Genomic DNA, 115343 nt, shown 5'->3' with positions numbered 1-115343 from the left:
GGTCACCAGCCGCGAGGACGTCGTCGGCCTCGACTCGTCCGTGATCCTGCCGCGTCAGGTCTGGGTCGCCTCCGGCCACGTCGGTGTCTTCAACGACCCGCTCGTCGAGTGCCTGAGCTGTCACAAGCGTCACCGGCAGGATCACCTGCAGGAGGCCTACGCCGAGAAGAACAAGCTCGACGACCCCGACGCCGTGCCGATGACCGAGATCGTCTGCCCGGACTGCGGCACCAAGGGCCAGTGGACCGAGCCCCGCGACTTCAACATGATGCTCAAGACCTTCCTCGGCCCGATCGAGAGCGAGGAAGGCCTGCACTACCTGCGCCCCGAGACGGCGCAGGGCATCTTCGTGAACTTCGCGAACGTGCTCACCACCTCGCGCAAGAAGCCGCCCTTCGGCATCGGCCAGATCGGCAAGAGCTTCCGCAACGAGATCACGCCCGGCAACTTCATCTTCCGCACCCGCGAGTTCGAGCAGATGGAGATGGAGTTCTTCGTCAAGCCCGGCGAAGACGAGCAGTGGCACCAGTACTGGATCGACTACCGGATGAACTGGTACACCGATCTGGGCATCAACAAGGACAACCTGCGCCTCTACGAGCACCCGCTCGAGAAGCTGTCGCACTACTCGAAGCGCACCGTCGACATCGAGTACCGCTTCCACTTCCAGGGCAGCGAATGGGGTGAGCTCGAGGGCGTCGCGAACCGCACCGACTTCGACCTGTCGACGCACTCGAAGCACTCCGGCACCGACCTGAGCTTCTTCGATCAGGCCACCAATGAGCGCTACACGCCCTACGTGATCGAGCCGGCGGCCGGCCTGACCCGTTCGCTCATGGCCTTCCTCGTCGACGCCTACACCGAGGACGAGGCACCCAACGCCAAGGGTGGCGTCGACAAGCGCACCGTGCTGCGCCTCGACCGTCGTCTCGCGCCGGTCAAGGCCGCCGTGCTGCCGCTCAGCCGCAACGCCGACCTGAGCCCGAAGGCCAAGGACCTCGCCGCGAAGCTGCGCCAGAACTGGAACATCGAGTTCGACGACGCCGGCGCCATCGGCCGCCGCTACCGTCGCCAGGACGAGATCGGCACCCCGTTCTGCATCACAGTCGACTTCGACACCCTCGAGGACCAGGCCGTCACGATCCGTGAGCGCGACACCATGGCGCAGGAGCGTGTGAGCCTCGACCAGGTCGAGGGCTACCTCGCGCAGCGCCTGATCGGCTGCTGACCGATCCGATCGACGCAGATGCCCTCCGGTCCCGACGGACCGGAGGGCATCTGTCGCTTCGTAGCCGGGTGCTCGTAGCGGTCACCTCGTCGAGCGCCGATCGATGTACTCGAAATATCTGCGGCCGGAGATCTCCTCACCCCGCCAGATCGCCGACCATGCGAAACCGGTGACGAATCCGGTGCTCAGCCCGTAGGTGAAGGGGGTGTCCATGATCCCTTCGAAATCCAGCCAGGGACGACCGCGGGTGTCCTTCACCAGGAACCGGGTCCGGCGCGGCACCTGCATCGGGATGCCGTAGGGAGTCGGCTCGGACTGGTCGCGCAGTTCAACCATCTCGAAATCCACGTCCCGGCAGCGGGTTCCGCACCGCTGCGGGTACGCAGGATCGCCGTCGTCATGAACGGTCGGTCACCGATCGCGTAGCGGCTCAACAGGATCTGCGTGTCGGCGTCGAGATCGACGATCTGGTAGACGAAATGGTCGAGCGGAGCCTTCGCCGCGGGCGGCAGAGGAGTGGACCGCATCAGATACGGGCTCGGTATCGCCCCGTACTCGAACGAGCACAGACCGTCGGCCGTGACGCTGCGACCCTGGTGGGTGAAGGTGCCCTCGTATTCGGTGAGCAACCCGAAGTGCTTGTAGAGCGGGCTGCGGAAGAACCATGAGACCGTGTCCGTGTCGGTCGGTGTCAGCGCGACGTCGACCGTTCCGAGGCGTCCCATGAGTTCGTAGTGGGGGTAGCGTCCGGTCTAGAAGCGTCCTCCACTCGATCCGCCGAAGCCGCCGCCCCCGAAACCGCCCCCACCGAAACCGCCACCGAAGCCACCGCCGCGGCCGCTGTTGAGCACGCTGTTGATGAGGATGCCGCCGAGCACGGCACCGGCGACGTTGCCGCCCGACGAACCACCGCGGGGCGGACGGTGCTGGTTGTTCCAGCGCTGCACGTCGTTCTGGGCGCTGCGCAGTGCCTGCGCGGCCAGCGACGCGGCGGACCGCGCGTACTGGATGGCGGCCGCCGGATCGGACTCGGCTGCCTGCTGCGCGGCCTGCAGGTGCCGCTGCGCCTCCGACAGGCGGGTGCGTGCCTGGGCGCCCACGACGCCGCGGCGGGTCCCGATGAAGTCGGCCGCGGCGGTGACCTGCGCTTGCGCTGCGCTCAGATCCTGTTCGAGGCGGCGCCGCATCTCCTCGGCTTGCTGCTTCGCCTGCCGCGTCCGGGCACGCAACTCGTCGAGACGCGCATCGGCCTCGACGACCCGCGTGAAACTGCCCAGCGGGTCGGTGTGCTGCTCGGCCCGGGCGTGGTCGAGGGCTTCCTGCACGGCCTTCAGGGCGTCGACGAGTTCCGGGCCGCCCGCGTCGAGGAGTTGCTTCGCGTCGGCGACACCCTGTTCGGCGTCCTCCACCGCGGCGGGAAGCGTCGCGATCGCGCGCCGGATGTCCTCCGCCGCATGGTCGAGCGCGTCGAGCAGCGTCGCGGCATGCCCCAGTGCGCGTTCGGCCTCGCGGATCGCGCGCACGGCGTCGCCCTGCTCACCGACCGGTCGCGCCACCGCCGTGCGGCCCTGGTCGATCGCGTTCTCGGCGAACGAGATCTCCTCCCGCGCCAGCGAGACGTTGTCGACCACCGGAGTCAGGGCGCCCGCCGGGAACTCCGAGTGCAGCTGCCCCAGAATCCGCTCGGCCTGGGGGATGCGGGCCTGCAGCGCGATCGCGCGCTGCGTGAGGCCGTCCAGACGGGCCGGGGCATCGAGCAGCAGGTTGCGCATCTTGTCGAACGCCTCGACCTGCGCATCGAGTTCGCGGTTCGCCTGCCCGCACGAGGAGACGAGTTGCACGAGCATGTCGCGCTGCTGTTCGGGCGTCTCGGGGATGTCGTCGTCGAGGCGCTGACGGATCTCGAAGGCGTTCGCCAACGCGACCTGTGCCTGCCGGTGTGCGCGGTCGAAAGGAGCCACCGCGGAGTCCCCGAACTCACCCCGGGCGAGCTCGAGCGCTTCGGCGCTGGACCGCACCGCGTTGTCGGTGTCCACCAGGAGGGTCTGTGCATACTGGTCTAGACCCTCGACCGGCAGACCGCGCAGAGCGGTCGTGTCGGCCGGATCGACCTGCGCGGCCTGCGCGGCACCGGCGTCGGCGCGCTTCCTCTTCGACCGCCGGTTGTAGGCGTAGAGCCCGGCACCACCGGCCGCGATGACACCGCCGCCGACGAGCAGCGTCGTCACCGGAGCAGCCGACGGCGTAAGGGCGTTGCTCAACCCGTCGGCCGCGCCCACGGCGGCGCCCGCCCAATCGCTGTTGCGCAGGGCCGGCACGACGCCGGACGAGCTGATCCGGTCGCGCTCGCTCTCGGAGATCTCCGAACCCGTCGGTGTCCACAGCGCGAACTCGCGGTCGTCGGTCGCCACCGCCAGCAGCGCGGTGTCGGGACCGAAATTGCTTGCCTGCGCGGTGGCCTGCGCCCAACTGTTGTAGTCGCGTCCGTCGAAGCTCGACACGTAGGTCACCCACAACTGCAGGCCGTGCTCGTCGTAGAGGGTGTTCGTCGCTTCCTGGATGCGTGCGACGTCGGCGTCGTCGAGCACGCCCGCGGTGTCGGTGATCGGCTGGGGGAGCCGCGAGGGTGGCTCCGCGGAGGCCGCCGCGGGAAGGAGCAGCCACGCGGTCACTGCCAGCAGGGCGGGGACGAATGCGAGCGCGGACCGTGCAGGTCGCCGGAGCGGTGCTGCAGGTCGCCGGAGCGGTGCTGCAGGTCGCCGGAGCGGTGCGGCCGATACGTGTGCCATGGAATCGAATCTAGTGGTTCCGAGGTGAGGACGGGGTCGGCGCGTCGTCCGGTCGACGCGTTCTCGTTCGCTGGCAGAATCAGGGGGTGAGCACCGCATCCCGCCGCACCGGCACCACCGCGACGTACACCGGGGACGACCTCGGGGTCGGCGCGCGCATCGCGCGCTGGCTCCGGCGACTGATCATCGGGGTGCTGCTCGCCGCCGTCCTCGTCGTCGGCGGCACGGCGCTGCGGGTGTGGCAGGTCGCGCGGATCGACGACCGCACCCCCGCCGACGCCATCGTCGTGCTCGGGGCCGCGCAGTATTCGGGCACACCGTCGTCGGTTTTCGAGGCCCGCCTCGAGCAGGCCCTCAAGCTCTACGAAGCGGGAGTGTCGCCGCGGATCGTCACCGTCGGCGGCAAGCAGGAGGGCGACCTGTTCACCGAGGCCGCGGCGGGCAAGAACTATCTCGTCTCGCGCGGGGTGCCCGCCGAGTCGATCGTCGCCGTCGAAGAGGGCTCGGACACACTGCTCAGCGTCGAGGCCGTCAGCCGCGAGATGTCGGAGCTGGGCCTGTCGTCGGTCGTGCTCGTCAGCGACCCGTGGCATTCGTTGCGTACCCGGACCATGGCGCGCGACGCCGGTCTCGACGCCTGGACCGCTCCCACCCGCCAGGGTCCGGCGGTGTTCACCCGCGAGTCGCAGCTGCACGGCATCGCCCGCGAGACCGGCGCGTTGATCTGGTACCAGATCACCCACTTCTCCGCCGATTTCCCGTACACGGCGCAGCAGTGAGGCGGAACGTAGGGTCTTCGGTGACGGAAGGCAGTGTGATGCAGGGCTACAGCGAACACGATCTCGAACGGCGCGTCGCCGAGCCGCGCAAGACCTCGGCGCTCGCCGGGTCCGAGGGAGCGGCATCCGAGCGGACCGCCTTCGCACGCGACCGTGCGCGCGTGCAGCACTGCGCGGCCCTGCGCCGCCTGGCCGACAAGACACAGGTCGTCGGCCCCCGCGACGGCGACACCCCGCGCACCCGTCTGACACACTCGATGGAGGTCGCACAGATCGGCCGCAGCATCGCCGAAGGACTCGGCGCCGACCCCGATCTCGTCGACCTCGCCGGCCTCGCCCACGACATCGGGCACCCGCCCTACGGGCACAACGGCGAGCGGGCGCTCGACGCGGTCGCGGAGTCCTGCGGCGGATTCGAGGGCAACGCGCAGAACCTGCGCATCCTCACCTGCCTCGAACCGAAGATCCTCTATCCGGACGGCTCGAGCGCCGGTCTCAACCTCACCCGGGCCTCCCTCGACGCGACGCTCAAGTACCCGTGGACGCGTCCGCGCCCGGGCGCGAAGTTCGGCTCGTACGACGACGACGCCGAGGTCCTCCATTGGATCCGCGAAGGTGCACCCGAGCGCCGCAAGTGCCTCGAGGCGCAGATCATGGACTGGTCCGACGACGTCGCGTACTCGGTGCACGACCTCGAGGACGGCGTGATCGACGGTCGCATCGACCTGCGGATGCTCGACGAACCCGACGATGTCGCCGGGCTCATCGAGGTGGGTATGCGCGAGTTCTCGGGTCTCGACCCGGCCGAGCTGACCGAGGCGGCCAAGCGGTTGTCCTCCATGCCGGTGGTCCGCGCCGTCGGCACCTTCGACGGCACCCTCGCCTGCTCGGTCGCGCTCAAGAAGCTGACCAGCGAGCTGGTGGGCCGCTTCGCCAACGCAGCGATCCTCGGGACCCGGGAGGCGACGGAAGGCCGACGCGTCACCCGGTACGACGCCGACCTCGTGGTCCCGCCGATCGTGGTCTCGGAGGTCGCGTTGCTCAAGACGATGGCGCTGCAGTTCGTCATGTCCGACCGCGCCCACCGCACCCGCCAGGAATCGCAACGCGAACGCATCCACCGCGTCGCCGAGTGGCTACTGCGCACCGCGCCGGTCGGTCTCGACCCGTTCTTCGTCGCCGCCTGGAAGGCCGCGCCCGACGATGCTGCGAAGGTACGGGTCGTGGTCGATCAGATCGCGTCGTGCACCGAATCGCGCCTCGAACGGATCGACCGGGACAGCCTCGCCGCGCAGGCGAGCTGGGGCTGACACCGACGTTTGCGCCCTTCGCGGACACAAGCACGAGTCCGGCGCCGTGCATCTGTCCGGAGGGACGCGCTTACGCGCTCGCGGGTGTGGGTTGCGTCGGACCGTCGTGCCGGGCAGTCTGCCCGGCGGCTTAGACTCGTCTCGTGGCCGGCCGTATTTCAGACAGAGACATCGCGGCCATTCGCGACCGCGTGCGCATCGAGGACATCGTCGGCGAGTACGTCGCACTCAAGCGCGGAGGCGCCGACTCGCTCAAGGGCCTGTGTCCCTTCCACGACGAGAAGTCCCCGTCTTTCCACGTGCGGCCCAATCACGGGCACTACCACTGCTTCGGCTGCGGTGAGGGCGGCGACGTCTACTCGTTCCTGCAGAAGATCGAACACGTCAGCTTCGTCGAGGCCGTCGAGCAGCTCGCCGAGCGTGTCGGCTACACGCTGAACTACGAAGGCGGCGGTCCGTCCGTCCAACGCGACCGGGGCACGCGTGCCCGGCTGGTCGCGGCGAACGCGGCCGCCCAACAGTTCTACGCCGAGCAACTGCGCGCGCCCGACGCCCAGGCCGCCCGCGACTACCTGACCGAACGCAACTTCGACCAGGCAGCCGCCGAGACGTTCGGCTGCGGCTACGCACCCGCCGGCTGGGACGCGCTCACCAAGCACCTCCTCGGCCGGGGATTCGAATTCTCGGAACTCGAGGCCGCAGGACTGTCCCGGCAGGGTCGCCGCGGTCCGATCGACCGCTTCCACCGTCGACTGCTGTGGCCCATCCGCAATCTCGCGGGCGACGTCATCGGCTTCGGTGCCCGCCGTCTGTACGACGACGACCAGATCACCGCCAAGTACATGAACACACCGGAAACGGTGCTGTACAAGAAGTCTCAGGTGCTGTTCGGGCTCGACCTCGCCAAGCGCGAGATCGCCAAGTCGCACCAGGCCGTGATCGTCGAGGGCTACACCGACGTCATGGCCATGCACCTGGCCGGCGTGAAGACCGCGGTCGCCGCGTGCGGCACGGCCTTCGGTGACGAACATCTCGCGCTGCTGCGTCGCCTGCTCATGGACGACAGCTTCTTCCGCGGGGAGGTCATCTACACCTTCGATGGCGACGACGCCGGTCGTGCGGCGGCGATGAAGGCGTTCGAGGGCGATCAGAAGACCGCCGCGAAGACCTACGTCGCGATCGCCCCCAAGGGCATGGACCCGTGCGAGTTGCGGCAGCAGTCGGGCGACGGTGCGGTGCGCGACCTCGTGGCCCGCCGCACCCCGATGTTCGAGTTCGTCGTGAAATCGATTCTCGCCGAACACAATCTCGACACCGTCGAAGGTCGCGTCGAGGCCCTGCGCCGATGTGTCCCCGTCGTGGGCCGGATCAAGGACCGCACGATCCGCGACAACTACGCGGTGCAACTCGCGCACTGGACGGGATGGGACGACATCCCCACCGTGCGTCGGCGTGTGCAGGAGGAGGCACGGCGAGGAGTTCGTGCACCGGAAGCCAGGGCGCGGCCCGCGACGGCCACGGCGGAGCCCGTGTCGGCCCTGCGCCGCCCTCGGCCGAATGATCCGACGCTGTGGCCGCAGCGCGACGCGCTGAAGGCCGCGCTGCAGTATCCGGGTATCGCCGGGACCGTCTTCGACTCCCTGCCGCCGGAGACCTTCACCGACCCTGCTTACGCGGCCGTGCGGCAGGCCGTCGCCGACGCCGGCGGAACCGCAGCGGGCCTCGGGGGAGCCGAGTGGGTCGACGCCGTCGGCAGGGCAGCGACCGATCCCGTCGCGCACTCGCTCGTGATGGAACTCGCCGTCGAACCCGTCCCCGCCGAAGAGGACCGGCTGCCGCGCTACATCGGTGGCGTGCTGGCCCGGCTGCAGGAGGTCTGGGTCGGCGAGCAGGTGGCCGAACTGAAGTCCAAACTGCAGCGGATTTCCCCGGCCACCGAGTCCGAGGAGTTCCACGCCCTGCTCGGCGACCTCATGGCGCTCGAACAGTACCGGCGGAGCCTGCTCGACCAGGCCATCGGTGACGGCCTGGCCGGCTGACCGTCTACTTCTTCAACTGGTCCCGCGGGATCATGATCGTGGTCGTCTCGTCGATGGGCTTCATCGGCTCGAGCTTGGGCTGAGGACTGAGCGAGTCGGCGAGCTTCTGCCGGCCCACCTCGATCGCCTTCTTCGTGACGGGGCTCGCGGCCACCGCCTTGGCCGTCTTGCTGATCTGTTCGTACCTCGCGCGACCCGCTCGGGTGCCGAGTACGTATCCCGCAGCGACCCCGACCAGCAAACCCATCAATGTGTTGTCCTTCCACCTGTGACTGCGTCGTCCCCATCCTGCCCGATGACCCCGCAGCATGCCCACAAGCAGGCGATTTGGTGCTGCGGCGGGTGGGACGCTATGGGTTTTCACGCACCGGGGGAAACCGCGGAGCACCGCAGGACAATCCCCTGTAGCTCAATTGGCAGAGCATTCGACTGTTAATCGAACGGTTGCTGGTTCGAGTCCAGCCGGGGGAGCGCCTACAGAATCCTCCCACCCGTCACGGGTGGGAGGATTCTGTGTATCCGGGGGTGCCTATGCGGCAGAACATCCACCGATGTGATCTCTGCTACTTCGTACCCGGTAGAGTGTTGCCCGCTGTGTCCGGGTAGCATTCGATCGCGCCGTGCGAGCAGTGCGGCACTGTGCGACGCATGTCGTCGCGACGGGGCGGTAGCTCAGTCGGTTAGAGCCGCGGACTCATAATCCGCTGGTCGCGGGTTCGAGCCCCGCCCGCCCCACATCCTTCGCTCATGGCCGCGAGATGTTCCTGCTTGTCGGAACGGTAGCGGTTCGACCCCATGAGCACCCTTCGAGAAGTCGGTGAGCGCGAGGCGTGGCGTTGCTGGTTGTGCGACGAGCCCGTGGACCCCGACATGTCGGTCAACGACCCGCGCGGTCCCAGCATCGACAGTATCAACACCGCCAAGAAGGGTGGCAAGGGAAAGGGCGGAGTCGAGCGACTCGCGTACCGCGCCTGCAACACCAAGAAGGGTGCCGTCAAACCCGTCGTGCCGTGGTCCGACCGGCTCTTCGTCGTCGACCCGGCGCCCATCATCGGCGTCGTCGAGCAGCTCACCCGCAAGGGTGGTCGCGTCGCCGTTGCCCGGTGTCCCGAGAAGTCGGACGCGGAGGACGCCTCCGAATGGCTCCTCGACCGCTTGTCGCGACTCGAGCCGGGAGTGCGGTTCGATACCAGGATCGAGCAGGCCGGCGGCGGCTACCTCCTCGTGCTGACGACCTAACCGGGAGCCAACACCAGTCCGGAATGATCCGATGACTCGGCGGAGACCTCGACCTCGGTGAGCACCGTTCCGTCGTCCCCCCGCAGCGTGTAGCGACCCGGCATGAGACCGGTGAACAGGAACCAACCGTCGTTCGTCGTGACGATGGTGCGGTCGATGTACTGCTCGCACACGTCCAGGCCGGTCAGTCGAATCGTGGTGGACGGATGGAAGACGCCTCCGATCCGCCCGTTCGCCACCGCTCCGATCGCAGCCGGTGGATCCGGGTGGTCGCCGAGCTCGCCCGGACGCCAGACAGGCGCACCGTCCGGCGGTGCGCACACCGAGACCGAGGAGTGCGACGACCGGGCATGCGCGACCGTCGGGTCGGCCCGGACCACAGAGTCGGGCTGGTGCGTCGTCGCCGCGACGAGCACCCCTGCTCCCAGTGCGGTGATCAACATCCATCGGGCTCTTCGGATCGTCCCCGTGTGCAGCAACGGATCCACCTCCTCTCCGTAAGAGAACTTAGGAAAGTTGTTCTCACCGAGGGTTATTCGGAACCGATGCTTCGGTGGATCGTGACGATACCCGGGGCGGACGCGCAGGGCTATCCTCCGTCGAGGCGACAGGTAGCGGCGGAATGTAACGGTCGGGCTGTCGAAACGCCGAAATCGGTTGTTGGCACAACGATTCGGTCTAGTTTCGGATGAGGTCGGTAGTCGGAGGGGTGCATTCCGCCTCCTGTACGGCGGAACCGGTTGCATTGTTGTGTTCGGACAATGCAGGTTCGAACGGCCGATACCGGAAATAATCGCCCCGGGGGCCGGCGTTGTGCGATGTCGTCGGTGTACTCACCGGCACCGAGTTGCTCGGAGCGGATTGCGGAACGAGGGAGCACATGACGGTCGACGAGAACCCGACGACGCTCCGCCGGGCGTCCGACCTTCTGGCAGGGGTCCGCGACGGCACGGACGACGACACGCTCGCGGCAGGCGTCGTACTCGCGGCGACCCTGATCGCTCTGGTCTGGGCCAACCTGGGCGACTCGTACGAGACGTTCTGGCACACACCTCTCAGCATCAGCATCGGCGACTACGGCATCGATCTCGACCTCGAGCACTGGGTCAACGACGCCGTCATGACGCTGTTCTTCTTCGTCGTCGGCCTCGAGGTCAAACGCGAGCTCACCATGGGAGAGCTCACCGACCGGACGCGCGCCGCGGTCCCGCTCGTGGCGGCAATCGCGGGGCTCGCGCTACCTGCGGGACTGTTTCTGCTGCTCAACCCCAGCGGGGAGGCCGCAGGAGCGTGGGGTGTGGTCGTGTCCACCGACACCGCCTTCGTGCTCGGTGCGCTCGCGCTGGTCGGACCCCGCTGCCCGGCCCGCCTGCGCGTGTTCATCCTCACGCTGGCCGTGGCCGACGACATCGGCGCCCTCGCCATCATCGCCTTCGTCTACACCGACGATCTGCAGCCGGTCTACCTGATACCTGCCGCGATCGGACTGTTGCTGATCCTGCAATTCCGCCGGCTCGAGGTGTGGCGGGGCGTCGTCTACTTCGTCGTCGCGGCAGGGACGTGGGTGGCGTTCTACGAATCCGGTGTGCACCCGACCCTCGCCGGTGTCCTGATCGCGTTGATCCTTCCCGTCTATCCGCCGCGCCGCAGCGAGGTGGAGCGCGCCGGCGAACTCACGCGGGCGTTCCGCCAGTCGCCCAACTCCGACTACGCGCGCGCCGCGCAACTCGGGGTGCTCCGCGCCGTGTCCGTGAACGAGCGGCTGCTACGGCTTTACCAGCCGTACACGGCGTTCCTCGTCGTGCCGATCTTCGCCCTCGCCAACGCGGGTGTGGTGATCTCCGCCGAGACCGTCGGCACTGCGATCCGGTCGCCGATCACGTGGGGCGTCGTCCTCGGTCTCGTGGTGGGCAAACTCGTGGGCATCACCGCGGCCACTGCCGTCTTCTCGCGCCTGCGTCCGGGCAGCCTGCCGCCGGGACTCACCCTCTCGCACGTCGGTGGGGGTGCCGCGCTCGCCGGCATCGGGTTCACGATCTCACTGTTCATCGTGGATCTGGCGATCGAATCTCCCGAAGCGGCCAACGACGCCCGAATCGGCGTCCTTCTCGCGGCTGTTCTCGCCACGGCGCTGGGCTGGGCTTTGTTCCGGCTGTCCGACCGCCTGAATCCGCCGCAGGGATCTGCCGGGCTCGTGCTGCTGCGTCCGGTGGATCCGAACCGCGACCACATACGGGGACCGGTCGACGCTCCGCTCACACTCGTCGAGTACGGAGACTTCGAGTGCCCGTTCTGCAGCAAGGCCACCGGCAGCATCCGCGACGTGCGCGAGCACTTCGGCGACGACCTGCGGTACGTCTTCCGGCACCTTCCCCTCGATGAACACCACCCGCACGCCCGGTTCGCCGCCGAAGCGGCCGAGGCTGCGGCGGCGCAGGGACGATTCTGGGACATGCACGACCACCTGTTCGCCCACAGCGACGCTCTGTCCCGCGACGAGATCTACGAACACGCCCAGCAGTTGGGTCTCGATATGGACAGGTTCGACGAGGACCTTCGCCTGGGGCGGTATCGTCACCGTGTCGAGGACGACGATCTCGACGCCGAGACCAGCGACGTCTTCGGAACGCCCACCTTCTACCTCGGCGCCACCGGATCGGACCTCGCCCGGCACACCGGCCCGTTCGACGCGGCGACGTTGATCCGCAGGCTCGAAGAGGTGCGCGAGAGGTGATGCGATTCGGGTGGATCCGACCCCGGAAAGCGGGGGCGGATCCACCCAAGTCGTGACGGCTTCTACCGGATGGTGGGTCCGGCCTCCGCGGATCCGGTCGGTAACAGGCCGGCCAAGCTGGCGAGGAGCGTTTCCCAGCGGCATTCCGCGGAGATCGACGCGAAGCGGCACCCGGAGTAGTCCTCCGTGGGGAGCGTAGGTGTGCCGGGATCTGCGTACGCCGTGGCCGGCACTGCAAAGGCGATTGCGGCACAACCGAGCACGCCCGCGGCGAATCGCTTCATGAAATCCTCGAATCTCTCGTACGAACCTTCGGGGAAATCATTCCCCGGTGGGTCGTACCCCGCCATTCGAGACGAGCGGTTCGAGCCCGTCGAGGACGCGCTGCAGCCCGAACTCCCATGCGTGGTGCGGGCTGTAGGCGGCGTTCATCTCTGCTCCGGCGGCCGCTCCCACCCGCTGTGCGAGGGGATGGTCGTCACCGAGATAGTGCGCGAGTCGCTCGTTCCATCGCGCCCAGGCCTCGCCCATGTCGGCGGCGTGCGGATCAGGTCGTCGGGCTCGGGCCGCACCCCGCACGAAGTCCGCGACGAACGTGAGCGCGGCGTCGCGATCGATGTCGCCGAGGGGCGTGCCGTCGAAGGCGTGGAGTTCGTGGTCGTACTTCGCGATCGTGCCGGGGCCGAGGGCCGTGCGCTGATCGTCGACGTCCAGCAGCCACCAGTGTGCGGCGTAGTGCTCGAGTTCGGATTCGGCGACCTGCCGTACCCGATCCCGCCACGACGGGGACTCGTAGGGCGGCCGGGGTTGCCGGGCGTGGACCCGATCGACCATGAGGACGAGGAGGTCGTCGCGCGACCCGACATGGGTGTAGAGGGCCATGGCGGAGACGCCCAGATCGGTCGCGAGGCGACGGATCGTCACCGCGTCGAGGCCCACCGCGTCGGCGACGGTTACCGCAGCGTCCACCGCGGATGTGGTGGTGATCTTGGCTTTCGGCCCGCGGGAACCACCGGTCGGCGCGTCGGGATGCTCGCGCCACAGCAGGTCGATCAGATCGCGCGCCATAAATGCCTCCCGAAAACTCGCTCTCGGGAGTACTCTATACGCCGTACAAGGTTTCTGCTCTGGGGGAGGTCCTATGAAAATCAAGTCCACAGCACTGTCGCTCAACGTCGCCGACACTGCCGCATCGGCAGATTTCGCGATCCGGCACTTCGGTTTCACCGAGGAGATGTCGGCGGACGGATTCGTCTCGTTGACTCACCCGGACGCAGGATTCAACATCGTGTTCCTGCGTACCGGGCTGTCGACCTTCAAGCCGGAATCCGTCGCCGGCCCGGCCGGTCAGGGCATGCTCATCGCCTTCGTCGTCGACGACGTCGACACCGAGTTCGCGCGCATCGCGGAAGCCGGTGCGACGGTCGTGACCAAGCCGGAGACCGAGCCGTGGGGTGAACGGTACTGCCAGTTCGCCGATCCGAACGGGATCATCTGGCAACTCGTCCACTGGGTCTCGGAACCGGCCTGACCATGCGAAGTCTCAGTCGAGGCAGAATTCGTTGCCCTCGGGGTCGGCCATGACGATGTGGCCGGCCCCGAACGGCGGCGCCGGGTCGTGACGCTCCAGGCGCGTGGCCCCGCGTGCGACGAGCCGTTCGGCCTCGGCTTCCAGGGCAGCCATGCGCTCGGCGCCGTCGAGTCCGGGCGCGGCACGCACGTCCAGATGCATCCGGTTCTTGGCCTGCTTGCCCTCGGGCACCTTCTGGAAGAACAGCCGGGGCCCTGCCTCGTCCGGGTCGACGATGCCCGACGCGTCGTTGCGTCGTTCGAGTGGCACCCCCATCGCGTCGAGCGCGTCGTCCCACGACACGAAATTGCCGGGCGGCTTCTGGAGTTCGTAGCCGAGGGCGTCCGCCCAGAAGTCCGCGAGAGCCGCGGGATCGGCGCAGTCGAACGTGATCTGGATGTCGCGGGCCATGTCAGCTCGCCTCCTGTCGGGCGCGGGTATGGGTGTGCAGGTAGTGGTCCCTCAGAAGACAGACCTCGGAAAGATGATGGATGAGTTCGCGGTGGATGTGCAGGACCAGCGCGCCCATCGGGTACTCGGCGTACGGTCCTTCGGCTTCACCGCACGGTCGGGCGAGTCCGTCTTCCCCGAGGGACTCGACGCCCGCAATCCACGTGGCGAGTTCGGCATCGAGCTGGGCGAGGGCCTCGTCCGCGGTCGCTGCGTACTCGAACGACATGTAGTCGGTGGCTGTGCGTCCGAAATGGCTCGCGTTGCGCATCGCCAGCACGCCGGCGATCACATGCCCGAGCCGCCACGCAATGGTCGTGATGGGCGGCGGATCCGGTTCGGGGACCGCGAAATCGATGGTCATCGCCCCGGCGCCTCCCAGTAGGGGAGCGGTGCCCGTCCCGCGCGGCCGAACACTCCAGCAGTCGAGTGCGGGCTCGAAGAAGTATTCGTCGTCGGTGAGGCCGTCGAGGCGACGGCGAACCGGATAGTCGAGTTGCTGTCGCAGTAGGTGGTTCCAGTCGAGTTCTGTCATGGCACCAGGTTGGCGCATATTCCGGACAGCTTCGGTCCGTGATCCGTGCGACTATCGTCGTGTGACCGTCGAGTCGACCACCGAACGGGTTCTGAGGGTGCTTGCGCTGTTGCAGAGTCGCCCCTCGTGGACCGCTGACGAACTGGCTGCGGAACTCGGCGTGACCGATCGCTCGGTGCGCCGCGACGTCGATCGGTTGCGCGCCCTCGGCTATCCCGTCCGCGCGACCCCCGGTGTCGGCGGTGGTTATCAGCTCGGTGCCGGCACGAGACTGCCGCCGCTGCTCCTGCACGACGACGAAGCGATCGCCACGGCGGTGTCGCTGCGACTGGCGTCGGGCAGCACCATCGCCGGTGCCGCCGAGGCGGCCCTGCGCGCACTGGCAAAGCTCGATCAGGTGATGCCGCCGCGTCTGCGCGCGGAGGTGCGGGCGATCTACGGGGCCACCGAGACCGTCGTCGGCGCGGGCACCGAGATCGACGCCGACACGCTGCTGGCGTTGGCCCGCGCGTGCCGCGACGCGACCCGTGTGCGGTTCCGGTACACCACCCGGCAGGAGGCGGACGACGAGCGCACCGTCGAACCGGTGCGGATGGTCGCTGCCGGACAGCGCTGGTACCTCATGGCATGGGACGTCGATCGCGACGACTGGCGCACCTTCCGGCTCGACCGGATGCGCGACGTGTCCCTCACGACCTGGCGGTTCCGGCCGCGGCAGCATCCCGATCCGGTGTCGTACGTCCAGCGGTCCGTGACGGAGTCGCCCTACCGGTACATCGCGCGGATCCGCCTGCGGGCGGACGCCGGCCAGGTGCGCGACATGGTGCCGCCGCAGGTCGGGCGGGTCGAGGACGACGAGGACGGGTGGTGCGTGCTCGTCGTCGGCGCGGACGACCCGGACTGGGTCGTGATGCACGTCGCGCGAATGGGTTTCGAGGCGGTCGTCCTCGAGCCACCGGAACTTCGGGCGGCCGCGGACCGGCTCGCGACGCACCTCGCCGCGATCGCCTCCCGCTCCGATCGGTGACGGGTCCTCGCGCACGCGACCTGCGGCATGGTTGTGTGGCGTGGTGACGGCGAAGTGGCTCCGGCTCGGATCGGACGTTCTCGGGTGGACGGCAACCGCGACAGGCGCGGTCGGTCTCGCGCTCCACTTCGGTAGGTGGTCGGCCCAACCCTTGGTGCTCGCAGCGTCCGGCGCGTCGTATCTGATGGCCGGTGCGGTGATCGGGCTGATCGCCTTTGCCGTCCGTCGACGCCTATTCGGGGCCCTCGTTGCGGGTGCGATTGCTGCGACTGCGGTCTGGACCCAGGCGCCTCTCCACGTCGCGACGGCTGCGGCCGGTGCGGGTCCCGATATCACCGTGATGCACGCGAACATTCTGTTCGACAGGGGTGCCGATCCCGAGGTCGTCGTGTCCCGGGTCCGGGACCGCGACGTCGACCTGCTCACGGTGAACGAACTCACCTCTGCGGGGGTCGATGGACTCACCCGTGCCGGTCTCGACGAGCTGTTACCCCATCGGTATCTCGTCCCCGGAGAGTTGGCGTCGGGAACGGGGATCTGGAGCCGATTTCCGCTGTCGGACACCGTCGAACACGACGGATTCGTCTTCCGTCAACTCTCTGCGCTCGCGGACGTACCGGGAGCGGGACCGGTCGCGGTCCACGCGTTCCACCCGGTCCCACCGGTGTTCGACGCGCAGGACTGGGCTGCCGAACTGTCACGGTTGCAGGACATCCTCGATCGATCTCCGGCCGACGTCCCCGCAGTCGTGGGTGGCGATTTCAACGCCACCTACGACCATGCGCAGTTCCGCGCGTTGCTCTCGGGGCGTTTCGCCGATGCCGCGGAGCAGGCGGGAGCGGGGGCGGTGCGTACCTATCCGACCGACAACCCCGGCCCGCCGCTGGTGGCGATCGATCACATCCTCGTCGGGAACGGGACGGCCGTCGCGTTCGACTCCGACGACCTTCCCAGGGCGGATCACCGTTCGGTGGTCGCCCGGATCCGGTTGGACCCCGGCGAGTGACGCCTCGGGATCAGGCCCCCCGGCGAGTGACGCCTCGGGATCAGGCCCCCCGCGAGCGAAGCCTCGCGATCAGGCCTCAGCGCCCATCGACTCGGCGAGGATCGGCCACGCCTTGCGCGGGTCGTCCTCCCAGTAACCCCACGAATGCGTTCCGTCGGCATCGAGTTCGGCCGTGACCGGGATGTCGAGCGCTTCGAGCCGGTCCACCAGCTGGTGCGTGCAGGCATTCGTGGCGGCCTCGATCGCTCCGCCTGCGACGATCTGCGTGGCGAACGATTCACCCGCCGCGCGTTCCTGACCGGGGACGTCGTACGTGCCGGGCAGACCGTTGCGGCTCGACAGGTACAAGGCCTTGCCGCGCAAGCCTTCCGCATTGAGGTAGACGTCGTGCTCGGCCCAGCGCGGACCCGTCGGCCGGACCCCACATGCTCTCGACGTCGCCCTTGCCGCGGCGCTCGACGACGAGCCTCACGTACAGCTGACCGACCGGATCACTGGTGCGCACGCATCCGCTGAGGGATGCGACGCCGGAGTACAGGTCGCCGCTCCGGATCGCGAGGTCCAGCGCGGAGCCGGCACTCATGGACATCCCGATGATCGACTGCTTGCCGTCGGCGTCGAGCAGTTCGTCGACGACGGGCGGCAGTTCCTCGAGGAGGAAGGTCTGCCACCGGTTGCGACCGAGAACCGGATCGTCGAGATCCCAGTCGGTGAAGTAGCTGAAGTTGCCGGTGGCGGGGATGACCACGTTGACATTCTTGTCCGAGAAGAACTCGGCGATGTCGCTGCTCTCCATCCACCCGGTGCCGTCGATCACCCCGACACCCGCGCCGCCGAGAGCGTAGACGACCGGCCGCGGCTCGCTCGGATCGGCCGGACGCAGGACGTCCAGGGGGATCACGGTATCCACGGCCGGGGAATAGACGCGGACCGTCCAGTGCTGGTCGGTCACCTCGTCGACGCCCTCGACGTAGGCGGTGGCGGGCTCGGCGTCGGGTTGCTCGGGATCGGCGTGCGCGGTGGCGGTGCCGAACACGAGCGACGAGAGGCCTGCGAGACCGACCGCAAGGCTGCGGAAGCCACGACGGGACACGACGGATCGACGCACGGATGAACGCCTCGACTCGAAGTGATGCCGAGAGTCGTCCCCCGCGTTCGACTCGCTGAGCTGGACAGTACCTTCCTCCGGTTGCGAAAAGTGCCTCGGGGCGCTGTGATTCCGGCCTCGCGGTGTCCCTGGGACGAGTTCGGCCACCGCACTTGGGATCTCGTGCGGCGACCGAACTTTCGTGCGGTTACGTGGTGCTCGGAGTGACAGGATCGATGCGGCTGCGGTGCCGGGGCACCGTGGACTTGGGCGAGGCCCACCTTCGGCTCGCCCGGAATCTGCCGCTCGCCGGCCGGACCGCGCAGCTGCAACACCAGTTCGTGGACCTGGCGGATGCCGGAGACGTCGACGGGTTCACCGTTGACGATGAGACCACCCGTCGGTGTTCGCAGGGAGGGATCCGCCGATCGCGGTGGCTCCCTCGACGCCCTCGGGGCCGATGCCGACGCCCTCGGGGCTGGTGCCGACGCCCTCGAAGGCGGCCTTGGCTGCGTAGACGGTGGGGGAGACGTCCTCCTCGACCGACGCCCACGTCACACGGACCTCGTACGCGCCGTAGGCGCGCGTGCGAATCGCGTTGGAGCGCAGGTAGACCGGCGTTTCGGTAGTGTGCTTCGACACCAGATCGCCGCGGCACATGATCACCGCTGCGGCAGCCTCGTCCGGCGCGCAGAACATCTTCGCCGTGAGCGGGTAGTTGAGCATCGGCGACGACAGAATGTCGTCGATGTTGAACTCCGTGCGGCGGAAGGCATTCGGGTTGAGGCCGCCGTTGCGGTAGTTCTTCGCCGCGACCCGTGCGAGCGTCTTGTGCGAGATGTTGTGGTCGATGGCGTAGCGGTTCGCCTTCATGCCGAAGAACTTGGTGGTGACGAACTGTCCGTTCTCGGCGTACCAGGCGGGCAGACCGAGCATGGCGGGATCGGCGGTGAAGCGGACGTCGCGCACGTGTTGAACACGTTGGTGAAGGGAATGCCGGTTGGCGCCGAATCTACCGAACGGGTGAAGGCCCACCCCGATGATGGCAACGTCGTTCACGATGTCGGGAACTCCTCGATGGGATGTGTGCGGATCAGATCGGCACGAAGCCCTGCGTGGTCCATGCCACGAGCGTGCCGCGACGCGGCAGCAGCAGCTCCGAGAAGTTTGCCCCGCTGCACCGGGGGGGGCAACGCGGCTGGGTGGGCCATGTGGTCGCGGAGCAGTCGTCGCAGCGGCTGCCGATGAGCTGCGGGTTCTCTGCCGGCCACGTGGATACGTCGGGCGCGAGCGCCTTCGTCGTCATGGTTCGTCCTCCGTTGTCCGATGCCGATGCGGCGGCCCTCGCCGCGGTCGAACATGAGGATCACGCTCAGAAACGGCGCCTCCGGCGGGGCGGAGGCTTGCGCCGGCCCGGCCTCGAGTGGCGCCGGTGCTCCTCCGGGGTCTGGGCACCCGTGCGGTATTCGTCGAGCACCTTCCGCATCGCAGCGATCGCGCGCTCCCGGGTGCGCGGGTCGTCGATCTCGAGCAGCTGGTCGCGCAGACCGGTAGCGAACTCGGCGTACTCGTTCTGCCAGTCGCGGCCGACGTGCACCGGCGCCGGGGGTGCGACCGTGGCGATGTGCTCGGGCGGACCGCCCGCCACGAGCCGGTATCGGGCGCCGATCTCCGGGACGACCACGTTCAGTCCGGCATCGAGGTCGTGCAGCGCCGCCGTGAAGGCGGCGAGCGCATCGGGTTCTCCGTGGTCGAGGAAGACTGCACCGGAGATCGGCGCGCGTTGCCCGACCCATTGCACCAACTCGCCGCGATCGGCGTGTGCGGAGTAGCTGTCGATCCGCCGGATCCGTGCCCGGACATCGATGTCCTCACCCGAGATCCGGACCTTCGAGGCACCCTCGAGGATCACCCTGCCGAGCGTGCCTTGCGCCTGATAGCCGACGAAGAGCACCGTCGAGTCGGGGCGGGCGAGGTTGTTCCGCAGGTGGTGCCGAACCCGTCCCGCCTCGCACATCCCGGAGGCCGCGATGATGATCGCGCGATCGTAGCTGTCGATCCGCATCGATTCCTCGGCCTCGGTGGTGTACCGGATGCCCGGATGGCGGAAGACGTTCCGGCCGTCGAGATCCTCGAGTTCTCCGGCATGTGCGGCGAAGACGTCGGTCGCGCGGATCGCCAGCGGGGAGTCGACGAAGACCGGCACCCCCGGAATACGCTCGTCATCGAGCAGATATCCGATGTCGAGCAACAACTCCTGGGTGCGTTCGAGCGCGAACGACGGCACGATCAGGTTGCCGCCCCGCCCGAGTGCCTCGTTCACCTCCCGGGCGAGGAGGTCGCGGCGCTCGGCGATCGTGAGTCGAGGGCGTGAGCGGTCCCCGTAGGTGGATTCGCAGACGACGTAGTCGAGTCCGGTCGGACCTTCCGGATCGGCGTGGAAGGCCTTCTGTTCCGGCCCCAGATCCCCCGAGAACAACATCCGCACACCGCCGGCCTCGATCTCCGCCGAGGCCGATCCCAGGATGTGTCCGGCATTCCACAGGCGGACCCGGAAACCGGGCGCCGGTTCGAACCACTCCTCGAGCGGTATCGGCCGGGCGCGTGAGGCGGCGAGCCGGGCGTCCTCCTCGGTGTAGATCGGGTGGAATTCGGCGCGGTTCGCGCGGTCGCGTCGCCGATTGCGGCGCTGGGCCTCGAACTCCTGGATGCGAGCCGAGTCGGCAAGCATGAACGAGAGCAATTCCGCTGTGGGGGCCGTGCAGAAGATCGGGCCGTCGAAGCCGCGGGCGACGAGCTTGGGGAGCAGGCCGCAATGGTCGATGTGGGCGTGGGTGAGGATCACGGCGTCGACCGACTCCGGGGGGAACGCGAACTCTGCGACGTTCAGGTTCTCGAGGCTGCGGGAGCCCTGGAACAGTCCGCAGTCGATCAGGATCCGCGCGTCGCCGAGTTCGACCGTCGCGCACGAACCGGTGACGGTTCTCGCCGCCCCGTGGAAAGTGAGTTCCGGATTGTCGGACACGGCATCTCCTCGGACGCTCGGGCGGTGGTGACCCGCGGGACTGCCTCTCACCGTATCGAGCGCGGGTGTCCCACCGGACCGGGAAAGCATGTAGAACCTGTTCCAATTCTGTGCGATTGTGGCTATCGTCACGTGCACAACCGGCAATGCGATGGAGGGCGAGCCAGATGAAGACCAAGGGTGCAGTGCTGTGGGGCATCGACGAACCGTGGTCCGTCGAGGAGATCGACCTCGGCGATCCCGTCGCGGGCGAAGTGCAGATCCGCATGGAAGCCGCCGGCATGTGCCATTCCGACCATCACATCGTCACGGGCGCAACCCCGATGCCGTCCTTCCCCGCCATGGGTGGTCACGAGGGCTCGGGCGTGATCACCAAGGTCGGTGAGGGTGTGGTGGGTCTCGAGGTGGGCGACCACGTCGTGCTGTCCTTCATCCCTGCGTGCGGACGGTGTCCGTCCTGTTCCTCGGGGCACTCGAATCTGTGCGACCTCGGGGCGGGACTGCTCGGCGGCCAGGCGATCTCCGACGGCACCTACCGCATTCAGGCCCGCGGCGAGAACGTGATCGCGATGTGCCTCCTCGGCACCTTCTCGCCGTACATGACGGTCAACCAGAGCCAGGTCGTCAAGATCGACAAGGACGTACCCTTCGAGCTCGCGGCGCTGGTCGGCTGCGGCGTGCCCACCGGCTGGGGTTCGGCGACGAACATCGCCGAGGTCAGGGCCGGCGACTCGGTCGCCATCATCGGCGTCGGCGGTGTCGGCATGAGCGCTCTGCAGGGCGCCGTCGCCTCGGGTGCGCGCCACGTGTTCGCGATCGACCCGGAGCCGTGGAAGCGGGAGCAGGCGCTCAAGTTCGGTGCCACCCACACCTACGCCTCCATCGAGGAGGCCATCGTGCCCATCATGGAGATCACGTGGGGCCGCATGTGCCACTCGACGATCATCACCGTGGGCGAGATGAAGGGCGAGCTGGTCGATCCGGCACTGACACTCACGGCCAAGGGCGGCCGGTGCGTCGTCACGGCGATGGGCTACATGTCCGACATGGACGTCAAGCTCAACTCGTTCCTGCTCTCGATGCTGCAGAAGGACCTCAAGGGCAACATCTTCGGTGGCTGCAACGCGCGCGTCGACATCCCCAACCTGCTCGACCTGTACAAGTCCGGTCAACTGAACCTGGCCGACATGGTCACGCGTACCTACACCCTCGAGCAGATCAACGACGGATACCGGGACATGCTCGAGGGCAGGAACATCCGCGGCGTCATCCGCTACACCGAAGCCGACTGGTGACCGGTACCGACCGGTGACCCCGCGCCGCCGGGGCGTCTCGTAGGCTGATCGCGTGCACAGCCTCGATCTGCTCAGCGACTGGCCTGTCGACCGTTCCGCCGCCGCGGTGGTGACCCGCGACGGCGGAACGGTCGCGTCCAGGGGAGACCTCGACGAGGTCTTCCCACTCGCATCCGTGACGAAGCCGCTCGTGGCGTACGCCGCGCTGGTGGCCGTCGAGGAGGGCGCGATCGAGCTCGACCAGCCCGCGGGCCCCGCGGGGTCGACGGTGCGCCACCTGCTCGCCCACGCCTCCGGTCTGGCGTTCGGTGAGCGCACCGTGCAGACCGAACCCGAACGGAAGCGGATCTACTCGAGTGCGGGCTTCGAAGTGCTTGCCGAACTCGTCGAGACGGAAACCGGTATCGAGTTCCCGGAATACCTCCGGCAAGCGGTCTTCGAGCCGCTCGGCATGCCGTCCTCGTCCCTGCCGGGGCCGGCGGGTCACGGGGCGCAGTCGTCGGTCGCCGATCTCGCGTTGTTCGCGCGCGAGCTGCTCGACCCCGTGCTGGTCTCGCGCGAAACCCTCACCGAGGCGACCAGCGTGCAGTTTCCGGGTCTGAACGGACTCGTGCCCGGTTACGGGATGTTCAAGCCCAACGACTGGGGCCTCGGATTCGAGATCCGCGGTGAGAAGAATCCGCATTGGACCGCCACCGGTAATTCACCGCGTACTTTCGGTCATTTCGGTCAATCGGGCACATTCATTTGGGTAGATCCCGAAATTTCCGTCGCCGCTGTGGTACTTACTGATCGTGCGTTCGGAGACTGGGCCAAACCGCTCTGGCCTGCCCTCGGAGACGCGATCATCACCGAATTCACATGAACCTCTCTGGTTCGCTGGCGAAACACACGCCACACGGGCACACTTGTACGCAGCCTGCATGGAGAAGCCTTGGTCGACGAAGGTCGTTGGGGAAGACGTCCTGGTCGAACCGGAGGTGAATGTATGCGCGCATCCAACCAATTCGCGGATGCCACGGCGGGGGTGATCTATGTCCACTCCTCACCGGCGGCGGTGTGCCCGCACATCGAATGGGCACTGGCCGACATCCTCGACTGCCGGCCCGATCTCTCGTGGACGGGCCAGCCCGCCGCACCGGGGCTGCTGCGCACCTGCGTCGACTGGGTCGGGCCCGTGGGCACGGCCGCGCGACTGGCCGACGTGCTGCGGTCGTGGCCGATGCTCCGCTTCGAGATCACCGAGAATCCCAGCGAGGGCGTCGACGGCGAACGTTTCAGCTACCCCCCCCGACTGGGTCTGTGGCGCGGGTGCACCAGCGCCAACGGCGACATCGTCGTCGGAGAGATGCGTCTGCGCGCCATGCTGTCCTCCGCCGATGTCACGAGCGAACTGCACCGCGCCCTCGGAACGGCATGGGACGAAGAGCTGGAGCCGTACCGCAGCGGCGACGAAGGCGCTCAGGTGACGTGGCTCCGCCGGGACGTCGGCTGACCGCGGTCCGCCGCCCCGGCGACGCGACCGGAACGCACCCCACATCTTCCTGATACGAGAACACCGGCACCGCTCCGAGGAGCGGTGCCGGTGTTCTCGTGCTGTGTCCGGATCAGAGCGGAATATTCTTGTGCCGTCCGCGAACCGCGGGTGCGGCGGCGAGCGCGGCGGCCAGGGTGCTGCGCGTGGTGGCGGGATCGATCATCTCGTCGACCACACCGATGGCCATCGCACGACCGACGCCACCGGCGATCGCCTCGTGTTCGGCGGCGAGACGGTCGTGCAGCGCCTCACGCTCTTCCTCGGGAGCCGCGGCGAGGGCCTTCTTGTGGAGGATGCCCACAGCGGCCTTCGCGCCCATCACGGCCACCTCGGACTCCGGCCACGCGTAGACGGCGGTGGCCCCGAGCGCCCGGGAGTTCATCGCGATGTACGCGCCGCCGTAGATCTTGCGCGTCACCAGCGTGACACGGGGAACCTTCGCCTCGGCGAACGCGTGGAGCAACTTGGCGCCGCGTCGCACGACACCCTCCCACTCCTGGCTCACACCGGGAAGGTAACCAGGAACGTCGACGATGACGACGAGCGGAACACCGAAGGCGTTGCACATCCGCACGAAACGCGCTGACTTCTCGGCGCTCTCGGAGTTGAGGCAGCCGCCGAGGCGCAGCGGGTTGTTGGCGATGCCCCCGACCGTGCGGCCGCCGAGACGGCCGAAGCCGGTGACGATGCTGCGGGCCCAGCCGGCCTGCAGTTCCTCGAAGGAGGACTCGCCGTCGACGTTGTCGAGCAACTGGTGGACGATCGGCCGCACGTCGTATGCGCGTCGCGGCGACGCGGGCATCAGCGCCCGCAGGTCGGTGTCGCCGAGTGTCGCTGCGACGACGTCGAATTCGCCCTGATCGGCCAGCATCGACACCAGGCGGCGGGCCCGGTGCAGGGCGTCGGCCTCGTCGTGCGCGGCGATGTGCGCGACACCGGACTTCTTGGTGTGCGTGTCGGGGCCGCCGAGCGACTCCATGTCGACCTGCTCACCGGTGACGCTGCGGACCACGTCCGGTCCGGTGACGAAGACACGGCCCTCGGGGGCCATGATGACGATGTCGGTCAGGGCCGGGCCGTAGGCGGCCCCGCCGGCCGCGAAGCCGAGAACGACGGAGATCTGGGGGATCAGACCGGACGCGCGGACCATGGCCTCGAAGACCAGGCCGACGGCGTGGAGGGCTTCGACGCCCTCGGCCAGACGCGCGCCACCGGAGTGGAAGATGCCGACCACGGGGATCTCGTGGTCGATGGCGTGGTCGATGGCGGAGACGATGTGCTTGCATCCCTCGACGCCCATGGCTCCGCCCATGACGGTGGCATCGGAGCAGTATGCGACGGTGCGGATGCCGTCGACCTCGCCGACGGCGGCGAGGACGCCCGACTTGTCGCGGGTGTGCAGCAGTTCCAGGCTGCCCGGGTCGAACAGTTTCTCGAGACGGGCCAACGGATCTCTCGGGTCCACCGTCGTCTCACGCAGGGTGGCTGGATCCAGGATGGTCATCGGGTGCTCCTCGGGCAGACGCGGTGGTGGTGGGCTGCGGTGGAGGCTCCGGGTGGAGCCTCCACCGCATGGGGCGCAGCGGCGTCGACGGTCAGGCGCGACCGAATGCGAGCGCCACGTTGTGCCCACCGAAACCGAACGAGTTGTTCAGCGCGAAATCGATCCGGCCGGAACGTGGTTCGCCCTTGACCACGTCGAGATCGATCTCTGGATCCTGGTTCTCGAGATTCAGCGTGGGCGGGATGACCCCGTCACGCAGAGCCAGGACCGTGAGTACTGCTTCGAGTGCACCCACCGCACCGATCGAATGACCGAGCGCGGACTTGGGGGCGTAGATCGCGGCGTGGTTGCCCACGGCCGCGTTGATGGCCTTGGCTTCGGCCACGTCGCCGATCGGGGTGGCCGTCGCGTGCGCGTTGACGTGCCCGATGTCGGCCTTGGTGAGCCCGGCGGTCTCGATCGCTCGCCGCATGGCCCGAGCCGCTCCCGTACCTTCCGGATCGGGGGCGACGATGTGGTAACCGTCGGAGGTGATGCCGGCGCCGAGGATACGAGCGTGGATGGTCGCTCCGCGTGCCTTGGCGTGCTCCTCGCTCTCGAGGACCATCAGTGCGCCGGCCTCGCCGAAGACGAAACCGTCGCGGTCCTTGTCGAACGGACGCGAGGCGCCCTTCGGGTCCTCGTTGCGGGTGCTCAGCGCCCGCATCATCGCGAAGCCCGCGGTGGCGACCGCGTCCAGCTGACCCTCGACACCACCGGTGACGACGATGTCGGCGTCGCCGAAGGCGATCATGCGGAACGCGTTGGCGATCGCCTCGGATCCGGACGAGCACGCCGAGACCGGGGTGATGACCCCTGCGCGAGCACCGAGTTCGAGCCCGACGGTGGCCGACGGTCCGTTCGGCATGATCATCTGCACCGCGAAGGGCGAGACCTTGCGGTAGCCGCCGGCACGGAGCTTGTCGACGGCGTCGATGAGCGACTCGCCGCCACCGAGGCCCGTACCGATGACCACACCGAGACGGTCCTGGTCGACCTCGGGGCTGCCGGCGTTCTGCCAGACGGTGCGCCCGAGGGTGAGCGCGAGGCGCTCGACGAAGCTCATGCGACGGAGTTCCACCCGGGACAGTCCCTCGTCGGGGCTGACCTTCAGGGTTCCGCCGATGCGCACCGGGAGGTCGAACTCGTCGACGAATCCGCCGTCGATGGTGCCGATCCCGCTCTCACCGGCCAGCAGTGCTTTCCAGGTGGCGTCCACGTCGCCGGCGATCGACGTCGTAGCCGCGAGGCTGGTGACGACGACGTTGCGGAGTGCCCGAGGAGAAGGGGAGGTCACAGCAGAACTCATTCGTTGTCGTTCGTGGCCTGAACGCCTGCGGCCTCGAGCTTCTGGATGTAGTTCACGGCGTCACCGACGGTGCGCAGACCGGCGAGATCCTCGTCAGGGATCTTCACGCCGTACTTGTCCTCGGTCTGGACGGCGATCTCGACCATGGACAGCGAGTCGATGTCGAGGTCGTCGACGAAGGACTTGTCGACGGTCACCTCGGAGGGCTCGATGCCGGTGACCTCTTCGATGATCTCCGCGAGACCGGCGATGATTTCTTCCTGGGTGGCGGCCACGATGTGGCTCCCTTCTCGATCTGTCGACTATGTCGTTCGAAACCGGCCGGATGTTTCCGGTCGGGGGTCCGGGGAGGTCCCGGTGAGGTGCCCGTGCTGTGCGACGGCGCGCGCAGCAACCTAACCGAGTTGAAGACTTTCGGCCAGAGCGGAGATCTCCGCGGGGGTCTTGAGGGCGACGGTGGGCGTGCCGCGCATCTCGCGCTTGGCGATGCCCACCAGCGTGCCGGCGGGGGGAAGCTCGACGATCCGGCTCACCTGCGCCGCGCGCAGGTAGGCGGTGCACAGGTCCCACCGGACGGGCCGGGTGACCTGAGCTGCGAGACGTTCGAGGGCGTCGGCTCCGGAGGTGACGGGCTTGCCGTCGTAGTTCGACAGCAGCGTGTGCGTCGGATCCGATGGTGTGATCTTCGCCGCGGCGGCAGCCACGGCGTCCTGGGCGGGTGCCATGAATCGGGTGTGGAAGGCACCGGCGACCGGCAGGGCGCGGACGCGGGCCTTCTCGGGCGGGTTCGCAGCGAGTTCCTCGAGCGCACTCAGGCGCCCGGCTGCGACGATCTGACCGGCCGCATTCATGTTTGCGGGGGCCAGATCCAACTCGGCGAGGCGCGCGAGCACCTCGTCCTCGGCGCCGCCGAGGACGGCGGACATTCCGGTGGGTTCGAGGGCGCAGGCGCGGGCCATCTCGGCTCCGCGGACGGCGGCGAGGGCGACGGCGTCGTCGGCGCTGATGACACCCGCGATGGCGGCCGCTGCGAGTTCGCCGACGGAGTGGCCGGCGACGATCGTGTCGGCGGGCACGAGGCCGCGACGGTCGAGATCCTCGAAGGCGAGCAGGGCGGAGGCCACCACGAGCGGCTGGGTCACCGCGGTGTCGGTGATCTCCTCGGCGGTGGCAGTGGTGCCGAGACGCGCGAGATCGAGTCCCGCCGTCTGCGACCACCGGTCGATCCGGTCGCGCGCTCCGGACTGCTCGAGCCACGGGGCGAGCATTCCGGGTGTCTGAGACCCCTGGCCGGGGGCAAGCAGCGAAATCACGATCACCAGGGAACACCGCGAACGGGTGCCTGCGAGATGTCGGTAGCGATGAAAGGTTGCCCCTCGATTTGTAGGGTTCCCACAAATCTGCACGTCGGTGCTCGCTATCGGTGGAAAGGCCGGGGACGTTACGTGTCCGATTCGCGAATTGTGAATCGTGTGACAGGTGGTGCAGGCGATCTCAATTCGTTATGGCTTCGTGCCAGGCGGCCTACCGTGGCAGCGATTCGAAGCACGTACGCATCGCGAGGATTTGTGGGATCCCGACCCGTTACTTCTGTGATCCGCTTCAATCGATACCGCACGGTATTTGGATGAACAAACAGCTTCCGGGCGCAAGTCTCGACAGCGCCCCCACTGTCGAGGTATGCGTCCAGCGTGTCCGCGAGGGACGGCCCGGCGGCTGCGAGCGGGGCGACGACGAAGTCCTCGAGCGCGGCGATCGCGCCGGGATCACCGAGCAGCGCACGTTCGGGCAACAGCTCGGCGGCGTGCACCGGCCGGGGAGCCCCCGGCCACCCCACGACCGCCTCCATGCCGGCGAGCGCTTCGACGGCGGAGACGTGTGCGGTCGCCAGCGTCGGTGTCGTCGGACCGATCACCACCGGATCGTCGGAGAACGCGCGCATCAACTCGGAGCGGAAGTCCGCCGCGTCGACCGTCCCGTGCAGTTCACCGCTGACCACCATCACCAGGCGTTCGCCCTGCACCACCGCGAGAGCCGCGCGACCGTGCTCCTGGGCGACGGTGTGCACGGTGGTGATCACCGAGACGCCCTGGTCGGGCGGGGGAGTACCGACTATCACCGTCGCCGGGGCGGTCGCGTCCCAGTTGAGGGTCGCGGCCCGCGACTGCATGTCGGGCCCGGTGTCCCCACGCACCACGGCGTCGACGACGAGGGCCTCGAGCCGCGTGTCCCAGGCGCCCCGCGACTCGGCCGCCCCCGCGTACACCGCCGCGGCAGCGAAACCGAGCTCGCGCCCGTACCGCAGGATCGCCTCGGTGAGCGCCACGAGCTGTTCCTCGTTGCGGGCGAGGGCCGGCAGCCACTGCTCGAAGAACTCCATCGCCGCGCGGACCATGTCCACCGTCTGGCGCAGCGTCAGTCGCCGGGCGAGATCCTGCGGGATCATCTGGAAGGCGTCGAGGCTGAAGCGCAGGTCGCTGTCGGGATTGCGCACCCACTCGAGGAAGTCGACCACCGACGTCTGGATCACCAGCTGCACGGTCGACCGCTGCGACGCGTCGAGATCGGCGAAGAAGGGCAACTGCTCCTGCATGACGTGTACCGCTTCGGTGGACAGTCGCCCCGAGAACTGCTTGACCCGACGGAGCAGCGCGTCGGGCAGCGGTGCCCGCTCGGGACGGGACGGCGGTACCGGGCGTTCCCTGTGAACGCCCGGTACCTGCCCGGTCCGGCGGGGTTGCGGCTCGTCGACCATGGGACGAAAGTACCCGGCGCCCGCGACCCGGCCGGTCACGCCACTCGGACGTGACCGGCGGACGGATCAGGCGACGCCCGGATCCGCCATCGAGACCGGGGCGGCCGTCACGTCGTCGATCTTGTAGGTGCGGGCCGCCTCGACGGCCTTCTCACGATCGATCGCGCCTTCGCGGCCGAGTGCCGAGAGCACCGCGACCACCGTGGACTCGGCGTCGATGTTGAACACGCGGCGGGCGGCGCCACGGGTGTCGGAGAAGCCGAAGCCGTCGGCGCCGAGCACCGTGTAGTCGCCCGGAACCCACTTGCGGATCTGATCGGGCACCGCGCGCATCCAGTCGGACACCGCGACGAACGGACCCGCCGCGTCGTTGAGCACCGACGCGACGTACGGCACCGAGGCTTCCTCACCGGGGTTCAGCAGCGCCTGGCGGTCGCACTCGACGCCGTCGCGGCGCAGCTCGCCCCACGAAGTGACGGACCAGACGTCCGCGGACACTCCCCATTCGTCGGCGAGCATCTTCTGCGCACGCAGCGCCTCGGGCATCATCACGCCCGAGACCAGGATCTGCGCCTTCGGACCCGACTCCGGTCCCCGCTTGTACAGGTAGATGCCCTTGAGAAGGCCCTCGACGTCGAGATCCTCCGGCTCGGCCGGCTGCGAGTACGGCTCGTTGTAGATGGTGATGTAGTAAAAGACGTCCTCACCGCCGAAGCCGTCGACACCCTCCGTGCCGCCGTACATCCGCCGCAGACCGTCGCGGAAGATGTGGGCGATCTCGTAGGAGAACGCCGGGTCGTAGGTGACCGCGGCCGGGTTGGTCGACGCGAGCAGCAGCGAGTGCCCGTCGGCGTGCTGCAGGCCCTCACCGGTCAGCGTGGTGCGACCGGCCGTCGCGCCGAGGGCGAACCCGCGTGCCATCTGGTCGGCCGCCGCCCACAGGCCGTCGCCCGTGCGCTGGAAACCGAACATCGAGTAGAAGATGTACACAGGGATCATCGGCTCGCCCTGCGTTGCGTAGGACGTCCCGACCGCCGTGAACGACGCCGTCGAACCGGCCTCGTTGATGCCCTCGTGCAGGATCTGCCCGACTTCGCTCTCCTTGTAGGCAAGCATCAGATCGGCGTCGACCGAGGTGTACAGCTGACCGTTGCGGTTGTAGATCTTCAGCGACGGGAACCACGAGTCCATACCGAAGGTGCGGGCCTCGTCCGGGATGATCGGCACGATGCGCTTGCCGATCTCCTTGTCGCGCAACAGTTCCTTGAGCACACGGACCGTCGCCATGGTGGTGGCGACCTCCTGCTTGCCCGAACCCTTGCGGACGACGTCGTAGGTCTTCTCCGCGGGCAGCGCCAACGGCTTCGCGGTGGTGCGGCGCTCCGGAAGGAAACCGCCGAGGGCCCGGCGACGCTCGAGCATGTACTGGATCTCGGGCGACTCGAAGCCGGGGTGGTAGTACGGCGGCATCTTCGGATCCTTCTCGAGCTCTTCGTCCGAGATCGGGATCCGCTGGATGTCGCGGAAGTACTTGAGGTCCTCGAGGGTGAGCTTCTTCATCTGGTGGGTCGCGTTGCGGCCCTCGAAGTGCTTACCGAGCGTGTAGCCCTTGATGGTGTGCGCGAGGATCACCGTCGGCTGACCCTTGTGCTCCATCGCCGCCTTGTAGGCCGCGTAGATCTTGCGGTAGTCGTGGCCACCGCGCTTGAGGTTCCAGATCTGCTGGTCGGACAGGTCCTTGACCAGTTCCTTCGTCCGCGGGTCGCGGCCGAAGAAGTGCTCGCGCACGAACGCGCCGTCGTTGGCCTTGTAGGTCTGGTAGTCGCCGTCGGGGGTGGCGTTCATGAGATTGACCAGTGCGCCGTCCTTGTCGGCGTGCAGCAGGGCGTCCCACTCGCGGCCCCACACGACCTTGATGACGTTCCAGCCGGAGCCGCGGAAGAACGACTCCAGCTCCTGGATGATCTTGCCGTTGCCGCGCACCGGGCCGTCGAGACGCTGCAGGTTGCAGTTGACGACGAAGGTCAGGTTGTCGAGACCCTCGGTGGCCGCGACGTGCGCCAGACCGCGCGACTCCGGCTCGTCCATCTCGCCGTCGCCGAGGAACGCCCAGACGTGCTGATCGGAGGTGTCCTTGATGCCCCGGTCGTGCAGGTAGTGATTGAACCGTGCCTGGTAGATCGCGTTCATCGGGCCCAGGCCCATGGACACGGTCGGGAACTCCCAGAAGGTCGGGAGCAGGCGCGGGTGCGGGTACGAGGGCAGGCCGCCGCCGAGCGAGGCGTGGCTGTGCTCCTGACGGAAGCCGTCGAGCTGCTCCGTGCCGATGCGGCCCTCGAGGAAGGCTCGGGCGTAGATACCGGGGGAGGCGTGGCCCTGGATGAAGACCTGGTCGCCGCCGCCGGGATGGTCCTTGCCGCGGAAGAAGTGGTTGAAGCCGACCTCGTACAGGGCGGCGGACGACGCGTAGGTGGAGATGTGACCACCGACGCCGACACCCGGGCGCTGCGCGCGGGTGACCATGATCGCCGCGTTCCACCGGATGTACGCGCGGAAGCGACGCTCGACCTCCTCGTCACCGGGGAACCACGGTTCGCTCTCGGTGGGGATGGTGTTGACGTAGTCGGTGGAGGTCAGGGCGGGAAGGGAGACCTTGCGCTCGTTGGCACGCTCGAGCATGCGCAGCAGCAGGTAGCGCGCGCGGGTGGGGCCCGCGGCCTCGAGCATCCCGTCGAACGACTCGAGCCACTCTTCGGTCTCCGCCGGATCGATGTCCGGCAGATAGGAGGCCACACCCTCGCGGATCACCCGGACACGGTTGTCCTTGGTCGATGCCGGCTTGGCCGAGGAATCCGGTCCCGACGCGCCCGGTGCGGCGCCTTCTCGGGAGTCGGATCCGTGGATCAGGTCTGTCAACGTCTGCTCCTCATCGTGGTGGGCGCGTAGGTGGAGCGCCCTCTCCGTCGGCCGGCTCTTGTGGGAGCCGACGCAATCGACATCTGAACATGATGCACCCCTCATCTTCCCCCATCCGCGACGAAGGATCACGCCGTGGCCCGGCCAACAGGACGGAACGGACACCGTGCGAGGCGGTGCAATGGGTCCCTCTGGAAAGATTCTCCCGCTTTTCCCAGCGATTCGGGTTGCGTTGAGGCCCGCAACGATGTTCGCTTTGACCAATTGATCGTCACGCCGGTACGCGGATCCGATTCGCGCACCACAACCCTTAGGAGGAGCCACCGTGGTCGCCGCGGCGGATGCCAAGAACTATGTCTCCAAGCTCGGTATCACTCACGACCACGTGGTGCAGGAACTCGGTTGGGACGAGGACACCGACGACGAGTTGAGAGCTGCGATCGAAGAGGTCACCGGTACCGAGCTGCTCGACGAGGATTCCGACGAGGTCGTCGACGTCGTGCTGCTGTGGTGGCGCGACAGCGACGGCGACCTGGTCGACGCCCTCATGGACGCGATCGGCCCCCTCGCCGACGAGGGCGTCGTGTGGGTGCTCACCCCCAAGACCGGGCGCCCCGATCACGTCGAGCCCAGCGAGATCGCCGAGTCGGCCGCCACAGCCGGCCTCACCCAGACCACGGCCACCAACCTCGGTGACTGGATCGGCAGCCGCCTCGTCCAGCCCAAGGCCGGCCGTCCCCGCCGCTGAACCGGCTCCCGGAACGTAAGGATCCATACGCATGCCGATCGCCGTGGGCGCCGAAGCCCCCGATTTCACTCTCAAGGACCAGAACAACCAGGAGGTGACGCTGTCGAGCTTTCGGGGCAGCAAGAACGTGCTCCTGGTCTTCTACCCCCTCGCCTTCACCGGCGTCTGCCAGGGCGAGCTGTGCGCCGTCCGCGACGACCTGCCCACCTTCGAGAACGACGACACCGCCATCCTCGCGGTGTCGGTCGGCCCGTCGCCGAGCCACAAGATCTGGGCAGCCGAGCAGGGCTACACCTTCCCGCTGCTGTCCGACTTCTGGCCGCACGGCGAGGTCGCGCAGGCCTACGGTGTGTTCAACGAGAAGTTCGGTTTCGCCAACCGCGGCACGTTCGTCATCGACAAGGACGGCATCGTGCAGTTCGCGGAGGAGAACCAGCCCGGAGAGGCCCGTGACCAGGGAGCTTGGGCCAGAGCGCTCGCCGCGCTAAAGTCCTGATGCGAAGTCGGCGGCACCTGCCGCCGTCTTTCGGGCGTGTAGCTCAGTGGTAGAGCTCTGGTTTTACACACCAGCGGTCGGGGGTTCGAAACCCTCCGCGCCCACAATCACATGTAGCGATTCCGGTGGATCCGGCCACCGTCTAGCGGGGTCCGATCCACACAAATCCCCTAGACGTCAGTCGCGCGGTTCCGCCGCGGTGCGGTAGGCGACGTTCAGCAACTCCACGAAGTGGTCGTCGAGTTCGTCGACCGACGAGACGCTCAGCCGGTGCGTCGTCACTGTCCCCTTCTTCGGGAACGCCTCACGCAGCGTCGCGTGGTGGATGCGCCGCGGCAGATCCAGGGCCACCTCGAGACGCGAGGCGTAGACGAACGCCGCCGCGAACGGGCGGCCTCGCGACCAGGAGATCTCCGACGCGTGGACGTGCTCGGTGACGTCGCCGCCGAGGTCGAGGATCATCGCGCGCACGTGCCGGAACACATCGACGGCGGCCGGATCCTTGTCGGCCAGGTAGTCGTCGACGGTCGCGTACATCGGGAGCTCCTCGAATCGGGGCAGGGTGGTCGGCTCGGTCACCGCGGCCGGCCGTATCGATCGGCGAGCTTCTCGCTCGCGGTGCGCGGTGCCGCTTCCGCCGGGGCCTCTGCTGCGTCACCACCGTCTTGCGAACCCTTGGACTTCCTACGTTCCCGCAGCTCGGCCCACACGAAGTAACCCAGACCCAGCGGGGCCATGATCCCGAACGCCAGCCACTGCAGGCCGTAGGACAGGTAGGGGCCCGAATCGAGCTGGGGGAGCGGGATCACGCCGAGACCGCCGGGCTGGTCGGCGTCGAGCTGCAGGTAGACGTCCTCGAGATCGAGACCCGTGACGGACGCGACCTGCGGGGCGTCGATGAAGTACACCTGCTGGTAGCCGTCGTCGACGAAGGGGGCCTTGTCCTCGACCGTTCCCTCGGACATCCGGATGCGGGCGTCGAGGGTGACGGTGCCGGACGGCGCGGCTGGAATCTCGGGGATCTCGGTGCCGCGCACGGGCCGCACGTACCCGCGGTTGACCAGGATCGTTCCGCCGGAATCGAGGACGAACGGGGTCAGCACCTCGTAGGCCGGCCGCGACTCGACGTTGCGCAACCGCACGAGCACGTCCGACTCGGGCAGATAGGAGCCCTGCGCCAGCACCCGGCGCCACTCGTCCTCGATCGTCGGACCGTCGCCGCCCAGCAGTTCGCCGACGGGAACCGGATCCTGTGCCATCGACCCAGCGATGCGACCGTTGCGGTCTTCGGTGTTCGTGTTCTTGCCGAGCTGCCACGGCGCGAGGACCGTGAAGCACGCGTAGGCGAAGCCGACGACCACCAGTGCCAGGACCAACCAGCCGGGGCGTAGGAGAAATGTCAATCGGCGCACAGATCCACGGTAGCCGGTGAGGTGCGTCTCACTGCTGCCGCACCCGCTCGAGCAGGCCCGGAACGGCGGCTTCGATCTGCTCGCGGACCTGCTCGAACTCGTCGAGGGAGCCGTAGTACGGATCGGGCACGGAATCGTCGTCGGCGTCGGGATCGAACGAACGCAGCAGCACACGGCGATCGGACGGGACACCGAGCTGCGCCAGCGCCCGCTCGTGGGTGGTGGTCATGGCGACGACGAGGTCGGCCGACAGGTGCTCGGCACCGAGCTCGGCGGCGCGGTGACCGGTGGGATAGCCGTGCCGCTGCAGCACCGCGTCGGTGCGTGGATCCGCCTCGGAGCCGACGTGCCAGCCGTGCGTGCCGGCGCTGCTCCCCCGGACCCGGTCGTCGAGTCCCTCCCGCCGCAGGTGCTCGGCGAAGATCTTCTCGGCCATCGGCGACCGACAGATGTTGCCGGTGCACACGAAGGTCACGTGGAAGCGGTCGTCAGCGTCCACCCGTGAGTACCTCCCGCAGTTCCTCGACCGAGGCGGTCGTCCGCGCCGCCGCACGACCCTCGGTCTCGGTCCCGTAACCCCACTCGACGAAGACCGTGGGGATGCCGAACCGGCCTGCACCGTGGATGTCGTGCTCGCGGTCGCCGACCATCACCACACCGGTGGTACCGCCCGCTTCGGCATCCTGCGGATCGATCCCGAGAGCGGCGAGGCTGTGCGCGACGACCTCCCACTTGTGCCGCCGGGCGCCGTCGTCGCTCGCACCACCGATGAACTCGAAGTATCCGGTCAGACCGAAGTGGTCGAGGATCCGCTCGGCGAACGCCTGGGACTTCGACGTCGCCACCGCGAGGCGACTCCCGGCCCCGCGCACGGCATCGAGCACCGCTTCGATGCCGTCGAAGACCGCGTTCTCCGCCCAGCCGGTCGCGGAGTAGTAGTCCCGGTAGGCCGCGAGTCCCGCAGCGACCTGCTCCTCGTCGAGCCCGAGATTCTGCAGGGTGTCGCGCATGGGCGGTCCGAGCAGCCACTGCAGGTCGCCGTCGGGCGCCTCGAAACCGGTCGTCTCGGCGGCGTGGAGGAACCCGTTGATCACCCCGGTTGCGGAATCGGTGAGCGTGCCGTCCAGATCGAACAGGACGACGGGAGCGGGGAGCACGAGCGGCTGGGTGGCAGCGAGAACGGTCACCGGGCCATTCTCCCCGTTCGTCCGGTCTTCCGCCGCGTAGGGTCGTGCGCGTAGGAGAGAGCGGATCAGCTGGAGGTGGACGTGACGGCGGCGACGCTGCGTGAGGTGATCGACGTTCTGGAGACGGCCTACCCGCCGTCGCTGGCGGAGAGCTGGGACTCGGTGGGACTCGTCGCCGGCGACCCCGACGAGCCGGTGCACAAGGTGCTGCTCGCCGTCGACGCGACCGCGGCCGTCGTCGACGAGGCGCTCGAGTGGGGTGCGCAACTGCTGCTCGTGCACCACCCGCTGTTGCTGCGCGGAGTGGACACGGTGGGCGCGCACACCCCCAAGGGTGCGCTGATCCACCGCCTCATCCGCGGCGGTTGCGCCCTGTTCACCGCGCACACCAACGCCGACCGCGCGAACCCCGGAGTCTCGGACGCCCTCGCCGGAGCGCTGGGCCTGACCGGCCTGCGACCGCTCGAGGCCAAGCCCGAACCCGCGACCGACAAGTGGGTCGTCATGGTGCCGTCCGACGCCGCCGACACGGTGCGCGCGGGACTGTTCGCGGCGGGCGCGGGTGCCCTCGGCAACTACCGCGAATGCTGCTGGTCGACCACGGGCACCGGCCAGTTCCGCCCGGTCGACGGCGCGGACCCGGCCATCGGCTCGGTCGGTGACCTCGAACGCGTCCCCGAGGACCGGATCGAGGTCATCGCCCCGCGCCGGTCGCGCGCGGCGGTGCTCGCGGCCCTGCGCGACGCGCACCCCTACGAGGAACCGGCCTTCGACATCATCGAGCTCGCCGACCTGCCGAGCGATCGCGGGCTCGGCCGGGTGGGGGAGCTGCCGCAGACCCGCACGCTGCGCGAGTTCACCGCCGACGTCGCCGCCGCTCTGCCCGCCACCGAGTGGGGTGTGCGCGGCGCGGGCGACCCCGACCGGCCGGTGCGGACCGTGGCGGTGTGCGGTGGATCCGGTGATTCTTTCCTCGGGCTCGCCACCGCGCACGGTGTCGACGTCTACGTCACCGCCGACCTGCGGCACCATCCCGCCGACGAGCATCTGCGCGCCGGGGGTCCCGCGCTGGTGGACGTCGCGCACTGGGCGAGCGAGTACCCGTGGTGCGCGCAGGCCCGCGACGTCCTCGATAGGGCGTTCGCCGATCGGGACGGCTGGCAGGCGCGGGTCAGCGAGTTGCGCACCGATCCCTGGACGACCGCGGCGGGCGCGGTACGGTAATCAGCTACGACACGTCCCGCGTGGCCGCCGACTCCCGGTCCACCGACACACCATCGAAAGCAGGAACCACCCGAGTGAACGTCGAACCCACCGTGCAGGCCAAGCTGCTGTCCCTCGCCGCCGTGGACGCAGAGCTGAACCGCCTCGCGCATCGCCGTCGGACACTGCCCGAACAGCAGGAGGTGGACCGCTTGCAGACCGAGCGCAACGCGCGCAAGGACGCCGCGGTGGCAGTCGAGATCATCCTCGACGACCTCGACCGGGACATCCGGAAGCTCGAGGGCGAGATCGAGGCCGTGCGCATGCGCGCCGACCGCGACCGGTCGATGCTCCAGAGCGGCTCGGTGGGATCGAAGCAGCTCACCGAACTGCAGCACGAGCTCACCAGCCTCGAGCGTCGCCAGGCGGCACTCGAGGACGACCTGCTCGAGGTCATGGAGCGTCGTGAGGCGTCGAAGGCCGACCACGACCACGCCGGTGCGCGGGTCTCGCAGGTCGACGACCAGCTCGGCGACGCCGTCCGGGCCCGCGACGAGGCGCTCGCCGACATCGAGGTGGCCGAGCAGCGGTGCCGCAGCGACCGCGAGGCACTGCTCGCCGTCTTCCCTACGGAACTGATGACGCTCTACGAGAAGCAGCGCGAGAAGTCCGGCATCGGCGCCGCACTGCTGCAGGCCCGCCGCTGCGGCGCGTGCCGTCTCGAACTGGACCGCGGTGAGATCGCCCGGATCGCGGCCGCACCCGCCGATCTGCTCGTCCGGTGCCCGGAGTGCGACGCGATCCTGGTCCGCACCAAGGAATCCGGACTGTGACGACGGTCGTCGTCGAAGCGGACGGTGGTTCTCGCGGGAATCCCGGACCGGCCGGTTACGGTGCCGTGGTCTTCGATGCCGACCATCGGACCGTCCTCGCCGAACGCCAGGCGAGCATCGGGCGCGCGACGAACAACGTCGCCGAGTACAAGGGTCTGATCGCCGGTCTCACGGCCGCCGCCGAGCTCGGCGCCGACGAGGTGCACGTCCGCATGGATTCCAAGCTCGTCGTCGAGCAGATGAGCGGACGGTGGCAGGTCAAGCATGCCGACATGATCCCGCTGGCCGCGCAGGCGCGGGAGCTCGCCGGCCGGTTCCGCACCGTCGACTTCACGTGGATCCCGCGTGCGGAGAACGCCTACGCCGACCGGCTGGCCAACGCCGCGATGGACGCGGCCGCCGAAGCGCTGCTGGACGTCGCGTCCGACACTGTGACGCGTCCCGTGGCGCCGTCGAATGCGGGGGCCGAGAACGTCGCCACCCCGCCGGCCGTGCCTGTGCCCGATCCGGCAGTGCCGCCTTCACCCGGCTGGACCGGTGCGGTCGGGTCACCGACCCGTCTTCTGCTGCTGCGTCACGGGCAGACCTCGCTGTCGGTCGAGCGTCGCTACTCGGGGCGGGGCAACCCGGAGCTGACCGAACTCGGTCGCGACCAGGCGGTCGCCGCGGCCAGGCGACTCGGTGCCCGCGGCGGGATCACCGCCGTGCTGGCGTCACCGCTGGGGCGAGCGCGGGAGACGGCCGCTGCGGCCGCCGACGCCCTCGATCTCCCGGTGACGGTGCACGACGGGCTGATCGAGACGGATTTCGGCGACTGGGAGGGTCTCACCTTCGCCGAGGCCGCGCGTCGCGATCCCGAACTGCACCGCCGCTGGCTCGGCGACACCTCCGTGCGACCCCCGAACGGCGAGAGCTTCGACGAGGTCGCCAAGCGGATCGCCTCGGTGCGCGACGACCTGCTGACCGACTACGTCGGCTCGACCGTGCTGGTCGTCTCGCACGTCACGCCCATCAAGACGTTCCTGCAGATGGCGCTCGAGTCCGGCCCGTCGCTGCTGTACCGCCTGCACCTGGATCTCGCGTCGCTCAGCATCGCCGAGTTCTACGCGGACGGCGGCTCGTCCGTGCGGCTCGTCAACGACACCTCGCACCTGTGAACCCGTAGCGGTCGCGAAACGACAAGTGGCCGCGCAGACATGTCGGGGGGTTGTCTGCGCGGCCACTCATCAGGTCTATCTGTCGGCCGACTGAGGGTGTTACACGGTCCCGAGAAATTCTTCCGGCGGGATGTCGGGCGGTGCAGCCGGACTGGGATTCCCGGCCGGAGAACCGCTGATCGAGCCAGTCGAGGCCTTCGACGACGGCCGGGAACATGCCGATCAGATGGCCCGTCCCGGTCTTCGTCAGAACGGGTCCGACGTCGTAGCGGCGGTAGGTGACGTCGGCGCCGGCCGAGCACCACTTGTCGACCATGGGGTCGACCCCTTGGACGAGCACGAAGTCGTCGCCCGTGCTCTGCGCCACGAAGACCGGCATTGCCGGGGCGCGGTTGCTGAGTTGCTGCTCGACGACCAGCGACGCCCACGGCTCGTCGCCGAGATGAAACCGTCGACGACCCAGCCGATCCCGCCGGAGAGCAGGGATCCGTCGCCGGCCACGGCGAGGTCGCCCAGGTCGGCGGGCGGTGAACCGGCCACGGCGCCGACCACCGACAGTTCGGGGCGTACGTCGCGGCGAGTTCGGCGGCCGAGGCGGATGCCATGCCGCCCTGCGAATATCCCCAGAACGCGATCGGGCCGTCGGGGTCGAGACCGCTGCGGTACATCACGCGGGTGAAGGCCGCGTCGAGGACGGCCGGGGTTTTCGGGACGACGGCGGCGACCGACGATGCGGTGCGCAGGACGTCGCCGAGCGGCGCCGTCTCGAAGGCCGGAGGGGACGTGTAGAAGTCGGTATCGGACTCGGCGGTCTCCACCGTCGGTGTGGTCGCGAGGAGTGCAGCCGCGGCGATCGAGGCGAATGCTCCGGTGCGTCTGCGCATCCTGGACCTTCCGGCGGGCCGAATGTCGAGGAGGGACGCTACCTGCAGTCTGTACGCAGGTGCGATGGCCGGCGACGTGCCCTGTCAGGCCAGTCGACGCAGCGTGTTGAGGTTCCGGACGGTCGTCGTCGCCTTGTTCCGGGCCGAACCCGACTGTTTCCCCACGGCACTGTCGAGCGTCGAGCCCTTCACGACCTGCCAGTAGAGGACCCTCTTGCCTACCTCGATGCACTCGAGATTCGGATCGAGATCGTCCGACAGGGCGGCCAGCGATTCGAGTACGGCGGGATCGGAGACGAACACGACGTACGAATGCCGGTCGGCGCGTGCGTCGTCGAAGGGATACGCCTCGACGACCCGCGCGAGATACGACTGCTCGACGACGAAGGTGTAGGCCTCGTAACCGAACCGCTCGGTGAGTGCGGCCTCGATCCGGGCCTTCGCGGTGGCGGGGTCGTCCTCGGAGTCGAAGAGCACGTTGCCGGACGCGAGTACGGTGCGGACGTTCTCGAAGCCGAGGCCGACGAAGACCTTCTTCAGATCGGCCATCCGGATGCGGATGCCGCCGACGTTGATTCCGCGGAGCAGGGCCACGAGTCGCGTCATGAGTGCACCGTAGTTGGCGGCGCCGATACGCCGCGGGATAGTCTGGTCGAGCGAACGAGTCGGCCGGGCGGCCGCGGAGCAGGGAACCGGTACCGGATGGGGCCAGGCCCTGAATCGAGGAAAGTCCGGACTCCACAGAGCAGGGCGGTTGCTAACGGCAACCCGAGGTGACTCGCGGGACAGTGCCACAGAAAGCAAACCGCCTGCCGTACGGCAGGTAAGGGTGAAAGGGTGCGGTAAGAGCGCACCAGCGCCCCGGGTGACCGGGGCGGCTAGGTAAACCCCGCCCGGAGCAAGGTTGAAGGTCGCACCGCGTGCGGTGCGGCTGCGCAGGTGTTCGAGGGCTGCTCGCCCGAGCCTGCGGGTGAACCGCTCGAGGTACCCGGCGACGGTGTGCCCAGATGGATGGTCGCCACCCCGTTTCGGCGGGGGACAGGATCCGGCTTACAGGCCGGCTCGTTCGCCCGGCGTCTCCCGATCCCACCGCGTTGCTACCGGTCGGGTCAGATCGGATAGATGACCAGCAGGTGCGCCCAGTAGGAGGCCGCATCCGGACCCAGCCAGGGCAGCAACGCGTCGTAGAGGATGTAGGACATGGCGTGCTCCTTCGTTCGGACATCGAGCACATGCGCGTTCGGACATCGAGCACATGTGTGCGGCCCGACAGTACCGCGCCACGCCCGCCGACGGGTTGCCCGTACACGAGGACGTCGTTCGGGCACACTGAGACCATGAGCGACGACGGCTGGTACTACGACGTGCGTACGGGGAAGGTCTCCCAGGGCAAGGATCCGCACGCCCTCAACCGCATGGGGCCCTACCCGGATCGGGAGACCGCTCAGCGGGCGCTGGAGATCGCGGCAGAGCGGAACAAGGCGGCCGACGCCGCCGACGACGACTGGAAGAACGGTTGAGTTCGACGACGAGCACCCGGAACCGCAGGAGTTCCCGAGCATCGTGGTGACCACTCCCATCGTCGTCGCGCCGGCGATCGACTTCGCCGACGTGCGCGCCGAATTCGACCTCGTCGACGGCTTCCAGTCGGATGCCCTCGACGAGGCACGGCAGGCGGCCGACCGCTACGCGGACGTCCGCGAGGACCGCACCGACCTGCCGCTCGTGACCATCGACCCACCCGGATCGATGGATCTCGATCAGGCGCTGCACCTCGAACGCACCGACGACGGTTTCGTGCTGCACTACGCGATCGCCGACGTGTACGCACTCGTCGAACCGAGTGGCGCACTGGACGCCGAGACGCACCGCCGCGGGCAGACCTACTATCTGCCCGACGGCTCGGTGCCGTTGCATCCACGCGAGCTGTCCGAGGGCACGGCGAGCCTGCTGCCGGACGCCGTCCGCCCGGCGGCGTTGTGGCGGATCGAGACCGACCACGGCGGGGAGCCCGTCGCGGTGAGCGTGCGGCGTGCGCTCGTCCGGTCGGTCGCGCGCATGGACTACGCCGGAGTGCAGCGCGACGCCGACGCGGACAGGTTGCATCCGTCCGTCGAGGCGTTGCCCGACTTCGGCCGGTTGCGCTCGGCCGCGGCGCTCGCGCGCGGCGCGATCGAACTGCGTCTGCCCACGCAGGACGTCGTGCCGCACGGCGACGGCTGGAGGCTGCAGATCGAACCGCGGACCGAGGCCGACGAGTGGAACTCCGAGATCTCGCTGCTCACCGGAATGTGCGCCGCGCAGATGATGATCGACGCCGGGGTCGGTCTGCTGCGCACCCTTCCCGCCGCCGATCCCGCGGCGGTCGACGGGCTGCGTCGCACCGCTCGGTCGTTGGACGTGCCGTGGCCGCCGGAGATGGGAGTCGGGTCCTTCCTCGCCGGACTCGACGCCCACGATCCGCGCACGCTCGTGTTGATGAGCGAAGCGCCGACGCTACTGCGCGGGGCGTCCTATGCCGCCTTCGACGGTGACTTGCCCGAGACCATCCTGCACGGAGCGATCGGCGCGCCCTACGCGCATGTCACCGCGCCGTTGCGCCGGTTGTCCGACCGATACGCCACCGAGGTGTGCCTCGCGGTGTCGTCGGGCCTGCCCGTCCCGGAGGCGGTGCGCGCCGAACTGTCCGCGATGCCGAAGATCATGTCGTCGACCGATTCGCTCGCCGGCAAGGTGAACCGGGCGTGCATCGACCTGGCCGAGGCCGTCGTGCTCGCGCCGCGAGTGGGAGAGACCTTCGAGGCGACGGTGCTGAAGGAAGCCACCGACCGGCATGACGCCGAGGTGTTCGTCGCCTCCGAGACCGTCATCGGCCCGTGCGGCGGGGCACCCGAGGAGGGCAGCACCGTGCGGGTGCGGCTCACCCTCGCCGACCCGCAGGCCCGCAAGATCCGCTTCGACCATGACCGGTGAGACCACGCGGCGGCGACGTCCGGTCGCTGCCGTCCTCGCCGTCGCGGTCGCGTTGTGCGCGGCGCTCGCGGTGCTCGTGTGGTGGATCCTGCCGAACCGGCTGTTCCCCTGGGACAGTGCGTCGTTCCCCGAGATCGACACGTCGGCGTTGACACCGACGCAGGTGCGGATCGTCGAACTGCTCGAGGAGCAGCACGAGGCGCAGAAGCCCGGCACGTTCTACTCGGAGGGTGTCCGCGAACCGTGGTGCGCCGACTTCGTCAGCTGGATCATGCGGGAAGCCGGTGTGCCGCTGTCCAATCCGCATTCGGGCCACTGGCGGATCCCGGGCGTGTACACACTCCAGGAGTACTACGAGCAGACGGGCCGCTACGAACCGGCAGGAACGGGTTACCGGCCGGAGGTCGGCGATGTGGTGCTGTACCACAACAGGATCGGTGTCGGTCAGCGCGAGCACACGAACATCGTCGTCGCCGTCGACGGTGATTCCGCGATCACCGTCGGCGGAAACGAGATGGGCCGCATCCGCGTCCACGAACTCGACGTGACCGGGGACGACGCCGTGGTCGGCTTCGGGCGGTTGCCGGGCTGATCCGGGTCAGCGGAAGGTGTCGGTGGTCTCGACGAGCCGGTGCACGATTCCCGGTTCGGTCGCCGCATGGCCCGCGTCGTCGACGATGTGCAGGCGGGAGAACGGCCACGCCTCGTGCAGGTCGTGCGCGCTGCGCGTCGGGCACACCACGTCGTAGCGGCCCTGCACAATCACGCCCGGGATGTCGCGCAGCAGATGCGCGTCGCGCAGGAGTGCCCCCTCGTCGAAGAAGCCACGGTGGTGGAAGTAGTGGTTCTCGATACGAGCGAAGGCCAACGCGAACCGGGGTTCGGCCGTCTCCGCGACGCGATCCGGGTTCGGCAGCAGTGAACTCGTGGCGCCCTCCCAGGTGGACCACGCGATCGCCGCGTTCAGGGCGACGTCCGGATCGGTCGAGTGCAGCAGGCGGTGGTAGACGTCCACGGGATGCTCGCCGGGCCCAGTGGTGGCGAGCGGGGCACAGAATCCTTCCCACGCCTCAGGGAACAGTTGCCCGGCGCCGCCGTTGTAGTACCAGTCGATCTCGCTGCGGCGCAGCAGGAAGATCCCGCGCAGGACGAGTTCGGTGACGTGCTCGGGGTGCCGCTGGGCGTAGGCGAGGGCGAGCGTCGAGCCCCACGACCCGCCGAAGACCATCCACCGGTCCACACCGAGGAAGGTGCGCAGCCGCTCGATGTCGGCGACCAGATGGTCGGTGGTGTTGACCGACAGATCGGCGCCGTCGGCCACGTGGGGCTGCGACCGGCCGCAGCCGCGCTGGTCGAACAACACGATCCGGTAGGCGCCCGGATCGAAGAAGCGCCGGTGCAGGGGTGCGGTGCCGCCACCCGGACCACCGTGGAGGAAGACCACGGGCTTGCCTTGCGGGTTGCCGCTGACCTCCCAGTACAGCTGCTGGCCGTCACCGACGTCGAGCATGCCCGTCTCGTGCGGCTCGATCGGCGGGTACAGTTCGCGTCGCTCCACGGGTCAGAACCCGACGAGACCCGACGCGAGATCGGGGATCTCGAGTGCCTGCACGGCCTCCTCGCGCACCTCCGGGCACTGCGCGGAGGTCGCCGCGTCGATGCGGCCCCGGTCGCCCGCGAGCGCGACGAGGTCGACACCGTTCGCCGCACCCCATTCGCCGACGAGGATGTTGAGGCCACCGCGCCCCACCGAGGGGGTGTAGGTGCGCCAGTTCGACAGCTGGCCCTCGAGGCGTGCACACAGATCTGCGGCCTGCGCCTCGGTGAAGCCACCCGCTCCGGCCTCCGCGGGGCTCGACCCCGCAGCCGATGTCGTCTCCGTCGTCACCGGGGACTCGGTGGACGTGCCGGTCGGTGCCGGGTCCTGGGCCGGCGCGCACGCCGCGAGAACACCTGCCAGCGCGACGGCGACGGCGGGAACGAGACTGGAGCGGATCTGCATGGACACCTCACGGGTCGTACGGTCGGATCGTCGTCGAGTCTGCCACCGGCCGGGGACGGGGCCGTCGGCGGTCAGGACACGGGTGCCGGTCGCAGGCGCCGGACCACCCACTTCTCGAACTCGGCGACGACGAACACCAGCAGGCCCGCCGCGAGCACCTTGCCCCAGTCCGCCCACGAGATCGCGGCGGACCCGAAGATCGCCTGCATGAACGGGGCGTAGGTGAACAACAGTTGCAACGCGGCGCACGCCGCGATCGCAGCAAGCACGTACCGGTTCCCGAACGGCCCGTCGCGGGTGAGGACCGTGTCGCGGATGCGGCGGCTGTTGAGCAGGTAGAACATCTCGGCCACGACGATCGCGTCCACCGCGAGCGTGCGCGCGACCTCCACCGGTGCACCGCGGTCGAGTTCCCACAGGAACAGGCCGAGCGAGCCGACCATCATCAGCACCGACACCATCACCACGCGCCAGACGAAGAAGCGGGACAGCAGTGATTCCCCGGGCGGTCGCGGCCTGCGGAGCATGACCGACTTCTCCGTCGGTTCGAACGCGAGCGCCAGACCGAGGGTGCTGACGGTGGCGAGGTTGATCCACAGCACCTGCGCGGGTGTGAGCGGCAGGGGGAGCTGGAAGAGGATGGCGGCGACGACCACCAGCGCCTCACCGCCGTTGGTGGGCAGCATGAAGAGGACGAACTTCTTCAGGTTGTCGTAGACGCCGCGGCCCTCGCGGACTGCGGCGGCGATGCTCGCGAAATTGTCGTCGGCGAGAACGACGTCGGCCGCTTCCTTGGCGGCCTCGGTTCCGGTCATGCCCATCGCGACCCCGACGTCGGCCCGCGCAAGCGCCGGCGCGTCGTTCACACCGTCGCCGGTCATCGCCACGACGTGACCGCCGGCCTGCAGGGCGCGCACCAGACGGAGTTTGTGCTCGGGACTGGTGCGCGCGAAGATGTCCGTCTCCGCGACGACCCGGCGCAGTTCCGCATCGTCGAGGGTCTCGATCTCGGCGCCGGTCATCGCCCGCGAACCCGTGCCGAGACCCATCTGCGCCCCGATCTCGGCGGCGGTGGCGGCGTGGTCACCGGTGATCATCTTCACCGTGATCCCGGCGCGGTGGCATTCGCGCACCGCCGTGATCGCCTCCTCGCGCGGCGGGTCGATGATGCCGACCAGAGCGAGCATCGTGAAGTCGTGCCGGGCGTCTTCGAAGGCGAGCACGCCGTCCTCCGGTTCGCGGTCGCGGAACGCGAGGGCCAGCACGCGCAGGCCCTGGGCCGCGATCTCGTCGGCGCGGCGGGTCCAGTAGGCCTCGTCGACGGGGCGTACCACGCCGTCGGCGCCGAGCTGGCCGGTGCAGGCGACGAGGACCCGCTCCGGGGCGCCCTTGAGCAGGATGCGTTCGCGGCGACCGTCGTCGTGCGGGTGCAGGGTCGCCATGAACTTGTGTTCGGATTCGAACGGGACGACATCGAGGCGCGGCCACCGCTCGTGGGCCGCCGCGGTGGGCAGGCCGGCCTTGCGGCCGAGGACGACGAGCGCTGCCTCGGTGGGGTTGCCGTGCACCTCCCACACGCCGTCCTCCTCGACCACCTCGGTGTCGTTGCACAGGACACCGGCGCGGACGGCCAGATCGAGTGCCGGGTCGGTGTGCGGATCGACCGGATCGCCACTCTCGGCGGCGATGATCGAACCGATCGGCGCGTAACCGACACCGCCCACCTCGACGGTGCGGTGCGCACACACGACCTTCTGCACGGTCATCTCGTTGCGGGTCAACGTGCCCGTCTTGTCGGAGCAGATCACCGTCACCGAGCCGAGGGTCTCGACGGCAGGAAGGCGCCGGATGACGGCGTTGCGCCGGGCCATGCGTTGCACGCCGAGGGACAGGGCCACGGTCATCACGGCCGGGAGTCCCTCGGGGATCGCGGAGGCGGCCAACGCGACCACGAGGGTGAACATCTCCGCCGGGCTCTCGCCGCGCCACACGACACCGAGCGCGAAGGTCACGGCGGACGCGAGGAGGATGACCGCCGCCAGCCAACGGCCGAAGCGGCCGATCTGCTCGAGCAACGGTGTGGCCGCGCGGTCGACACCCGACAACAGGGCATTGATGCGGCCGAGTTCGGTGTCGGAGCCGGTCGCGATCACCACGCCGTCACCCTGGCCGAAAACCGCGACGGTGCCGGTGAAGCACGTCGATCTGCGGTCGCCGAGTTCGGTGTCGGCGTCGACCGGGTCCGGTGTCTTGGCGACGGGCACGGATTCACCGGTCAGGGCCGCCTCGTCGATGCGCAGCTCACGCGAGCTCAGGATCCGCAGGTCGGCGGGGACGCGGTCGCCGGAGGCGAGGCGCACCACGTCGCCCGGCACGAGATCTGCCGCGGGGATGTCGACGATCCGGCCGTCGCGGTGGACCCGCGTCCGGGGCGCGAGCATGGCACGGATCGAGTCGAGCGCGGACGCGGCGCGACCCTCCTGGACGAAACCGATGAGCGCGTTCACGATCACGGCACCCATCAGGACTGCCGTGTCTATCCAGTGGCCCAGGAACGCGGTGACGACAGCGGCCGCCATCATCACGTACAGCAGGACGTTGTGGAACTGTCGCAGCAGTCGCCACCACCAGCGATCCGAGCGGGGAGCGGGCAGCGCATTGGGTCCGTACAGCTCCCGCCGGCGGGTCGCCTCGGCCGTGGTCAGTCCCGCTTCGGTGGTCTCGAGCCGGGCGAGCGTGTCACCGGAATCGAGTGCGTGCCAGGGGTGGCTCATTACCGGAATTTTACTCAGTGTCGCTTCCGCGGGCACCCCGGGACGGCGGTGATCCCGGACGCACGAGGGGCACCACCGCGGTCGGTGGTGCCCCTCGGCAAACGAGCGATCGTCAGAAGGAGTGCTCGGGCCCCGGGAAGGTGCCCTGCCCGACCTCTGCTGCGTACTGTGTTGCGGCGCGGCGCAGTTCGTCGCCCACCTGTCCGAACTTCTTGACGAACTTCGCGGTCTTCCCGCTCGTGTAGCCGGCCATGTCCTGCCAGACGAGGACCTGGGCATCGCACTCGTTGCCGGCGCCGATGCCGACGGTCGGGATGCTCAGCTTGCGGGTGACCTGCCCGGCCAGGTCGGCCGGCACCATCTCCATCACGACGGAGAAGGCGCCTGCCTCCTGGACGGCGATCGCGTCGGCGACGAGCTGCTCGGCGCCGTCGCCGCGGCCCTGCACCCGGAACCCGCCGAGTGTGTTCACGGACTGCGGGGTGAAGCCGATGTGTGCCTGCACGGGGATGCCGGCGGCGGTGATCGCGGCGATCTGCGGAGCCATCCGCTCGCCACCCTCGAGCTTCACCGCGTGGGCGCCGCCCTCCTTCATGAACCGCACGGCCGTGGCGAGGGCCTGTTCAGGCGAGGCCTCGTACGAGCCGAACGGCAGGTCGGCGACGACGAGCGCGTGCGGAGCACCGCGCACTACGCCGCGGACGAGGGGGAGGAGTTCGTCGACGGTCACGGGCACCGTGGTGTCGTAACCGTAGACGACGTTGGCTGCGGAATCGCCCACGAGCAGGACGGGGATACCCGCCTCCTCGAAGATGCGGGCGGAGGAGTAGTCGTAGGCCGTCAACTCTGCCCAGCGGCGGCCTTCGGCCTTCATCGCCTGCAGGTGATGGACTCGTGTCTTGCGCTTGGGGGTGTCGGCAGGGGCTGAAGCGGAGGCCGCGCCGCCGTATACGGACGTCACGTTGTCGGACATCACTGTCCCTTTCTTCCTCGAGGCCCTCGGGGTCCCCGGGTCGGGTGATGACTGTCTCAGTCTGCCACTCGGCCCGGAGAGCGCGAAGGCCGCGCAGCGGTGCGATTCGTCACACCGAACGACCGCTCGGAAGAGAGTGCAGGTCGTGTCGCTGCAGGTTGACCGGGGCATGGCACGATCGGATCGTGCCCCACCCTGCTCGCGCGCGCATCCGTCGTCTGTCCGTCCTGGCGCTCGTGGCCGCTGCCGCGGCGACCGCGTGCGGTGACACCGCGCAGGAACAACGACAGCCGTCGGCGGTCGGAGTGGTTCCGGGCCTCGAACGGTTCTATGAGCAGGACGTCGACTGGGAGTCGTGCGGGCCGTACGACGCCGACGGACCGATGATGGTGCGGCAGGGTGTGGAGTGCGCACGCATCGAGGTTCCCCTCGACTACGAGGACCCGGACGGTGAGGTGATCACCCTCGCGGTGTCGCGACTGCCCGCCGGCGGCGACCGGATCGGTTCCCTGCTGGTCAACCCCGGCGGCCCGGGCGCCTCGGGACTGTCCACCGCGCTCGCGGCCGACGGCACCGTCCTCGCCGACCGCTTCGACGTGGTCGGCTTCGACCCCCGCGGTGTCGGATCGTCCGAACCGGCGGTCCGCTGCCTCACCGACGCCGAGTTCGACGCCGACCGTGCTGTGGACGACGGGGACACGAGCCCTGAGGGCATCGCCGCGACGGAGAAGCGCAATCAGGAGTACGCGGAGCTGTGCGCCGAACGCAACGGCACGGATCTGCTCGCGCACCTCGGCACGCGCGAGGTCGTGCAGGACATGGACGTCCTCCGCGGGGTCCTCGGGGACGACGCGCTGACCTATCTCGGCTACTCCTACGGCACCCGGCTCGGCACCCTCTATGCCGAGGCCTTCCCGGGCCGGGTGCGGGCGATGGTGCTCGACGGTGCGATCGATCCGGAGCAGGACCCGGTCGAGGAGATCGTGCTGCAGGCCGTGGGCTTCCAGAAGGCCTTCGACGAATTCGCGGCGTACTGTGCGCAGTACGCGGGGTGCCCCCTCGGGGCCGATCCGGCCCGGGCCGCCGAGCGGTTCCGGGGGCTCGTCGACCCGCTGCTCGACGCTCCCGCACCCACGACCGACCCGCGCGGACTGAGTCACCGCGACGCGATCACCGGCGTGCAGCAGGGGTTGTACTCGCCGACGCTGTGGGGGTCGTTGCGCGGCGGGCTGGAGTCGCTCGCGAGCACCGGCACCGGCGACACCCTGTTGCGGCTCGCCGATCTCTACGAAGGGCGGGGCGAGGACGGCACCTACAGCAACATCACCGACGCTTTCAACGCGATCCGGTGCGTGGACGACCCACCGGTGACCGACCGCGCGCTCGCGGGCGAACTCGACACGCGGTTCCGCGCGGCCGCACCCTTCCTCGACGACGGCCGCGGCACCGGATCGGCGGCCCTCGACGTCTGTGCCTTCTGGCCGGTGCCGGCCACCGGGGAACCGCACACTCCCGACGTTCGCGATCTGCCGCCCGTGCTCGTGGTCTCGACGACCGGGGATCCCGCGACCCCCTACGACGCGGGGGTCGAACTCGCCGCCCGGCTCGGTGGTGTCCTGGTGACCTTCGAGGGAACGCAGCACACCGTCGCCCTGGACGGCAACGAGTGCGTGGACACCGCTGTGACCAGCTATCTGGTGGATCTCGAGGTGCCCGCGCGGGATCCTCGCTGTTGACCGGAGGGGCGTGTGAGCGACACGCCATCCGGATGCGCCTGCCGATGTAACACGGAATTAACGGATTGTGCCTAGTCTCGCGGGTATGGATCGCCAGAAGGAGTTCGTGCTCCGCACCCTCGAAGAGCGCGACATTCGGTTCGTGCGTCTGTGGTTCACCGACGTCGTCGGCACTCTCAAGTCGGTGGCGATCGCGCCTGCCGAACTCGAAGGGGCCTTCGAGGAGGGCATCGGCTTCGACGGCTCGGCCGTCGAGGGCTTCTCCCGCATCTCCGAAGCCGACATGGTTGCGCGTCCCGACGCCACCACCTTCCAGGTGCTGCCCTGGAGCGACGACCGGGGCCACCAGTACTCGGCCCGGATGTTCTGCGACATCACCATGCCCGGCGGCCCCCCGAGCTGGGCCGATCCCCGCCACGTGCTGAGGCGTCAGCTCAACAAGGCTTCCGATCTCGGGTTCAGCTGCTACGTGCACCCCGAGATCGAGTTCTTCCTCGTCGAGGACGGCCCCGAGGGCAGTGCACCCGTGCCGGCCGACATCGGCGGCTACTTCGACCAGTCGGTGCACCGTTCCGCCCCGCACTTCCGGCGTCACGCCATCGACGCGCTCGAATCCATGGGTATCTCGGTGGAGTTCAGCCACCACGAAACCGCACCGGGCCAGCAGGAGATCGACCTGCGCTACGCCGATGCGCTGTCCATGGCCGACAACGTCATGACCTTCCGCTACGTGGTCAAGGAGATCGCGATGCAGGAGGGCGTGCGGGCCACCTTCATGCCCAAGCCCTTCCGCGACCACGCCGGTTCGGCGATGCACACCCACATGTCGCTGTTCGAAGGTGAGACCAACGCCTTCCACGACCCGGACGACCCGCTGCAGCTCTCGGCGACCGGCAAGGCGTTCATCGCCGGCATCCTCGAACACTCCAACGAGATCAGCGCCGTCACCAACCAGTGGGTCAACTCGTACAAGCGTCTCGTGCACGGGGGAGAGGCACCGACGGCCGCCTGCTGGGGTCCGTCCAACCGCTCCGCGCTCGTGCGTGTCCCGATGTACACCCCGAACAAGGCGTCGTCGCGGCGCGTCGAGATCCGCACCCCCGACTCGGCGTGCAATCCCTACCTCACCTTCGCGGTGTTGCTCGCGGCCGGTCTGCGCGGCATCGAGAAGGGTTACGAGCTCGCACCCGAGGCAGAGGACGACGTGTGGTCGCTGACCTCCGCCGAGCGTCGCGCCATGGGTTACCGCGAACTGCCCACCGATCTCGACATCGCGCTGCGCGAGATGGAGAAGTCCGAACTCGTCGCCGAGACCCTCGGTGAGCACGTCTTCGACTACTTCCTGCGCAACAAGTGGCGGGAGTGGGAGAACTACCGCAGCCAGGTCACCCCGTTCGAACTCGAGCAGTACCTGGGGTTGTAAGCGACGATGGAAACGTGGTGAGACCGCCCAGCGCGCGTTCGGTAGTTCCCGGCCCCGGTCGGCTCGGCCTCGTCGAGCCGACCGCCCCTGCCGAACTCGCTCGACTCGGATGGAACGACGCCGACAGCGTCGAACTGCTGTGGTCGCTGTCCCGTGCCCCGAACGCGGATCTGGCGTTGCGCACTCTCGTGCGACTGGCCGACGCGCTCGGTGACGACTGGACGGACCTCGACTCGGCGCTCCGCACGGACACAGGCCTGCGCGGCCGGCTGTTCGGGCTGTTCGGTGCGTCGTCGGCGCTCGGCGACCACGTCGTCGCCAATCCGGATCGCTGGACGATGCTCGCGGGCAGCGCGGCGCTGCCCGACAAGCACACCTTCACGGCGCGGATGCTCGACAGCGTCGACGCCGAGCCCGAGCCCGACGGGCGGCCCGGCCGGTTGATCCACCGGGCCGGACTCGTCGGCCCACACGCGGTCGCGGCGCTGCGGACCACCTACCGCGACCAGCTCATGCTGATCGCCGCCGCCGATCTCGCCGCGGTGGTCGAGAACGAACCGGTGGTGCCCTATCTCGAGGTCGGTGCGCTGCTCGCCGACCTCGCCGATGCGGCGCTGACCGCGGCGCTCGCGGTGGCCGTGTCCACGGTGATTCCGGACGGCCCGTGCCCGATCGACCTCGCCGTCATCGCGATGGGCAAGTGCGGTGCGCGCGAACTGAACTACGTCAGCGACGTCGACGTCGTGTTCGTCGCCGAACCCGCCGATGCCCGGGCGAGCCGGATCGCCGGCGAGATGATGCGCATCGGCACGTCGGCGTTCTTCGAGGTCGATGCCGCGCTGCGCCCGGAGGGCAAGCGCGGCGAACTCGTCCGCACCCTCGAATCCCATGTCGCGTACTACAACCGGTGGGCCAAGACCTGGGAGTTCCAGGCACTGCTCAAGGCGCGACCGATGACCGGGGATCTCGACCTCGGCCGCCGGTACATCGACGCCATGAGCCCGATGGTGTGGACCGCCTCCGAACGCGAGGACTTCGTCCCCGATGTGCAGGCGATGCGGCGCCGGGTCGAGGAGATGGTCCCGCCCGAACTGCGCGAGCGCGAACTCAAGCTCGGACGCGGCAGCCTCCGCGACGTCGAATTCGCCGTGCAGTTGCTGCAACTCGTGCACGGCCGCGTCGACGAGTCGCTCCGCGTCCCCAACACCGTCGAAGCGCTGTGCGCGCTCGCCGACGGCGGCTATGTAGGCCGCGACGATGCGGCGAACATGCGGGCGTCCTACGAATTCCTCCGCCTGCTCGAACACCGGTTGCAGTTGCAGAGGCTCAAGCGGACCCATACCCTGCCTCCCCCGGAGGACCGCGAGGCGCTGCGCTGGCTCGCCCGTGCCGCCCACATGCGACCGGACGGACGCAAGGACGCGCTCGGCGTTCTCGAATCGGAGATCAAGCGCAACTCGTCGCGGATCCGCAAACTGCACGCGCGCCTGTTCTACCGGCCGCTGCTGGACTCGGTGAGCAAGCTCGACAAGGAAGCGCTGCGGTTGTCGCCCGACGCGGCCGTCCGCCAGCTCGCCGCGCTGGGCTACAACGCCCCGCAGCACGCGATGGAACACCTGGCTGCGCTGTCCGGCGGGGCCTCACGCAAGGCGCGCATTCAGGCGCTGCTGCTCCCGCAGTTGCTCGAATATCTCGGGGAGACAACCGATCCCGACGCCGGTCTGCTCGCCTACCGACGGCTGTCCGATGCGCTCTACGACACCGTCTGGTTCCTGCGGGTGCTGCGCGACGAACCGGCGGTGGCCGAACGCCTCATGACGGTGCTCGGCTCGTCGGCCTATGTCGCCGACCTGCTGGTGAAATCTCCCGACGTCATCCGCCTGTACGCCGACGCCTCGACCGGGCCGCGGCTGCTCGAGGCGAACCCGCCCGAGGTGGCGCGCGCCCTCGTCGCATCGTCGTCGCGCTACTCCGATCCCGCTCGCGCCATCGCCGCCGCGCGTTCGCTGCGCCGCGCCGAACTCGCGCGCGTCGCGAGCGCCGACATCCTCGGCATGCTCGACGTGCCGCAGGTGTGCCGGGCGTTGTCCACGGTATGGGCGGGTGTCCTCGAAGCCGCGCTCGACGCGGTGATCCGGGGCTCGGAACAGTCCCGCGGACCGGCGCCGGCGCGTATCGCGGTGATCGGGATGGGCCGGCTCGGAGGCGGCGAACTCGGCTACGGATCCGACGCGGACGTGCTGTTCGTGTGCGACCCGCTGCCGGACGCCGACGAGACCGATGCGGTCAAGTGGGCCACGAGCATCGCCGAGCAGGTGCGGCGACTGCTCGGCGCGCCGAGCACCGACCCACCGCTCGAGGTCGATCTGGATCTGCGTCCGGAAGGTCGCAGCGGTCCCATCGTCCGGACGTTCGCTTCCTACCGGGCGTACTACACGCAGTGGGCCGAGGTGTGGGAGGTACAGGCGCTGCTGCGTGCACACGCCGTCGCGGGTGACCGCGAGCTCGGCACCCGCTTCCTGCACATGATCGACGACGTGCGCTATCCCGAGGGTGGGGTCTCGCAGGAGGCCGTCCGCGAGATCCGGCGCATCAAGGCACGCGTGGACTCCGAGCGGCTGCCGCGCGGGGCCGACCCGGCCACCCACACCAAACTCGGACGGGGCGGTCTCGCCGACATCGAATGGACCGTGCAGCTGCTGCAGCTCCAGCACGCCTACCGGCTCCCGGCGCTCCGCACGACCTCGACGCTCGAGGCCCTCGACGGCATCGGCGCGGCGGAACTGCTCAGCGCGACCGACGTCGAACTCCTGCGCACGGCATGGATCACCGCGACGGATGCGCGGAACTGTCTCGTGCTCGTCCGCGGCAAACCGACCGACCAGCTCCCGGGGCCGGGGCGGCTGCTCGAAGCCGTTGCCCGCGTGACGGGGTGGCGTGGTGAGGACGCGTCGGAGTTCCTCGACCACTACCTACGCGTCACGCGTCGTGCGCGGGCGGTCGTCGAGCGGGTGTTCTGGGACTGACGGACCGTCAGTCGCAGAAGACGACGAGTGCGAGTCCTCGCCAGACCTCGACCTCGGTCTTGTCCCATTCCTTGTTCTCGTGGTCCCAGTCGTACTCGACCTCGACGTCGTAGCCACGGTCGCGTTGCTCGGTCACCCTGCAGTTCTGCATGGTGCTGCCGGAACGGTTGAGGATGATGTAGGGGACTCCCGCGTCGGAGAGCACGTGCTGTGCCTGCTCCTGCGACATGCCGACGACGGAAATGTCGGTCTGCGCCGCTGCGGTGCCCGCGAGTGCGACGGATAGAGGGACGGGGGACAGCATGACGGCGGCGCATGCTGCCGAAACGAGGGATCTACGCATGGTGGCCTCCCGAGGAGACGTGTCGTTCGGATACGGACCACGTCGCATCCACTCCCCCGCGAGCGGGCGTGACGAACATCACCAAAGCTGTGTCCTCACGGTACACCCGTGTGCAGTACGGCTGTCCAGTCGGTTTCGGCTCGGCGGACCTGCGCACGACCCCCTGCACACGACGGAGCCACCCGCCGAACACGAGGGGTGGCTCCGGGACGGTGCGTCAGGCGCGGTCGTGGACCGTCGGCGCGGTCACTTCTTCAGATCGAAACGATCCAGGTTCATCACCTTCGTCCAGGCCGCGACGAAATCGCGGACGAACTTCGGGCCGGCATCGTCGGTCGCGTAGACCTCGGCGAGCGCCCGCAGCTGCGAGTTGTGCCCGAAGACCAGGTCGACGGCGGTCGCGGTGTATTTGACCTGGTCCGATCCCCGAGCGCGTCCTTCGTAGACGCCCTCGCTGTTCTGCGAGACCTTCCACTCGGTCCCCATGTCGAGCAGATTGACGAAGAAATCGTTCGTCAGGGTCTGCGGCCGGTCGGTGAAGACCCCGTGCTTGCTGCCGCCGTGGTTCGCGCCGAGCGCACGCAGACCGCCGACGAGCACCGTCGTCTCGGGAGCGGTCAGCGTCAGCAGGTTGGCGCGCTCGAGGAACAACTTCTCGGGCGGGAGCTTCTCGCCGCCGCGCAGGTAGTTGCGGAAACCGTCGTGCTTCGGCTCGAGCACCTCGAACGACTCGACGTCGGTCCACTCCTGCGTCGCATCGGTGCGGCCGGGGGAGAACGGAACCGTGATGTCGTGTCCCGCATCCTTGGCGGCCTTCTCCACCGCGGCGTTACCGGCGAGCACGATCAGGTCCGCCAGGGAGACCTTCTTGTTGCCGCCGGAGCCGTTGAAGTCCTGCTGGATGCCCTCGAGGATCTGCAGCACCTGTGCGAGCTGTTCGGGTTCGTTGGCCTCCCAGTTCTTCTGCGGCTCGAGCCGCACGCGCGCGCCGTTCGCGCCGCCGCGCTTGTCGGTGCCGCGGAAGCTCGCAGCCGACGCCCAGGCGGTGGCGACGAGCTGCGGGATCGTCGCTCCCGAGTCGAGGATCTTCGCCTTGAGGGAGGCGGCGTCGCTGTCGTCGATCAGCTCGTGGTCGACCTCCGGCACCGGGTCCTGCCAGATCTGCGGTTCCGGGATCCACGGCCCCCGGTACCGCGAGATCGGACCCATGTCGCGGTGCAGCAGCTTGAACCACGCCTTGGCGAACTCCTGCTCGAGTTCCTCGGGATGGTCGAGCCAGCGCCGGGTGATCTCGCCGTAGACGGGGTCGTAGCGCAACGCGAGGTCGCTGGTGAGCATGCCCGGCGCGTGCTTCTTCGTCGGGTCGTGGGCGTCGGGCACGGTGTCCGCGCCGGCACCGCCTTTCGGCGTCCACTGCCACGCACCGGCGGGGCTCTTGGTCTTCTCCCACTCGTAGGCGTACAGCGTCTCGAGGAAGCTGTTGTCCCACTTGGTCGGAGTGGGCGTCCAGGTGACCTCGAGACCGCTGGTGATCGTGTCGCCACCGACACCGGTGCCGTACGAGTTCTTCCAGCCGAGACCCTGCTGTTCGATCGGGGCACCCTCGGGTTCGGGCCCGAGATTGTCGGCCGGGGCGGCACCGTGAGTCTTGCCGACGGTGTGACCGCCGACGATGAGCGCGGCCGTCTCGACGTCGTTCATCGCCATCCGGGCGAACGTCTCGCGGATGTCGCGTCCGGACGCGAGGATCTCCGGGTTGCCGTTGGGGCCTTCGGGATTGACGTAGATCAGACCCATCTGGACGGCGCCCAGCGGGCCCTGGAGTTCGCGCTCACCGGCGTAGCGTTCGTCGCCGAGCCAGGTGTCCTCCGGGCCCCAGAAGACCTCGTCGGGCTCCCAGATGTCCTCGCGGCCGAACGCGAAGCCGAACGTCGTGAACCCCATCGACTCGTAGGCGCAGTTGCCGGCGAAGACCAGCAGGTCGGCCCAGGAGAGCTTGCGGCCGTACTTCTGCTTGATCGGCCACAGGAGACGACGGGCCTTGTCGAGGCTGACGTTGTCGGGCCAGCTGTTGAGCGGAGCGAACCGCTGCGCGCCCTTGCCGCCACCACCGCGACCGTCGGCGATGCGGTAGGTGCCGGCCGAGTGCCAGCTCATACGGATGAACAGACCCCCGTAGTGACCGAAGTCGGCCGGCCACCAGTCCTGGGAATCCGTCATCAGGTCGATCAGATCCTGACGGAGCGCCTCGACGTCGAGGGATTCGACTTCCTTCGAGTAGTCGAAGTCGGGTTCCAACGGATTGGACAGCGGTGAATGCTGGTGCAGGACCGTCAAATCCAGCTGGTCCGGCCACCAGTCCTGATTGGTCCTCGGCCGGTGCGGTGACGGCTCGGGGGAGGGGACTGCCGGGTTTTCGCTTTCGGACACTGCGGTTTCCTTCCGGATCAGGGTCGATCGGACCGATTCAGGGCTGTTGTCGTGGATCGTCTGTCGAACAGTCGCGGCACAGGCCCCAGAAGACGACGTCGGCCTCGTCGACGTCGAAACCTGCGTCGTCCACCGGTGACAGGCAACGCGAGTCACCGACGGTGTGGTCGACATCCGAGATCACGGCGCAGGACCGGCAGACGAGGTGGTGATGACTGTCGCCGACACGCACCTCGTACCGCGCGTGGAAACCTGCGGGCCGGATTCGTCGGAGCAGGCCGTGTGCCGAGAGTGCGTGAAGGATGTCGTACACGGTGTGCCGACCGATGCCGGGAACGACGGCGCCGACCGCGTCGAAGATGCGATCGGCATCGGCGTGCGGGTGCTCGTGCGCCGCATCGAGCACCGCCAGACGCTGTCGGGTCACGCGAAGACCGGCCGCGCGTAACCGCTCGGAGAAATCCCGCGTCGAGGGCACGTGCCCACTATGGACCACTTTTCTGGAACCGGTCGCGATTTCGCCGGATTCGATGACGAACAAACGATTCTCGCGCGCCGAACCGGGGCTTGCTGCTGCTGCAGCAGGGGCGAACCCCGTTTCGGCGCGCGAGGATGCCGGAGCGGAAGGGGCGCAGACAAGGCGAGAGGCCGCCCGTCCCGGAAGGGACGAACGGCCTCTCGAAGAGTGCTTACCGGACTCGACTCAGCAGTCGAAGTACAGCTGGAACTCGTAGGGGTGCGGGCGCAGGTTGACCGGAGCGATCTCCTGCTCGCGCTTGAGCGAGATCCAGGTCTCGATGAGGTCGGTGGTGAAGACGCCGCCCTCGGTGAGGTACTCGTGGTCGCGCTCGAGGTTGTCGATCACGGCCGACAGGCTGGTGGGGGCCTGCGGGATGTTCTTGGCCTCCTCCGGCGGGAGCTCGTAGAGGTCCTTGTCGACCGGAGCGAGCGGCTCGATCTTGTTCTTGATGCCGTCGAGGCCGGCCATCATCTGCGCCGCGAAGTTCAGGTAGGGGTTACCCGAGGAGTCGGGAGCGCGGAACTCGAGACGCTTGGCCTTCGGGTTGTTGCCCGTGATCGGGATACGCACGGCGGCCGAACGGTTGCGCTGGCTGTACACGAGGTTGATCGGAGCCTCGTAGCCCGGCACCAGACGGTGGTACGAGTTGATCGTCGGGTTCGTGAAGGCGAGCAGCGACGGCGCGTGGTGGAGGATGCCGCCGATGTACCAGCGGGCGAGGTCGGACAGACCCGCGTAGCCGGACTCGTCGTGGAACAGCGGCTTGCCGTCCTTCCACAGCGACTGGTGCACGTGCATGCCCGAGCCGTTGTCGCCGAAGAGCGGCTTCGGCATGAAGGTGGCGGTCTTGCCGTTCTTCCACGCCGTGTTCTTGACGATGTACTTGAACAGCTGCAGGTCGTCGGCTGCGGAGAGCAGCGTGTTGAACTTGTAGTTGATCTCGGCCTGGCCGCCGGTGCCCACCTCGTGGTGGCCGCGCTCGAGCTCGAAGCCGGCGAGCTGCAGGTTGGTGGAGATCTCGTCGCGCAGGTCGACGTAGTGGTCGTACGGAGCGACGGGGAAGTAGCCACCCTTCGGGCGGACCTTGTAGCCGCGGTTCGGGGTGCCGTCGGCGTTGTACTCGGCGCCGGTGTTCCACGAGCCGGAGATCGAATCGAGCTCGTAGAACGCGCCGTTCATCTTCGAGTCGTAGGAGACGGAGTCGAAGATGTAGAACTCGGCCTCGGCACCGAAGAAGGCGGTGTCGGCGATGCCGGTGCTGATCAGGTATTCCTCGGCCTTACGCGCGACGTTGCGGGGGTCGCGGCTGTAGGACTCACGGGTGAACGGATCGTGGACGAAGAAGCTGACGTTCAGGGTCTTGGCGGCGCGGAAGGGATCGATGCGGGCGGTCGTCACATCGGGGAGCAGGAGCATGTCCGACTCGTGGATGGACTGGAAACCCCGCACGGAGGATCCGTCGAATGCCAGGCCGTCCTCGAAGACGTCCTCGTTGAACGCCTTCGCCGGGATCGAGAAGTGCTGTTCGATGCCGGGCAGGTCCGTGAAGCGGATATCGACGTACTCGACGTTCTCTTCCGCGATGTACTTGATGACCTCTTCGGCCGTGGTGAACGCCACGCTTGTGCTCCTTCAGTCGGTGCGCGCCATGGGTGCTGGGCGCCTGCGTCGGATCAGACGTTATGGATCTGGTGTTGCCCGTCCATCAAGCCTATGTTTCGCGGGTGTTACACATGCCTTCGTCCTGCTGTGAGGTCGAAAAGGTGGTATAAGTCACCGCGGCCAACACGGGTCGACGCTGGTCCGCCCATGAGAGCTTATCCTGGTGCCATGGCACGCATGACGGGCAGTTGGCTTTCCGGGCCTGCTGCGGCGCTTCCCAAAGGTCTCCAGCAGGAGCAGGACTATCCCGGGCAACTGCTCGGCCTCCCCGAACACGGCCCCGGCTCCATGGTGCCCACCGTCCGCCGGGTACTCGCCCTCGCGGTCGACTGGTTCATGTCCATGGCGATCGCGGCCGGCCTCGTCGGGGGCAACCCGCTCGAGAGTCCGCTGCTGTCGTCGTACACCCTCATCATCTGGTTCGTGGTGGGCGTGGGATGCGTGAGCCTGTTCTCGTTCACCCCCGGACAGTTCGTCGCCGGGCTGCAGGTCGTGCGGGTGGACGCCCCCGCGAGGGTCGGCATCGTGCGCGCGCTCGCACGTCAGGTGCTACTGGTGTTCATCGCCCCGGCGCTCGTCACCGACATCGACGGTCGCGGCCTGCAGGATCGCGCCACGGGCACCGCGGTCGTCCGTTCGCGCTGACGCGCAGGCGTCCGTTCGCGCTGACCGCGACCACCCGCAAACTTCTCCGCATACACCGAAGGCCGCCTTCGTCCCCGGGACGAGAGGCGGCCTTCGGCGTAGTTCGGAAGATCAGCGGCGGCGCATGGTGCGCTGCACGCTGCGCATCTTCGCGCCGGCGGGAAGCGGGCCCTTGGGCATGGCCGGCCCGGACTTCTTCGTGCTCAGCGCCGACAGGCGACCTTCGATGGTGTCCATCCGCTTGGTATCGATGTTGCGGGGCAGCTTGTTCAGACGCTTCTGCAGCTGGGAGAGCTGGATCTGGCCCTCCTCGTTGCCGACGACGAACTCGTAGATCGGGGTGTCGCCGACGAGACGCGCGACCCGCTTCTTCTCCTGGGCCATCAGGCCCTTCACGCGACCGGGGTTGCCCTCACCGACGAGGATGATGCCGGGACGTCCGATGACGCGGTGCACGGCGTCGAGCTGGGTGGTGCCCGCGACCGCCTGGCTCACGCGCCACGCGCCCTGCAGGTTGTCGAGCGCCCACGCGGCCGCACCGGCCTGACCGTCGGCCTTCGCGTACACGCTCTTCTGCACGCGGCGCCCGAAGATGATGAAGGCCAACAGGACGCCGACGAGGATGCCGACCGGCAGCAGGAACCACTGGATGTCGAAGATCAGGCCGACGAGGAAGAACACCACGATCGAACCGACGAGGGCACCGATCATCCACGGCAGGAGTGCCTTGTCCTCCTTGCGCTGGATCTGGAACGCCTGCCATAGCTGGGTTCGACGCTCCTTCGACGCCTGCTTGCGTGCGGCCTTCGCCGCGGCCTTCGCTTCCTTGTCGGTCTTGCTGCCCTTCGCCATGTACTCAAGGATACGGCCCCGGTGGTGGCACGTTTACCACCACCGGGGCCGCCTGAGGACCTGCCGCGACGAGCGGCGGGAGGTCAGTTGCCGAAGCGCGCGAGAACGGCGCCGGCTTCCTGGGACGCCGTGCCCTCCTCGGCGAGATGCGCCTGGTCGGCGGGAAGTTCGCGTCCGTGGTGGGCCATCGCCTGTGCGTACAGGCGACCGGCGCGGTACGACGAACGCACCAGCGGACCGGCCATCACACCGGCGAACCCGATCTCGCGGGCGGTCTCGGAGTGATCGACGAACTCCTGCGGCTTGACCCAGCGCTCGACCGGATGGTGGAGCGGGGAGGGCCGCAGGTACTGGGTGATCGTGATGATGTCGCAGCCGGCGGCGTGCAGGTCGTGCAGCGCTTCGGTGACCTCCTCGGGGGTCTCGCCCATGCCGAGGATGAGGTTGGACTTGGTGACCAGTCCGAAGTCGCGGGCCTGCCGGATCACGTCGAGCGACCGCTCGTAGCGGAAGGCCGGACGGATGCGCTTGAAGATCCGCGGCACGGTCTCGACGTTGTGCGCGAGCACCTCGGGACGCGACTCGAAGACCTCCTGCAGCAGGTCGGGCTTGCCGTTGAAGTCGGGGATGAGGTTCTCGACGCCGGTGCCCGGGTTGAGCGCGTGGATCTGCTTCACCGTCTCGGCATACAGCCATGCGCCGCCGTCGGGCAGATCGTCGCGGGCGACGCCGGTGATCGTGGAGTAGCGCAGACCCATCGAGCGGACCGACTCGGCGACACGACGCGGCTCGTCGCGGTCGAGCGCGGCGGGCTTACCGGTGTCGATCTGGCAGAAGTCGCAGCGACGGGTGCACTGCTCGCCACCGATGAGGAATGTCGCCTCGCGGTCTTCCCAGCACTCGTAGATGTTGGGACAACCGGCTTCCTCACAGACCGTGTGCAGACCTTCGCGTCGCACCAGGCCCTTGAGGTCGGTGTACTCCGGGCCCATCTTCGCCCGGGTCTTGATCCAGTTGGGTTTGCGTTCGATCGGCGTCTGCGCGTTTCGGGTCTCGATCCGCAGCAGCTTGCGTCCTTCTGGGGCCACAGTCACGCACTCGATCGTACGCCGCCGGTCCTGCCCGGACCCGGCGGGGGCGACCGCCCTTCAGAACCGGTGTGTCGTGAATTCCGGGGTGGTGGTGGGAATTCCGGACGCCCCGACGGCGTGCTCGAAGGTGACCCGCTCGATGTCGCACTCGGTCACGGGGATTCGGCCGTCGAGAGCGGCGATGACGGCCTCGGTGACGGCCGGGATCACGTCGTCGACGGTGACCTCCCGGCCGAGTTCGCCGGTGAGCGACGCGACTCCGGCGTCGCGGATGCCGCACGGGACGATCGAGTCGAACGCGTCGAGAGCCGAATTGCAGTTGAGTGCGAAGCCGTGCATGGCGACACCACGTTGCACCCGGATGCCGATCGCAGCGATCTTGCGTTCGGGGAGCCAGTGCCCGTCGCGCAGCTCGGCGGGAAGCCAGACACCGGAGCGTCCTTCCACGCGGCCGCAGTTCAGGCCCATGTCGGTACAGACGCGGATCAGGCCCTGTTCGACGCGACGCACGTAGCCGACGACGTCGATCGGCTCGGCGAGCTTGACGATGGGATAGCCCACGAGCTGCCCGGGGCCGTGCCAGGTGATCTTGCCGCCGCGGTCGACGTCGATGACGGGCGTGCCGTCGGGGGGGCGGTCGCCGTCCTCGGTGCGGCGCCCGGCCGTGTAGACGGGCGGGTGTTCGAGCAGGAGCAGGGTGTCGGCGCCGATGCCGTCGGCGCGCTCGTTCGCGAGTTCGCGCTGCCTCTCCCAGGCCTCGAGATAACCGAGGGTTCCGAGACATGCGACGGCGACGGGAGCCGAATCGGAACGGGCGGAAGACGAGGGATCACTCATGTTCCTGAACTCTACGCCGCACCGCAGGGGGAGGGCACCCGCTGTGGCGCGGACGCCGACGGGGGCATCACGGCAGTGGTGATGCCCCCGTCGGAGGTCGTCGGACGGATAGTCCGGATCCGGAAACCTACAGTCCCAGATCGGACTCGAACGCGCCCTCCTCGAGACGATGCTTGATCGTCTTGAGGAAGCGGCCCGCGTCGGCACCGTCGATCAGGCGGTGATCGTAGGTAAGCGGCAGGTAGCACATCGAGCGGACGCCGATGGACTCGTTGCCGGTCTCGTCGATCACCACGACCGGACGCTTGACGATGGCGCCGGTTCCGAGCATCGCGGCCTGCGGCGGCACGAGGATCGGGGTGTCGAACAACGCGCCCTGGCTACCGATGTTGGTGATGGTGAAGGTGCCACCGGCCAGCTCGTCGGGCTTGAGACCACCCTTGCGGGCACGCTCGGCGATGTCGGCGATCGCGCGGGCGAGCTCGGCCAGCGACAGGTCGCCGGCGTTGTGGATCACCGGGGAGAGCAGGCCCTGCTCGGTGTCCACCGCGATGCCGAGGTGCTCGGCCGCGTGGTAGGTGATCTCCTTCTTGCTGTCGTCGAAGGAGGCGTTGACGTTCGGGTGCGCGCGCAGCGCCTCGACGACAGCCTTGGCGAAGAACGGCAGGAAGGTGAGGTTGACGCTCTCGCGCTCGGAGAACGCCTTCTTCGCCTGGGCCCGCAGCTGGGCGATCTTGGTGACGTCGACCTCGAAGGTCTGGGTGAGCTGCGCGGTGGTCTGCAGCGACTCGAGGGTCTTCTTCGCCGTGATCTGGCGGATGCGGTTGATCTTCTGGGTCGTTCCGCGCAGCTTGGCGAGCTCGGGGCGCACACCCGGAGCCGGACTCGCCGGAGCGGCCGACTTCTGCTGCTCGCCACCGGCTGCCTTGCCACCCTCGGCGGCAGCGAGGACGTCCTGCTTGCGGATGCGGCCACCGACACCGGTGCCCTTCACCGTCGACAGGTCGACGCCGTGCTGCGAGGCGAGCTTGCGCACGAGCGGGGTGACGTACGGGGTCGCACCGCTCGGGGTGGACTCCTCCTGAGGCGCGGGCTTCGGGGTCGTCGCCGCGGTCCCGACCGGCTTCGGTGCGGGAGCCGGGGTGGCCTGCTCGACCTTCGGGGCCTGCTGCTGTGCGGCGGGCTTCTGCTCGGCGGGCTTCGGAGTCTCCTGCTTCGGAACCTCCTGCTTCGGCGCGGGCTTCTCCTCGGCGGGAGCGGACTGCTGGGCCGGGGCTTCGCTGCCGATGACGGCGAGCTGTCCGCCGACCTCGACGGTCTCGTCCTCCTGAGCGGTGATCTCGGTGAGGATGCCGGCGACCGGGGAGGGGATCTCGGTGTCGACCTTGTCGGTGGAGACCTCGAGGAGCGGTTCGTCCACGGCGACCTCGTCGCCGACGGCCTTGAGCCAGCGGGTGACGGTGCCTTCGGTGACCGACTCGCCCAGTGCCGGCATGGTGACCGGGGTGCCCTCGCCGCTACCACCCGAGGATGCGGGCTGCGCGGGGGCGGACGGAGCCGGAGCGGCCTCCTCGGACGGCTCGGTGGTGGGCTCGACGGCCGGCGCCGACTCCTCGGCCGGGGCGGACTGCTCGGCGGGAGCGGACTGCTCGGCGGGAGCGGACTGCTGGGCCGGGGCCTCGCTGCCGATGACGGCGAGCTGTCCGCCGACCTCGACGGTCTCGTCCTCCTGAGCGGTGATCTCGGTGAGGATGCCGGCGACCGGGGAGGGGATCTCGGTGTCGACCTTGTCGGTGGAGACCTCGAGGAGCGGTTCGTCCACGGCGACCTCGTCGCCGACGGCCTTGAGCCAGCGGGTGACGGTGCCCTCGGTGACCGACTCGCCCAGTGCCGGCATGGTGACCGGGGTGCCCTCGCCGCTACCACCCGAGGATGCGGGCTGCGCGGGGGCGGACTCCGCGGCGGGCTCCTCCGCGGGAGCCTCTTCGGCCGGTGCCTTTTCGGCGGCGGGTGCGGAATCTTCGCCGGCTTCCTCACCGGCGTCACCGATCACCGCCAGTTCGCCACCGATCTCGACCGTGTCATCCTCCTGGGCGACGATCTTGACCAGCACGCCGGCTGCAGGCGACGGGATCTCGGTGTCGACCTTGTCCGTGGAGACTTCGAGCAAGGGCTCGTCGACTTCGACCGTGTCTCCTTCCTGCTTGAGCCATCGCGTGACAGTTCCCTCGGTGACGCTCTCACCAAGCGCTGGCATCTGGACGGAGAAGGCCATGTCTGTTGACTCCTCGACGGTTGTGTTCGTGTGTGTTGAGTTGTACCGACTCGTGGTCGCCGACCATTGTGTGGTCGTTGACCATTGTGCGCGGGCCAGGAACCCCGTGCCTGCTGGTTCACGTGTTCGGTCGGGCCGATACCGGCGGGGCATGGCCCCTCCCATCCTTGCACCTATCTTTCGGTGATGTTCGGGGAGGGGCGGATCACCTCACACCGGGGTTCCGCTGTTACCGATCACACCGGTCCTCTCCCTCGCCCCGGGCGGGGCCAGGCGGGGAGAGGACCGGTGTGGAAGATCATCCGTTGGCGGCGATGTCCTCGATCACGGCGAGCATGGTGCGCACGGGCACGCCGGTGCCGCCCTTGCCGACGTAACCGAACGGTCCGCCGGTGTTGAAGGCCGGGCCGGCGACGTCGATGTGCGCCCACTGCACACCCTCGGCGACGAACTCCTTCAGGAAGATGCCGGCCGTGAGCATGCCGCCCCACCGGTGGGGGGAGACGTTCGCGAGGTCGGCCACGCGGGACTCGAGATCACCGCGCAGTTCCTTCGGGAAGGGCATCGCCCAGCCGTTCTCACCGACCTCCTGGGACAGAGCGGCCACGCGGTCGCGGAACTCGTCGTGACCCATGACGCCCGGCGTCCGGGTGCCGAGGGCGACCATCTGTGCGCCGGTGAGGGTCGCGGTGTCGATGAGGTAGTCGGGATCGTCCTCGCATGCGCGCACGATGGCGTCGGCGAGGATCAGGCGACCCTCGGCGTCGGTGTTGATGACCTCGACGGTGGTTCCACCGTACTGGGTCAGCACGTCGCCCGGACGCTGCGCGGTCGACGACGGCATGTTCTCGGCCATCGGCACGGTCGCGGTGACGTCGGCGGCGACACCGAGCTTCGCGGCGAGCACGACGGTCGCGACGACCGCGGCGGCGCCGGCCATGTCGGAGGTCATCGCCTCCATGCCGGCGGCGGGCTTGATGGAGATGCCGCCGGTGTCGAAGGTGATGCCCTTGCCCACGAGCGCGACCTTCGGGGCCTTGCGCTTCTTCGACGAGTAGGACAGGCGCACGAGACGCGGGGGACGCGACGAGCCCTTGCCGACGCCGACGATGCCGCCGAAGCCCTTCTTCTCGAGCACCTTCTCGTCGAGGATCTCGACCTTCAGACCGGCGGCCTCGCCGAGTGCCTTCGCGCGCTCGGCGAACTCTGCCGGGAACAGGTGGCTCGGCGGGGGGTTCACGAAGTTCCGGGCCGTCGCGACGGCCTCGGCGATCGCGACGGAGCGGGAGAGCGCCGCCTTCGCCGCGCGGTCGCGGGTCGAAGGCACGAGCAGTTCCACCCGCGCGACCGCCTGCGCGTCCTTCTTGGGTGCGGACTTCTCCGACCGGAACTCGGTGTAGGTGTAGGCGCCGAGCGCGAAACCTTCCGCCGCGGCACCGAGGTCGACGGCGGACAGTGTGGTCGCGACCGTCTCCACACCTGTCAGTGCGCGTGCCGCGACCCCGGCGGAGCGGCGGATCTGCTCGGCGTCGATCTTGTCGGCGTCGCCGAGACCGACGGCGAGCACGCTCGTCACGGGCAGGGAGGCAGGCGCCGGCACGCGGGTGAGCTCCTCGCCGCGGCCTTTCGCGCCCACGGCGACCAGGGAGTCGAGCAGTTCGCCGAGAACCGCTTCGTCGATCGGGGCGTCGCCCGCGAGGATCTCGGGGGTGCCGTCGGCGGAGGTCACGCCGATCACCAGGACATCGGCTCGTTTGGAAACCGAACCGGCGAGAACGAGTTCGGGAAGATCGGGAGTGGGTGCACTCACAGGGCATCTCCTTGGAGCTTGGTCGGGAACGAGCGAGTCGTTCTCTTGCGGCGTCGTTCGGTGCGAGGGGAATCGCCTCGATGTAATCGACCCTAATGACAACGACGCCCGGCGTCGCTGTCGGACACGGTGGCGGTGGGATAGCGTCGTACGCCATGAGCGACGAGGAACTGAAGCAGGGCCCCATCCACACCGTGCACGTCGAACTCGGTGCGACCTTCGCTCCGTTCGGCGGCTGGGAGATGCCGGTCTCCTACGCAGGGACGGTCGCCGAGCACACGGCCGTGCGCGAGAACGTGGGACTGTTCGACGTCAGCCACCTGGGCAAGGCACTCGTCGCCGGACCGGATGCCGCCCAGTTCCTGAACACCACGCTCAGCAACGACCTCACCCGCATCGGTCCCGGCAAGGCGCAGTACACCCTGTGCTGCACCGAGAACGGCGGTGTCGTCGACGACCTGATCGTCTACCACGTCTCCGACGACGAGCTCTTCCTCGTTCCGAACGCGGCCAACACCGCAGCGGTCGTCGAGGCGCTGACCGCCGCGGCACCGGCCGGCGTCACAGTGACGAACCAGCATCGCGACCACGCGGTGTTCGCCGTCCAGGGGCCGAAGGCCGTCGAGGTCCTCGAGGCGCTCGGCCTGCCCACCGACATCGCCTACATGGGCTTCGCCGACGCCGAGTACGAGGGTGCTCCGGTGCGCGTGTGCCGCAGCGGCTACACCGGCGAACGGGGCTACGAGGTGCTGCCGCGCTGGGACGACGCCGAAGGTGTCTTCCGCGCGCTGCTCGACGCCGTCCGCGCACAGGGCGGTCAGGCCGCCGGTCTCGGCGCCCGCGACACCTTGCGCACCGAGATGGGCTACGCGCTGCACGGGCACGAGCTGTCCGTCGACATCTCGCCGCTCGAAGCGCGGGTCGGCTGGGCCGTGGGCTGGAAGAAGCCGCAGTTCTGGGGTCGCGACGCGCTGGTCCGCGAGAAGGAGGCGGGCCCGGCACGGAAACTGTGGGGCCTGCGGGCGCTCGACCGCGGCGTCCTGCGTCAGGACCTGACCGTGCGTCGCGACGGTGACGAGGTAGGGCGGACCACCTCGGGCACCTTCTCGCCGACCCTCAAGATCGGCATCGCCCTCGCACTCCTCGACACCGCCGCCGGACTCGAACCGGGCGACGAAGTGAGCGTGGACGTGCGCGGACGGTCGCTGCGCGCCGAAGTGGTGGCTCCGCCGTTCGTCGAGGACCACACCAGATAGGGCTTCTGCAGGCGGTTGTACCATTGTCCTCCATGACAGGTGTCCTCGAATTCGCCCGCGTCCAGCATCCTTCACCGAGCTCTGCGGAGCGGCGCCAGGAGGTTCTGTCGAATCCCGGTTTCGGGCAGTACTTCACCGATCACATGGTGTCGATCACTTACACCGGCGGGATCGGTTGGCACGACGCGAAAGTCGAGCCGTACACCCCGATATCCCTGGACCCGGCCGCGATGGTCCTGCACTACGGGCAGGCGATCTTCGAGGGTCTCAAGGCCTACCGGCAGGCCGACGGCAGCATCGCGTCGTTCCGCGTGACCGCCAATGCCGCGCGCATGAACCGGTCCGCGGAGCGGCTCGCGATGCCGTACCTGCCGCCGGAGCTGTTCGTGAAGGCGATCACCGAGCTGGTCGAGGTCGACAACGAGTGGGTTCCCGCCGCCGGCGGCGAGGATTCGCTCTACCTGCGTCCCTTCGCCTTCGCGACCGAGCCGGCTCTCGGCGTGCGGCCCGCGAAGGAGTACAAGTTCCTCGTCATCGCGTCCCCGGCGGGTGCCTACTTCCCGCGCGGCGTGAAGCCGGTCAACGTGTGGCTCTCCCGCGAGTACGTGCGCGCCTCCCCGGGCGGCACGGGCGCCGCGAAGTTCGCCGGCAACTACGCGGCTTCGCTCGTCGCGCAGGCGCACGCTGCCGAGCAGGGCTGCGACCAGGTGGTCTGGCTCGACGCGATCGAGCGCAAGTACGTCGAGGAGATGGGCGGCATGAACCTGTACTTCGTGTACGGGTCCGGTGCCGACGCGCGTCTGGTCACCCCGGAGCTGTCCGGCTCGCTGCTCCCCGGCATCACCCGCGACTCGCTGCTCACCCTCGCCAAGGACTCCGGTCTCTCGGTCGAGGAGCGACGCATCAGCACCGACGAGTGGCGCGAGAAGGCCGGCAGCGGTGAGATCACCGAGGTGTTCGCGTGCGGTACCGCCGCGGTCATCACGCCGGTCGGCAGCGTCAAGGACAAGGACGGCGAGTTCACCATCGCCGACGGCGAGCCCGGCCCCATCACGATGGCCCTGCGCGACACCCTGACCGGCATCCAGCGCGGTACCTTCGCCGACACCCACGGATGGATGACGACGCTGCGCAAGTGACGTAGCCACGAACGCGAAGGGATGTTGCCGGATTTCCGGCAGCACCCCTTCGTCGTTTCCGGACGCAGTGCGATCTAGAGCAAGGCCGCCGCAGCCACCGCGACGGCAGAGACCGTGCCCTCGGTGACCGCGCCGAGCACGTCGCCGTTCATGCCGCCGAAGCGCGCGACGCAGTGACGGGCGAAAAGCACCGAGGCGACCAGCACCACCGTGACGACGAGCGGTCCCGCCCAGAGCGGACCGGGCAGGCACACGAGCGACAGTGCCACCGCGGCCACCGTCCACACCGTGATCGGCACGACACCCTGCGTCCCCGCCACGAGCGAGCCGAAGCCGCTGCCGGGCGCTGCCGGGACACCGCGCCGGCACGCGACGACCACGGCCACACGTCCGGAGAAGACCGCGAACCCGACCGCCCCCCACGCGTCGGTGTCGACGAGCGCACCGAACGAGGCGGCCTGCAGACCGAGGACGACGACGAGCGCCGCCACACCGAAGGGACCCGCGCCGCCGCTGTGCATCACCTCGCGCGCCCGCTCGGGCGGGCCGTAGCAGCCGAGACCGTCGGCGGTGTCACTCAGGCCGTCGACGTGCATTCCGCGGGTGCCGACCGCCAGCACCCCGACACACACCAGGCCCGTCACCAGTGGTGGCGTCCCGACGGCGGAACCGATCAGGCAGACGGCGGTGGCCGCGGCGGCGAGTACGGCACCGGCGATCGGCGCCACGGAGATCGCACGTCCGGCGACCGTCCGGTCGATCTCCGTCGGGCCTCGCGCGGGCAGGACCGTCAACCACGACAGGGCCAGCGCGCCCCCGCCGAGCCAGGCGCGGATCATCAGTCGGCGTTTGCCGGGGCGCTCTCGTCGCGGGTGCTCACGCCCGCTTCGGAGAAGGTGGCCATCTGCGCGAGAATCGCGACCGCACCTTGCAGCACCGGCAGCGCCGTCACGGCTCCCGATCCCTCGCCGAGGCGCATACCGAGGTCGACGATCGGTTCGAGCCGGAGATGACGCAGCGCGATGGTATGGGCGGGTTCGGCCGACCGGTGACCGGACACCCACCAGCGTGCCGCGCCGGGTGCGAGTTCCTCGGCGACCATCGCAGCAGCGGTGACGACGACGCCGTCGAGGATCACCGGCGTCCGGCGGACCGCGGCCTGCGCGAGGAATCCCGCCATCGCAGCGAAGTCCGCGCCACCGGCGGTGCGCAGCAGGGCGACGGGATTGCGTACGTGGGGCCGCGCCCGCCACATGGCGTCGCGGATCGCGGTGACCTTGCGCATCCACCCCGCGTCGTCGACGCCGGTGCCGCGGCCGACCGCGGCCACGGGTTCGGTGGAGGTGAGGATGGCGATGAGAACGGTTGCAGGAGTGGTGTTCCCGATCCCCATATCGCCCGCGACGAGGAGATCGGCGCCTTCGTCGACCTCGCGGTCGGCGAGCGCACGGCCGGCCTCGATCGCGCGGACCGTCTCGTCGTGCGTGAGCGCGTCCTCGCGGTCGATGCTGCCGCTCGAGTGACGGATCTTGAGCTCGGACACCTCGGGGGAGGTGTCGCTCTCGACTGCCATGTCGACGACCCGCACTCCTGCGCCCGCGGCGGCGGCGAGCACGTTCACGGCGGCGCCACCCGCGGACAGGTTCGCCACCATTTGCGCGGTGACCTCCGGCGGATAGGCCGAGACCCCGTTGCGCGCGACGCCGTGGTCACCTGCGAAGACCACGACCCGCGGTCGGCGGAAGGGATGGGGCGGGACCTCGCCCTGACAGGCGGCGACCCAGCACCCGAGTTCCTCGAGCCGTCCGAGTGAGCGGGCGGGTTTCGTCAGATCCCGCTGGCGTTCCTCGGCGGCGACGCGTGCTTCGAGATCGGGTGGGTCGACGCGCGGGAACTCGACGTCGGCGGGGGAATCGGAACCGCTGGTCACAGGTCACCTCTCGGACGGATCTTCACGCGAGAACGCTATCAACCGCCCGCTCTGGCAGAAATCCGATGCTATGCGTCATCACTGCCACTTCTCGGCGATCGGATTCGGTCGGAGGATCGAGACATGATCGAACTCACAGTCACCGTCCTGGTCCTGTCCACCCTGGTCATCGGTCTCGAGGTGCTCCGCCGGCGGACCGCTACCGCGCCGGCCTGGGTCCGGCGCGCGCCCTGGCGACTCCACTGGGAGCGCCCCGCACGGACGACTCGGCCGCGGCACCGCATGTCGCAGGACGTGCAGGCCGCGGCCGAGATCCGGAGCTACCGCCGGTGGTGTGCGGGGCGCCTCACAACTGAGGTCGCCGGGAGGTCAGACGGCGTCCCCCGGGCCGACCCGGGGGAGCGGTGCACGCAGCTTCTTGATCTGGGAGGCGCGCACGAAGGCGTACCAGCCGAGGCCGAAGCCACCGTCGGTCGAATCGGGGAAGCGCTCGCGCACCTTCTTGTTGACCATTCGCCCGAGATAGATGCCCTCGATGATCATCAGGAACATCATCACGAACATCGCGAGCGTGACGTACTGCTGCACCACCGGCCCGAGGAACATCGACATGATGAGCACGAGCGCGAGCGGCATGAACAGGCCGACGAGATTGCGCCGGCTGTCGACGATGTCGCGCACGTAGGCGCGCACTGGGCCGCGGTCGCGGGGGAGCAGGTACTTCTCCTCGCCCGCGAGCATCCGGTTGCGACGCTCGGACGCGTCGGCGCGACGCTGCGCGGCGGCCGCCTTGCGCTCCTCCTTGCTCTGCGACTTGCGCGCGGCCTTGCGGCGCTCGCGGGCTTCCTTCGCAGTCAGGGGAGCGGGGGCGACGGGACCGCGACGACGGTTCTCGGCGTCGCGCCGTTTGGGCGTCGGACGCCCCTTACCGGTCGTCGCCTTCGCGGACGCGGAATCGTCGGGAGTCGCGGCCGGGGAGTCCTCGGTCGCAGGAACCTGGTGATCGGCGGAGTCGTCGGAACCACCGCGGCGTAGCAACTTCACACCACCAGGCTATGGGATAGTGGAGAGAAGCGGAAAATTCCGCACGCCATACCACGCTCGGCGCAACTCGTCCACGAGGAATAGATTCCGGCGCGGTACCGTTGAACCATCGGGTTTCGACACGAACGACAGGGAGCGCCCATGACTGTGCAGCAAGAGACCGATACTCACGGCGTCATCCTGACCGAGGCCGCCGCTGCGAAGGCGAAGGCACTGCTCGATCAGGAGGGCCGCGACGACCTCGCACTGCGTATCGCCGTGCAGCCCGGAGGCTGTGCCGGTCTGCGGTACCAGCTGTTCTTCGACGACCGCACGCTGGACGGCGACCTCACGAAAGAATTCGCCGGTGTGACGCTCGCCGTCGACCGGATGAGCGCGCCGTACGTCGAGGGTGCGTCGATCGACTTCGTCGACACCATCGAGAAGCAGGGCTTCACCATCGACAACCCGAATGCCACGGGGTCGTGCGCCTGCGGCGACTCGTTCAACTGAACCGAGAACGCACCTCGGAACCCCGGCGCTTCACGGCGCCGGGGTTCCGTCGTTTCCGCGGTAGTACCGTGGGACCGCTCCGGCTCTCCGTGTGAGCAGCCACACCATCGACATCCGCGGAAAGGCTCAGCCACGTGACTATCGCCGTGACCGGCTCCATCGCCACCGACCACCTCATGCGCTTTCCCGGCCGGTTCGCCGAGCAGCTGCTCGCCGACCAGCTCGCGCACATCTCCCTGAGCTTCCTCGTCGACGACCTCGTCGTCCGGCGCGGCGGAGTGGGCGGCAACATCGCCTTCGCGATGGGTGTCCTGGGCGGAACGCCGGTGCTCGTCGGCGCCGTCGGCGCCGACTTCACCGAGTACCGCACCTGGCTCGAGGACCACGGGGTCGACTGCTCGTCGGTGCGGATCTCGCAGACCGCCCACACCGCCCGCTTCGTGTGCACTACCGACCTGGACATGGCGCAGATCGCCTCGTTCTACCCCGGTGCGATGTCCGAGGCCCGCGAGATCTCCATCGCCGACGTGGTGAGCAAGCACAGCGTCGACCTCGTGCTCGTCGGCGCCAACGATCCCGACGCGATGATCCGGCACACCGAGGAGTGCCGCCGGCTCGGCGTCCCGTTCGTCGCCGACCCGTCCCAGCAGCTCGCCCGCCTGGACGGGCAGCAGGCCGAGCAGCTCATCGACGGCGCCGAGTACCTGTTCACCAACGAGTACGAGTGGGGACTGCTGCTGCAGAAGACCGGTCTCACCGAGGACGAGGTGCAGACGAAGGTCGGCATGCGCATCACCACCCTCGGCGGTGACGGCGCGACGATCGTCGACCGCGACGGCAACCAGGTGCAGGTCGGTGTGGTGCCCGAGCGCGCAAAGGTCGACCCCACCGGTGTGGGCGACGCCTTCCGCGCCGGCTTCCTGCTCGGACACCGCTCCGGTCTGAGCATCGAACGGGCCGCGCAGCTGGGCTCGCTGGTCGCGGTGCACGTCCTCGAGACCACCGGCACGCAGGAGTGGAACTTCGACCGCACCGACGCCCTCAAGCGTCTCGCCGACGCCTACGGCACCGCCGCCGCCGACGAGATCGGCGCGATTCTCGGCGCCTGAGCGGCGGAACACCCGATCCTGGAAACGCGACGGCCGCGAACATCCCCGGGGATGTTCGCGGCCGTCGCGTACGGGTCGGGTGATCAGATCTCGACCGGGTAGGCCGGCTCCTGGATCTGCGGCACGATGCGCTTCTCCACGAAGATGCCGTGCCAGACCATGAAGCACAGCACCGTCCACAGACGACGGCTGTGATCGATCGGGCCGGTCCGGTGCTCGTCGAGCATCTTCGCCACCGCGCCCTTGTCGAGCAGGTGATCGGTCTGCGACTCGGCGATCACCTCGTGCGCCCAGTCGAACAGCTCCGTGCCGGCCAGCCAGTGCCGCAGCGGCACCGGGAAGCCCAGCTTCGCGCGGTGCAGCACGTGTGGCGGGACGATGCCCTCCAGCGCCTGCCGCAGCGCATACTTCGTCGTCTGTTTCGTGATCTTCTGGTCCAGCGGAACCTGCGACGCCACCCGGAACACCTCGGAGTCCAGGAACGGCACGCGCAGCTCGAGCGAGTTGGCCATCGTCATCTTGTCGGCCTTGACGAGGATGTCGCCGCGCAGCCACGTGAACAGGTCGAGATGCTGCATCCGTGCCACCGGATCCCAGCCGGCAGACTGCGCGTAGATCGGGGCGGTGACGTCCTGGTGCGTCCATTCCGGACGGAAGTCGCGCAGCACCGAGCGCAGCTGCGCGTCGTTGAAGCTGCGGGCGTTGCCGTAGTAGCGCTCCTCGAGCGTCATCGAGCCACGGTGCAGCAGGCTCTTGCCTCGGGTGCCCTCGGGGATGCGCTCCGAGAGCTTCCCGGCAGCCCGGCGCAGCGCCGGCGGCAGGAACTCGAACGGACGCAGCGACAGCGGCTCGCGGTAGATCGTGTAACCGCCGAACAGCTCGTCGGCGCCCTCACCCGACAGCACGACCTTGACGTGCTTGCGGGCCTCCCGGGCGATGAACCACAGCGGCACGAGCGCCGGGTCGGCCACAGGGTCGTCGAGGTACCAGATGATCTCGGGGATAGCCGCGGCGAACTCGCTGGGGGAGACCACCCGCACCACGTGCCGGGCACCGATCGCGGCCGCCGACTCTGCGGCGACGTCGACCTCGGAGTAACCCTCCCGCTCGAAACCCGCGGTGAAGGTGATGAGCTTCGGGTTGTGGCGCATCGCCAGCGCGGCGATGGCCGTCGAATCGATGCCACCCGAGAGGAACGACCCGACGGTCACGTCGGCGCGCATGTGCTTGGCCACCGAGTCCTCGAGGGCCTCGGCGATCTCGCGGTAACGATCCTGTTCGCGGCCCGCCGCGAACGGCCGGACCGGGAAGGTGGGATGGAAGTATCGCGTGATCTCCGGCTCGGCGCCGGGCGTGATACGCGCGTAGCAGCCCGACTCGAGGCGGCGGATCCGCCGGTGCAGCGTCTCGGGCTCGGGAACGTACTGCAGCACCGTGTAGTGCTCGATCGCACGAGGATCGAGCTCGGTGTCGATGCCGATCACGTCGGCGAGCTCCAGCAGACTCTTCTTCTCGCTGCCGAAGGCGGTACCGCCGGTGCCGGTCGCGAGGAACAGCGGCTTGATGCCGAACGGGTCGCGGGCGACGAACAGCTCGCGGGTGTGCGTGTCCCAGATCGCGAAGGCGAACATACCCCGCAGGCGCTGGACCGCGCGCACTCCCCAGTGGTGGTAGGCCGCGACGATCGCCTCGCTGTCGCCCTCGGTCGCGAAGGAGGTACCGAACGTCTCGGTGAGCTCCTTGCGCAGTTCGAGATAGTTGTAGATCTCACCGTTGAAGGTCAGCGCGTAGCGGTCGGGCTGCTCCGGCGGGCCCCAGCGCAGCGGCTGGTGCGAGTGCGCGATGTCGATGATCGACAACCGGTTGAATCCGAAGACGAGGTCGGCGTCGTGCCAGGTGCCGTGCTCGTCGGGGCCGCGATGGCGCAGGCAGTGCATCGCGGAGTCCACCTTCGCGACGGCGTCGTCGCTGGTGCCGTCAGTGGTCAGAAACCCGAGCAATCCGCACACGCGTGGGTTACCTCATTCCGGTCGGGGGTGTCGCGAAGAACCCCGGTGGGTGCCCAGCGCGGGACACCGCACCGCGCATGACACCGGGAACTACCACTCGGGGTCCGGCGTTGGTTCTACCGAAGTATGCCGCAGACGGTCGACATCGGGCAGCCGCGCCCGGACGCCACTGACGATCACTCGCCCGACAGGAGAAAACCGACGTCACGAGCCGGGTCTTCCGGTCGAAACGCCCAGTCCGACACTTTCTTCGTGCCCCGGCGATGGATAGCGCCCGGGTTTGGTCTACGCTGCGTAGTAATTGGGCCGGCCCTCCGGGTGTGCCCTAGTGGAATTGCGGCGATCAGGAAGGCGTGAACGTGGCGCAAGGTCGGATCCTTCGGCGGTTCGGGCTCGCAGCATCACTCGGCATTGCAGCCTTGGTGCTGACCGGGTGCTCGAGCGAAGAAATCCTTCGTTTCGGCTGGCCGGAGGGCATCACTCCTCAGGCCGAGCGTATGCGTGAACTGTGGACGTGGTCGGTTGTCGCCGCCCTCGTCATGGGAATTCTCGTGTGGGCACTCACCTTCTGGGTGATCATTGCCTACCGGCGTCGGAAGGACGATCCGGAGTTCCCGCGTCAGACGGCATACAACGTGCCGCTCGAGCTGGCTTACACCGCGGCGCCGTTCGTCGCCGTGTGTGTCCTCTTCTACTTCACGGTCGTGGTGCAGAACTACGTCCTGGAGAAGGAAGACAACCCGAACGTCGTGGTCGACGTGACGGCGTTCCAGTGGAACTGGAAGTTCGGCTACCGGACGATCGATCTGCAGGACGGCACGGCCCCTTACAACGGTATCGACGAGGTCGCCGAGGCGGCAGTTGCACAGGAGCCGTTCGACCCGTCCACCGCGCACGGTGAATCGGGTGAGGAGCACGAGGCTCCGGGAGCGATCCACGGCAAGCCCGCCGAGGACCTGTCCTACCTGCACTACGACAAGATCGAGACGATCGGCACCAGCGAAGAGATTCCGGTGCTCGTTCTTCCCACCGGGAAGCGCATCGAGTTCCAGCTGGCGTCCTCCGACGTCATCCACGCCTTCTGGGTGCCGGAGTTCCTGTTCAAGCGCGACGTGAACCCGAACCCGCGTGAGAACAACTCCGATCCGGTCTTCCAGATCTCCGAGATCGAGCGTGAGGGCGCGTTCGTCGGCCGCTGCGCCGAGATGTGCGGCACCTACCACGCGATGATGAACTTCGAGGTCCGCGCGGTCAGCCCGGAGGACTTCGCCCGGTACATCGAGCTCCGCAAGCCGGTCGAGGACGGCGGCGAAGGCCTGTCGAACGCTCGTGCGCTCGAAGCCATCGGCCAGAGCCCGATCGCGACCTCGACGACTCCGTTCAAGACCGACCGCACGGATCGGTCGGCGACCGTCGCCGCAGGCGAGTGACGGCCACCCCCTCCGACAAGGACAAGTGCTGATATGAAGATCGAAGCCAAGCTCTTCGAGGTCGTGACGGTGTTCTTCGTGCTCGTCGCCATCGTGTACGGCGTGTTCACCGGGCTCTCGGACAAGGGCATCGAATGGGCCGGCCTCACGGCCATCGTCCTCTCCGCCGGTCTGACCCTGATCGTCGGAACGTACTTCCGCTTCGTTGCTCGTCGTCTCGACACCCGTCCCGAGGACTACGAGGACGCCGAGATCAGCGACGGTGCGGGCGACCTCGGTTTCTTCAGTGCGGGTAGCTATTGGCCGATCCTGCTCGCCGGCGCAGCAGCGTTCGCCGCCATCGCACTGGCCTTCTACCAGCCGTGGATGATCGTCCTCGCGGTCGCGCTCATCATCGCGGCAGCAGCCGGCCTGGTGTTCGAGTACCACATCGGACCCGAGAAGCACTGAGCCGGTACCCTCGACCACACGGGCGCCGCACCTTCGGGTGCGGCGCCTGCGTCGTTTCCGTCGTCGTTCTCGAGGTTCAGTTCTTCAGGGAGCCCGACGCGTGGTGAGGACGACCCTCGCGGTCGCTGCAACCGTACGATTCGGATCGTCGGTCAGAGCCTCGAGCGCGTCGTCGGCGGCCGACCCGGGGATCTCCGCGAGTGCCTGCGTGAGACGTAGCCGGACACCGGCATCGTCCGAGCCGCCGAGCGCGTGCTGCAGCAACCGCACGATCTCGGCGGACGACAGCGGCCGATCTGCGAGCAGGCCGAGTACCTCGGCGGCCTCGACGTCCGACCGGCCCTCCACGATCATCTCTACGAGCACGGGGACGGCCACGTCCACCCCTCGCGCCCCGAGCGTCAGAGCCGCCGTGGAACGTGCTTTGGGATCGGTGTCGTCGAGGGCCCCCTCCAGGAGCCTCGTCGATTCGGGCACACGGAGTTCCGCGAGTGTCGCGATCGCCCGTCGCCGCACCGGCACCTCGTCGGAGTGAAGGCCCTCCGCGAGTGCCGGCAGCGCAGCGTCGAATGCGTCCGCTGCTCGGGCGAGCGACCAGCGCAGCGCGCCGGCGACGAACGGATCCTCCTCCGACAGCGCCGCCCGGACCAGCGCTGCGACCGGCAGCGTCGTGTCCTCGTCCTGGGACAGGATCGCCTGCTGGCGGCGGGAGCCGGAATCGGATTCGAACGCGCGCAACAGCGCGACGAGGCGCAGGACGTCGTCCCAACCGCTGGGGGAGGCCGAGTCGACGCCTTCGAGACGAGCGAGGAGTTCGGTCTCGGCGGCGATCCGTCCGCGCGTGTGCCGGATCAGCTCCTGCACCAGATCCGCCGGAGCGAAATCCGGTTCCCCCAGCGCACGTCCGACCTCGTTCAGCGACAGGCCGAGACTCCGGAGGCTCTCCACGTGGAAGAGCCTCCTGAGGTCGTCCTCGGTGTACTCGCGGTAGCCGCCCGAGGTACGGCCAGTCGGCGTCACCAGCCCCAGGCGGTCGTAGTGCCGCAGCATGCGGCTGCTGACACCGGAGCGCCGCGAGACCTCACCGATCAGCACCGGCTCACTCCCGGATACCGTCCGCGCCGAGTGCGGCGACGCGTTTCGCCGACTCCACAGAGAGGACGAACGCGCTGTCGGGGTCGACGCGGATCCGTTCGGTGGCCTCCGCGTGAGCGCGGACGCGCGGGTCGGGGCTGTTCATCGCCGTGTCCAGGACCGGCGCCGCGGCCTCGTCGAGTGCCGCGAGAGCGCGACCGAGGCTCAGTTGTAGGTCGCGGTCGCCGCGGCCCAGTTCGGCGCCGAGAGCCGCAGCGAGGCCGCTTTCCGAGCCCGGTGGCACGAGAGCGACCGCCGCGCGCCACGCGCTGCGTGCCACCTCGTCGTGCTCGTCGTGGAGCATCCCCGAAACCTTCGGCCATGCGACGGGATCGCCGATCTTCGACAACGTGTGCAGGGCCTGACTGCGTGCCTGTGAGACATCCGAACCGAGCTCGGCGAGCAGACGCGGCACGGTCACCCCGGCCGGCAGACGGCACAGCGCCCAGGTCAGCATGTCGCGGACGAAGAAGTCCGGCTCCACCGCGCACCGGTCGACGAGAGCGGTCACCGTTTCGGGATCGGGTGCGGTACCCGACTCGAGTGCGGCGCGCAGACGCACGGAGGCGTCGTCGGCGGACAGGGCCTCGACGAGGCGGGTGGACAGGGCCTCGACGAGGCGGGTGGACGGGTCCTGATGTGTGCGCATGGGAGGCACCTCCTTCACGACCCATTCGAGCGCTTGTCACAGTGTCAAGGTCAAGACGTACGCTCCGGACGATATCCGGTGGGGGATGGGAGAACCCCCGAATGACGAACGGGGCCCCGGACCGTGATGGTCCGGGGCCCCGTTACGAGCCGCTGATGCGGATCAGTGCTGCGACTTGTCGGGCAGCTGGGCTGCGCCGTCTCCGTTGCCGTGGACGCGCTCCTGGTACTCGCGGAGCGTGTTCCGCAGCTCGAGCTCGGCCTCGTGGTGGGCGGCCTCGAGAGCGGCGGCCTCGTCGGCCGGGTCCGGGCTCCACCAGCTGCCGGAGCCGGGCTTGCCGGCGGTGCCGAGCTTGTTCATCCGCTTCGGAACCGGGGCGGCCTGGTACTCCAGCGGAATCGGGTGGCCGTGCTCGTCCACCGGGCCGAGCGGCTGGTGGATCTCGATGTACTCGCCGGTCGGCAGGCGACGGACGATGCCCGTCTCGATGCCGTGCTCGAGCACCTGACGGTCGCTGCGCTGCAGACCCAGGCAGAACCGGTACGCGATGTAGTAGGCGAGCGGCGGGAGCAGGACGAGACCGATGCGGCCCATCCAGGTCGTCGCGTTGATCGAGATGTCGAACTTGTACGCGATGATGTCGTTGACACACATGATCGTGGCGACGGCGTAGAACGCCAGGGCCATGAACCCGATGCCGGTGCGGACCGGCACGTCGCGCGGACGCTGCAGCAGGTTGTGGTGTGCGTCGTCCTTCGTGAACTTCTTCTCGATCCACGGGTAGACCGTGAGCACGACGAACACCAGGCCCATGATCAGCGCGATCCAGAACGGCTGCGGGATCGTGTACCGGCCGAACAGGTACAGCTCCCAGGCGGGCCAGATACGGGCCATGCCGTCCGTCCACATCATGTAGATGTCGGGCTGCGAGCCGGCGGACACCTGCGACGGGTTGTACGGGCCGATGTTCCAGACCGGGTTGATCTGCAGCAGGCCGGACATCAGGGCGAGCACCGCGAAGGTCATCGCGAAGAAAGCACCCGACTTGACGGCGAAGACCGGGAGGATACGAACGCCGACGACGTTCTGCTCCGTGCGGCCGGGGCCGGGGAACTGCGTGTGCTTCTGGTACCAGACCAGCGCGAGGTGCGCGGCGATCAGGGCCAGGATGATGCCCGGGACGAGCAGCACGTGCAGGACGTAGAAGCGCGGGATGATCAGCTCACCCGGGAAGTCGCCACCGAAGATCGCCCAGTGCATCCACGAACCGATGATCGGGATCGAGAGCGTGATGCCCGAGAACGCGGCGCGGAGGCCGGTGCCCGAGAGCAGGTCGTCGGGGAGGGAGTAACCGAAGAAGCCTTCGAACATCGCCAGGATGAGCAGCAGCGAGCCGATCACCCAGTTGGCCTCACGCGGACGCCGGAACGCACCGGTGAAGAACACGCGCAGCAGGTGGACGACGATCGACGCTGCGAACATCAGTGCTGCCCAGTGGTGGATCTGTCGCACGAACAGACCACCGCGGACCTCGAAGGAGAGGTTCAGGGTCGTCTCGTAGGCGCGGGACATACCCACACCGCGCAGCGGCGTGTAGACGCCCTCGTAGATGACGTGCGCCATCGAGGGGTCGAAGAACAGGGTGAGGAAGATACCCGAGATCAACAGGATGACGAAGCTGTAGAGCGCGATCTCACCCAGGAGGAAGGACCAGTGGGTGGGGAACACCTTGTTGATCTGGCGGCGGATGCCCGCGGACAGGTGGTAGCGAGAATCGAGATTCTCGCCGATCTGTGCGGCGCGGGACGGGGTTGCAGTACTCACGGGCGACGCTCCCAGAATGCCGGGCCGAGTGCCTCGATGAAGTCACCGTTGGCGACCAGGAAGCCCTCTTCGTTCACTGTAATCGGAAGCTGCGGCAGTGCGCGAGCAGCGGGACCGAAAATCGGCTTGCCGTACTCCAGCGCATCGAACTGCGACTGGTGGCACGGGCACAGGATGCGGTGCGTCTGCTGCTCGTAGAGCGAGGTCGGGCAGCCGAGGTGCGTGCAGATCTTCGAGTACGCGAAGTAGTCGCCGTAGTTGAAGCTCTCCTGGCCCTTGCGCTTGACGACACGCTCGGTGTCCTCGGTGCGCAGGCGGATGAGCATGACGGCGTTGCGGATGCCGCGCAGGCTCTGCAGCAGAGCGTGGTCGTCACCGCGATCGGACTCGCGGAACGGGAACACCGTCTCCATACCGCCGGCGTCGAGGTCCTCCGGGCGCACCAGGACGATGTCCTGGGGGCGGCCGGTGTCGCGACGCAGGTAGATGGTCTCGCCGGGGTAGCGCGGAGTCCAGCCCGACACCCACAGCGACGACTGGTCACCCTCGGCCCACGGATTCTTGATCAGGCCGCCGAGCGGCATGATCAGACCGAGGCCGAGCGCGCCACCACCGAAGATCGCGGTGCGCTTGATCAGCTTACGGCGCGGCAGGGTGGACGTCTCGAGCGAGTCGGAGAGCTCGGCGACGATCGTCTTGCGATCGACCTCGGGCGAGCCGCCGTCGTGCCGATCCTGGATCGACACCTCCTCGGGGATGAACTTCTTGGTGAACTGCACCGCGCCCACGCCGATGCCGAGGATGGACAGACCCAGGGTCAGTCCGAGCATCGGGGTGTAGAGGCTGTCCCAGCCGTAGTTCTCGTCGCCGATGCCCTGGTACTCCCATGGCCAGAACAGGTAGATCGCGATGAACGCGACACCCGCGATGCCCGCGAGGGCGAACCAGAAAGCGACGTTGCGCTCGGCCCGCTTCTCGGCACGCGTGCCTTCGACGGGCCAGCGATCCTTGCGGAACGCGACGTCGACGCCGTCGAGGTTCGTGCCGAGCGTGACGAGATCGTCCCGGCTCATCCGGTCGAGATCTTCGACCGTGTGCTTGTTCGGCGTTTCGCCGCCACTCATGACCTTGCTCCGATCCACAGTGCAGCGCCGACGACGGCGACCATGCCGACGACCCACATGGTCGGCCCTTCGGCACCGGGGCCGAAGCCGCCGAGCCCGTAGCCACCCGGGTCTCTCGTCTCACTGGCGGACTTGATGTACGCGATGATGTCCTTCTTCTCCTCGACCGTCAGCTGACGATCGGAGAACTTCGGCATGTTCTGGGGGCCGGTGAGCATCGCGGTGTAGATCTGCTGCTCGTTGGCCGGATCCAGGTTCGGTGCGAACTTGCCGGACGAGAGCGCGCCGCCGCGTCCGGTGAAGTTGTGGCAGGACGCGCAGTTCTGGCGGAAGAGCTCCGAACCGCGTCCGATGTCGTTGCCGCGCAGTGACGACTGGGCGATCTCGCCGTTCTCGTCGCGGATGACCGTCGGGCCTCCACCGTTGGCCTGGATGTACGCGCCGAGCGCGTCGGTCTGCGCAGCGTCGAACTTCGGGTCCTTGCGGAGGGCCTGGGCCTCGTTGCGCATCATCGGCATGCGGCCCGAGGAGACCTGGAAGTAGACGGCGGCCTCGCCGACACCGATGAGGCTGGGACCGCGGTCCTGGACGCCCTGAAGATTGACACCGTGGCAGGTCACGCAGGAGGTCTCGTAGAGCTGCTGACCCTCGCGGATCAGAGCGCTCTGGTCGTCCTGCGCTGTAGCCACCTGCGGGGCAGGTGTCAGTGCGGAGGCGATGAAGCCTGCGCTGAGGAGACCGAGCGCAAGGACCAACGCTCCGGTGACGCGCCGGCGCATCTTGCGCTGGCGGCGGGACTTCGCAGCATCGGCTGCAGAGGATCGACCGGGCATGTCACCCTCGGAGGCGAGAGGTGGGGATGAACTCATCTGTATCCCTTTTTTTATGTCGGGACGGACTGGACGTCAGGGGGCTGCCTGGGCGTTCAGCTGGCTAACGGATGAAATAAATCGTGGCAAACAGCGCGATCCAAACGATGTCGACGAAGTGCCAGTAATACGAAACGACGATGGCCGCAGTGGCCTGCGCAGGCGTGAACTTGCTGACCTTCGTGCGGAACAGCAGGAACACGAATGCGATGAGGCCGCCGATGACGTGCAGGCCGTGGAAACCGGTGGTCATGTAGAACACCGAGCCGTACACGCTGCCGGGGATGGTCGTGCCGTCCTTCACCAGGGTGATGTACTCGTAGCCCTGACCGAGCACGAAGAAGGTGCCCATGCCGAGGGTGATGATGTACCACCGTCGCAGGCCGAAGACGTCGCCGCGCTCGGCGGCGAAGACGCCCAGCTGGCAGGTGAAGGAAGAAGCGATCAGCACCATGGTGATCGGTACCGCCAACCACAGGTTCAAGTGGGTGGGCGGGGGCGGCCACATGCCCTCCGGGGCCTGTGCCCGTGCCACGAAGTACATGGCGAAGAGCCCTGCGAAAAACATGAGCTCACTGGACAACCACACGATGGTGCCGACGCTGACCAGGTTGGGCCGGTTCAACGAGTGCACGCGCTGTGTGATTGCAGATCCTGAAGTCCCTACTGCGCTCGTCACGCTGGCTAGTATGACCCGTCGTAGTACGTCTTGGGCAATCGGGGCCGAAATCGGCGCGTCCGTGCAGGTCCCGGACCTGTATTTCTCCAGGTGGGCACTCGGTGGCGGGTGCTCGGTGGGGTGTCACACGGGACATTTCGGAGGGTCGCGGAGGTCACGTGCGATCGTGGTGACATGAGTACCGGAAAGGGTGTTCGGGGGTGGCTGCGGTCCCTGATCGGTCGGCGCAGCGAACCGCTCGACGCGAACCGGCCCGACCTGGTCGTGGTCGTCTCGTCCTTCGACGACGCGGAGGCGTGTTCGACGGCGCTCGAGCGTGCCGCCGAGGCGACACCTGTGTGGCAGGCCGAGGACGAGGCGGTTCTGCGGCACCACCTCGCCCTGCCCGCCGACAGGGTGGACCGGGCGGCGGAACTGGCCGGGCAGGACGGCTACGTCGTGGCCGGGACCGGCGACGGGAACGTCCCAGCCGCGGCCGTCGCGGGCGCCTCGGTGATCCTGCAGCGCGTGCAGGTCCTCGATGCACTGCACTGTGCGCAGGAGAAGTCGCGCATGGCCTCGCTTGCCCAGCGGCTCGGTGGAACGGCCCTGGGATGGGACGCTCTGCAACCGCAGGATTCCGCTGGCTAAGCTGACCGGTCGGAGGGCACGCCGGTGCCCGGTGAGGAGCGAGATGCGGCGAGGGCAGGTGCGATGAACGCGACGCGAGACGCGGACGAGGTGACGCAGAACTGGCCCTCCGTCCTGGGAGTGCTCACGGCCGGGCAGAACCTGTCCGCCGCGGAGGCGCGATGGGCGATGAGCGAGATCTTCTCCGACAACGCCACTCCCGCTCAGATCGCGGCCTTCGGTGTCGCTCTGAAGATGAAGGGCGAGACACCCGAGGAGGTGCGGGCACTCGCCGACACGATGCTCGACTACGCCCGGTTGGTCCCGGTCGACGGTGACGTGGTCGACGTCGTGGGCACCGGTGGCGACCGGGCGAACACCGTCAACATCTCCACGATGGCCTCGCTGGTCGTCGCCGCAGCGGGTATTCGCGTGGTCAAACACGGCAACCGCGCCGCCTCGTCCAAGAGCGGCGGCGCCGACGTGCTCGAAGCGCTCGGAGTGCACATCGATCTCGGACCCGACGAGGTGGCCCGCTCGGTCGCCGAGGCCGGGATCGGATTCTGCTTCGCGCCGGTCTACCACCCGGCGCTGCGTTTCGCGGCCGCACCGCGCAAGCAGATCGGCATCCCGACGGTCTTCAACGTCCTCGGCCCGCTCACCAATCCGGCCCGCCCGAGCGCCGGCCTGATCGGGTGCGCCTTCGAACCGCTCGTCCCGACCGTCGCCGGTGTGCTCGCGCAGCGCGGCAATTCGGCGCTCGTCGTCCGAGGCGACGACGGTCTCGACGAACTGACCACCTCCACGACCTCGCGCGTGCACGTCGTCCACGGCGGCGAGGTCCGGGTCGTGACGCTCGATCCGCGCGATCTCGGTATCGAACGGGTTCCGCTCGAGGCACTCCGCGGAGGCGACGCCACGGAGAACGCGGCGATCGCGCGGGCGATGCTGGCGGGGGAGACAGGGCCGGTGCGCGATGCCGTGCTCCTCAACGCCGCCGGGGCAATCGCGGCTTTCCGGGGCGTCGACGGCGTTCTCGAGGATGCCCTCACGGCCGGGCTCGAGACGGCGGCAGAGGCGATCGACAGCGGCCGGGCCACGGCCGTCCTGGAGCAGTGGGCCGAGGTCACCACGCGGCTGGGTGCCGGTTCCGGACACAAATGACCGGAGAAGAATAAGGACACACGAACGACGGGCCCGCACTGCATCGGTGCGGGCCCGGCGGTCGTCGGTGGTGCTGCGGGGTGTCAGTTCCCGATCGAGAAACCGGCCTCGACGTCGGCGCTCGAGTACGACTGGAATGCGATGTGGGTGACGGTCTTCGTCACGCCGTCGATCTTGTTGATGCCCCGGGTGACGACCTCCGCGATCTTCTCGTGGTCGCGGACCCGGACCACGGCCACGAGGTCGACGTCGCCCGCGCAGGAGTACACCGTGTCGACACCGTCGAGGTCGGCCACCGCTTGCGCGGTCTCGGGGATACGGTTCGCCTCGGCATCGATCAGGACGATCGCGTTGATCATGGGGTCTCCTTCAACCTTCCTCGGGGATTGCATCAGCCTAAGCGGTGCGGGTCGTCGGCGGAGAGGAGCCTGCGGACCGCGCGGGCGTCGCGGGCGAGCTCGGCCCACGTGCTCCACCGGCCCGCACCCCGTGTCGGTTCGCACCAGCCCTCGCTCGCCCGGACGATGCGGATGCCCTCGCCGTCGAGCCAACGTGCGACCAGACCGATCTCCTCCGGGGACGCGCCCCGGAGCGGGCCGGGTGACGGCCGCACCGTCTCGGCCGCGGCGACGATCGCCTCGACGACGGGCATCGGGCGCACACCGCGCGGTGCCACTCCGGCGGACGCGAGACGACCGGCGCGCACGACGGCGAACTCCCACCCGCCCTCGGCCCGCGGTCGCGCGGCGACGAGTTCGTCGACGGCCGCCAGCGCCGCGAGGCGTTGCGTGCGCCGCAGCGCGACGAGGGCGGCGGCGAGGCGGTCGCGGAGGCGGGCGGCGTTCTCGAACAGCTGGTCGCGCACGAGGGCGTCGAGTCGCTGCTGCGCCGATTCGACGGCGTCGTCGGCGGTTCCGCGGACGACCGCGCGCGCACGCTCGACCTGGGCTGCGTAGGCGGAGGCGTCCTGGACCCCGAAGGCGGCTGCGGCGCAGCCCCCGACCGCGACGGGCGGGCAGCGGTCGCCGTGGCGGGCCGTACGGCCGATCCTGCGCGTGCACGTGCGCAGACCGCACATCTCCGCGAGCAGTGCCGCGACATCCGCGGCGTCGGCGCGCACCGAGAACGGGCCGACCGAGTCGGGTCCGGGGGTGCGGCTCACGGCGAGGCGCGGGAACGCCTCGTCGGTGAGGATGATCCACCAACCGCGCATCGGATATTTCGACCGGCGGTTGTAGGGAGGGGTGTGGGCCGCGATCAACCGGAGTTCGCGGACGCCGGCCTCGAGCCCGTGGGCGCATTCGACGTGATCGATGCGTGTGGTGAGCGCGACCATCTCGCGCAACCGCGGTCGCGTCTCGGAGCCCGTGAAATAGGTACGGACACGCCGGTGCAGGTCGACCGCCGTGCCGACGTACAGCACCTCGTCCGACGGGCCGCGGAACATGTAGACACCCGGTTTGCGCGGCAGATGCGCGGCGAGTGCGCGTTTGGCCCTCTGCTCGGCGGTGACCACCGGCATATAGTCGCGCAGTTCGGTGAGGCTGTGGACGCCCTGGTTGCCGACCCGTTCGATGAGGGCGTGCAGGACGTCCACGGTGGCGCGTGCGTCGTCCAGGGCGCGGTGGGTGGGCACGGTGGAGACCCGGAACAGTTCGGCCAGCGCGGACAGCTTCACCGACGGCGCTTCGTCGCGTCCGAGGACGCGGCGGGCCAGCTTGACGGTGCACAGCACCTGGAAGCGGGGCCACGCGAGTTCGCACTGCGCCGTGGCCGCCTCGAGGAAGCCGACGTCGAATCCGGCGTTGTGTGCGACGAGCACCGCTCCGGACGCGAATTCCAGGAAGGCGGGCAGCACCTCCTCGACCTTGGGCGCCGCATAGACCATCGCGGTGGTGATGCCGGTGAGCTGCACGATGTACGGGGGGATGGGTCGCCCCGGATCGACGAGGGTCGCGAACTCGCCGAGCACCTCGCCCCCGCGGATCTTCACCGCGCCGATCTCTGTGATGGCGTCCTCGGCTGCCTTCCCGCCGGTCGTCTCGAGGTCGACGACGACGAAGGTGGTCTCGCGCAGCGGAGTGTCGAGCTCGTCGAAACCGAGTTGCACGCCGAGGGCGGATGGTTGCGGCGAGGTCATGCGGCAGAGCCTAGGAAGCGTCACCGACACGCCGTCGAGCGGGCTTCGGAGCGGGGTTCGGAGCACGGGGAGACGAGGATCACACTGCGTTCTTTTCGGCTCGATGAAGGGTAAACGGAGGCCGGAGAACAGACCGATCGGCCTCCGGGAACGACAATCCGGCGAATCGGGCGCATCGCCTCGTCGACGGTCGATGAGTCAGCGTGCCCTGACCTGGTTCTTCCGGAAGGAACTCGGGTGAAACGGGCGCCGGGCCTCTCCCGAGCGGAGGTGCGCCGGACAGTGGCCGTTACCGCGCCGTTATCGGACCGTTGCCCCGCGACGGCATTCCTCCAGGGGTGGGCCGAGAAGGTCGGGTCGCCCGGCAAGGCGGTCGACTTCACCGATGCCGTTTCGTAATCTTTTCGAGACCGAGCGGAGAGTTTCCGCCCCACCCCCGGGTCGGAGCCGCACGGTTACCGCCTAATCGCTTCTCCCGTCTGCGGGAGCGGTGAGCCGGGGACCCACACGTAGTACTCGGGGTGAATCCCCTCCGCTGCTCGCGGGGAGGGGTAGGGCTGATCTTCCGGCCCGAACCCGTCAGCTAACTCGGTCGGCGGGTGAACGGAAGAAACGGAGAACGTCCCCTCGTGGTTTCGAACAACAGCACGCGCACCGTCCGGCGCGCACTCGTCGCCGGTGCCATTGCTCTCGGAGCAGTCACCGTCTCGGCCGGCCCGGCGATGGCCGAGCCGATCAACATTCCCGGTGTCGGAACGTTCGACCTCCCGGCCGGTGTGACCGTGCCGCCGGAGATCGCCAACATCGTTCCGCCGGCCCCCGAGGCCGCCCCCGCGCCTCAGTCCGGTTCCTTCACCGCCCCCTTCAGCTCTGTCGGCCAGCGCGCTGCCGACGCCGCGCAGTCGAAGATCGGTGCCCCCTACGTCTACGGCGCTGCCGGCCCGAGCTCCTTCGACTGCTCGGGTCTCGTGCAGTGGGCCTACAAGCAGGCCGGTCTGAGCGTCCCGCGCACCAGCTACGAGCAGGCCTCCGCCGGTGCCCCGGTGGACGTCGCGGCTCTGCAGCCCGGGGACGTCGTGTCGTTCTACGGCGGCAGCCACACCGGCATCTACATCGGCGGCGGCAACATCGTGCACGCCTCCACCTCGAGCCAGCCGGTCAAGATCGCACCGCTGAACTCGATGCCCGTCGACGGCGCCCGTCGCTTCTGATCGGTCGGCGCCCGTCGCTTCCGATCGGCTGAGCACCCCGCTCCAGCGCCGACGCACTGCCCGAGGAGGGTGGGTCCGGTACGTACCGGACCCACCCTCCTCGTGTGTCTGCACGTCCTTTCCGATGCAGGAACTGCTTGCACAAACGACCGCTGCGTGGGAGGGCTACTCGCAGGTAGACACAAACCTATGCAATTCCGTAACCTGATCGAGACCTTTGGGAAAGGATGCGAGCCCACGTGGTTTCCGACAGGACGAAGCACCTCGTACGAGTGCAGGACAGGCGACGGACCGGCCGTCCGGCGCTCGTCGTAGCCCTCGTGATGATGGTCCTCGGTTTCACCCTGGCGCCGGCGACGGCGCAACCCGCAGGGGAGAGCCCGGCAGCACGCCTCGAGCACCTCGCGGATCTGTCGCGTCGCAGCGAACAGGCCACCGAGGCGTTGCACGCCGCCGGGGCGGATCTCGAAGCGAAGGTCGCTGCGCAGCACGAGGCCGAGGTGCGTGCCGGCCAGGCCGACGACGCGCTCGGCGCCGCTCGCGCCGAGATCGCCCGCTTCAAGCCCACCGTCGACAAGCTCGCGCGGGCCAACTACCGCGGTGCGCGCACCAACCGGCTGTTCGCCGTCATGGTGAGCGACTCGCCCCAGCAGATGCTCGACCAGATGGTCCTGCTCGACGTCCTGGGCGAGCAGACCTCGCGTGAGGTCGAGGGCTTCCGGGCGGCCACCGCCGCTGCGGCCGAGGCGGCCGTCGCCGCGCAGCATGCCGCCGACGAGGCGCGTGCCGCCGCCGAGCAGGCCCAGACCCTCCGCGACGAACTCCAGCGGCGACAGGCCGAACTCGAGGAGCAGATCGAAGGGGTCCTGAACGCCTTCGAGGCGCTGAGCGACGCGGAGAAGGCCGAACTCGCCGGCACTCCCTTCCCTCCGGGCCTCGACGCCGAGAAGATCCTGCAGCACCTCGTCCCCGGCAGCAACGGCGCCGCGCTCCGCGCCGCCCTGTCGCGGATCGGCTCGCCGTACGTGTGGGGCGCGACCGGCCCCGACCAGTTCGACTGCTCGGGACTCATGGTGTGGGCGTACAACCAGGTCGGCAAATCACTGCCCCGGTCGAGTCAGGCCCAGGCGCAAGGCGGCATCCCCGTCTCCCGCGACAATCTGCAGCCCGGCGACCTCGTGATCTTCTACGACGACGCCTCCCACGTCGGCATGTACGTCGGCGATGGCAACATGGTGCACGCGTCGACCTTCGGTGTGCCGGTGAAGGTGCAGTCGATCGATCGCTTCCCGTTCCACAGCGCCCGGCGGTACTGACCGGGTAGAGGCGGGATCGCAGCCGGTGGGCGAGGGCGTACGGGACCACCCTCGGACACCGACCTAGACTGACGCGGTGCCCGCGCGATCGCCCTTCACCGCCGGTACCCGCAAGTGGGAACGTCTCGGCCTGGCCGGGCTCGTGGTCGCGCTGGTCACGGCAGGACTGCTGCTGGCCGTCGACCCGGTGGACACCGACGACGCCGACAGCCGGGTACGGGCCGAACTGCAGGTCGTGCTCGACGACTGGGCGCACGCCGTCCGGACCGGCGACGACGGGTCCCTCGCGGAGTTGATCGACGACGCGTCTCCGGAACTCCTCGACGCCGAACGGGAGCGGATCGCGGCGATCTCCGCCGTTCCCCTCGCCGATCTCGGCTACGAACTCGCCTCCGAACCCGCGCTGCTCCTGCCGCCCGAGACGATCGCCCGGTTCGCGGCCGACGAGGTACGGGCGCACCGAGTCCACCTGCGGTACGCCGTGGACGGAATCGACGACATACCCACCCGGCGACCGGTGACCGTGCTGTTCGTCCACCGGCCGCAGGGCTGGCGGATCGCCGACGACGCACCCGATCTCGCCGGGGCGCAGACCGTCACCTGGCGAGGGCCCTGGGACCACGGCAGCCTCCACCTCGCGACCGCGCAGACCGAGGGTGGTCGCTCGCTCGTGATCGGACACCCGGACAACGCCGCCTTCGTCGACGACCTGGCAGGCGAACTGCCGTCGGTGGTCGAGGCTGTCGACGACCTTTGGGGCGATTCCTGGCCGCGACGCGCACTGGTGGTCGTGACGTCCTCACACGAGGAGTTCTCGCACCTCGTCGGGCCACGACACGACGGCGACGACATCGCGGCCGTCGCGGTCTCCGACGATGTCGACCACGAGCGCGGGATCGCCACCGGGCAGCGCATCGTCTTCAACCCGGCCGCGAGCGACCGGCTGGACGACACCTCCCGCCGGATCGTGCTCGCGCACGAGACGGTGCACGTCGCCGCACGCGCCGGCACCGTGGACGGCTCCCCGATGTGGGTCCTCGAGGGCTTCGCCGACTACGTCGGCCACCGCACGGCCGCGGAGGGCCTCGCCACCGGGCCGGTCGACGTGCAGCGGATCGCGCCGACGCTGACCCGGCAGGTACGGGCGTCGGGTGCACCGACGTCGCTGCCCGCCGACGGCGACTTCATCGGCGACCGGTCGACGCTCGCCTACGAGAGCTCCTGGTCGATCGCCGCGTACACCGCGGACCAGTTCGGACACGACACGCTCGTCTCCCTCTACCGCGCCCTCGCCGCGGGTCCCGTCACCGACGAACACCTCGACGACGTGCTCACAGACCTGCTCGGCGTCGACACCGCCGGCTTCGTGGGCGGTTGGGGTCGCTGGCTCGGAGAGCGCATCCGCGACATCCGCTGACCGGGACGGTCCGGGCCGGGCCCATCGGCACCGTCCGGAGCTCGGGACCCGTCGGCGCCTTCCCGTCGCGCTGCTTCTACGGTGGTCCCATGTCGCGGACCCTGCTGGTGACGAACGATTTCCCGCCCCGACCGGGGGGCATCCAGTCCTATCTGCACGCCTTCGCGAACCAGCTGCCGTCCGACGACCTGGTCGTCTACGCGCCGCGGTGGCGCGGCGACAGCCATGTGAAGTTCGACGCACGAGTCCCCTTCGAGGTCGTCCGTCATCCCACGACACTGATGCTGCCGACACCCGACGTCGCGCGACGGGCCACGCGGCTGCTCACCGAACACGACTGCGACACCGTCTGGTTCGGAGCGGCTGCACCGTTGGCGCTGCTGGCGCCCGTGCTGCGCCGCGCCGGCGCTCATCGCATCGTCGCCAGCACCCACGGCCACGAGGTGGGATGGTCGATGCTTCCCGCCGCCCGGCAGGCGCTGCGGCGGATCGGCGAGCACACCGACACCGTCACCTACGTCAGTCGTTACACGAGGGGGCGGTTCGCCTCGGCATTCGGCCCCGAAGCGGGTCTCGAACACCTGCCGTCCGGGGTGGACACCGACGTCTTCCGGCCGGATCCGGCGGCCCGCGCCGAACTGCGGGCACGTTATGGTCTCGGCGACCGGCCCACCGTGCTGTGTCTGTCGCGCCTGGTGCCGCGCAAGGGACAGGACGTGCTCATCCGCGCGCTGCCCGCGATCCGGAAGCGGATCGACGGTGCCGTCCTCGTCATCGTCGGCGGCGGACCGTACGAGTCGCGCCTGCGGGAGCTCGCGCGCCGCACGGATGTCGAGGAGCACGTCGTATTCACCGGCACCGTGCCGTCGGCCGAGCTCGCCGCGCACCACACCATCGCTGACGTGTTCGCGATGCCGTGCCGGACCCGCGGCGGCGGTCTCGACGTCGAGGGCCTGGGCATCGTGTACCTCGAGGCGTCCGCGACCGGGGTGCCCGTCGTGGCAGGCCGGTCGGGTGGTGCCCCGGAAACGGTGCGCGACGGTCGCACCGGCTACGTCGTCGACGGCACCTCCGTCACAGCCGTCGCGACCGCGGTGTCCGGTGTCCTCGCCGATCCCGATCGTGCCGCCGCGATGGGCGCGGCCGGTCGAGAGTGGGTCTCCAGCGATTGGAGATGGGACGTCCTGGGCGCAAGATTGCGCGGTTATCTCGACGCCTCGGCGCCCCCGAACGAGACGGTGACGCCGTCGGCGGGGTGACCGGACGGGCCGCCGACGCGATATGTGAAGCTGTTCTGCGTGAGCAGCATTCAGGTGGCGGACCAGACCTTCGTAGCGGCGCCTCCGGAGCGTATCGCCGAGGAGGTCGCGGCCCTCGATCGGTGGCGTGCATGGTGGCCCGATCTCGTACTGACCGTGCGGGAGGACCGAGCCGAGAAGGGCATCCGGTGGACGGTGTCGGGTCCGCTCGACGGAACGATGGAGGTGTGGATCGAGCCGGTTCTCGACGGCGCGGTGATCCACTACTTCCTGCACTGCGAGCCGGCCGGTGTCGCGCCCGAGCGGGTGGCGGGTCTCGACCTCGCGGGAATGAACCGTACGCGCCGGGTCCAAGGGAAGGTGATGACCTTCGAGGTCAAGCAGCGTCTCGAGGCCGGTCGTCCGGCAGGTGAACCGCCGCGACACTGAAGCCACCGAAGGAGCGTCGTCCCGATACCGTTGTTCCCACGGTGTGTGATAGACCCTCGGGGCGGGACTGATCGGTGCACACCCGAGGGACCGAGAAAGGGAGCCGTCACCACATGGCCGAGAAGACGAAGAGGTCGATCACCATCGACGCGCCGGCCGAGCGTGTCATGGAGGTCATCGCAGATTTCGATGCCTATCCGACGTGGGTGTCGGCGGCGAAGACCGTGGAGGTCGTGGAACATCGTCCCGACGGCCGCGCCGAACGCGTGCGCTTCGTCCTCGACGCCGGCATCGTCAAGGACACCTACGTCCTGCGGTACAAGTGGGCGTCCGACAACCGTGCCGTGAGCTGGGAGCTCGAGAGCGGTGAGATCCAGAAGGCCCAGTCCGGTTCGTACGTGCTGACCGAGGCCCCCGGCGGCACCACGGTCGTCGACTACCAGCTCACCGTGGATCTCACGATCCCGATGATCGGTCTGTTCAAGCGCAAGGCGGAGAAGGTCATCACCGACACCGCGCTGAAGGAACTCAAGAAGCAGGTGGAGGGCTGAACGTCCGGCACGCCCCGGCCCGCGTGCGATGGTTCCTCGGAAAGGGCGGCGCCGGGAAGACGACCCTTGCCGCGGCCGAGGCGCTTGCGACCGCCCGTGCGGGAGAACCCGTGCTCGTCGTGTCCATCGACCGGGCGCACTCCCTCGGCGACGTGCTCGACCTGCCTCCGGCCACGAACCGGGACGCCGGCGCGACGGACATCCGCACCGTCGAGGACAACCTCGGCATGGTCGAGATCGACTCGCTGCAGTTGCTCCGCACGCGCTACGCGGTCCTCGCCTCGATGGCGGCGCTCGCCGGGACGCACGAGCACGCAGACCAGTTCGACCTGCCCGAGCCCGACGAACTGACCGGGCTTCCCGGCGTCGAGGAACTGCTCGTGCTCGCCGAGGTCGCGCGACTCGCGGACAGCGGACGGTGGGCTCTCGTCGTCGTCGACGCCCCGGCCTCCGCCGACGCCCTGCGCACCCTCACCGCGCCGCGCACGGTCTCCGATTCGCTGGAACGGATCTGGCCTCAGCACAGCCGGGTCGCGGCGGCCACCGGTCCGGACCCCCGCACGGGTGTCTTCGTCGCGCTGTTCGATCGGTTGCTGTCGGGGATCACCGCGGTACGCGACCTGCTCGACGATCGCGGACGCAGCGCCGCGGTGATCGTGGCGACGCCCGACCGCGCCGGTCGTGCCGAGCTCGCACGGGTGCGATCGTGGCTCGCCCTGTCCGGCATTCGCGTCGACGCGGTCGTCGTCAACGGCGTCGTCCCCGCGGTGGGCGGTTCGGGTGCGGCTGCACGGCTGCTGGCCGATCAACGGGCCGCGCACGAGGCGATCGTCGCCGAGATCGGGGCGGCCGTCACCGACGTTCCCGTGATCGTGTGCGAGCGCCGTGCTGCGGAGCCGGTAGGGTTGGCAGCTCTGGAGGAGCTCGCCACGGCGCTCCGCCGCGATGCACTCGTTCCCTCGTCGGAGACCGACGAGCCGGTCCGGGTGCAGCAAGAATCGGGAACGGGGGTGGAGTCGGTGTACGCGATGCGCATGTCCCTGCCGCTCGCCGATCCCGCGTCCCTGACACTCGGACGGATCGGCGACGACCTCGTCGTCGGCGCCGACGGCATGCGACGCCGGGTGCGACTCGCCTCGGGGCTGCGGCGGTGCACCGTCTCCGATGCCGAGTTCGACGGAACCGATCTGGTGGTGCGATTCGTACCGGATCCGGCGGTGTGGCCGCTGTGAGGGACGACCACGAAGCCCTGATCTCCGAGTTGTTGTTGCTCGCCGACGCCGTGCTCGACCGCGTCGAGGGCACGGTGCAGCAGTTCGTCGCCGCGACCGGCGACGCGTCGGCTCATACCGCCCCCGATACCGCGACCGGTTCGACGGCGCCGGGTGACGCCGAGGCCGCGACCACCCCGAACGGGTGCGCGTGGTGCCCGCTCTGTGCCGCCGCAGCCCTGGTTCGCGGCGAGAACCACGAACTGGTCAGCAGGCTGGCGTCGAAACTGGCGGCATTGATCGCGTTGCTGCGGAAGTTCCTCGCGCAGTTCCTGCCCTCGACCGGTGGCGTCCCGCCCGAGCCGACCCCCGATCCGCCGACACGGGATCGTCCGGCCTTCGAGCCGATCTCCGTCAACCTCCGCACGTGAACACGCACGACCCCGGGCTCACGGTCGGGATCGACATCGGGGGCACGAGCATCCGCGCGGCAGCCGTCGACCGTAACGGCGACGTCGTCGACAGTGTGCGCACGCAGACGCCGTCCTCCGCGGTCGCCCTCGAGAACGCGCTGCACCGGCTCGTCGAGCATCTGCGTGAGCGCAACGACATCGGCGCGGTCGGGCTGGGGGTCGCGGGTTTCCTCACCGAGGACCGCACCACCGTGCGGTTCGCACCGCATCTGCCCTGGCGCGATACGCCGCTCGCCGAGACGCTCACCGAACGCTTCGGGTTGCCGGTCGTTCTCGAACACGACGCCAATGCCGCGGCCTGGGCCGAGTACCGCTTCGGCGCCGCCGCGGGCAGCACGATCGCGGTGATGGTCGCGCTCGGAACGGGCATCGGCGCGGCCCTGCTGCTCGACGGCAGGATCTATCGCGGTGCCTACGGTGTGGCGCCCGAACTCGGTCACCTGCAGGTCGTGCCCGACGGGCGGCCCTGCCCGTGCGGCAAGCAGGGATGTTGGGAGAGGTATTGCAGCGGAACGGGTCTCGTGGACACGACCGTCGAGATGCTCGCGGCCGAACCCGGGCGGTCCGTTCTCGCGGGCGAGATCGCCTCGGATCCCGGATCGCTCACCGGCCGGCGGGTCGCCGGTGCGGCCCACGACGGCGACCCCGTCGCTCTCGCGGCCTTCGACGATTTCGCCCGCAGGCTCGCGCTCGGACTGGCGCTCGTCGCCGACGTCTACGACCCCGAGCTCGTCGTCATCGGGGGAGGGGTCTCCGGTTCCGCGCCGTTGTTCCTCGACGCCGCGCGCGAGCACTACGCGGCCGTGACCACCGGCGCCGGCCATCGTCCTCTCGCGCGCGTCCGGGTCGCGCAGCTCGGCGACGCCGCCGGGCTCATCGGTGCCGCCGATCTCGCCCGATCCGCGATCGAAACCTCACGACCGCCGCTGTAGTCGAATTCCACTGGAGGTGAGATTCGCCGGAGGTGAGATTATCGTCACGTCGACGTTGAAAGGGTGGGGTCGAGCACTGGGGCGATGTGCGAGGGGCAGTCGCGTCGTCGTAGAGTCGACCGGCGGGCGGTGCTGCACCGATCCGTGTGGGGGATGATCGGATTCGGGAAGGATGCCATGTGGTACTGGCTGTTCAAGTACGCCCTCCTGGGGCCGCTGCTGTGGCTCATAGGACGTCCGAAGTTCGAAGGCGGCGAGAACATTCCGGCGCACGGACCGGCGATCCTGGCCAGTAACCACCGGGCCGTCCTCGACTCGTTCTACCTTCCCCTCCTCGTACGTCGGCGCATCACCTTCCTCGCGAAGAGTGAGTACTTCACCGGCACCGGACTCAAGGGCGCCTTCCAGCGCTGGTTCTTCTCGTCCGTCGGGCAGGTCCCCATCGACCGCACCGGCGCCGACGCCGCGCAGGATGCGCTCAACGCCGGGGTCCGGGTGCTCGGCCAGGGCAAGCTGCTCGGCATCTATCCCGAGGGCACCCGCTCACCCGACGGACGCCTCTACAAGGGCAAGACCGGCCTCGCGCGACTGGCGCTGGAGACCGGCGTCCCCGTGATCCCCGTCGCCATGATCGGCACCGACCGGATGAACCCCATCGGGTCGAAGATGTGGCGACCGGCGAAGATCACCGTCCGGATCGGTGAGCCCATCGACTTCTCCCGGTTCGAGGGCATGGGCGGAAACAGGTTCGTGGAGCGCACCGTCACCGACGAGGTCATGTACTCGCTCATGCAGCTGTCGGGCCAGGAGTACGTCGACATCTACGCCGCCTCCCTCAAGAACAAGGGCTCGGCGGACGAGTCGGGGGTCGGGGACACGGGCGCGTCGACGAACGGCAGTGCCGCGCCCCCGCCGCAGGACGGTCCCGTCGCGGACCGCGTTCCCGACACGCGTGCCGGGTGAGCAGGTGCGCTACTTCTACGACTGCGAGTTCATCGAGGACGGACGCACGATCGAACTCGTCTCGATCGGTGTCGCCTGCGAGGACGGCCGCGAGTTCTACGCGGTGTCGACCGAGTTCGACCCGACCCGGGCCGGAGCCTGGGTGCGCCGCAACGTCCTCCCGAAGCTCCCGCCCCCGGCGCACCCCGCCTGGAAGTCGCGATCGAGGATCCGCGACGACTTACTGAAGTTCCTCGTGCCACGACCGGGCATCCGGCCCGAACTGTGGGCGTGGATCGGAGCCTACGACCACGTCGTGCTCGTCCAGCTGTGGGGCACCATGCCCGAACTCCCGGACGTCCTGCCCCGCTTCACCCGCGAGCTCCGGCAGTATTGGGAGGACTCGGGCTCACCGCCCCTGCCCCCGGCGCCGGACGACAACCACGACGCCCTCGCCGACGCCCGCCACAACCTCGCAAAGTTCGAAGCGATCGAGGTTGCTCGCCGGTCGCGGTGACGCGGGTAACGGGGTGCTGCGCCGCTTCCGGCCGTCACGCCATATCCTGGACGGGTGAACTGGACTGTCGACGTGCCGATCGACCGCTTGCCCGAACTTCCCCCGTTGCCAGAGGAGCTGCGTGCCAACCTCGACGCGGCGCTTGCAAAGCCGGCGCTGCAGCAGCCCAGCTGGCCCGAGGAACAGGCCGCGGCGATGCGCACCGTGCTCGAGAGCGTGCCTCCCATCACCGTGCCCCGCGAGGTCGAGGAGCTGCAGAACCAGCTCGCCGCCGTCGCTCGGGGTGAGGCCTTCCTCCTCCAGGGTGGCGACTGCGCCGAGACGTTCGCGGACAACACCGAGCCGCACATCAAGGGCAACATCCGCACGCTGCTGCAGATGGCGGTGGTGCTGACCTACGGTGCGTCGACGCCGGTCGTGAAGGTCGCGCGGATCGCCGGCCAGTACGCCAAGCCGCGTTCGTCCGACACCGACGCGCTCGGTCTGCCGTCCTACCGCGGCGACATGGTCAACTCGCTGGTCGCCGATGCCGAGGTGCGCAGGCACGATCCGTCGCGCCTCGTGCGCGCCTACGCGAACGCGAGCGCCGCGATGAACCTCGTGCGTGCCGTCACCGCCGCCGGTGAGGCCGACCTGCACCGCGTGCACGACTGGAACCGGGCCTTCGTCTCGGCCTCGCCCGCCGGTGCCCGCTACGAGGCGCTCGCCTCCGAGATCGATCGTGGTCTGCGATTCATGGACGCTTGCGGTGTCATCGACCCGAATCTGCGCGCGGCGACGATCTATGCCAGCCACGAGGCTCTCGTCCTCGACTACGAGCGCGCGATGCTGCGCCTCGACAACTCGGGCGACAAGCCGCGCCTGTACGACCTGTCGGCCCACTTCCTGTGGATCGGTGATCGCACCCGCCAGCTCGACGGCGCGCACATCGCGTTCGCGGAACTGCTGTCGAACCCGATCGGTCTGAAGATCGGTCCGTCGACCACCCCGGAGATGGCCGTCGAGTACGTCGAGCGCCTGGATCCGCACAACACGCCGGGCCGACTGACCCTGATCTCCCGGATGGGTCACTCGAAGGTCCGCGATCTGCTGCCCGGCATCATCGAGCGCGTCGAGGCCTCCGGTCACAAGGTGATCTGGCAGTGCGACCCGATGCACGGCAACACCCACGAGGCGTCCACCGGCTACAAGACCCGTCACTTCGACCGCATCGTCGACGAGGTGCAGGGCTTCTTCGAGGTGCATCGCGCGCTGGGCACGCATCCGGGTGGCATCCACGTCGAGCTCACCGGTGAGGACGTCACCGAGTGCCTCGGCGGTGCCCAGGACATCTCCGATCTCGACCTGCACGGTCGCTACGAGACGGCGTGCGATCCGCGGCTGAACACGCAGCAGTCGATCGAACTCGCGTTCCTGGTCGCGGAGATGCTCCGCGGTTGATCGCAGCGGAGATGCTCCGCGGTTGATCACAGCGGAGATGCTCCGCGGGTAGGGGACAGGCGGTCGGATCAGGGCAGTGCGGTCAGCGTGACCGTGCTGCCCTGTTCTGCTCTCCGCCCCGCCCCGGGATTCTGGCCGATCACGACCGAGCGGTCGGAGTCGCCGAGTTGCCGCACCTCGACCTCGAATCCGAGGCGGGTGAGCTCGTCGCGGGCCGAGCCCACCGAGCGTCCCAACATCGACGGCACCTTCACTGCATTGGATACAAGGAGGGTGACGGTTCCGCCGGCGCTGACGTCTTCGCCCTCCTCCGGGTCGGTGCCGATGACCCGCCCCTCGTCGACATCGGCGTCGAAGACCTCACGGATGTCCCCGACGGTCAGGCCTGCCTCGTCGAGGATGCGACGCGCCTCGTCGACCGGGCGCCCGGTCAGATCGGGCAGGGTCACGGGCGGCGGTCCCTTGCTGATCACAAGCGCGACCTCGGACCCCACGGGCAGGACGGTGCCGGGCGCGGGGTCGAGCGCGGCCACTCCGCCCTCGGGCACCGTGGTGCTGAACGCGGTACCGCCCTCGACCGGTTCGAAGGTGCGGCTCCGCAGTTCGTCCTCGACGACGGATCTCTCACCGGCGCCGGGAATGGACGGGACGGTGGGTCTGCCGAGCGACACGAGCAACGCGATCGTGTCGCCGTCGGGCACGCGTGAGCCCGCGGTGGGGTCGGTGCCGAGGACGGTGTCGACGGGAACGTCGTCGGAGTACTCGCCCCGGATCTCGCTGGACAATCCGGCCGTCTCGATCGCGGACACGGCCGCCGCCTTGTCGAGTCCCAGCACGGTCGGGACGTCGCTGAGCCGGCCGGCGCCGAGCCACCACCCGGCGATCCCCATGAACAACGCGAGCACGATGATCGCGGCGATCCAACCGGCGGCGGACCGGCGCTGACGGCGGCGGTCGACGGCGTAGTCGGGCCGGGGCGCCACCGGTTCGGTATCGGGACGCGGATGGGTGCGGGTCGCGACCCGGGTCGGGTGCGGGCGCGTGGCCGGTGCATTCGGGCCGGGCGTGGCCGGCACGGCGGTCTGCACGGTCGTCGGAGCATGCGAGTTCGCGGCCGAGCCGGTAAGCACCGTCGTCGCCGGAGCAGGATCGGCAGGCCCGGAAGCGGCGCCGTCGATGGTGCGGGTCGGTGCCGCGGCATCGGGATCCACCACGGGTGGCGTCCGCACCGCGGATCGTCTCGGAGCCGGAACCCGGTAGCGGGGGAGATCGAGCGTGTCGCATATCTCGCCGAGCGCGACGGCCATCACCTGCGCGTCGGCGTAGCGTTCCGTCGGTTCGCGTTCGGTGGCCCGGCGGACGAAGGCGTCCAGTTCGGGAGGAACCCCGTCGATGGCCGAACTCGGATCCGGCACGTCCTTCTCCACGCGCTGGTACGCCACCGACAGGGACGTGTCGCCGGTGAAGGGAGTGCGGCCGGTGAGCATCTCGTACACGAGCACACCGGCGGAATAGACGTCGCTACGCGCGTCGGCGCTGCCGATGGTCACCTGCTCCGGAGACAGGTACGCCGCGGTGCCGAGGATCACGCTGCGCGAGGTGGTGGTCGCGGCGGCGACCGCCCGGACGAGCCCGAAGTCGGCGATCTTCACCTCACCGTTGCCGGAGATGAGGATGTTCTCGGGCTTGATGTCGCGGTGCACGAGACCCGCCCGGTGGGCGACGGCCAGGGCCCCGAGGACCGGTGCGGCCACGGCGGCCGCGGCGTGCGGCGGCATCGGCCCGCGTTCGCGCAGCAGCTCGCGCAGGGTGCCGCCCTCGACGAGCTCCATCACGAGGAAGACGTGATCGCCGTCCTGGCCCTGGTCGTAGACCGCGACGAGCCCGGGATGCGTCAATCGCGCGACGGATCTGGCCTCGAACTCGAACCGTGCCAGGAATTGGGGATCGGCCGCGAACTGCGGATCCATGATCTTCACGGCGACGGGACGGTCGAGACGCATGTCGGTGCCGCGGTAGACGGTCGACATGCCGCCCCGCGCGATCTGCGATTCGATGCGATAACGCCGGTCGAGCACGACGCCGACCAGTCGGTCGCCTCCAGCGGTCACCCGGTGTACCCCCGTGTCTCGTGCGTGATGGTGGGACGCCGGTACCCGGGCCTTCGAGGTATCGACGTGACGAAGCTCCGGCTCCGCGTGTGCGGAGCGATTTCGTCCCCGTCGATCGTAGCCAGCTCCCGTGGACGGTAGCCGCGTAGCTGCCTGCGCGGCCGCAGCGATAACGTGGTGGGGTGAGTGCAATCCCTTACTGCGACGACGTTCTCGACCGCTCCGTGCCCGTGGTGCAGCTCGTCGACGTGGCCAAGAGCCTCGGCGTCGCCACCTCCCGCGTACACCAGATGGTGCGCGACCGGCAGCTGCTGGCGTTCAAGCGCGACCGCGTGCCGGTCCTGCCCGAGGCCTTTCTCGACGAGGAAGGAAACGTTCTCAAGGGTCTTCCGGGCCTGATCGCGGTGCTGCACGACGGCGGTTACGAGGACGACGAGATCCTGCGGTGGCTCTTCGCCGAGGACGATTCTCTTCCCGGTGGATGCCCTGTGGCCGCGATGCACACGCAGTCCGCGCGCGAGGTCGTGCGGCGGGCGCAGGCGCTCGCCTTCTGAGTCTCCGGGGCGTCGTTACCGCTTCCGGAGCAGCGAGCCGGCGACGTACTCGGTGATCATGACCGCGGCGCGCGTGCGGCGCGGAACCGTCGCGCGCCGGTCGAGCACCCGGAACCCGCTGCGTTCGACCTCGTCGAGAATCCGCCCGTAGAGCGTGAAGGCTGCGCGGATACCCGGCCGGATCCGGTCGGGGAGTACCTCCAGCCCGGGTTCGGCTTTGCGATATTCGGCGCGGGTCAGCGCGACCGCGTGGGCGAGTGCCCGCCGGACTCTCGGGTCCATCGCGCCGGTGCGCCGGCATTCCTGCAGCAGGTCGATGTCGACCCCGAAGGCCGACCACAGTTCGAGCGGGATGTAGAGACGTCCGCGTTCGAGGTCCTCGCCCACGTCGCGGATGAAGTTGGTGAGCTGGAACGCCGCCCCGAGCGCGGCTGCGGCGGGCGGGGCGGCCGGATCGTCGACGTCGAGGATCGGCAGCAGTTCGAGACCGATCACCGCCGCCGAGCCGTACATGTACTCGCGCAGTTCCTCCATGGTCCCGTAGCGGGGCCGGAACTCGGGCGTGCCGGGCACGTCCATGCGCATGGATCGGATGAACGCCTCGAAATAGTCGATCGGGATGCGGTACTGCCCGATCGTGTCGGCAAGCGCGCGGACCACGAGACCGGTGTGGTCGAGCGGGCCGGGAGCGCCCGCGAGTGCGGCGTGCAGACGGCTGTGCGCGTCGTCGACACCACGGATCGCGGCCTCCGGGTCGTCCACGGCGGTGACGTCGACGATGTCGTCGACGTGTCGGGCGAAGCCGTAGAGCGCGTGCACGGCGTGTCGTCGCGAGGCGGGCAGCAGCCGGGTCGCGAGGTTGTAGGTGCGTCCGTGTTCGGCGGTGAGCTCGGCGCAGTAGGCGTAGGCCCGGGTGAGATCGTCGGCCGCGATCCCCGTGGGGCGCTCAGGCACGGTCGTCCAGGGCAGCGCCGGCGGGTGATGCCGGTCGAGGTCGTAACCGCAGGCGCAGCGGGTCGTAGGTGACCAGCGAACGGGCCGCGACGATCGAGGCGAACACCGCGAGCGCGACGTGCGCGATGTTGTACATCCCGATCGACCCGTCGGGGTTGAAGATCAACATCAGCCATGTCGACAGTGCGACGAGCACCATGAGCACCCGGGGCGACATCGCGAAGGCGGCGGCGACGGCGAGCGGCCAGGAGTAGTACCAGGGCAGCGCGGCGGGCGACAGCAGGGTCACCGCAGTCAGCGCCACGACGATCCCGAAGATCGCGTCGCGCTCGGTGCGGCGGAAGCGCCACCACGCCCACACGAGGATCACCACCAGCGCGATCGCGCAGAGCATGCGTGTGATGTCGAGGACCGATCCGAGCCGCCACGGAGTGACCCAGGTGACGGCGTGCGCCATCATCGTCGGCAGCGACAGCCAGTTGATGATCTTCGACGAGCCGGACAGGGCGGTGAGCCAGCCGATGCCGACACCGGCGAGCAGCGAGGTGCCACCGAAGACCGCGGCGAAGACCCCCAGTCCCAGGCCGACGGCCTTGGCGAACAGGCGCACGGGCGCTGCCGGTTCGCGTCCCTCGGCAAGCGCACGATCGCGTTCGTGGATCATCCACACCCACACCAGGAAGGGCAGTGCCAATCCTGCGGTGGCCTTGATCGCGGCGCCGAGGGAGACCAGGGCGATGCCGCCGAGGTGCCGGCCCTCGAGCACGAACACGATGCCGGCGATCATGAGACCGACCATCAGCAGCTCGTTGTGCACACCGCCGACGAGGTGGATCAGTACGAGCGGGTTCAGCACTGCGAGCCACAGGGCAATCGCGGGATTTCCGCCCATGCGACGGGCGAGTTTCGGCACGGCCCACGCCATGAGTGCCAGGCCGGGAAGCATGGTCAGGCGCCACAGCCAGGTGCCCGTCACCACGTTGTCGTCGGTGATGGACGTGATGCCCGCACCGAGCAGCAGGTGGACGGGCCCGTAGGGCGTGGTCGTCGTTGTCCACACATTGCTGACGTTGTCGAGCAGGACGCCCGGATTGACGACCGGGCCCACCTCGTACGGGTCGAAACCGTCGCGCAGCAGTGCGCCCTGCGCGAGGTAGGAGTAGGCGTCGCGGCTGAACATCGGTGTCGCGACCAGCAGGGGAGCGGTCCACGCGGGCAGCACCGTCCACAGATCGCGCACCGTGACGTGCCCGGCGAGGGTCGCCCGGCCGACGCGCACCCACGCTGCGATCATGAGGAGCACACCGACCCACAGGATGATCCGCGAGAGCAACTGGCCGTGGCCGAACCGCAGCCACGACAGATAGATGTCCTCGAGCAGCGGGTCGATCCGCCGGACACTGCCCGATCCGAAACTGCCGAAGGTCATGAGTACCGCGCCCCACGCACCGAGCAGCGCGGCATGGCCGGCGGGACTCCTCAGGAATGCGTGCTTCGGACGCTCCCCCGCCGGTGCGGCCGTCCCCTCCGGCGCGGGCGAGGTCTGTGGCTCGGCGTCGGGCGAGGCAGGGGACGACATCGGTACGGTTCCTCCCCCGTGGACGTGTGGATGCGCGGCGCGCAGGTAGCTGGCGAACGAGGACAGTTTAGTGGAGACGCGGAGCGTGGTGCGCCCGGTGTCACCGCCTTCGCGGAGCACCGAGCCGTTCGGCGGCGAGCCTTCCGGACAACAGCACGGTGGGGACACCGACACCCGGCACCGTCGCCGACCCCGCGAGCACCACGCCGGGAACGGCCGGATCGAGGTTGCGGCGCCGGAACGGTCCCGTCTGCCGGAAGACGTGAGCGCTCGAGAACGGGCTGCCCGCCTGCATGCCACGAGCGTGCCAGGTGGCCGGTGTGTCGATGTGGTCGACGCGGAACCCGTCCGCGATGCCGCCGTATCCGCGGCGGTCGAGGACATCGAGCAGTTCGTTGCGATAGGGCACCGCGAGCTCGGCCCAGGCGAGCGGAGCGCTGTCGAGGTTCGGGCACGGCGCCAGCACCGACAACGGTTCGTGCTCGACGCCCTCACGGGTGAACCGCAGGCCGGGATCGGACAGTGCCGGTCGCGTGATGAGCAGCGAGGGATCCGACATCGGCCGACCGCGTCCGCGGTTGCGGGTGATCTCCGCGAAGGTGCGGTCCCACTCGCCGCCGAAATCGATCACGTGGTGGTGTTGCGCCGCCCAGCCGCGGGTCACCCCGGTGGGGATCGACCCGTGCAGCACCACGGCCGACGGCGCGGCCAGCGTGCGACGGCGCCGTCGGCGCGGCAGTAATCCGTCGACCACCGGGGTGTCGGGGGTCAGGACGGCCGCGTCGCACGGAAAGCGCTCTCCGTCGCGGGTGCGGACACCGTCGACCCGACCGCCGGACAGATCGAGCGAGGTCCCCTCCCGGCCGAGTTCGAGCCGTCCGCCGGCCTCGACGAACGCCGCGGCCATCGCGCGGGCGACCGACCGCATGCCGCCGTCCACCGCGTACACGCCCAGCGAGGTGTCCATGTGCGCGATGGCCCCGTAGACGGCGAGGGCCCGCGCCGGAGCGACCCCCGCGTACAGCGCCTGGAAGGTGAAGACGCGGCGCAGGCGCGGGTCGGTGATCCTACGGTTCACCTGCGCGCCGAGCCTGCCGAACCCACCCAGCCGGAGCAGGCGCGCCAGGTCGCGCAGTGCCGCCGGGGACGACACCAGGTCGAGCGGCGAGTCGAAACTCGCGTCCATGAAGCGGTCGAACTCGGCGTCGAAGATGTCGGCGAGCCACGCGCGCAACCGCAGATAGCGGCGCGCCTCCTCCGCACCGCACACCCGCGAGATCTCCGCGACCATGGCGTCGGGGTCGGAGTGCACGTCGATCGAGGTGCCGTCGGCGAACCGTGCGTGATAGGCAGGGGACAGTCGCCGGGTGTGCAGCGCCGGCCGGACGGAATTCCGGTCGGCGCCCACCGCGGCGAGCGCGTCGTCGATCAACTCGGGCATCGTCAGCACGGTGGCGCCGTTGTCGATCTCGTAGCCCGGGCCGTGATAGCTGCCGACCCGGCCGCCGACGTCGTCGGCGCGTTCGAGCACCGTGACGTCCTTACCGGCGCCGCGCAGGTACAGTGCCGCCGACAGACCGGCGAGACCGGCACCGACCACGACGACCCGGTCGGCGCCGGGAACGGTCCGCACCGCCCTCACGCCACCCGTCGCGTCGCCGCGACCGCCGACTCGCGCAGAAGGGCCTTGCCCTCCTCGGTGGCGCCGGACGCCTCGAGCGCCTCGAACGCGCTGTCGGTCAGTTCCGAGATGCGGTCCTCGATTCGGGCGACCGCGCCGAGATCGACGAGCAGCGAGCGGAGGTGCTCGACCTGCGCGTCGGACAGATCGGTCCCGATCGAGGTGCGCAGCAGCTCGGCCGCGGCCGGATCGGAGGCATCGGCCGTCTCCAGTGCCAGCGCGTACAGGACGGTCCTCTTGCCCGAGCGCAGGTCGTCGCCCGAAGGCTTGCCGGTGACCTCGGGGTCGCCGAAGACACCGAGCAGGTCGTCGCGCAGCTGGAACGCCAGGCCGATGTCGATGCCGAAGCGGCGGTATGCGGCGATGAGGTCGTCGTCGGCGCCGGCGAGGGCAGCGCCGATGTGCAGGGGGCGTTCGATCGTGTACGCCGCGGTCTTGAACCGGTTGACCCGCGTAGCGGCCTCCACCGATTCGTCCGCCGCCACTTCGTTGGCGATGTCGAGGTACTGCCCGCCGAGCACTTCGGTGCGCATCGCGGTCCAGGCCGGGACCACGCGCGCGACGGTCGCGGGGTCGAGCCCCGCCGAGTGCAGCATGTCGTCGGCCCAGACCAGGGCGAGGTCGCCGAGCAGGATCGCGACCGACTCGCCGAACTGCTCCGGCCTGCCGTGCCAGCCGGCCTTCCGGTGCTGCTCGGTGAACTCGACGTGCACGGTGGGGAATCCGCGGCGCGTGGTGGAGGCATCGATGATGTCGTCGTGGACGAGCGCCGCGGCCTGCACGAGCTCGAGCGCGGAGCACGCCTGCAGGACGGCCTCGGCGTCCGGCCCGGTCGGGTCACCACCGGCGCCGAGCCAGCCCGTCCAGGCGAAACGCGGACGCACCCGCTTGCCGCCGCGCAGCACGAATGCCTCGAGCGTGTCGACGGCCTGCCGGTATCCATTGCCCACCGAGTCGACCAGGTCGGAGCGTGAGGTGAAGAACTGCCGGAGGGAGTCCTCCACCCGATGGGGGAGCTGCTCGGCAGACAGGTGAACGGCGCCGGTAGACAGGACGAAACCTCCAGGTCGATGGGTGACGGCACCTCGGAGGCGGGTGAGCCGGAGGTGCCGCGACCAGCCTATCCCCACAGTCGGGTCGTCGCCGGTAGCGACCGCCCCGGGGGCGCCACCTATGCTGGACCGGTGACAAGCGACTTCGTCAGGGCAACCGAGGACGGCGGGATTTCTCGGACCCCGTCGATCGTGGACCGTCTCGGGTCCGCGCGTTCGGGCCGCATTCCGTTCTCCGTCGAGTTCTCCCCGCCTCGCGACGCCGAGGCCGAGGGACGACTGTGGCGCGCCGTGCGGACGTTCGAACGTCTCGGCCCGGCCTTCGTATCGATGACCTACGGCGCCGGGGGCTCCACCCGCGACCGTACGGTCCGGGTCACCGGCCGCCTCGCCGAGGAGACCACCCTCCTGCCGGTCGCGCACCTCACGGCCGTCGGGCACAGCATCGACGAACTGCGCGCGATGGTCGGCGCCTACGCCGACCGCGGCATCACCAACATCCTCGCGCTGCGCGGTGACCCGCCGGGCAACCCGCTCGGCGAGTGGGAAAAGCACCCCGAAGGTCTCGAATACGCCGACGAGCTCGTGCGTCTGGTGCGCGAGCTCGGCGACTTCCACGTGGGCGTCGCGTCGTTCCCCGAAGGACACCACCGGTCCCCGGACCTCGATCACGACACCCGCTATCTCGTGCAGAAGCTCCGTGCGGGTGCCGAGTACTCGATCACCCAGATGTTCTTCGACGTCGAGCACTACCTGAGGCTGCGCGACCGGGTCGTGGCCTGCGACGCCGAGCAGGGGCTCAAGCCGATCATCCCCGAGATCATGCCCATCACGTCGCTGCGCTCGGCGCGGCGCAGCCTCGAACTGTCGGGTTCGCATCTGCCGCCCGTTCTCGAGGAGCGGCTGCGGCGCGCGGCAGGCGACGGTCCGGAGGAGAACCGCGCCGCGGTGCGCGAGGTGGGCATCGAGGTGGCGACGGAGATGTGCGAGCGGCTGATCTCCGAGGGTGCGCCGTGCCTGCACTTCATCACGCTCAACTTCGCCCGCGCGACCGGCGAGGTGCTCGACCGCCTCGGCTACGAACTCGAAGCTCCCGCCGCGGTGCAGCCGGCCTGACATCCGGCCCGCGCCGGTTCGGGGTCAGGGCAGGACGCGGGCCTTCCACGCCGCGCGTCCGCTGCGCCGTGCCCGGATCGACGACGCCGTGAGCGCACCGACCGCCAGGACCGATGCCGGGTGCGCCGCGGCGTCCAGCAGATCGTCGACGGGGCGGCCCGGAGCATCCGGGTGTCGGCGTCCTCCCCGCTCGGTGACGCGCGCGAGAAGGCGTGACGTCACGCCCGCGGTGGCACCGGCCACGCCCCAGCGTCGCGTCCGTCCCCCGCCGACAAGCGCCGCGGCCGGGGGCACGAAGTAGGCGAGGAGATACAGCGCGACCACCGCGGCCGCCCCGACCGGGGATCCGAACGCCGACCACAACCAGCGGGTGTAACCGCCGATCAGCGGGCGGGCTCCGTCGTACATCCGGCACGACGCCAGTCCGCCCGCGGCCGCGACCGTCGTAGGCAGTCCGGCGCGACGCAGTGTCCGGGCCAGATCCAGATCCTCCGTGGGACTCGCCGCGACCGCGGCGTGCCCGCCGATCGCCGCGTAGGCGCGCGCGTCGAAGACGAGGAACTGTCCGCACGCGACCGCCATCGACGGCCGGTGGGTGCGGTGCGAGACCGCGACGGGGAGCAACGAGAACCACGACCAGAACAGCAGGGGCTGCACGAGCCGTTCGAGCGCCGATCCGGTGAGCTGGTACGGGAACGGTGAGACGAGCGCGGCGTCCTGGTGGCGCAGCAGAGCGACGGCGGCGGCGAGCGCGTCGGGTGCGAGCCGGACGTCCGCGTCGACGAACACGACGATGCCGCTGTCGGTAGTCGATCCGGCGTGGGCGACGGCTGCGGCGCACGCGGCCGCCTTCCCGGTCCATCCTTCGGGCGGTGGCTGTGTCGATCGGACAACGGTGATGCGCTCGTCGCCCTCGGCCGCGGCCGTGGCCAGGTCGGCGGTGCCGTCGGACGAGTCGTCGTCGAGGATCACCACGCGCAGGGCGTGCAGTCCTGTCTGTGCCCGCAGGTCGGAGACGATCGCGGCGATGCGGGGCGCCTCGTCGCGGGCGGGGACGACGACGGTGACCTGCTCGTCGACCACCGGTCCCGGCACGAGACGAGGGAGCGAGACCCGGTTCGCGACGGCAACGGCCGCGCCGTAGGAGGCGACGAGAGCGCCACCGGCGACGAGTCGCGTGAGACCGGGGGACGGGTCGCGCGGAAGGCGGGTCAGGACCGCGTCCCGTTCGCCGACGACCACTGCGGCGCGGGATTGCGGGTGAACCAGGCCGCGCCGGCGATGATCAGCGTGACACCGAAGGCGCCGCCGGCCATGATTCCGGCCCAGCCCGCGAAACCGCGCGTGTTGGGATCGGCGTAGCGCACCTCCGCGCGGAGGGTGCTCACCTCGCCGGCCGGAATCTTCCAGGTCACGACCGAATCCGACTCGCGGGTGCCGTTGGTGGTCGCCACCCGGGCGGGGAACGCGATGGTGAACTGCACGTCGGTGCCCTGGGTGGGAGCGGACTCGAGATCCACACGTCCGTTCAGTGCCACCAGATCGCCCGAGCGCTGCAGGTTGAGCTGGAACATGCCGGCGCTCTGATCGGACATCGTGGCGAGCTGCTGGACGTCGCCGAAGGTGAGGTCGTTGAAGAAGACCTGGCTCCCGACGTAGCCGTCCTGCGAGTACTCCTGCACCCGCACCTTCCCGGCCAGGGCCGAGGGAGCGGTGAGTTCGGGGCCGGGATCGTTCTCGTCGGCGGGGATGGTCGCGGCGACGATCTGCCCCGACACACGGTCGTCGGAGGAGATCCCCATCGTCGCCTGCACGCGCAGGCAGCCGGTGAGGAGCGGGAGGCCGAGGAGCACGAGCCCCACGACCGCGACGACACGACGGCGGACGGACAGGATGGACGACTGCACGGAGAACATGGTGCCAGGCACGGTCATCCTCGTCGGTTCTTCGGGTCGCTCGCGGCGAGTCGTGCCTCGTCCCGCCCGGGACCGGACACGCTTGCGCGCCACGACCGGACGAGTGAGACCAGCAGGGGAAGACCCAGTACCCCCATGACGACCAGCCCGTAGACCGCGGAGTAGCCGAGTTGGGGAGCGTCGAGGAATACGCTGTGGGCGAGGGCCGAACCGAGCCACGTCCACAGGAACAGCGCAATCGGCACGGCGTCGTGCCGGGGCGCGTCGGCACGGTCCGAGCGGGAGTCGACGAGCACGAGTACGGTCGCCATGATCGCGGCGACGAGGAGCCAGCCCGCGTAGTTGGTGAGCGGGATGTGCTCGATCCCGGGCAGGCCGCCGGCGTTGCACCACGACCAGTGCCCGTCCGCCACCATCTGGGGGTCGAGATAGAGATCCCAGCCCAGCATGCCGACGGTGACCGCCGCGACCCTGCCGGGACCGTTGCGGACGAGGCGGGAGGCCACGCACCAGACGGGGTACAGGCCCGCCGACCACGCCAGCGGCACCACCAGCGGGACGTCGAGTGCGGCCGGCCCGAGCCTGTCGGTGACGTAGCTGTAGCAGCCGTAGGGATAGCCGGTCATCGTGCCGACCACCTCGGACAGATACCCGATGCCCGCCGAGCTGACGAACAGGACGACGGCGAAGGTGATGCCGCGGTTCAACGCGGCGTGGACGAGGCAGGCGGCGGTGAGCAGCGTGACGACCGCGACGGTCGCGGCGTCCCGGGCGCCGCCCTCGGTGAGGGGATAGGCGATCTGGGCGAGGACCGCGGCGACGGCCGGGACGATCGGAAGGACCGTCCGCCACCGGGCCGGTCGGGGCGGTGCGGGGACGCGGGTGTCGGTCACCGCGACACCCAGCCCTTCACGCGGTCCACGAGACTGCCCTTGGCGTCGGCGAGGGCGACCCGGGCGGCGTTGCGGCCGCTCGCACCGGAGACTCCACCACCGGGATGGGTCGAGGCGCCGGTGAGATAGAGGCCGGGCGCGTCGGGCACCCGGTAGCCGGACAGCTCCGGCAGCGGACGCCACAGGAACATCTGGTCCAGCGACATCTCCACGTGCATGACGTTCCCGCCGAGCAGGCCGAGTTCGCTCTCGATGTCCGCGGGGGTCTGCACGTGGCAGTGCTCCACGCTCGCGGTGAAGCCGGGAGAGCGCGTCTCCATCTCGGCGAGGATGCGGTCGGTCTCGGCGCCGGCGATGTCCGCCCAGCGACGTCCGCCGCGCAGCGCGTACGGATGCCACTGGGACCACAGCGTGATCTGGTGCTTGCCGTCGGGTGCGATCGTCGGGTCGAGGGCGGAGAAGCTCATCGCGAGGACGGTGGGTCGCGGGGGCAGGTCTCCCGCCATCGCGGCACCATGCGCGGCGCGCAGGTGGGCGCGGTCGTCGACGAGCAGTTGCAGACCGGAGGTCGTCGATTCGGGCTCGTCGCAGCCGCGGTAGCGGGGCAGCGAGTCGGTGCCGAGGCGCAGGACCATGCCGATGCCCGGACCGACCCGCATGCTGCGACGCCAGCCCTCGAGCCGGTCGCGGTCGTATCCGCCGCGGTCGAGCAGATCCAGCGTGGTCAGCACGTGGCATCCGGCGACGACCCTGTGGGCTTGCACCGAGCGTCCCGATTCGGTGCGCACGGTCCACAGATCGCCGGTCCGGCGGATCTCGGTGGCGGCGTCGCCGCAGGTCACCGTGCCGCCATCGGACCGCAGCCGCGACAGCAGGGCCTGGGTGAGCGCACCGCTTCCGCCGATCGCGCGACCCGGGGGAAGGGTGTGCATGAGGGCGGCGAAGCCCACCATCGCCGCGGTGCCGGGTTCGGACATGGGCGGGCCGGACTGCGCGCCGAACCAGGCGAGGGCCGCCTTGAGGGGTTCGTCGTCGAAGTACTCGTCGAGCAGGCTGTCGCCGGTGGTGAGGAACCGGCGGGACAGGGCGCTGCCACCCTCACCCGCGTCGAGTCCCCAGAACGAGGACAGCAGGTGCCGGCCGGTCGGGGGACGGGTGAACGACGTCATCACCGCCGCGCTGCGCGGGCCCCAGTCCTGCACGAAGCGGCGGTACGCGTCGGCCTCGCGGCGTCCGCAGGCGGCCTCGACGGAGGCGCAGGTCCGGTCGAGATCGCGGTGGAAGACGATGCCGGGACGGTCGGAGTCCGCAGGGGGCGGCGCGTACGCCCACGGGTCGCAGTCGATGTAGCGCAGGCCGTGGGCGGCGAGTTCGAGTTCCTCGACGATCCCGGAGTGGCGCACCATGATGTGCGCCGAGGAGCCGCGGTCGACGGCATATCCGGGGAAACGTTCGACGGTGGAGACGGCGCCGCCCGGCACGGTGTCGCGTTCGAGAACCTCCACCGACCATCCGTCGCGGGCGAGATAACACGCGGAGACCAGGGCGTTGTGGCCCGAGCCGACGACGACGACGTCGAGTGTGGCGTTCATGGGGTACCGCTTCCGTCCGGATCGCCGATCGTGTGATGGTGGTGCAGAACGAGGTCCGGCTCGAGGGGCAGGCTCCTGCCGAGGACCGCGAACGGGCGGGCGTCGCCGGTGAAGACGAACCGGCGGACGACGTCCTGGAATCCGAACCGACGGTACAGCCGCCACGCCCGGTTGTCCTCGCCCGGCACCTCGGGTGTCGACAGCAGTACGGCCGCTTCCGTGCGTCCCCGCAGCAGCGCCGACAGGAGCAGTTCACCGATGCGGCGTCCCTGCATGTCGGGTCGGACGTGCAGTTCGGTGAGCTCGAAGTAGTCGGAGAGAACGCGATCGATCTCCTCGGGGGACCGTCCGGAATGGCGCATGCCGGCGCGCACCTGCTGGTGCCACCACTGGCGGGTGTCGCCCCGGTAGCCGTACGCGATCCCGACGACGGTGTCCGGATCCTCGGGGAGGCTCGCGGCGAACGCCTGCCAACCCGCGCGGGCCGAATGCTCGGACCACATCGGCGCGCGGTGGTACTCCGTGCCTCGGGGATATCGCATCGCCGCGACGTAGACGGTCAGCAGCGAGGGCAGGTGCGCACGGAAGTCCGCGGGGGAGAGCTCGGTGAGGATCGGGGCGTCCTGGCAGGGATCGGTGGTCATGCGTGACTCGTTCGGGTGGCTCGCGGTGCGTCGGAGGTGCTCGGGTCTCGCTGATCGTTCGGGATGACGTGGCCGCTTTCTCTTGACGGGTTGTCGGTGGGTCCAGCTATATTGAATACGTCGAACGCATGTTCGACATCGGTGATCCGGGGATGTTCGAGGGAAGCGAACATCCCCGGATCACCCTGGGGTCTCCCGCTCGGCGTCCGTGTCGGGCCTCACTCGAGGACAGTGATCTCCGTTCCTCGGCGTTTCGGCGGGAATGCCACCGGATACCGCTCGTTGTAACGAGTGGTGAGACCACGCCGAGGAGGTGCGTGAACATGGCCAACGGTCAGGTCGCGAGTCGAGGCCCGCGCCGAACGTCTCCCACGCTCGGGCCGTCCGCATGCATCGACCATGCCACCTCGGCGCGCGCGGCGACGCTGCTGCGCAAGGCCGACGATCTGCTTTCCGGTGCCGCCGGTGCCGGCGATCCGGGCGAGCGGTTCCGCCTCGCCTACCTGGCGGCGCTGCGCGGTGCCGGTGCGGTGGTCGCGGCCGCGGAGCTGCGCTCCGGGATCCGGCCCCGCCGACCCGCGACGCGCAACGCATGGGCACTCATGGCGCGCGCCGACGAGTCCTTCGCCGTCTGGGCCGACTACTTCGCCGATCGCTCCGCCACCCGCACCGCGGTCGAGGCGGGGGTCGCGCAGGCGGTGGGAGCCGACGAATCCGGTGCCTTCTACGACGAGGTGGGCCACTTCCTGCACGATGTGGAGGGCTATCTCGACGCCGAAGCAGAGCCGGAGGTCGGTGTCGGTGGGTGACTTTCGCCCCTTCACGAGGGCCTTCGCCGACGACGGGATCGAACTCACGTGTGGAGTTTGTGGTCCACAGCGACATCTGCTCGTATTATTGACTCAGGCGGCCGTACGGACGGCCCCCCACCGGATTCGCCCCACGGATCCGGTGGCCACCGTTTAGTGCCGGGGGAGGTACCGTGCCACTCTCCGAGCACGAGCAGCGCATGCTCGATCAGATCGAGAGCGCGCTCT

The 115343-nt window shown here is 69.0% G+C and carries 105 protein-coding genes, 3 tRNA genes, 1 other RNA gene, 4 pseudogenes and 1 riboswitch (2 of these 114 only partly in view); of the genes and pseudogenes, 52 read left to right on the top strand and 61 right to left on the bottom strand.

Features of this window, described 5'->3' with window-relative positions; all coding sequences use genetic code 11:
• A protein-coding gene (locus IM25_RS20385) for a glycine--tRNA ligase (RefSeq protein ID WP_006554466.1) crosses the window boundary here: on the top strand, nt 1-1228 show its 3' portion. The gene continues 164 nt to the left of window position 1, outside the view; the window shows 1228 of its 1392 coding nt (coding positions 165-1392); its start codon lies beyond the left edge, outside the window; the stop codon is at nt 1226-1228.
• Between the two features lie 81 nt (nt 1229-1309).
• Here IM25_RS20385 and IM25_RS20380 read toward each other — a convergent pair whose 3' ends face one another.
• The 3 genes and pseudogenes from IM25_RS20380 to IM25_RS20370 form a co-directional block, all read right to left on the bottom strand.
• Nucleotides 1310-1564: a DUF6670 family protein gene (locus IM25_RS20380; protein ID WP_152640943.1), complete on the bottom strand. Its 255-nt coding sequence runs from the start codon at nt 1562-1564 to the stop codon at nt 1310-1312.
• Nucleotides 1483-1965, bottom strand: a pseudogene (locus IM25_RS20375) (DUF6670 family protein); the annotation flags it as partial. The gene IM25_RS20380 and the pseudogene IM25_RS20375, both read right to left, overlap by 82 nt.
• Nucleotides 1966-1980: 15 nt before the next feature.
• Complete coding sequence (locus IM25_RS20370; protein WP_065996313.1) at nt 1981-4017, bottom strand: TPM domain-containing protein; 2037 nt, start codon at nt 4015-4017, stop codon at nt 1981-1983.
• Nucleotides 4018-4103: 86 nt separating this feature from the next.
• Here IM25_RS20370 and IM25_RS20365 point away from each other — a divergent pair, with 86 nt between their 5' ends.
• From IM25_RS20365 to dnaG, 3 genes are all read left to right on the top strand, one after another.
• Nucleotides 4104-4796: a YdcF family protein gene (locus tag IM25_RS20365; RefSeq protein ID WP_006554464.1), complete on the top strand. Its 693-nt coding sequence runs from the start codon at nt 4104-4106 to the stop codon at nt 4794-4796.
• Between the two features lie 38 nt (nt 4797-4834).
• Nucleotides 4835-6106 (top strand): deoxyguanosinetriphosphate triphosphohydrolase, encoded by a 1272-nt coding sequence (locus IM25_RS20360; RefSeq protein WP_033097770.1) that lies wholly within the window; start codon nt 4835-4837, stop codon nt 6104-6106.
• A gap of 143 nt (nt 6107-6249) precedes the next feature.
• On the top strand, nt 6250-8145 hold the full coding sequence (gene dnaG / locus IM25_RS20355) for a DNA primase (RefSeq protein WP_033097771.1): 1896 nt from the start codon (nt 6250-6252) through the stop codon (nt 8143-8145).
• Between the two features lie 4 nt (nt 8146-8149).
• Here the strand turns inward: dnaG and IM25_RS20350 are convergent, their stop codons facing one another.
• A complete protein-coding gene (locus IM25_RS20350) occupies nt 8150-8395 on the bottom strand; it encodes a hypothetical protein (RefSeq protein ID WP_024101344.1) in 246 nt (81 codons plus the stop codon).
• 148 nt (nt 8396-8543) lie between these two features.
• Between IM25_RS20350 and IM25_RS20345 the strand changes: the two genes are divergently transcribed.
• The 3 genes from IM25_RS20345 (at nt 8544) to IM25_RS20335 (ending at nt 9384) form a co-directional block, all read left to right on the top strand.
• Nucleotides 8544-8616, top strand: a tRNA-Asn gene (locus IM25_RS20345).
• A 190-nt stretch (nt 8617-8806) separates the two neighbouring features.
• Nucleotides 8807-8880: transfer RNA gene (locus IM25_RS20340), tRNA-Ile, on the top strand.
• Between the two features lie 123 nt (nt 8881-9003).
• On the top strand, nt 9004-9384 hold the full coding sequence (locus IM25_RS20335; protein WP_082920941.1) for a hypothetical protein: 381 nt from the start codon (nt 9004-9006) through the stop codon (nt 9382-9384).
• Here the strand turns inward: IM25_RS20335 and IM25_RS20330 are convergent.
• Nucleotides 9381-9827: a hypothetical protein gene (locus IM25_RS20330; RefSeq protein WP_033097773.1), complete on the bottom strand. Its 447-nt coding sequence runs from the start codon at nt 9825-9827 to the stop codon at nt 9381-9383. The genes IM25_RS20335 and IM25_RS20330 overlap by 4 nt on opposite strands.
• Nucleotides 9828-10264: 437 nt before the next feature.
• On the opposite strand from IM25_RS20330, the gene nhaA reads away from it, so the two are divergent.
• A complete protein-coding gene (gene nhaA, locus IM25_RS20325; protein WP_033097806.1) occupies nt 10265-12118 on the top strand; it encodes a Na+/H+ antiporter NhaA in 1854 nt (617 codons plus the stop codon).
• Between the two features lie 321 nt (nt 12119-12439).
• Here nhaA and IM25_RS20315 read toward each other — a convergent pair whose 3' ends face one another.
• On the bottom strand, nt 12440-13186 hold the full coding sequence (locus tag IM25_RS20315) for a TetR/AcrR family transcriptional regulator (protein WP_006554456.1): 747 nt from the start codon (nt 13184-13186) through the stop codon (nt 12440-12442).
• Nucleotides 13187-13259: 73 nt separating this feature from the next.
• Between IM25_RS20315 and IM25_RS20310 the strand changes: the two genes are divergently transcribed.
• The gene (locus tag IM25_RS20310; RefSeq protein WP_006554455.1) at nt 13260-13649 is read left to right on the top strand and encodes a VOC family protein; all 390 of its coding nucleotides are present in this window, start codon (nt 13260-13262) and stop codon (nt 13647-13649) included.
• A 12-nt stretch (nt 13650-13661) separates the two neighbouring features.
• Here the strand turns inward: IM25_RS20310 and IM25_RS20305 are convergent, their stop codons facing one another.
• Both IM25_RS20305 and IM25_RS20300 read right to left on the bottom strand, forming a co-directional pair.
• Nucleotides 13662-14099, bottom strand: coding sequence for a VOC family protein (locus IM25_RS20305; protein ID WP_006554454.1), 438 nt, complete (start codon nt 14097-14099; stop codon nt 13662-13664).
• Nucleotide 14100: 1 nt separating this feature from the next.
• Nucleotides 14101-14673: a DinB family protein gene (locus tag IM25_RS20300; protein WP_033097774.1), complete on the bottom strand. Its 573-nt coding sequence runs from the start codon at nt 14671-14673 to the stop codon at nt 14101-14103.
• A 61-nt stretch (nt 14674-14734) separates the two neighbouring features.
• On the opposite strand from IM25_RS20300, the gene IM25_RS20295 reads away from it, so the two are divergent.
• A complete protein-coding gene (locus tag IM25_RS20295; protein ID WP_033097775.1) occupies nt 14735-15700 on the top strand; it encodes a helix-turn-helix transcriptional regulator in 966 nt (321 codons plus the stop codon).
• Nucleotides 15701-15740: 40 nt separating this feature from the next.
• Nucleotides 15741-16706: an endonuclease/exonuclease/phosphatase family protein gene (locus IM25_RS20290; protein WP_065996311.1), complete on the top strand. Its 966-nt coding sequence runs from the start codon at nt 15741-15743 to the stop codon at nt 16704-16706.
• Nucleotides 16707-16775: 69 nt separating this feature from the next.
• Here IM25_RS20290 and IM25_RS27500 read toward each other — a convergent pair whose 3' ends face one another.
• The 5 genes and pseudogenes from IM25_RS27500 to IM25_RS20270 form a co-directional block, all read right to left on the bottom strand.
• Nucleotides 16776-17054, bottom strand: a complete 279-nt coding sequence (locus IM25_RS27500) for a hypothetical protein (RefSeq protein WP_230810182.1) — start codon at nt 17052-17054, stop codon at nt 16776-16778.
• On the bottom strand, nt 16984-17814 hold the full coding sequence (locus tag IM25_RS20285) for an alpha/beta hydrolase (RefSeq protein WP_331712433.1): 831 nt from the start codon (nt 17812-17814) through the stop codon (nt 16984-16986). Before IM25_RS20285 ends, IM25_RS27500 begins: the two co-directional genes overlap by 71 nt.
• A gap of 201 nt (nt 17815-18015) precedes the next feature.
• Nucleotides 18016-18852: pseudogene (locus IM25_RS20280) on the bottom strand (thiolase family protein); the annotation flags it as partial.
• 40 nt (nt 18853-18892) lie between these two features.
• Nucleotides 18893-19099: pseudogene (locus IM25_RS20275) on the bottom strand (Zn-ribbon domain-containing OB-fold protein); the annotation flags it as partial.
• A 66-nt stretch (nt 19100-19165) separates the two neighbouring features.
• Nucleotides 19166-20818 carry an MBL fold metallo-hydrolase gene (locus IM25_RS20270; protein WP_006554447.1) on the bottom strand — a complete coding sequence of 551 codons (1653 nt, stop codon included), beginning with the start codon at nt 20816-20818 and terminating at the stop codon, nt 19166-19168.
• 167 nt (nt 20819-20985) lie between these two features.
• Between IM25_RS20270 and IM25_RS20265 the strand changes: the two genes are divergently transcribed.
• The 3 genes from IM25_RS20265 to IM25_RS20255 all read left to right on the top strand — a co-directional run bounded on the left by IM25_RS20265 (nt 20986) and on the right by IM25_RS20255 (nt 23608).
• The gene (locus IM25_RS20265; RefSeq protein WP_006554446.1) at nt 20986-22113 is read left to right on the top strand and encodes an NDMA-dependent alcohol dehydrogenase; all 1128 of its coding nucleotides are present in this window, start codon (nt 20986-20988) and stop codon (nt 22111-22113) included.
• A 52-nt stretch (nt 22114-22165) separates the two neighbouring features.
• Nucleotides 22166-22978 (top strand): serine hydrolase domain-containing protein, encoded by an 813-nt coding sequence (locus IM25_RS20260; protein WP_006554445.1) that lies wholly within the window; start codon nt 22166-22168, stop codon nt 22976-22978.
• Between the two features lie 123 nt (nt 22979-23101).
• Entirely contained in the window at nt 23102-23608 is a 507-nt protein-coding gene (locus tag IM25_RS20255) for a DUF3145 domain-containing protein (protein WP_065996308.1), read from the top strand.
• 112 nt (nt 23609-23720) lie between these two features.
• On the opposite strand, the gene IM25_RS20250 is transcribed toward IM25_RS20255, so the two are convergent.
• From IM25_RS20250 to aceE, 6 genes are all read right to left on the bottom strand, one after another.
• Complete coding sequence (locus IM25_RS20250) at nt 23721-25154, bottom strand: acyl-CoA carboxylase subunit beta (protein WP_065996307.1); 1434 nt, start codon at nt 25152-25154, stop codon at nt 23721-23723.
• Between the two features lie 91 nt (nt 25155-25245).
• Nucleotides 25246-26502, bottom strand: coding sequence for a KasA/KasB family beta-ketoacyl-ACP synthase (locus IM25_RS20245; RefSeq protein WP_162836414.1), 1257 nt, complete (start codon nt 26500-26502; stop codon nt 25246-25248).
• Nucleotides 26499-26777, bottom strand: a complete 279-nt coding sequence (gene acpM, locus IM25_RS20240) for a meromycolate extension acyl carrier protein AcpM (protein ID WP_006554441.1) — start codon at nt 26775-26777, stop codon at nt 26499-26501. Before acpM ends, IM25_RS20245 begins: the two co-directional genes overlap by 4 nt.
• A gap of 120 nt (nt 26778-26897) precedes the next feature.
• On the bottom strand, nt 26898-27815 hold the full coding sequence (locus tag IM25_RS20235) for an ACP S-malonyltransferase (RefSeq protein WP_024101330.1): 918 nt from the start codon (nt 27813-27815) through the stop codon (nt 26898-26900).
• 128 nt (nt 27816-27943) lie between these two features.
• Nucleotides 27944-29257 carry a PucR family transcriptional regulator gene (locus IM25_RS20230; protein WP_006554439.1) on the bottom strand — a complete coding sequence of 438 codons (1314 nt, stop codon included), beginning with the start codon at nt 29255-29257 and terminating at the stop codon, nt 27944-27946.
• 66 nt (nt 29258-29323) lie between these two features.
• Nucleotides 29324-32173 (bottom strand): pyruvate dehydrogenase (acetyl-transferring), homodimeric type, encoded by a 2850-nt coding sequence (aceE, locus tag IM25_RS20225; protein ID WP_033097778.1) that lies wholly within the window; start codon nt 32171-32173, stop codon nt 29324-29326.
• 325 nt (nt 32174-32498) lie between these two features.
• On the opposite strand from aceE, the gene IM25_RS20220 reads away from it, so the two are divergent.
• The 3 genes from IM25_RS20220 (at nt 32499) to IM25_RS20210 (ending at nt 33521) form a co-directional block, all read left to right on the top strand.
• Nucleotides 32499-32921 (top strand): DUF3052 domain-containing protein, encoded by a 423-nt coding sequence (locus IM25_RS20220; RefSeq protein WP_006554437.1) that lies wholly within the window; start codon nt 32499-32501, stop codon nt 32919-32921.
• 31 nt (nt 32922-32952) lie between these two features.
• Nucleotides 32953-33417, top strand: coding sequence for a peroxiredoxin (locus tag IM25_RS20215; protein WP_006554436.1), 465 nt, complete (start codon nt 32953-32955; stop codon nt 33415-33417).
• 32 nt (nt 33418-33449) lie between these two features.
• Nucleotides 33450-33521 (top strand) — tRNA-Val (locus IM25_RS20210).
• A 73-nt stretch (nt 33522-33594) separates the two neighbouring features.
• Here IM25_RS20210 and IM25_RS20205 read toward each other — a convergent pair.
• The 4 genes from IM25_RS20205 to IM25_RS20190 are packed head-to-tail and all read right to left on the bottom strand — an operon-like array spanning nt 33595 to nt 36016.
• Entirely contained in the window at nt 33595-33996 is a 402-nt protein-coding gene (locus IM25_RS20205) for a DUF5655 domain-containing protein (protein WP_006554434.1), read from the bottom strand.
• A complete protein-coding gene (locus tag IM25_RS20200) occupies nt 33993-34829 on the bottom strand; it encodes an SURF1 family cytochrome oxidase biogenesis protein (protein ID WP_033097779.1) in 837 nt (278 codons plus the stop codon). The genes IM25_RS20205 and IM25_RS20200 overlap by 4 nt, the downstream gene beginning before the upstream one ends.
• A 28-nt stretch (nt 34830-34857) precedes the next feature.
• The gene (locus tag IM25_RS20195) at nt 34858-35328 is read right to left on the bottom strand and encodes a low molecular weight protein-tyrosine-phosphatase (RefSeq protein WP_065996305.1); all 471 of its coding nucleotides are present in this window, start codon (nt 35326-35328) and stop codon (nt 34858-34860) included.
• Nucleotides 35318-36016 (bottom strand): HAD hydrolase-like protein, encoded by a 699-nt coding sequence (locus tag IM25_RS20190; RefSeq protein ID WP_033097781.1) that lies wholly within the window; start codon nt 36014-36016, stop codon nt 35318-35320. The genes IM25_RS20195 and IM25_RS20190 overlap by 11 nt, the downstream gene beginning before the upstream one ends.
• A gap of 75 nt (nt 36017-36091) precedes the next feature.
• On the opposite strand from IM25_RS20190, the gene IM25_RS20185 reads away from it, so the two are divergent.
• The 3 genes from IM25_RS20185 (at nt 36092) to IM25_RS20175 (ending at nt 39209) form a co-directional block, all read left to right on the top strand.
• Nucleotides 36092-37240 (top strand): Nif3-like dinuclear metal center hexameric protein, encoded by a 1149-nt coding sequence (locus tag IM25_RS20185; protein ID WP_033097782.1) that lies wholly within the window; start codon nt 36092-36094, stop codon nt 37238-37240.
• A 74-nt stretch (nt 37241-37314) separates the two neighbouring features.
• Nucleotides 37315-38052, top strand: a complete 738-nt coding sequence (locus tag IM25_RS20180) for a zinc ribbon domain-containing protein (protein ID WP_033097783.1) — start codon at nt 37315-37317, stop codon at nt 38050-38052.
• A complete protein-coding gene (locus IM25_RS20175; RefSeq protein ID WP_033097784.1) occupies nt 38049-39209 on the top strand; it encodes a bifunctional RNase H/acid phosphatase in 1161 nt (386 codons plus the stop codon). Before IM25_RS20180 ends, IM25_RS20175 begins: the two co-directional genes overlap by 4 nt.
• Here IM25_RS20175 and IM25_RS27045 read toward each other — a convergent pair.
• The 3 genes and pseudogenes from IM25_RS27045 to IM25_RS20160 all read right to left on the bottom strand — a co-directional run bounded on the left by IM25_RS27045 (nt 39187) and on the right by IM25_RS20160 (nt 40699).
• Entirely contained in the window at nt 39187-39588 is a 402-nt protein-coding gene (locus tag IM25_RS27045; protein ID WP_052040101.1) for a lipase family protein, read from the bottom strand. The two genes, IM25_RS20175 and IM25_RS27045, sit on opposite strands and share 23 nt — an antisense overlap.
• A 119-nt stretch (nt 39589-39707) precedes the next feature.
• Nucleotides 39708-39877 (bottom strand): annotated as a pseudogene (locus IM25_RS27040) (lipase family protein); the annotation flags it as partial.
• Nucleotides 39878-40177: 300 nt separating this feature from the next.
• Nucleotides 40178-40699: a DUF1697 domain-containing protein gene (locus tag IM25_RS20160; protein WP_019289801.1), complete on the bottom strand. Its 522-nt coding sequence runs from the start codon at nt 40697-40699 to the stop codon at nt 40178-40180.
• Nucleotides 40700-40754: 55 nt separating this feature from the next.
• On the opposite strand from IM25_RS20160, the gene rnpB reads away from it, so the two are divergent.
• The 4 genes from rnpB (at nt 40755) to IM25_RS20140 (ending at nt 43658) form a co-directional block, all read left to right on the top strand.
• Nucleotides 40755-41162, top strand: an RNA gene (gene rnpB, locus IM25_RS20155) — RNase P RNA component class A.
• A gap of 268 nt (nt 41163-41430) precedes the next feature.
• On the top strand, nt 41431-41613 hold the full coding sequence (locus IM25_RS20150) for a hypothetical protein (protein ID WP_006554424.1): 183 nt from the start codon (nt 41431-41433) through the stop codon (nt 41611-41613).
• 43 nt (nt 41614-41656) lie between these two features.
• The gene (locus IM25_RS20145; protein WP_033097785.1) at nt 41657-43066 is read left to right on the top strand and encodes an RNB domain-containing ribonuclease; all 1410 of its coding nucleotides are present in this window, start codon (nt 41657-41659) and stop codon (nt 43064-43066) included.
• Complete coding sequence (locus IM25_RS20140) at nt 43056-43658, top strand: CHAP domain-containing protein (RefSeq protein WP_019289798.1); 603 nt, start codon at nt 43056-43058, stop codon at nt 43656-43658. Before IM25_RS20145 ends, IM25_RS20140 begins: the two co-directional genes overlap by 11 nt.
• A 6-nt stretch (nt 43659-43664) precedes the next feature.
• Here the strand turns inward: IM25_RS20140 and pip are convergent, their stop codons facing one another.
• The 4 genes from pip to panB all read right to left on the bottom strand — a co-directional run bounded on the left by pip (nt 43665) and on the right by panB (nt 48815).
• Entirely contained in the window at nt 43665-44576 is a 912-nt protein-coding gene (pip, locus tag IM25_RS20135; protein ID WP_050993506.1) for a prolyl aminopeptidase, read from the bottom strand.
• Between the two features lie 51 nt (nt 44577-44627).
• On the bottom strand, nt 44628-45068 hold the full coding sequence (locus IM25_RS20130) for a hypothetical protein (protein ID WP_033097808.1): 441 nt from the start codon (nt 45066-45068) through the stop codon (nt 44628-44630).
• Nucleotides 45069-45139: 71 nt separating this feature from the next.
• Nucleotides 45140-47842, bottom strand: a complete 2703-nt coding sequence (locus IM25_RS20125) for a cation-transporting P-type ATPase (protein ID WP_065996302.1) — start codon at nt 47840-47842, stop codon at nt 45140-45142.
• 112 nt (nt 47843-47954) lie between these two features.
• Nucleotides 47955-48815, bottom strand: coding sequence for a 3-methyl-2-oxobutanoate hydroxymethyltransferase (gene panB, locus IM25_RS20120; protein ID WP_033097787.1), 861 nt, complete (start codon nt 48813-48815; stop codon nt 47955-47957).
• A gap of 185 nt (nt 48816-49000) precedes the next feature.
• On the opposite strand from panB, the gene IM25_RS20115 reads away from it, so the two are divergent.
• The 3 genes from IM25_RS20115 to IM25_RS20105 all read left to right on the top strand — a co-directional run bounded on the left by IM25_RS20115 (nt 49001) and on the right by IM25_RS20105 (nt 55000).
• Nucleotides 49001-50551 (top strand): alpha/beta hydrolase, encoded by a 1551-nt coding sequence (locus IM25_RS20115; RefSeq protein WP_064255548.1) that lies wholly within the window; start codon nt 49001-49003, stop codon nt 50549-50551.
• 85 nt (nt 50552-50636) lie between these two features.
• Nucleotides 50637-51974, top strand: a complete 1338-nt coding sequence (gene glnA, locus IM25_RS20110; RefSeq protein WP_065996300.1) for a type I glutamate--ammonia ligase — start codon at nt 50637-50639, stop codon at nt 51972-51974.
• A gap of 14 nt (nt 51975-51988) precedes the next feature.
• Nucleotides 51989-55000 (top strand): bifunctional [glutamine synthetase] adenylyltransferase/[glutamine synthetase]-adenylyl-L-tyrosine phosphorylase, encoded by a 3012-nt coding sequence (locus IM25_RS20105; protein WP_033097789.1) that lies wholly within the window; start codon nt 51989-51991, stop codon nt 54998-55000.
• 7 nt (nt 55001-55007) lie between these two features.
• On the opposite strand, the gene IM25_RS20100 is transcribed toward IM25_RS20105, so the two are convergent.
• From IM25_RS20100 to glnA (IM25_RS20085), 4 genes are all read right to left on the bottom strand, one after another.
• Nucleotides 55008-55343 carry a hypothetical protein gene (locus tag IM25_RS20100; protein ID WP_033097790.1) on the bottom strand — a complete coding sequence of 112 codons (336 nt, stop codon included), beginning with the start codon at nt 55341-55343 and terminating at the stop codon, nt 55008-55010.
• Nucleotides 55344-55589: 246 nt separating this feature from the next.
• A complete protein-coding gene (gene katG / locus IM25_RS20095; protein ID WP_198162512.1) occupies nt 55590-57773 on the bottom strand; it encodes a catalase/peroxidase HPI in 2184 nt (727 codons plus the stop codon).
• A 37-nt stretch (nt 57774-57810) separates the two neighbouring features.
• On the bottom strand, nt 57811-58251 hold the full coding sequence (locus IM25_RS20090; protein WP_052040105.1) for a Fur family transcriptional regulator: 441 nt from the start codon (nt 58249-58251) through the stop codon (nt 57811-57813).
• A gap of 225 nt (nt 58252-58476) precedes the next feature.
• Complete coding sequence (glnA, locus tag IM25_RS20085; RefSeq protein WP_006554411.1) at nt 58477-59913, bottom strand: type I glutamate--ammonia ligase; 1437 nt, start codon at nt 59911-59913, stop codon at nt 58477-58479.
• Between the two features lie 210 nt (nt 59914-60123).
• Between glnA (IM25_RS20085) and IM25_RS20080 the strand changes: the two genes are divergently transcribed.
• The gene (locus IM25_RS20080) at nt 60124-60600 is read left to right on the top strand and encodes an RDD family protein (protein ID WP_033097791.1); all 477 of its coding nucleotides are present in this window, start codon (nt 60124-60126) and stop codon (nt 60598-60600) included.
• 111 nt (nt 60601-60711) lie between these two features.
• On the opposite strand, the gene IM25_RS20075 is transcribed toward IM25_RS20080, so the two are convergent.
• From IM25_RS20075 to IM25_RS20055, 5 genes are all read right to left on the bottom strand, one after another.
• A complete protein-coding gene (locus IM25_RS20075; RefSeq protein WP_033097792.1) occupies nt 60712-61452 on the bottom strand; it encodes a DUF4191 domain-containing protein in 741 nt (246 codons plus the stop codon).
• 83 nt (nt 61453-61535) lie between these two features.
• A complete protein-coding gene (lipA, locus tag IM25_RS20070) occupies nt 61536-62546 on the bottom strand; it encodes a lipoyl synthase (RefSeq protein ID WP_006554408.1) in 1011 nt (336 codons plus the stop codon).
• Nucleotides 62547-62600: 54 nt separating this feature from the next.
• A complete protein-coding gene (gene lipB / locus IM25_RS20065) occupies nt 62601-63380 on the bottom strand; it encodes a lipoyl(octanoyl) transferase LipB (protein WP_065996297.1) in 780 nt (259 codons plus the stop codon).
• A gap of 127 nt (nt 63381-63507) precedes the next feature.
• The gene (sucB, locus tag IM25_RS20060; RefSeq protein WP_084295047.1) at nt 63508-65655 is read right to left on the bottom strand and encodes a 2-oxoglutarate dehydrogenase, E2 component, dihydrolipoamide succinyltransferase; all 2148 of its coding nucleotides are present in this window, start codon (nt 65653-65655) and stop codon (nt 63508-63510) included.
• A 298-nt stretch (nt 65656-65953) separates the two neighbouring features.
• Nucleotides 65954-67465 carry a leucyl aminopeptidase gene (locus IM25_RS20055; protein ID WP_065996295.1) on the bottom strand — a complete coding sequence of 504 codons (1512 nt, stop codon included), beginning with the start codon at nt 67463-67465 and terminating at the stop codon, nt 65954-65956.
• Between the two features lie 155 nt (nt 67466-67620).
• Between IM25_RS20055 and gcvT the strand changes: the two genes are divergently transcribed.
• On the top strand, nt 67621-68721 hold the full coding sequence (gcvT, locus tag IM25_RS20050) for a glycine cleavage system aminomethyltransferase GcvT (protein WP_033097582.1): 1101 nt from the start codon (nt 67621-67623) through the stop codon (nt 68719-68721).
• 32 nt (nt 68722-68753) lie between these two features.
• A complete protein-coding gene (locus IM25_RS20045; RefSeq protein WP_006554404.1) occupies nt 68754-69860 on the top strand; it encodes a branched-chain amino acid aminotransferase in 1107 nt (368 codons plus the stop codon).
• A gap of 74 nt (nt 69861-69934) precedes the next feature.
• On the opposite strand, the gene IM25_RS20040 is transcribed toward IM25_RS20045, so the two are convergent.
• The 3 genes from IM25_RS20040 to IM25_RS20030 form a co-directional block, all read right to left on the bottom strand.
• Nucleotides 69935-70699, bottom strand: a complete 765-nt coding sequence (locus tag IM25_RS20040) for an adenosylcobinamide-GDP ribazoletransferase (RefSeq protein ID WP_065996293.1) — start codon at nt 70697-70699, stop codon at nt 69935-69937.
• Entirely contained in the window at nt 70699-71790 is a 1092-nt protein-coding gene (cobT, locus tag IM25_RS20035; RefSeq protein WP_033097584.1) for a nicotinate-nucleotide--dimethylbenzimidazole phosphoribosyltransferase, read from the bottom strand. Before cobT ends, IM25_RS20040 begins: the two co-directional genes overlap by 1 nt.
• A 369-nt stretch (nt 71791-72159) precedes the next feature.
• Nucleotides 72160-72834 carry a DUF3043 domain-containing protein gene (locus IM25_RS20030; protein WP_016693856.1) on the bottom strand — a complete coding sequence of 225 codons (675 nt, stop codon included), beginning with the start codon at nt 72832-72834 and terminating at the stop codon, nt 72160-72162.
• Nucleotides 72835-72975: 141 nt separating this feature from the next.
• On the opposite strand from IM25_RS20030, the gene IM25_RS20025 reads away from it, so the two are divergent.
• Both IM25_RS20025 and IM25_RS20020 read left to right on the top strand, forming a co-directional pair.
• Nucleotides 72976-73326, top strand: a complete 351-nt coding sequence (locus IM25_RS20025) for a HesB/IscA family protein (protein ID WP_006554400.1) — start codon at nt 72976-72978, stop codon at nt 73324-73326.
• Nucleotides 73327-73460: 134 nt separating this feature from the next.
• The gene (locus tag IM25_RS20020; protein ID WP_033097585.1) at nt 73461-74435 is read left to right on the top strand and encodes a carbohydrate kinase family protein; all 975 of its coding nucleotides are present in this window, start codon (nt 73461-73463) and stop codon (nt 74433-74435) included.
• A gap of 83 nt (nt 74436-74518) precedes the next feature.
• Here IM25_RS20020 and asnB read toward each other — a convergent pair whose 3' ends face one another.
• A complete protein-coding gene (asnB, locus tag IM25_RS20015; protein WP_006554398.1) occupies nt 74519-76444 on the bottom strand; it encodes an asparagine synthase (glutamine-hydrolyzing) in 1926 nt (641 codons plus the stop codon).
• Nucleotides 76445-76797: 353 nt separating this feature from the next.
• Between asnB and ctaC the strand changes: the two genes are divergently transcribed.
• Both ctaC and IM25_RS20005 read left to right on the top strand, forming a co-directional pair.
• Entirely contained in the window at nt 76798-77874 is a 1077-nt protein-coding gene (gene ctaC, locus IM25_RS20010; RefSeq protein WP_006554397.1) for an aa3-type cytochrome oxidase subunit II, read from the top strand.
• Nucleotides 77875-77907: 33 nt separating this feature from the next.
• Nucleotides 77908-78324: a cytochrome c oxidase subunit 4 gene (locus IM25_RS20005; protein WP_006554396.1), complete on the top strand. Its 417-nt coding sequence runs from the start codon at nt 77908-77910 to the stop codon at nt 78322-78324.
• Between the two features lie 84 nt (nt 78325-78408).
• On the opposite strand, the gene IM25_RS20000 is transcribed toward IM25_RS20005, so the two are convergent.
• The 6 genes from IM25_RS20000 to ctaE all read right to left on the bottom strand — a co-directional run bounded on the left by IM25_RS20000 (nt 78409) and on the right by ctaE (nt 84603).
• On the bottom strand, nt 78409-79419 hold the full coding sequence (locus IM25_RS20000) for a HEAT repeat domain-containing protein (RefSeq protein ID WP_033097586.1): 1011 nt from the start codon (nt 79417-79419) through the stop codon (nt 78409-78411).
• A 4-nt stretch (nt 79420-79423) separates the two neighbouring features.
• A complete protein-coding gene (locus tag IM25_RS19995) occupies nt 79424-80107 on the bottom strand; it encodes a HEAT repeat domain-containing protein (RefSeq protein WP_052040080.1) in 684 nt (227 codons plus the stop codon).
• Nucleotides 80108-80269: 162 nt separating this feature from the next.
• Nucleotides 80270-81931, bottom strand: a complete 1662-nt coding sequence (gene qcrB, locus IM25_RS19990; protein WP_024101297.1) for a cytochrome bc1 complex cytochrome b subunit — start codon at nt 81929-81931, stop codon at nt 80270-80272.
• Nucleotides 81928-83055, bottom strand: a complete 1128-nt coding sequence (gene qcrA / locus IM25_RS19985) for a cytochrome bc1 complex Rieske iron-sulfur subunit (RefSeq protein WP_065996291.1) — start codon at nt 83053-83055, stop codon at nt 81928-81930. The genes qcrB and qcrA overlap by 4 nt, the downstream gene beginning before the upstream one ends.
• Nucleotides 83052-83888 (bottom strand): cytochrome bc1 complex diheme cytochrome c subunit, encoded by an 837-nt coding sequence (qcrC, locus tag IM25_RS19980; protein ID WP_183079267.1) that lies wholly within the window; start codon nt 83886-83888, stop codon nt 83052-83054. The genes qcrA and qcrC overlap by 4 nt, the downstream gene beginning before the upstream one ends.
• 100 nt (nt 83889-83988) lie before the next feature.
• Entirely contained in the window at nt 83989-84603 is a 615-nt protein-coding gene (gene ctaE / locus IM25_RS19975; protein WP_006550008.1) for an aa3-type cytochrome oxidase subunit III, read from the bottom strand.
• 174 nt (nt 84604-84777) lie between these two features.
• Between ctaE and IM25_RS19970 the strand changes: the two genes are divergently transcribed.
• Nucleotides 84778-85233, top strand: coding sequence for a hypothetical protein (locus IM25_RS19970; RefSeq protein WP_006550007.1), 456 nt, complete (start codon nt 84778-84780; stop codon nt 85231-85233).
• Between the two features lie 63 nt (nt 85234-85296).
• Nucleotides 85297-86376, top strand: a complete 1080-nt coding sequence (gene trpD / locus IM25_RS19965; RefSeq protein ID WP_019289774.1) for an anthranilate phosphoribosyltransferase — start codon at nt 85297-85299, stop codon at nt 86374-86376.
• An 83-nt stretch (nt 86377-86459) separates the two neighbouring features.
• On the opposite strand, the gene IM25_RS19960 is transcribed toward trpD, so the two are convergent.
• A complete protein-coding gene (locus tag IM25_RS19960) occupies nt 86460-86735 on the bottom strand; it encodes an Lrp/AsnC family transcriptional regulator (RefSeq protein ID WP_006550005.1) in 276 nt (91 codons plus the stop codon).
• Between the two features lie 32 nt (nt 86736-86767).
• On the bottom strand, nt 86768-88516 hold the full coding sequence (locus IM25_RS19955) for a DEDD exonuclease domain-containing protein (protein ID WP_033097588.1): 1749 nt from the start codon (nt 88514-88516) through the stop codon (nt 86768-86770).
• A 449-nt stretch (nt 88517-88965) separates the two neighbouring features.
• Nucleotides 88966-89130: riboswitch (cyclic di-AMP (ydaO/yuaA leader) on the top strand.
• Nucleotides 89131-89145: 15 nt separating this feature from the next.
• Here IM25_RS19955 and IM25_RS19950 point away from each other — a divergent pair.
• The 12 genes from IM25_RS19950 (at nt 89146) to IM25_RS19895 (ending at nt 100214) form a co-directional block, all read left to right on the top strand.
• Nucleotides 89146-89727, top strand: coding sequence for a C40 family peptidase (locus tag IM25_RS19950; RefSeq protein ID WP_024101293.1), 582 nt, complete (start codon nt 89146-89148; stop codon nt 89725-89727).
• 272 nt (nt 89728-89999) lie between these two features.
• Nucleotides 90000-91043: a C40 family peptidase gene (locus IM25_RS19945; RefSeq protein ID WP_006554173.1), complete on the top strand. Its 1044-nt coding sequence runs from the start codon at nt 90000-90002 to the stop codon at nt 91041-91043.
• A gap of 76 nt (nt 91044-91119) precedes the next feature.
• The gene (locus IM25_RS19940) at nt 91120-92460 is read left to right on the top strand and encodes a membrane protein (protein WP_033097589.1); all 1341 of its coding nucleotides are present in this window, start codon (nt 91120-91122) and stop codon (nt 92458-92460) included.
• An 89-nt stretch (nt 92461-92549) separates the two neighbouring features.
• The gene (locus IM25_RS19935; RefSeq protein WP_006554171.1) at nt 92550-93719 is read left to right on the top strand and encodes a glycosyltransferase family 4 protein; all 1170 of its coding nucleotides are present in this window, start codon (nt 92550-92552) and stop codon (nt 93717-93719) included.
• A 39-nt stretch (nt 93720-93758) separates the two neighbouring features.
• The gene (locus IM25_RS19930) at nt 93759-94148 is read left to right on the top strand and encodes a hypothetical protein (RefSeq protein ID WP_024101289.1); all 390 of its coding nucleotides are present in this window, start codon (nt 93759-93761) and stop codon (nt 94146-94148) included.
• Nucleotides 94149-94261: 113 nt separating this feature from the next.
• The gene (locus IM25_RS19925) at nt 94262-94699 is read left to right on the top strand and encodes an SRPBCC family protein (protein ID WP_006554169.1); all 438 of its coding nucleotides are present in this window, start codon (nt 94262-94264) and stop codon (nt 94697-94699) included.
• 23 nt (nt 94700-94722) lie between these two features.
• Nucleotides 94723-95931, top strand: a complete 1209-nt coding sequence (locus IM25_RS19920; protein ID WP_065996290.1) for an ArsA family ATPase — start codon at nt 94723-94725, stop codon at nt 95929-95931.
• Complete coding sequence (locus IM25_RS19915; RefSeq protein WP_033097590.1) at nt 95919-96341, top strand: hypothetical protein; 423 nt, start codon at nt 95919-95921, stop codon at nt 96339-96341. Before IM25_RS19920 ends, IM25_RS19915 begins: the two co-directional genes overlap by 13 nt.
• Nucleotides 96338-97315, top strand: coding sequence for an ROK family glucokinase (locus IM25_RS19910; protein WP_006554166.1), 978 nt, complete (start codon nt 96338-96340; stop codon nt 97313-97315). The genes IM25_RS19915 and IM25_RS19910 overlap by 4 nt, the downstream gene beginning before the upstream one ends.
• A gap of 177 nt (nt 97316-97492) precedes the next feature.
• Entirely contained in the window at nt 97493-98278 is a 786-nt protein-coding gene (locus IM25_RS19905) for a lysophospholipid acyltransferase family protein (protein WP_065996555.1), read from the top strand.
• A gap of 4 nt (nt 98279-98282) precedes the next feature.
• Complete coding sequence (locus IM25_RS19900) at nt 98283-98774, top strand: polyadenylate-specific 3'-exoribonuclease AS (RefSeq protein ID WP_006554164.1); 492 nt, start codon at nt 98283-98285, stop codon at nt 98772-98774.
• A gap of 54 nt (nt 98775-98828) precedes the next feature.
• Entirely contained in the window at nt 98829-100214 is a 1386-nt protein-coding gene (locus tag IM25_RS19895) for a class II 3-deoxy-7-phosphoheptulonate synthase (RefSeq protein ID WP_006554163.1), read from the top strand.
• A gap of 68 nt (nt 100215-100282) precedes the next feature.
• On the opposite strand, the gene pknB is transcribed toward IM25_RS19895, so the two are convergent.
• Entirely contained in the window at nt 100283-102325 is a 2043-nt protein-coding gene (pknB, locus tag IM25_RS19890) for a Stk1 family PASTA domain-containing Ser/Thr kinase (RefSeq protein ID WP_033097591.1), read from the bottom strand.
• Between the two features lie 182 nt (nt 102326-102507).
• On the opposite strand from pknB, the gene IM25_RS19885 reads away from it, so the two are divergent.
• Nucleotides 102508-102879, top strand: coding sequence for an Rv2175c family DNA-binding protein (locus IM25_RS19885; protein WP_024101284.1), 372 nt, complete (start codon nt 102508-102510; stop codon nt 102877-102879).
• 15 nt (nt 102880-102894) lie between these two features.
• Here the strand turns inward: IM25_RS19885 and IM25_RS19880 are convergent, their stop codons facing one another.
• The 4 genes from IM25_RS19880 to IM25_RS19865 all read right to left on the bottom strand — a co-directional run bounded on the left by IM25_RS19880 (nt 102895) and on the right by IM25_RS19865 (nt 108097).
• The gene (locus IM25_RS19880; RefSeq protein WP_019289765.1) at nt 102895-103833 is read right to left on the bottom strand and encodes a phytoene/squalene synthase family protein; all 939 of its coding nucleotides are present in this window, start codon (nt 103831-103833) and stop codon (nt 102895-102897) included.
• Complete coding sequence (locus IM25_RS19875) at nt 103826-105412, bottom strand: alpha-(1->6)-mannopyranosyltransferase A (protein WP_170318566.1); 1587 nt, start codon at nt 105410-105412, stop codon at nt 103826-103828. Before IM25_RS19875 ends, IM25_RS19880 begins: the two co-directional genes overlap by 8 nt.
• A gap of 100 nt (nt 105413-105512) precedes the next feature.
• Complete coding sequence (gene crtI, locus IM25_RS19870) at nt 105513-107045, bottom strand: phytoene desaturase family protein (protein WP_065996288.1); 1533 nt, start codon at nt 107043-107045, stop codon at nt 105513-105515.
• A 5-nt stretch (nt 107046-107050) separates the two neighbouring features.
• Entirely contained in the window at nt 107051-108097 is a 1047-nt protein-coding gene (locus IM25_RS19865) for a polyprenyl synthetase family protein (protein WP_033097594.1), read from the bottom strand.
• A 219-nt stretch (nt 108098-108316) separates the two neighbouring features.
• Between IM25_RS19865 and metF the strand changes: the two genes are divergently transcribed.
• A complete protein-coding gene (metF, locus tag IM25_RS19860) occupies nt 108317-109261 on the top strand; it encodes a methylenetetrahydrofolate reductase [NAD(P)H] (RefSeq protein WP_170318569.1) in 945 nt (314 codons plus the stop codon).
• Nucleotides 109262-109285: 24 nt separating this feature from the next.
• Here the strand turns inward: metF and IM25_RS19855 are convergent, their stop codons facing one another.
• Genes IM25_RS19855 through IM25_RS19835 form a run of 5 tightly spaced genes read right to left on the bottom strand, consistent with a single transcriptional unit; the run spans nt 109286 to nt 114306 of the window.
• Nucleotides 109286-110503, bottom strand: a complete 1218-nt coding sequence (locus tag IM25_RS19855; RefSeq protein ID WP_033097596.1) for a glycosyltransferase — start codon at nt 110501-110503, stop codon at nt 109286-109288.
• Nucleotides 110473-111195 carry an LppM family (lipo)protein gene (locus tag IM25_RS19850; protein ID WP_006554154.1) on the bottom strand — a complete coding sequence of 241 codons (723 nt, stop codon included), beginning with the start codon at nt 111193-111195 and terminating at the stop codon, nt 110473-110475. The genes IM25_RS19855 and IM25_RS19850 overlap by 31 nt, the downstream gene beginning before the upstream one ends.
• Nucleotides 111192-112070, bottom strand: a complete 879-nt coding sequence (locus tag IM25_RS19845) for a carotenoid biosynthesis protein (protein WP_006554153.1) — start codon at nt 112068-112070, stop codon at nt 111192-111194. Before IM25_RS19845 ends, IM25_RS19850 begins: the two co-directional genes overlap by 4 nt.
• On the bottom strand, nt 112067-113662 hold the full coding sequence (locus tag IM25_RS19840) for a phytoene desaturase family protein (protein ID WP_033097597.1): 1596 nt from the start codon (nt 113660-113662) through the stop codon (nt 112067-112069). The genes IM25_RS19845 and IM25_RS19840 overlap by 4 nt, the downstream gene beginning before the upstream one ends.
• Complete coding sequence (locus tag IM25_RS19835) at nt 113659-114306, bottom strand: GNAT family N-acetyltransferase (RefSeq protein ID WP_033097598.1); 648 nt, start codon at nt 114304-114306, stop codon at nt 113659-113661. Before IM25_RS19835 ends, IM25_RS19840 begins: the two co-directional genes overlap by 4 nt.
• 323 nt (nt 114307-114629) lie before the next feature.
• On the opposite strand from IM25_RS19835, the gene IM25_RS19830 reads away from it, so the two are divergent.
• Both IM25_RS19830 and IM25_RS19825 read left to right on the top strand, forming a co-directional pair.
• The gene (locus IM25_RS19830) at nt 114630-115115 is read left to right on the top strand and encodes an SAV_6107 family HEPN domain-containing protein (protein WP_006554150.1); all 486 of its coding nucleotides are present in this window, start codon (nt 114630-114632) and stop codon (nt 115113-115115) included.
• A 173-nt stretch (nt 115116-115288) separates the two neighbouring features.
• Nucleotides 115289-115343, top strand: the 5' end (the start) of a protein-coding gene (locus tag IM25_RS19825) for a DUF3040 domain-containing protein (protein ID WP_024101274.1). Its footprint extends 365 nt past the window's final position; 55 of the gene's 420 nt are visible here — the first part of the coding sequence; its start codon is at nt 115289-115291; the stop codon falls past the right edge of the window.

The sequence above is a fragment of the Rhodococcus sp. p52 genome (assembly GCF_000763325.2).
Taxonomy (GTDB): domain Bacteria; phylum Actinomycetota; class Actinomycetes; order Mycobacteriales; family Mycobacteriaceae; genus Rhodococcus; species Rhodococcus pyridinivorans.
This window is presented reverse-complemented; position numbering and strand designations above follow the sequence as displayed.

Excerpts from the sequence above, each read along its gene's own strand:
- IM25_RS20380 (WP_152640943.1), bottom strand. The coding sequence starts at position 1,564 with ATGGTTGAACTGCGCGACCAGTCCGAGCCGACTCCCTACGGCATCCCG.
- IM25_RS20370 (WP_065996313.1), bottom strand. The coding sequence starts at position 4,017 with ATGGCACACGTATCGGCCGCACCGCTCCGGCGACCTGCAGCACCGCTC.
- IM25_RS20360 (WP_033097770.1), top strand. The coding sequence starts at position 4,835 with ATGCAGGGCTACAGCGAACACGATCTCGAACGGCGCGTCGCCGAGCCG.
- IM25_RS20330 (WP_033097773.1), bottom strand. The coding sequence starts at position 9,827 with ATGTTGATCACCGCACTGGGAGCAGGGGTGCTCGTCGCGGCGACGACG.
- nhaA (WP_033097806.1), top strand. The coding sequence starts at position 10,265 with ATGACGGTCGACGAGAACCCGACGACGCTCCGCCGGGCGTCCGACCTT.
- IM25_RS20315 (WP_006554456.1), bottom strand. The coding sequence starts at position 13,186 with ATGGCGCGCGATCTGATCGACCTGCTGTGGCGCGAGCATCCCGACGCG.
- IM25_RS20310 (WP_006554455.1), top strand. The coding sequence starts at position 13,260 with ATGAAAATCAAGTCCACAGCACTGTCGCTCAACGTCGCCGACACTGCC.
- IM25_RS20305 (WP_006554454.1), bottom strand. The coding sequence starts at position 14,099 with ATGGCCCGCGACATCCAGATCACGTTCGACTGCGCCGATCCCGCGGCT.
- IM25_RS20300 (WP_033097774.1), bottom strand. The coding sequence starts at position 14,673 with ATGACAGAACTCGACTGGAACCACCTACTGCGACAGCAACTCGACTAT.
- IM25_RS20265 (WP_006554446.1), top strand. The coding sequence starts at position 20,986 with ATGAAGACCAAGGGTGCAGTGCTGTGGGGCATCGACGAACCGTGGTCC.
- IM25_RS20255 (WP_065996308.1), top strand. The coding sequence starts at position 23,102 with ATGCGCGCATCCAACCAATTCGCGGATGCCACGGCGGGGGTGATCTAT.
- IM25_RS20250 (WP_065996307.1), bottom strand. The coding sequence starts at position 25,154 with ATGACCATCCTGGATCCAGCCACCCTGCGTGAGACGACGGTGGACCCG.
- IM25_RS20245 (WP_162836414.1), bottom strand. The coding sequence starts at position 26,502 with ATGAGTTCTGCTGTGACCTCCCCTTCTCCTCGGGCACTCCGCAACGTC.
- IM25_RS20230 (WP_006554439.1), bottom strand. The coding sequence starts at position 29,257 with ATGGTCGACGAGCCGCAACCCCGCCGGACCGGGCAGGTACCGGGCGTT.
- IM25_RS20215 (WP_006554436.1), top strand. The coding sequence starts at position 32,953 with ATGCCGATCGCCGTGGGCGCCGAAGCCCCCGATTTCACTCTCAAGGAC.
- IM25_RS27045 (WP_052040101.1), bottom strand. The coding sequence starts at position 39,588 with ATGCCGGTCTTCGTGGCGCAGAGCACGGGCGACGACTTCGTGCTCGTC.
- IM25_RS20160 (WP_019289801.1), bottom strand. The coding sequence starts at position 40,699 with ATGACGCGACTCGTGGCCCTGCTCCGCGGAATCAACGTCGGCGGCATC.
- IM25_RS20150 (WP_006554424.1), top strand. The coding sequence starts at position 41,431 with ATGAGCGACGACGGCTGGTACTACGACGTGCGTACGGGGAAGGTCTCC.
- IM25_RS20140 (WP_019289798.1), top strand. The coding sequence starts at position 43,056 with ATGACCGGTGAGACCACGCGGCGGCGACGTCCGGTCGCTGCCGTCCTC.
- pip (WP_050993506.1), bottom strand. The coding sequence starts at position 44,576 with ATGCTCGACGTCGGTGACGGCCAGCAGCTGTACTGGGAGGTCAGCGGC.
- IM25_RS20130 (WP_033097808.1), bottom strand. The coding sequence starts at position 45,068 with ATGCAGATCCGCTCCAGTCTCGTTCCCGCCGTCGCCGTCGCGCTGGCA.
- IM25_RS20125 (WP_065996302.1), bottom strand. The coding sequence starts at position 47,842 with ATGAGCCACCCCTGGCACGCACTCGATTCCGGTGACACGCTCGCCCGG.
- panB (WP_033097787.1), bottom strand. The coding sequence starts at position 48,815 with ATGTCCGACAACGTGACGTCCGTATACGGCGGCGCGGCCTCCGCTTCA.
- glnA (WP_065996300.1), top strand. The coding sequence starts at position 50,637 with ATGGATCGCCAGAAGGAGTTCGTGCTCCGCACCCTCGAAGAGCGCGAC.
- IM25_RS20100 (WP_033097790.1), bottom strand. The coding sequence starts at position 55,343 with ATGCGTAGATCCCTCGTTTCGGCAGCATGCGCCGCCGTCATGCTGTCC.
- IM25_RS20080 (WP_033097791.1), top strand. The coding sequence starts at position 60,124 with ATGGCACGCATGACGGGCAGTTGGCTTTCCGGGCCTGCTGCGGCGCTT.
- IM25_RS20075 (WP_033097792.1), bottom strand. The coding sequence starts at position 61,452 with ATGGCGAAGGGCAGCAAGACCGACAAGGAAGCGAAGGCCGCGGCGAAG.
- lipB (WP_065996297.1), bottom strand. The coding sequence starts at position 63,380 with ATGAGTGATCCCTCGTCTTCCGCCCGTTCCGATTCGGCTCCCGTCGCC.
- sucB (WP_084295047.1), bottom strand. The coding sequence starts at position 65,655 with ATGGCCTTCTCCGTCCAGATGCCAGCGCTTGGTGAGAGCGTCACCGAG.
- gcvT (WP_033097582.1), top strand. The coding sequence starts at position 67,621 with ATGAGCGACGAGGAACTGAAGCAGGGCCCCATCCACACCGTGCACGTC.
- IM25_RS20045 (WP_006554404.1), top strand. The coding sequence starts at position 68,754 with ATGACAGGTGTCCTCGAATTCGCCCGCGTCCAGCATCCTTCACCGAGC.
- IM25_RS20040 (WP_065996293.1), bottom strand. The coding sequence starts at position 70,699 with ATGATCCGCGCCTGGCTCGGCGGGGGCGCGCTGGCCCTGTCGTGGTTG.
- IM25_RS20025 (WP_006554400.1), top strand. The coding sequence starts at position 72,976 with ATGACTGTGCAGCAAGAGACCGATACTCACGGCGTCATCCTGACCGAG.
- IM25_RS20005 (WP_006554396.1), top strand. The coding sequence starts at position 77,908 with ATGAAGATCGAAGCCAAGCTCTTCGAGGTCGTGACGGTGTTCTTCGTG.
- IM25_RS19995 (WP_052040080.1), bottom strand. The coding sequence starts at position 80,107 with ATGCGCACACATCAGGACCCGTCCACCCGCCTCGTCGAGGCCCTGTCC.
- qcrA (WP_065996291.1), bottom strand. The coding sequence starts at position 83,055 with ATGAGTGGCGGCGAAACGCCGAACAAGCACACGGTCGAAGATCTCGAC.
- qcrC (WP_183079267.1), bottom strand. The coding sequence starts at position 83,888 with ATGCCCGGTCGATCCTCTGCAGCCGATGCTGCGAAGTCCCGCCGCCAG.
- IM25_RS19970 (WP_006550007.1), top strand. The coding sequence starts at position 84,778 with ATGAGTACCGGAAAGGGTGTTCGGGGGTGGCTGCGGTCCCTGATCGGT.
- trpD (WP_019289774.1), top strand. The coding sequence starts at position 85,297 with ATGAACGCGACGCGAGACGCGGACGAGGTGACGCAGAACTGGCCCTCC.
- IM25_RS19960 (WP_006550005.1), bottom strand. The coding sequence starts at position 86,735 with ATGATCAACGCGATCGTCCTGATCGATGCCGAGGCGAACCGTATCCCC.
- IM25_RS19955 (WP_033097588.1), bottom strand. The coding sequence starts at position 88,516 with ATGACCTCGCCGCAACCATCCGCCCTCGGCGTGCAACTCGGTTTCGAC.
- IM25_RS19935 (WP_006554171.1), top strand. The coding sequence starts at position 92,550 with ATGTCGCGGACCCTGCTGGTGACGAACGATTTCCCGCCCCGACCGGGG.
- IM25_RS19925 (WP_006554169.1), top strand. The coding sequence starts at position 94,262 with ATGGCCGAGAAGACGAAGAGGTCGATCACCATCGACGCGCCGGCCGAG.
- IM25_RS19905 (WP_065996555.1), top strand. The coding sequence starts at position 97,493 with ATGTGGTACTGGCTGTTCAAGTACGCCCTCCTGGGGCCGCTGCTGTGG.
- IM25_RS19875 (WP_170318566.1), bottom strand. The coding sequence starts at position 105,412 with ATGTCGTCCCCTGCCTCGCCCGACGCCGAGCCACAGACCTCGCCCGCG.
- IM25_RS19850 (WP_006554154.1), bottom strand. The coding sequence starts at position 111,195 with ATGACCGTGCCTGGCACCATGTTCTCCGTGCAGTCGTCCATCCTGTCC.
- IM25_RS19840 (WP_033097597.1), bottom strand. The coding sequence starts at position 113,662 with ATGAACGCCACACTCGACGTCGTCGTCGTCGGCTCGGGCCACAACGCC.
- IM25_RS19835 (WP_033097598.1), bottom strand. The coding sequence starts at position 114,306 with ATGACCACCGATCCCTGCCAGGACGCCCCGATCCTCACCGAGCTCTCC.
- IM25_RS19830 (WP_006554150.1), top strand. The coding sequence starts at position 114,630 with ATGGCCAACGGTCAGGTCGCGAGTCGAGGCCCGCGCCGAACGTCTCCC.